The organism is uncultured Sulfitobacter sp. (assembly GCF_947499945.1).
Lineage (GTDB): Bacteria > Pseudomonadota > Alphaproteobacteria > Rhodobacterales > Rhodobacteraceae > Sulfitobacter.
In genome coordinates, this window is sequence record NZ_CANMQD010000005.1 from 1 (window position 1) to 115,343 (window position 115,343).

A 115,343-nucleotide genomic window follows, 5' to 3' on the forward strand; every position below is an offset into this window, starting at 1 on the left:
AATTTGCAAAGTGTCTTCCGCACGCCATTCCACGATCCTGAGAAAAACAGAGAACCCGTCACCAAGGTTAGGCCGTGCTCCAGAGGAGCTGTTCAGGCTGAAATATGCATCGACGCGCTGCTCTTCTATCCCTAACGCAGAGACTTTTGTGCGTGCTTTAGGGTCAATCCGTTCAAGCCTTGCTTCCAAAACCGCGTCACCGCCCCACCGCTCTACGTAGGCTAGTGTACCAGGTTCAAGGCGGACGGCGTCATTGGACAGAATATCCGCCACCAGTTCAAGCTGGTCGGGATCACCAATACTCACAAGCGGTGCACCAATAGCAACGGGTCGCTCGCTTATAGCGGCCACTGACAGAACAATGCCATCAATCGGGGATGTCAGCTGAACACAGCAGCTCTCTGGCGTTGAACCCACATCATTGGGCGACAACAGACTGGCCCTTGCGCGTTCAATTGTTCCGTTGGCCATCTCAATCCTTGCCTGCGCAGCCTCAATGGCGGCGTTTGCAACGGCCAGTCTTTGTGTGTCGTCCTCCAATCGGGTGATTGAAGCCACGCCACGTGTAACCAATGCCTGCGTCCGCTCAAACTGCGACTGCGCAAAGCGTTGCATTTCCTGAGCCTGTTTCAGGTCCGCCAGCGCGACATGCTGTGCCGCCAGCGCTTCTTGCAAGGAGGCCTCTGCTTGCAGTTGCGCGCGTGCATCCAAGAAACCCGCCGAGGCAGGGCGGACAATTGCAACGACTGTCTCACCTGCACGCACTTTGTCTCCCTCGGCAACCGGCGAACGCAACGCGGTACCCGAAATAGGCGAGGCCACCTCGAACAGGTCCCTTACCTGCGTTCGGCCATCTGCATTGATCGTAACTTCCAGCGGGCCCTGCGTGACCGCAGCCAGATCGACGGCTACTGGATCTGTGCGGAAGCTAAAATAAGAAAGCCCGGCCACAAGCGTAACTCCGATGCCGATCAGCACAAGTGTGCGGGTTGAATAGCCCATTTCTTTACTCCCTCGTTTTCATGACAGAAACCAAATCAAGCCGGTCTAGCCTACGGCGCACGATCATTACCGACGCAAATGCAGCACTCAGGACGACAAGGCTGGCAAGTGTGAACGTCGCCGGTTTCAAAACCAGCGGGATCGCGTATAAATCACTGGTAAAAGCGTTGGTCATCAAATGCGCGATTCCGGCCCCGATCAGCCAGCCAAGGGGCTGCGCAAGCAACGCGATCAACATCATTTCTCCGACCAGAATATAGGATACTTCACCGCGACCAAAACCGAGGATGCGCAGGCTGGCCAATTCGCGTGCGCGTTCGGACAGTTGGATGCGGGCGGCATTATAGGTCACGCCAATGGTGATCAGGACAGCGACAACAATGTAGATCGTGTTCATCACAACGATGTTCTGTTCAATAGTATCCTGAAACGAGCGGCGGTTTTCATTCATCTCAACAATGCCGGAGATCCGCGGCGTGTCTTTGACCGCAGCGTGCAGCGCCTCTGTTTGTTGATAATCCAGCGTAATATTCACAGTTGAGACGCGGGGTGCTTGCCGGAACAGCGCATTCATATACTCAAAATCCATATAGGCGCCCAAACCGAAATGCAGTTCCACTAAATTGGTGACGTCGACGCTGAAAGTCTCACGCCTCCCGCTAAGAAATTCGACTTCGATGCTATCGCCGTTTTGCACGTCAAGATGGACAGCAAGCCGTTCTGACAACACGATACCGCCGGGGGGCACATCAAGCGGATTGCGGTCTGCGTCAAGAACGCGGCTCAGATCGTTGCCGGGGCGGCGCGACTCCACGGCAACACGCTTGCTCAGATGACCATTGCGTAAAATGGCTGCGTGAAACTGCTGGCTTTCAGCTTGCAAAACGCCCGGGAGATTACGGACGTCTTCCAATGCGGACTCCGGCACGTCTTCGGCAAAGAGCAACATCGCGTCTTGTCGGTTGGTTTGATAGAAGGCCAGATCAACAATCTCGTCGAGGGCATCATTTATAAATGTTGCTGCAATGACTGATGCAACGGCCAGTGCAAGGCCCAAGGAGGTCAAAAAACTGCGCAGCGGCCAACGCAGTAATGACCGCAGGATCATAACAGTTGATTGCGCCAGCCGCATCCGTGTCATTGCCTCATCAATGAACGACCGCTTAAAGCGGGGCGGAGCGGGGGGCTGCATCGCAATCGCGGGGGCAAGTCTGGCAGCCTTGAGGGCAGCTTGCGCGGCACCCAAACTGGTGGTCAGCAAGCCGGCAAGACCGGATACAGCATAGACCCAATAAGATACGCGAAAGATCACAAACGGAAAATCAAAGAACTCAGCATATTGCGCCGCCGTTGTGCGGGCCAGCACCGTGCCAGCCAACCACCCAACCAGCACACCAACCACCGCGATCAAAGCGGCAAGCATAAGGTAATGCAGGCAGATTTCGGTATTGGAATATCCGATGGCTTTTAACAGACCAATCTCGCTGCGCTCGAGCGCAATAATCCGGCTCATCACCATGCTGACCAAAAAACCGGAGATGGCAAAAAAGATTGGTGGCAAGATAGCAGCCATTCCTTTCAGTTGGCTGATTTCGGCATCCAGAAACGCATCGGATTGTTGTATCGTGCGATCATAAGCGCCAAGGCCTCCGAAGGGGTCCAGCAACGTATCGAGAGCATCAATCACCGGAGCTGGCGTCATCCCAACGCTTAACGCAAGGGAGACATCGTTAAACGCACCCGTCATATCAAACGCCGCCGCAGCCGCCCGTTCAGGCATCCATATAATGCCAAAGGCAGCATTGTCCGGCATCAACGCGCCGGGACCGATTGTATAGACAAATTCAGGAGACAATGCAGTTCCGACAATCGTCAGATCGCGCTTTTGCCCTCTGAGGTTGGCGCTAAAGCTGTCACCGGGGACAAAGCCGTTGGCCTGCGCAAAAGGTTCGTTAACCACTATTTCATGGGTGCTAAGCGGGTTTGGAAATCTGCCCGTCATCAACAGCGGTACGTTTAACACCGGATTGGAGGCTTCTGGATAGGATAGTATCTTCCCAACAGCCGTTTTGGTTCGACCCGGAATATCCAAAATCGCCTCACCGGAAATTCGGGCCTCAACGCTCATCACACCATCAATGCGGGCAATTTCAGAAAGCAGAGACAAAGGGGCGCGCGTAGCATGGGCAAAAACATCGGCGAAGCGATTGCGCTCATAATAGGCGGTCCGCGTTTCCGATAATGCCGAGTACATGCCAACAGAGGTTAACAGGATCGCTACGCCACAGGCCAGCACCAAGGCGATCGCGGTGGCCTGAATCCAAAGCCGCTTAAAATCGCGCAGCAATTTGATGTCCAGAGCATGCATACCATTCACCACACAATCTCGGATGGGGCGAGGCGCGTTTTATTGATCCGCGTTTCGCTGATTTTGCCGTCTTGGAAAAAGATCACCCGATGTGCCATGCGCTGAATTTCAGCGTTGTGGGTGATGACTACGGTGGTCGTGCCAAACCGTTCGTTGATGTCGCGCAGCACCTCCAGCACTTGAACGCCCGTAGTGCTGTCCAATGCGCCAGTCGGTTCATCACACAACAGAATTTGCGGACGCTTTGCGATGGCGCGGGCAATAGCAACACGTTGCTGTTCACCACCTGACATCTCGGATGGAAAATGATCCATCCGTTTGCCGAGTCCTACTAATTCCAGCGCCTCTTCGGCAGGCATCGGGTCTGGTGAGACGTCAGTAACCAGTTGCACATTCTCCCGCGCAGTCAGACTCGGCACTAGATTGTAGAATTGAAACACAAAGCCCACATGGTCACGCCGGTATTTGGTGAGCCCCCGATCGGACATGTTCGTCAGTTCGGTTTCATCAAACCAAACGCGTCCGTTAGTAGCATGATCCAGCCCCCCGAGGATGTTTAGAAGCGTTGATTTCCCACTGCCAGAAGGCCCAAGCAAAACAGTCAGTTCACCTTTGAACAGTTCAAGATCCACACCGTCCAAGGCATAGACTTTCACATCACCAGTATCATAGACTTTTGTGACACCTTCAGTTCGGAAAATGATGTCTGGCACGATTTGCTCCTATTTGAAGGCCATATTACGGAACGTGAAGAGGGCGACATTGATCAATCTCAATACGCATCAAGCGAGCGCCGCAGCGCCTGAGCATAACAGACGATCTCAGCGATTATCTGGCTAAAGGTTTGATTGCATCGTTTGTTCGAGATTTTCATTATGTACTAAAAGAACTAAATTCATTCAGTCAAAGTGACCGTTTAATATCGAAAACGAAACTCTCAGTAATGATTGTTCAACAGTCAAAACCACCGCTTGGTTTTTACATCGTGGTTAATATCACTTCTGCCGGATCGCGGCGCACTGTTGCGTCCACCTGTTTAGTGGCCCGTCCAATCCGAATTAGAATTTGCGGTTCTTTCTGTAGTCCCGACAGCGCTTTTACTTCTGGCCTCAGCGGATCAGTTTCGATGGGTTGGTTGAGATAGGACAGCGACAATCCGGCCGATGTTGTAAGAAGCGCAATTTGCCCAAGGGCACGACCGGTGTTGATCCAACCCTCAGGTGTCTCAGAACTGGCAATGATGAAAAGGGCAGGCGTAGCCGATACTATTTTTTCTTTGTCCGCCGCTGCAATCCCTTTGCCGATGTCAAAAGTCCTAATCACAAAACCACCCACACTTGAAAGGATGTCGGGCATGCCAAAGCTTGCGCCTGACATACCGTCGTGACTGTGCGAACGCCGCGAATGCACCCACGATCCAAGTTCGCGCCGAAAGTGGGGATCTGCAAACTGAACCTGATCTCCTTCAGCGACGAGCGCCGCAATTGCCAGCCTGTCCTCTAGGTCTTCGATGCACGCAAGCTCGACGTCGACGGACGCCGCAAAAGTCTTACAGTCCAACAAAATACTATCTGGTAATTCTTCCATTTCAAACGCCGTCCGGTTCGTACGCCGGTCAGGTATCGCTCTGAACAGCGCCTGATCTTGTTGGGTTGGTTTTTCGCCTTTCGAAAAACCGATACGTGCAAGAGTGTCGCTGTCAGGTCCATCAGGCATTATACTGACTTCGGTTGAAAGGCCGAACTTGCGGGCTGCGACCTCGAGAAACCTAACGGCGGCGCCGCAGCTTATTGTTAATTCGCGGTCATGAGGATCTACAACGGGAAGAGCGCGGGTGCGGTCTGCGATCACATCAACAAACTGATCCCCTATGCGAAACAGCCAAGGTTGGGTATTATGTCCTGACGGCGCCAAGACCGCGTAACCGATTAAGAATTTGATCTGACCGGGCAACTTGGCCGTGACCGGAAAATTATTTTCGTCAATTCCCCAAAGGGAATGTGGATGGTTGATCATTTGCATTTCCTCTTATCGGGGCATGCGTGAAGATGGGTATTCGATCGGGATCGGTTTCTGATCCAACTGCGAACATCGCGAGGTTTCATTTGAAAATATGAGGTTATGCCATGTTACTCTCCAATACCGTGGCCGCGCCACTTTGTGGGATGCCGTCAAGAAAAAGGCACGCCACTCTACAGAACCACTCCGCAAAAGTAGGTGTGATAATAGCCCTTCCTTGGTGTCGAGCCCAAATACAGTCAGAGTAAACAGAGGCCAGGATCGAAATAGTTACTGAGGGATTGAAAAGCTGATTTACGCCCGGCTCATCATGAACCCCGCCATGAAATGCGTTCATTTTACGGATGTTCCCTCATTGGAAATTGACAAAAATCAACACACCGCAGCGATTTCCAATTTGGCTATAGTCCATTCAAACGTTAGAATTCTCGGACGCGTGTGCAGCAGCCTGAAGACCACGAAAGTTTTCTTCTCAGTGGCCCAACAATCGAGCAACGTGTTATTCAAAAAAGCTTTTGAGGTGGCGGAACATGGCAGTGCGCCAAGGACAGTGTGTTGCCAAGTCATCGGTTTAATCTGAAATATCGAGGCGATAAGGTAGACTTGCGCAGCAACATTCAGGGACCTGAGTATTTTTCACAGGTGCCGAACTTGGAGCTGCAATGCCCAACAGGGTCAGGACGCCGGACCTACCGAGGATCGCTCGCAAGCAATACTCACACTGGGTTTACGACAACACTCCTTCCTATGCTTTTGCAACCCTCACGGCGCACCCAGCCTACCACGTGTCGCGACCAGAAGGACTGCCACTGAACCAACCAGCACCGACGTCATCAGGGTCAGCAACGTTTGATAGCTTTGACCGGAAAGTGCCTCTGGACCAACGAGCACCAGAAGCCAGTTGGCAGTGTTGTAACTGCCATGCAGCAGGATACAGAGCAAAATGCTTTTGGTTTGATTAAACAGCCACGTATACCAAAATGCGTGGACCGTGATGCTGACCAATGTGACACCAACCAAGATCAGTAAAGCACTTGCGGGCATTTCCCCGGACATGACCTGTGGATTGCTAAGTAGGATTGGCGCATGCCAAACCCCCCAAATCAGCCCAAGTATTAGTGTTGCTATGACAGGCGGGTGTGATTTCATTAGTTCCAGTAAAGCAAATCCGCGCCATCCCGGTTCTTCGTTGCCACCCCCCAAAATCGTCATGAAGGCAAGTGTGGGGACATAACTGCTCAGGCGTTCTGGCAAAATGCCCACGTCTAAATCGTAGCCTAAGGCCAAATAAAACCCGGACATGATCCCGATAAGAAACGTAGGGAACAATAGCGCAAAGACATACCAAACCGGATGCACCCGCCATTTGAATAATGATGCGATCCATGTCCTCACGGAACCTCCCCGCAATGCCACGAGTATAAGGGCGGAGATCATCGGACCAAACGCGCCAGCAAGGTGCGCTATTTGCGCAAAATCTGACTCCAATATCATGCCTGCAGGAATCCAGAATGCCCAAGATATGCTATACGAGAGAATGACAAACAGAACGATCGGATGAACGACTGCCCATCGCTTCAATTTATCAGATGTCATTGATTTCTTCATCCTGAGATACGCCCCAGCTTTACGACCCTCATTTAGATATTATCCACGATTCAAGCTCAGTCTTGGTTGAGCAAAATCAAAACGACATCTTGTTGGTAGGCTAACGTCTAGCCGCAAAAGTGGATTGGTTCGGAGACTACGCCTATGGGTAAGTGGATATTTATTGGAACCCTCACCCTGATCTTCGCAGGAGCGGTAATCTGGGTCGTGGCAAACGTGCGATACCGCAAAGTGATGGCGCAAGCCGAGGTCGCGTGGTCTGATCTTGCGGCACGCAACACAAGCAAGCCCTTAGTCTATAGCGCAAATTTGGTCGCCGATCTTCCCGAGGTCGCTCAGCGGTATTTTAACCACGCGATAGCGTCTGGAACGCCGCTTTACCTGCGCGCCGAACTCGCGATGTCGGGCGAGTTTCTTTTGGGTGAGAAAGATAAGCAGCAATCTTATGCAATGCAGGCACGCCAGATTTTGGCGCCCCCAAACGCATTTGTTTGGATTGCTGAAATGACGAATGGTCCGGTCCGTATCAATGGCAGCGACGGTCTATACAACAAGCATGGTTGGACTCGCTTTTGGATGTTTCAATCTTTGCCGTTGGTTCAGGTGGCCGCTACGCCAGACCTTGACCGTGCCGCTGCTGCTCGCCCCGCAATCGAAGCGATCTGGGTGCCCGCAACACTTCTACCCGCAAATGGCGCTGTTTGGGTTCAGACAGGAGCGAATACGGCCAAGGTAATATTTGGCGAAGGTGCCGAAGCGCGCACTCTTTTCCTAAAGATTGCAGTAAGCGGCGCGTTGGAGGAGGTTTGGACCGAGCGGTGGAGCGATGCGAACCCTGCAAAGATCTACCAAATGCAGCCATTTGGCGGGATCACCGAAGCGCAAAGACAATTTGGAGGCTACACAATTCCCTCTCAGGTCACCGTTGGGAACCAATTTGGAACCCCCGACTTCCTTCCCTTTTTCAGAGCTGATTTGACCTCTGTGCGTTACTTTTGACGGCGACAGTATGAACAGCGCCATCAGAAATTTCGGCTCCCTCCTTGTGATTTTTCCTCTGTTTTCTATCTGTGCGAATACTGTCGTTCCAAGCGGATCAAAGTGAGGCCCTGCGCTGCCAACGGCTCCAATCATTGGTCTTATGCATCAATCGCGCCATCGCTTGTGAACTTCTGCGCCATAAACCGACAGTGCGGATAACATCAAAATTGGACTAATTATGAAGCATAGGAAGATAGCCGGACAGCATAAGGCTGCTGATGCCCCCATAGATGATGAGGCGATGGAGGCACAGGGCTGGGACACAGGTATCCGTGGCGGTATGCTAAATCGGCTGCCTTACGCGCTGCACCTAACGAAGAAACACCTGCAGATGCGGCGCAGACGGGAAAAGAAGCTCTCTATTCCTTTCAGCATAACTCATCATCCAACGATTTGGTAGAACCTCTCATAGAGGTTATGCGATTGCATGATACTCAATTGTCCTAAGTCTTGGCTAACGTTTAAATTTGTGACGGCATCACGGACTGGCTTCAAATTAGAGCCCAGAGCCGCAAATTGGTATGCCTGCGTGCACTCATAGAATAAGAAATGCGCGTGAGCCTAATCGCAGAGCAGCCTACTGCAGTGCTGGTTGAGACTCGGCCTGTCTATATTGATGTAGACGCGACGCGCCCTCTAATTGTTAAAGATACGCAGCCAATTACTGCGGGTGATGGGGTGACGTTTCATTGAGGAAAGTTGTGTGCTATTTTACTATAATCTAAAAATTTACCAACCCGTTGTTTTATATTATTAATGCTAAAAATTTTGCCATCAATAAGCACCTGATAGCAGCGAAAACTAGAGTGCCTGTCTTTTAGGCTTTTTGGAGATTTCGATTATCTTTCTTATGGTTAATTTGTGGTTGCGCGTTATGGTTGAGTTTCTATTATTGAGTAGGTAGAAAATTTTGAGGGTGTAGTGATGTCGGATTCGCCGGGAGATTCCGTGAGCGCCGCGAACGGGCAGGCAGCTTCGCCGGCTGGGTCTGATCCAGACGTCGCAAAGAAAATTGCAGGGTTGCGCTCGCAGGTGCGCGAGAGCTTTGGCAAGATCGTCATGACAATGATGGTGTTACAACGCTACCGTCATCAATCCTTGGCTGATCTTACATCACTGGTTCTTGAACCGTTGATGCAGGATCGCATTGTTATGGCGCGTTCTACGGCACCGGATACGCCTGATCCTGACACCGCCGGCGTTGCCATTTGGGCCAGCGTTTCGGAAGAAGTTGATCAAAAAATCCGTGAACAGATTAAAACGGGTACCTGGCCTGTGAAGCTGAAGGCAGAGGATTGGACCTCTGGCGATATTGCATGGCTGTTTGATGTTCTTGCTGCGGATACCCGAACAACGGGCGCAGTGATTGCCAATTTCCAGCAAGTTACCGAAGGGCGTGAACTGCGTATTCATCCAATTATCGGGCGGTTGGTTTCTCCTGAGATGTTAGAGAAAATGAAAAAAGCGTCATGAACGCCACGTTAATGGCCATGGTGATGTTGCGCGAACCGCTTAGGTTTGATGCAGATGGAGTGGGCGCTGTATTGGGCGCCCTTCCTGTATCTGCAAAGCCGAAGCTGCGCGAGATCAGCAATGACGGAAAAGCCGTTTCTGTCGCGCTCGATGATCAGGTCATTGCGTTGATCAGCGCAGATACGCCATTGCCCATCGCTGAGTTCAGCCAAAACCTTGAACGCGCTGATGGTGGTGTGTTGCGTGCGGATGTCACTGCGCACACTGCCCATTTGATGGTTGTTTGCCATCTACAAAATGTCGTGATGGGAGAGGCCGCGATGGGTGCGGCCTGTGTTCACGTGCTTGCTGCGCGTTTGGCGGATCTGGGACAACCTGTTGCCGGCCTTTGGGCCAGTAGCATGCAAGTGAATGGTTGGGCCGAGTTCAAAGCAGATTCTGAACGTGCGGCCACTGCATTTGAAGGCGAAGGTCCGCTTGCGTTGCCTGGCCATTTCTGGACAGCAATTGAGCCGACCAAGCTGGCAGATCAAAATGGCGGTAAAACACGGGGTCTTGCTGCGATCACGGGATATGAGTTGGAGCTGACGCCACTCTTTTGGCCAGCGGAGCGGGTTGTCGCACGGCTGGCTGGCACCGTTGAGTATTTGTTGACGCATGGTCCAATTCTGGAAGAGGGCCAAACCTTGGGCGTGACCGAAGATGAGAGATTTCGCATCACAAAAAAACGCGATGGCACTTTGGTACTAACGCTTGAACTGATATTAGCGGAAAATTGATCTAGAGCATGCAGGAAGCCGCGATCAGATCACTCTTGGAGGAGCTGTGCCAGCCCGCGACAATGCTGGTCCCCGCTGTAGGGACTGGTGCGTCGGGCTGCTGGTTGGGCGGATCGCCGTATTTGCCTGATGACGTCGCATGGCCCATGTATTTTCATGACGATGCGCATTCGCAGTTGATCAAGAAGGGGGGGCAGATCGCCATTCCGATGCATTTTCTTGCGCAGATTAATCTCTCGGAATGTCCCCGCCCTGAAGGTTTTCCGCAGCTACCTGCCTCGGGTATGATCTATGTATTTTATGATCCCGTCGTGGCCCCGTGGGCGCGCGAAAGCGAAGCGATGAATTATTACGGGGAAGGGATCGCCGTCATCTACCGCGATGTGGATTGGACAACCTGTGCCGAGCGGATCGCGCCGCAGATGCCTGACCTATCGATGTTCGGGCATCTGCGCATTCAAGGGGTGGAGACAACGCATCCTTGGTGGGATCACAGTCTTGAGCCTCAGCGACCGTATTTTAGCAAGCAGCCCGTTGATTTGCTGATCGCGGATTCCTATCCCGATATGGAATTGGCTACGCGCTTTGACAACGCGACCGACAATATACCCAAAGTGAACTCATCCGAGTTTTTCGAGTATCTCGAAGATCGCAGCAAAATCCTGAGTTATTACATCGAGCAACGGGACGCAGAGCGCGAACCCAAGCACGCAAACCTGTCCCGCGATCGCGTCCCTGAAAGCCGTCATACGGTTTTTGGCGCGCCGCATCGGCAGCTTAGGTGGTTGCGAAACGCGGTGCTTGATGCGCGTAGCGATAGTGCTGATCCAGAGGAGTTGATCAAACTTTTCGGTTTCGCGCGTGATGCAAGTATTGGTCATCAGTTCTTTGGGTATAGTGGATTGGGGATTTGGATCACGCGCGGTGCTTTGGCGGGTGGGGATTTCAGCAACGTTTCAGGCTGGATTGAGAACAATGGATAGAGCCGCTGATTTCATATGCACTGATGCATTTTGCGAGGTGCATTATGACGCCTGAGCAATGTGCGGCCCGTGTGAAATTGGCACAGCGCTCTGGTTTCGGAATGCTGCGCACACCTAACGTCGATGATGCAGGGACGGCAGGGTGCTATTATGGTGGGCGGCCTATGATGCCTGCAGATATGGCGTGGCCGACGCTGTATTTCGAAGCATACGATGTAACGATGCCGATGCATTTTCTGTCGCGGATTGATTTGGGTGAAATGCCTGACATGGCTGGTTTGCCGGACATGCCGCGCCACGGTGCGCTGCTGGTGTTTATGGAGCTGTCAATTGGGTTGAATGGTGTCTTTGGTGACGACCCTAAGTTTGCGGCAAACGGATCGGCCGTGCGCGTGATGCATCTTACTGACACTGAGGGCCCGTTAGTTGAGCGCGAAATGCCCCCTATCCCCGATTTAGACGAACATCCCTTAGTGAAGCCAATCGCCGACATTATGCGAAAAGCGGGTGTTCCCAAAGTAGAAAGACCGCGTGCATTCAAGCGCTGGCCCTTTGCGTTTGTTCCGTTGATTTCGGTACCTGGGCCAGATGAATTCTGGGTAGAGAACGAGACCCAGTTTATCCCTGCTGAATGTCGTGAGCATAGCCAGAAATTCTATGACGCTTACGAGGCGCGGATTGAAACCAAGTGGCCAGATTTTAGCTATTATGACCGCTGGCGGCTAGCGAATGGTGTGGGGCACGATTTCCTTGGTGCGCCGCAATCAACGTCAATACCGAACCAGAAATTTATCGACAGTATGGGCCTGACCCAATGCGCGCCAATCGGCGATAACGACATTATCTTGATGGTTGTTTCAGACATCAATGAGATCGATATGAAGATTTCGGGCGGCGGCGCGCCTTACCAAATTTTTATAGACAAAGAAGACTTGCGGAATGGTGTCTTTGACCATCTGCATATCTGGAGAGCGACAGACTGATGGCAAATGTATTTGATCGAATTGGTGGCACTGACTCAGGTTTTGGGGTTTGGCGGGCTGGGGTAATTAGCAATGCAAATCCTGGAAATCTAAGTGGGGTTCAAGGACAGGCGCACCACGTCATTCCGCAATCGGTTTTCAGCGGTTCCGTAGTGACAGCTATGAACCTTGCCTACCGTTCACGTGCGGCGGGCGGCAACGGTGAGGACTTCGACGTAAACGATCTGCGAAATATGATCTTCCTACCCAACAATGGGGAATTTGCGGCGGCTTCTAGACTGGCAGTTCACAACGGTGCGGGTGGCGGTCTTCACCCTGTCTATACTCAGCGTTTAGATTCAACGACTTCAAACTTGGCAAGTAAGTTCCAGACAGCGCACAATAACATCCGAAACGGAGACGAGAAAAAGAGCAACGAGCGCAGTATTTCGAAGGCGTTCGAGAGATACGTTAAAGAAATACAGGACAACACGAAGTTCTTTCTTAGAAAGCCACTTCCTAGTCCACTTGAGTTTTTTCTGTCTTATTCCGATCCTGCTTTGCATGAAAAGATTGGGTATAGTCAAACTGAAGGTGTAGCGATTGACGAAAGTGCGAAGGCTGCGATGCTTGCATATGTCGTGGGTACAATGCCCCTCGGTGTGCAACTGCACGGCATAATCAACTTCAAAGTCAACTATGATGATGAAAATGAAAAGGACCGTCGTGGCGATGAGGGCGAAGCGAAAAGTATCCGCTTATCCAGCTTCTTCAGAGGTAAAATAAAGGACTCTCTCGAAGAATTTGTCAAAGCGTATCAGGGCAAAAAGGGGCCAATATTCCTTGGAACCGTAGCGCTGCAATTGATCTCGATTTACCAGATCGTTCGAGATGTAGTTCCGGATGAAGGACAGCTGGAAGAGATACTCGGCGCGACCAACGAACAAGTCTGGGAAATGATCACAGACGCTATTGAGGATCTGGAAGTTCCAGGTTTGCCCGACCTTAGCGATATCCGTTCGCTCGCGGAGCAAATGCTGAGCGACCCGTTGTTGATTGCGGATATTCTGGGGCGTCTCTTGATTCCTGGTTGGGGTTGGGTCGGAACGATCTACGAGATCATCGACAACTTTATGTTCATCAAACAAACGCTGGAATTGGCGGCGTATGTTTTTGATGATCCTGACTCTATCTTTGGTGCGGCTATTGGTGCGCTGAACGATCTGCTGGATAATCTGATTGAGAAGGCCGAGCGTTGGCTCGGGTTGGAACTGGACGTCGAAGAAGAGACGGTCACGGATTCCAATGAAGTGGAGGAGACGCAGAGCGATATCTCTGAAGTGGAAGAGGGTCTTGATCCGATTGATGAAAAGGTGCGCGAAGAGGAAGAAGAAGTAGGCCCCGACGCAGAAGATATCTTGCCCGACGAATCCGAGTATATGGGAGCAATCTTTGTACCGAGTGAAATGGACACTGGCGTGGGCATCAACGCTTCCGTTCATTCGTATCTTGATGTTGTCGGCACGGAACGTCGCAAGCTCTACAAAGAAGACCCAGGTGATATTACACCTGATTTGCGTGGCAATTTCGCTGTGTTTGGGACGGATCATGATGATACCCTGATGGGTGGACTGAACGATGACGCTATTGTCGGCAAGCTGGGCGATGACGCTATTTTTGCCAGCATGGGTAATGACTATCTGATTGGTGGCGGCCAATCCGAAGAAGGTGTTGGCGACTCTTTGACTTATCTGCTGGACAGCATCTCCTATATCGACGGGCAGGGTGAAGAGCGGCAGGACACTCTGACAGAACTGTCATTGGAGCTGGGCGGATCAGAGGGCCTGATTAAGGCGTTAAAGATTTTTGCTAATAATGCGGCTGGTGTCGACTTGATGTCAGGGATCGAGTCTATTCAGCTGAGTAGTGGCACCAACAAGATTACATTCAAAGCGGATGATACCGAATTTCTATCTGTTCTGCGTTTAATTGACGGTACGCAAGTTGATGAGAAGAAGCACACGCAAGACGGTGTGCCTGAAGTTTTGGTTGCGTCTAACGGGGGCAATTGGGCAGAAGCTGTACCTGCTTATCGTGATACCGAATTAGAATTCAAAGAATTCAAACCGTCGGATGACGATGGTGATCATGAGGATGAAGAAGAAGTCAAAATCAAGATCGAAGGGTCTGGCGGGATCACGGGGATTTCGATTTTTGACGGAGACGGCTTCGTCACAAATGCGGAATTCAAGGACGCTGTAACGCGTGATGATTTCGAAGACCTCGAGCAGGAAGATATCCAATCAAAAGCCCAGAAATGGGCCGATACGCAAGCACTTCCAGAGGGTGCTGATTCCGCAACTGCTGATCCAAAAAGCGACGATGCCTTTATTCAGGTTTCCAACCTTTATGCGTCCATCGAAGGCGGTGACGATGACGAGACGTTCTGGTCGGTTGATGACAACAAGCGCAAGATTGAAGGCAAAGACGGCGACGATGTCATCATGCTGGGCGAAGAACGTTCGTACGACGACGTTCAAAAGGATGGCAAGAGCGAAGCCTTGGGTGGCGATGGCGATGACCTGATTATTGTCAAAGGCGCGGGCGTTGAGGGCCGCGGCGGTGACGGCGACGACGTGTTGGTGGGTCTTGCTTACGGAGAGGACAAGAGCAAGGAGCTGTTGATCGACGGGGGCGATGGCGACGATGTTGTTCACGGGCTCGGCGGTGACGCGATCACGACCATTGGCGGTAAAGGCCGCGACTGGATTTATAACACCTCGGGCGGCGGTAACATCTATGGTGATAACTATCTGGGTAACGGCGGCGGTAAAGGTCTTGCGGGGAGTGAAAACTCGGACAAGATTTGGTTCAGCCCCGGTGTCACGATGTGGGATCCTGCGGACAACGATGTGCTCCAATACATGGGTAAACCGCTTGTTGGCGGTGCGCAGAACCTGCCATTTGGTGCATGGACGATTGTTGTCGACTCAATCGTTGCGGTGTCATCTCTGGCAACGTTCCGATCGCCGATTTATCACGACTATTTCATGCCCCACATTAAGTACCAGCAGGTAGGCGCGGATTTCTATGTCATTGACCGGTTGAAAGAAGCCTCGGGCAAGGCATCTGGTGCCAGTGAGTCGTGGGGCGGTGACGCACCATCGTCTTCTGCTTCGATGCGGTTCAAGAATTTTGAACAGGAAAAGACCTTGTGGAGTGCAGGATTCCGCAAAAACGGTCAGGAAGACCTAGACGCCGCCTGGAACGTTTTTCAGGCTGTCTTTGCGGGTCAGGGTTTCAACCCTGAGGCGGCGGGCGACATGGGCATGTTGTTCAAAAACTCCAATCCTGGATTGGACATCTTTTCGTGGATTCCTGGCTTCCCAGGGGGTTTGCTTCGCTATTTGCCGATCTTCGAACACATTCAGACGTTGGCGGGCGCTACCTCTTTGCGCGGCAAAGCCCTGAAATGGGACGAAGGCGTTGACCCGTTGATCTTTGATCTGGACGGTGATGGAATCGAAACCGAAGCCATTGGCGAAGTTGAGGTCTACTTTGACCTTGATGGAGATTTATTCGCCGAGCGCACTGGCTGGCTGGGTGAGGATGATGGTTTCCTTGTTCTGGACGAAGATAAGGATGGTATTATTTATGATATCTCCGAGATGTTCGGTGGTGTTGGTGCGTCTGGCTTTGCTGAATTGGCTGAGCATGATGACAACTTTGACGGCGTTATCACCATCGATGATGAAGTCTTTACAGAGCTACAGATTTGGCGTGACCGGAACCAAGACGGTGTAACCGATGAAGGTGAGCTGCTGGGACTGGACGAGTGGGGCATTGCTTCAATTGATGTAAACGGCACATCTATGGGCGATTTTGTTATGCCTTCAGGCACCCAATTGCTACGTGAAGGGACGTTCACATTTGAGGATGGCAGAACCAATCTGGTTTACGATGCCGTCTTTGACCTGAACCAGACAATCACAACGTTCCGCGGCGAAATAGGCCTGCTGGAAGCACCTGTTATCGAGAGCCGTGGGTACGGCAACTTGGTTAACCTTGAAATCGCCATGGCGAATGATCGGGAATTGGCCGAGGTCGCTGATGCGGCGGCTCAAGGTATGACAACACCCGACATGCGTACTTTGCGTGGTCAAGCGGGCGAGACGCTTGGCCTTTGGTCATTCGCGCAAAGTGGGACGCGGGAATTGACACCAGTTCAGTTAAGTGATGCTGGCGGTGAAAGTGTACTGGTTGATCGTGCGATCTGGGTTGAAGACGCGCAAGGCGGCTATTGGACATTGCACAGCGGCGCAGTCGTTACCGATACAGATGGTGTCAGCATAGATCGGCCCACCATGGCGGATGTTTTAGGGCAGGGCGATGGATGGCAAGTAACGCAAGCCTTCTCACCCGGCAGTCGGGCGGTACCACTGACCGCGCGGGATGAAATACCGTATCTTGTTCAAGTTACTGATGGAGTCGCCACAGTTCTTGATTGGGGTGTGAAGCAGGAAAACGGTGCGTGGGCTCTTGCTTCTGGTGCACCTGTCCTTGACGAAAACGATGCGCTGGTTGTGGCATCTACAATCCAAGACATTCTGGCGATGGACGCAGGTGCAGGCCAAGAATGGCGCGAAGAAGTCTTTAACCACAATCCGCTGGCAGATTTACCTGTTGAGGAAATTGGTGTGCGCACGATCGACGGCCACGTTGTTGACTATACGGTCGAGGTCACAGACGGGTTTGGCACATTCTATGTCTGGGCGCGGAATGTTGATCGTGCGCTTGAGCTACAGGCGAAGTATGGCACAGCGCGTGAATTTAACCTGCGAAATTTTGAAGTTGATTTTGACACACTCGACGAGGTTAACTCGACTGACGATAGCGAGGTGCGCGTCGAGCTTTTGACGCCTGCGCAGTTCAACTTTGCGCTGAACTTCTCTGGCTTCTCTTTCCAGCCACAAATGCTGAGCGCGACAATTGAACCTGCAACAGGCGTCTTATCCTATACGGTTAGTCCCGAAGAAGACACAGGCGTTGCGGGTCCAGGTGGCTATGTATCTGGCATTAAAGGCGTTATTGATTTGCTGGGTGAAGTGTTGCCGCAGTATATCTCGGCGGCGAATGCATTTGCTGTCCGTATGGCATTCCAAGGCGGATTGTCGCAGTTCGCAGATGGTTTGGAATATGATCCAGAAACCGACCTCTATCGTCCGACCTCGGACCGTGAATTAGCACCAGTATTTGACGCAATCTTTGACGCTATGCCTGCAACCTACAATGAAGCGGTAGAGTATCTTCAGGGGTGGTCCGAAGTCCTTGCTCAGGTTACGCCAGATTACCGGCCCTCACCCGCAGGGAATGACAGCGGGCTGTCGATCCGCGTGGACAAAGCGTTCCTTTTGCAAAACCTGATCCCTGCTTGGGAAGCGGCGAATTCTCCGCTCGACCTTCTTGCGGCCGTTTATGCAATGCAGTTGGACGAAGACCGTTTCATCATGCACGGCGCGGAAGATACAACGGCCACCGGTACAAACGGTACCGACTATTTTTATCTCGGTGCCGGGGATCAATCGTACCTTGGTGCAAGCGGTGAAGACGTCTATTTCAGCGGTAATACAGCGGGCCACGACCAAATCATCGACTACGATGGTGGAGGCCGAGATGATTTACGTCTGACGGGTACTTTGCCCGAAGATGTGAGTTTTACCCGCGATGGGCAAAACCTTGTCATCACTTATGATGTACCAGAGGGCGATCCGATCAAAACGATAACGGTTGTGGATCACTTCCTCGGGGACATGAACCCGATTATCAAAAATGGCCGTCGTGACAGTGGTGTGGAGCAGGTGGTCTTTGGCAATGGAGCAGTCTTTGACCGCTTCCAAATCGCAATGGAAGTCAGCGTTGAGCGCGATACCAATGATGTCATCATCGGCTCCGGCTCTGGCGATGTTCTGCGCGGCGGCAAAGGAAGCGACGTCGTGCGCGGCGCTGCGGGGGGCGACTATTACTTCTACAATCTTGGCGATGGTCAGGATGTCTTTGGTGAAGAAACCGACTTCTGGAATACGGCTTCTCAGGCAGGGATCGGCCCCCTTGAAGGCGGGCTTGATTTTGTATTTTTCGGGGAAGGCATTACGACAAATCGGCTGCGCTATATTCGTGAAGGTGACAGCGACACAATCGAAATCCGTTTTCTGGATGCTGAGGGTGAGGAAACAGGCGACAGCCTGACGCTTGAAAAACAGTTCTTTGGCATCCGCAATCCACTGCCAGGTGCCTTGGGCGAATTTGATCCGAGTCTCGAATTCGAGTTCGTCGCGCCGTTCATGATCGAGCAATTCGTCTTTGACAGCGGTGCGACGCTGGACATTGAGCAATTGATGGCGAATGTGTTGGCTGATGCGCGGACAAGTGGTGACGATGCGATCTTCGGCTTTATCAACGATAACCGTTTGGACGGTGGTGCGGGCGATGATGTCCTGCGCGGACTTGAGGGTAGCGATACCTATGTCTTCGGGCGGGGCTACGGCGAAGACTTAATCAACGATCTCGATGAGTCATTCCGTCTTGAGCTGTTCGGCCCAAGCGTGACAGATAAATTGGTATTCCGCGATGATCTGCGCTGGACAGACTTTGACTTTATCCGTGACGGCGCCACTGACACCTTGCGCATGATGATTTCAGGGACCGACGATGGCATCGTCATGACAGAGTTCCTGCGGACCTTGCCGTTGTTTGGCAATGACGTGAACCGCATTGAAGAGTTCTATTTCGCAGATGGTACCGTTTGGGGCTGGGATAAATTCGTCCAGCATTACGTAGATATTGCGCGGACAGAAGGCGACGACACTATATATGGTTTCAATGTTGCAGACAGCATTGACGGGGGCGCAGGGAACGACCGCCTTGAAGGGCAGGGCGGTAGTGACATTTACTACTTCCGTGCCAATGAGGGCACGGACACCATCTCTGATTGGGGCGGGTATGACCGCGTTGTTCTCGAAAATATCTCTTCGGACGAGATTACGTTCTCACGGACGTCTGAAGATCTGGTCATCACGATAGATGCGGCAGGAGAGCAGTTGGTTCTTGAAGGCCAATACGTGCGCGCTGAGCAGCAGAGATGGGCCGTCGAGAGTCTGATTTTCACCGACAGAACTGTCGACTTTACCGATGTGAACGCCGAAGATATCGACTTGGTTGGCAGCTCTGCGAGCGAGACGTTAACGGGGTCGAATTTCAACGAACGCATTGATGGGCGTGACGGTAATGACCTGCTCATCGGACGTGATGGTGGCGATATTTACGTCTTTGACGTGGGATACGGTCAGGACATCATCGAAGATCAACGGGAGAAATCCCGATGGAAGGATCTTCGTTATGTCAATGATCCAGTCTTTGACACGGTCGAGTTCGGTGGTGATATAAACCGCGACAATATTAGCTTTGCGCGTTTGCAAGATGACTTGGTCATCACCATTGATGGACGTCCCGATTCTCTGACGATCCGCAACCAGTTTCAAAAGGGCGGTTGGGGTGTCGAGCTGTTCAAATTCTATGATGGCTCCACCATGACCATCCGTGAAGCGGTTCAGGATATTGATATCGAAGGGGGTAACTTTGGCGACAACGTATTGGTTGGCATCTCTGGTCAAGAAAACATTCTGGATGGGCGTCAGGGCGACGACATCCTACGGGGGGCGAACCTTGCTGACAGCTATGCGTTTGGCGTAGAATACGATCAGGATCGTATTGAAGAAGTCACCGACAATGGAACGCTAGACCGCGTTGTATTCGGAGCGACTGTTGACCCTGATGCGTTAATTTTGCGCCGTGACGGCGACGATCTGATCATTGATCTGGGAAATGGTGCGGATGTTCTGACCATTGTTGACGGCTTGGGTTCGCACACCGTCGAGCGTTTCGAGTTCGCCGGCGGCGTTGCTTGGACGCTGGAAGAGTTGCGCGATCGCATGCTTATCGGCACAGACAATAATGATGTGATTATCGGATTTGCCAGCCGGGATGACGTTCTTGAGGGTAAGGCTGGCTCAGATGCTCTTGAAGGGCGGACCGGCAATGATGAGTACCGCTGGGGGTATACGGACGGGCACGATAGTGTTGCTGAAACTGGCGGGATTGATAAAGTTGTTTTTGGCGCTGGTATTGAGCGTAAAGACGTCGACTTTGCCACACTGAATGGTGATCTGATTGTTACCCTGACGGGTACTGGCGAAACTCTTGTGATTTTACAGGGCGCGTCAGAGGCGCAAAACGTCTGGGTTGAGCATTTCGAATTCGAGGATGGTTCGACTTATACACGCGATGATGTCCTTCGGCTTGTGCTACAAAAAGAAACAAACGCAGACATGGATATCATCGATGCGCGCGATGACATCAGTGGATTGGGCATTGTTCCGGGTCCGGGATTTGATGCCGTGCAACTGGATGAGAATACGTCGCTAACGTTTTATCAAGGTGACGGTGTTGACCGTGTAACGCCAAACTGGCGCAGCACATTTGCTGAGATCAACTTTGCTGATTATACCTCTTCCGAAGTGGAAATCCGTGTCACCAGCATAAATGGTTCGGACTTGGCGATCAGCTTCCCTGAAACGGGTGATCAGGTCATTCTGGTTGGCGGACGAACACGGACCACACTGCCAACCATCAACTTCTCTGATGGGGTCTCTTGGGGCCGCGAGGAACTGTTTGCCGCGCTTGTCGAGCGCGCCCAAACGGACGGCGATGATGTCATCTATGGTAGTGCTTTGGCCGATATTATTGAAGGCGGCAAAGGCGATGACGATATTCAAGGGGCTGGCGGGAATGATACCTATTTGTTCAGCCGCGGTGATGGGAAAGATGTTATTGCCGACACAGGTGGTGGCAATACGCTGAAGGTTTCCGGCTACCTTTCCTCTGAAGTGTATATCCGTTTGCCGATCACGGATGCTGCGACATCAAATTGGGATGCATCGGGGCGTAGTGAGCTGATCCTGACGTTCGAAGGCACCGATGACGAAATCGTTCTTCGATATGACAATGACCGTAGTGGTGTTGATTGGGTCGAGTTCAGCGATGGCACAGTCCTGAGCCGTGATGAGATGCGAGGACTGGCAGGGAATGTCGGTACTGAAGCTGCAGATGAGCTTATCGGGACAAGTGACGACGATGCGATTGAGGGCGGGCTTGGCAACGATACGATGCTGGGTGGCGATGGTTATGACACCTATATTATTCGACGTGGTGATGGCCGTGATGTAATTGACGAAGGCGGCTCTTCCAGTTCTAGCCGTTATGATTACAACACGCTCTACTTGCCAGATCATTCCTCTGCCGAAGTCAAAGTGGTTCAGCCCTCTCTCGCTTCCAGTCTTGATGTGTATCTTGATCTTGGTGGCGGCCAGTTGGTCATGCTTGAGGCGGCTCTGTCGTCATTCTCTCCTCGGGTTCGTTCCATTCGCTTTGGCGATGGCACAAACTGGAGCGAGGAGGAAATAGCACGGCGAGTAAATACGGGTTACACGCAAATGCCTCCTGCCGAGGTCATTGGGTCCAGTGATCGCGACACAATTGAATCAACTTCAGCGTCTGAATTCTTGGACGGTGGTGCAAATAGCGACTTGTACATATTTGAGCGTGGTGATGGTCAAGATCGGATCGCCGATTACGTCTCTTCTTATGAGACAAGCACGCTGCGTCTGGCGGGTTATCAGGTGAGCGAAGCTAAATTCTCAATTTCCGAGAATGAAGATAGCGACCTCATTCTGGATTTTGAGGGTACGGATGACCGTCTCATAATCGATGGTTCATATCGTACTGTGTTGGACACGGGCCGGCAGACAATCAAGACATTCACGTTTGACGATTTGTCGCTAAGCATTGATGAAGTTGTAGAACAATTGATCGCGGATCAAAGCACTACTGGTGATGACAGTATCAAAGCAACCACCATGGTTGAAGAAATCACGCCAGGTCTAGGCGACGATACAATCACAGGCGATCTGGACGGCGACATCATTAACTTTACACGCGGTGACGGCCGCGACGTGATTGATGCTGATGCATATGATGGCGCTGCTACATTGCGCTTGTTTGGCTATATTGCCGAAGATGTGATTGTCACACGGAGCGGATATTATGAGGACAGCTATGTGTTGTCCTTCGTAGGGACCGAAGACAGCATCACCATTCGCGGTGTTGATCGTGAGTATGCCAATCCCCTTGTGGGCATTGAGTTTAACAATGGCCTAACGTGGAGCAATAGCGATCTGGAGGCCCGTGCCGTAGATGGGGTTACTTCGCTTGATCTCGCCGCCGCACAAGTTGATGTGGATGAGAGCTCAAACATCGCTACCGATGGCAATGATACGATAAACGGTGAAGGTACGAATGATGTGTTTGAGGGGGGGGTGGGTGATGACCTGTATCTGCCCGATGCGCCAACTGGACCTGATGATGTGAACACCATCGTCTTTGCACGCGGTGACGGCCACGACCATATGTCTTTTGGGGGTGGTGGGTCAGTCCGTCTGGAACTGACCGATATTGATCCGTCAGATGTCCGGATTATGCTCCATCCTGTAACACCGTTTTTCGGCACAATTGTGGTCGAAGTGATTGGAACAGATGATCGTATTTGGATCGAAGATGGCGAAGCGGGCCTGACCTCGATTTTGTTTGGTGACGGGACTGAATGGCTGCAAGCGGATGTTGCACAGAACATTGAGGGTTATCCGTCTCCTGCGGGTGCCGCCAACGAGATTGAAATCGATCCATCGGCAACCATAGTTGATTTACCGACGGGCGACGACAACGTCGTTTACCCTTACGGTCAGGCGTCAGGGACACAGACGCTGGATATCGTCTATGAAAAGGGAGATGGTCACGACATAGTCAATATTTTCGATTTTGGTCCGGACAGTCACAATGGGCCACTTCGCGTTGTCATGTCCGATGTCAGCCATACCGAAATTCAACCATGGCTTAGAAATGAACTCAGCGCATTTGACGAGGGTCAACAGGCGTTGGTTATCGAGTGGGGCACGCAAAGCGATAGCGTTACGATCGTTGGTGCCGTAGGCGGATTTGATCAAACAGATGTTAACGAGGTCGAATTCGCAGACGGAACAGTCTTTACTGTTGCTGCACTTATATCGATGGCCGAACAGGCTGAGATCACCGAACAGCGAAGCCTTACGGAATTCTTTGACTTCACGCGCGACGTTCATACCGGACGTTTTGTTGTGGAAGCGGAAGAAGGGTTAACGGATCCTGACGGTGGCATTGGTGGACCAATCGGGGAGTTCAATGGTTCCGACGATGGATTTGAAGGATCTGCAGGCGGGTTTGATGACCCGTTTGGCGACCCATTCGGGAACGGCGTTTCTGGCAATATCGAAGTTACGTTGACAGGTGTGGACATAGCGGACCTGACTGTTTCGGAACGCGGCGGACGGTATATCTTAAACGTTGCTGCCCGGCAGTCAGACGGATCAGATGCGGCAGTCATTTGGTTGGGCACCGCGCAGAATTTGACCAATACAACGGTTGATTTGGTTGATAGCGGCACGCTACTGGGCGGAGCAGATTTGGCCGCAATGTTGCCGCCGCCACTTGCAACTTCTGGCGATGATGTTCTGGCGGTTGGGTCAGCAGCAAATCTGCCCGTGATGGTTGCCGGCCTTGAAGGCGATGACATCATCATATCGGAAAGCTCGGACACCGAATTTGTATACCGCCGTGGGGATGGAAATGATTTCGTCTACGCCGCTACTGATTTCCAATACGGGCCAAGTTCACGACTTACATTGACTGGGATCGAGGCTGAAGATGTCAGCCTTGTTGTACTGGGTGACGCATTGCTTGTCAGGATCGCGCAAAGCGCGCCTGATGCGGACGATGAAGGCACGATCCGTTTTGACAGCGCCATTGAAATTAATGCTCCGATAGGGTTCCAAAGTAAGCTTACAGAGATCAGCTTTGACGATGGCTCTTTCTGGAGCCAGTCCGACATTGTTGCGCAATTCGGAGGAACTGACCCTCAGGCAAGCTATCTGGGTACAGCAGATAATGACCTGGTATATAAACCTGAAGATGATGGCGTATATGAGTTGGCGGGTGGTGATGATATTATCATCACAGATCGAACCCAAGATGTTTACGTATACAACAACGGTGACGGCCACGATGTGATCGAGGATGAAGGTCGTGGGGAAACCGATACGCTGCGCCTTACGGATCTTGATCTGGATCAGTTGCGGTTCGTTTTTGAGGGCGACGATCTCGTTATCTTGATCGACGAGAATACAACTACGGGTGCGATTACAGGTAGTATTCGGATCATAGATGCTCAGCGAAACGCGGACTATACGGACAACCGTATTGAGATCTTCGCCTTTTCTGACGGTAGCACAATGGAAGCAGCAGCAATCATGCAGCTTGCTTTGGATATGGCTGCAACGGATGGCGCTGACTGGATCAAGGGGACCGACCTTGAAGAAGTGTTCGATGGTGGGTTAGGTGATGACACCCTGGAAGGCATGGGCGCAGATGACCGATATATCTGGCGTCATGGTGACGGCAATGACATCATTCTTGATACCCGTGCATCTTCGGCTGATGGCGGCGGGGACGGTGGCGGACCTATTGATGTTGGTAACGTTGAACTGGCAGGCGAAGAAGGGCCTGATGGACCGCTCGGCGGGGACGATGATTTCCCGATTGGGAACGTCGCCCAAGGTAACGTTCTCGAACTGGAAAATATCACAGAATCGCAGGTCAGTTTTGAGCTGACCGTTGAGGGTTTGGTGGTTCACGTCAGCGAAAGCGACGTTGGGATTGGCAATGGCGGTCGATTGGTTGTCGGCGGTATGATTACGGGCCGCGACTTTGGCTATTATGGATCCACTGCTGGCATCGACGCAGTCGTTATGGGCGATGGTACAACCATCACGACTGAGGAAATTTTCTCGCGTATTTTGGCAGAGCAGGCAACAGACGGGGACGACTCCCTTGTTGGAAGTGGCGCTAACGATATGCTTGAAGGTGGGCGTGGTGAAGACCTGCTTGCTGGTGAAAGCGGAAGTGATACTTACATCTGGCGACGTGGAGACGGCAATGACATCATATCTGATGGTAGCGGCTCTTATCTGGACATAGATGTTCTGCGCCTTGTTGGCGTTAACGCAACGGATGCGCGTCTTGAAATCGGTTTCGAGAACCATCTTGATTTGGTGATTGACGATAGCGCTGTTGGTACTGGCGATGGCGCAACACTATTGTTGATGTCTTCGCTCTATGCCAACACATCTAGCGGTATCGAAGAAATAATTTTCGCGGACGGGACAACGTGGCTGCGTGAAGACTTTGAACAAATGGCAGCCGCCACGCGCGCGAGTGCGACCCCTGGCGATGACCGCCTGGTAGGGACTTCGGTCTCGGATACGATGGAAGGTCTTGAGGGCGAGGACCGCCTGTTGGGCGGCGACGGATCGGATCACTACATCTATACGCGCGGCGACGGTGCAGACGTTATTATTGACGCGGATGATGACGAGGCCAACACGATCGAAATTCGGGGCTATGACGCTGATGAGGTTACTTTTGATCGTCGTGGCGTAGAAGGTACCGATCTTATCATCCGGCTGTCACGGGCAGGGGACGAAATCGTCGTAGTTGATGCGCTAAAAGACGGCGTGATGGCGCTGTCGACAATAACGCTGACACAAGGTGATATAGTCTTTGATTTGGCGCAGATCACTGCCGTATTGGCCGAAGGCCAGACAACGGATCGGGATGACATTATTATCGGGTCACCTAACGCAGATACGCTCAGCGGTGGTTTGGGGTCTGATCTTATTTCCGGGGGAGATGGGAGCGATACGTACCTATTTTCCAAAGGGGACGGCGACGATCGAATCTCAGATCAGGGAACTGACTTTGGTGATGTATTACGTCTTAATAATCTGACACCTGCTGATCTGGCGTTTGCATTGCGTGCGGGCGCTGACAGTACCGATCTTGCGCTTGTTTTTACGGAAGGTCGCGACCGCCTCATTCTTGAGGACGCGTTGTTGTCGCCGCCGACGAACTACACTGGTGCAAAAGGTGTGGATCAGATCGTTTGGGGTGACGGCACAATCTGGGATCGAGCAGAAATGCGTGCGCAGTCTTTGGACTACGCTCAGACTGTGGGCTCAGAGGCCGTCTTGGGTTTTGTTGGTGATGATGTCTTCTCAGGCAGTTCTGGTAACGACAAGCTGACAGGTCTTGATGGGTCAGATACCTACATCGTCTCACGCGGTGACGGGCACGATACAATTGTTGAAACATCGTCCAGCTTTACCTTTGTAGATCGCGTTGAGTTCCCTGATTTTGTGACAAGCGAAGTCGCTGTAACTCGCCTGTTCAAAGGGTCGGAGACGGTTATTCTGTCTTTCGCATCTGATCCTGATACGAGCTTGACCATCGTGAATGCTCTGACCGATGACGGCGCGGGTGTAGAGGAGTTTGTCTTCTCGGATAATGTGACGTGGGGCATTTCCCAGCTGTTACAACTGCTTGAGAACAACGCACCGATTGCAACGCCAGATGGCTATTACACTGCAACCGAGGGTGCCCCGCTGACGTTAAGTGCAGCAGAGCTTTTGCGAAATGATTTTGACGCTGACAACGATGATCTGTCGATTATTGCGGTGGATGGTGGTGCCAATGGCTTTGCGGAATTGGATGCTCAAGGCAATGTTGTTTTTACCGCTGATGCAGATTTCGTGGGCGCAACCCAGCTGACCTATACTCTGTCAGACGGACGGAACGGGCAAGCGGAGGGTACCGTTGATTTGAGGGTTCGCCCTGAGGCTGATGCAGTTGATGACAGCGGCTTTATGGTTAACGAAGACGGCATCCTAACGATTGCGGGTGAACGCCTGTTGTCTAACGATGCGCAGGGTGATCGCATGATTATCTCGCAGGTCAAAGAGGCAACTAACGGCACTGTGACCCTGAATAGTTCAGGGCAGGTCACGTTCACACCCGATGAAAATTATTATGGACCAGCAGGATTTACCTATCTGGCGAACACGCCAGAAGGTGGTGCGGCAGAAGCACGTGTAACGCTTACAGTGACACCAGAGAATGACGCACCTTTTGCGGTTCGGGATTATGGCTTCCGCACGTTGGAAGATCAGGCGTTCCTTATTGCCACGGGACGTTTGCTTGACAATGATTCCGACATTGACGGAGACCGCTTGCGGATTGTCGACGTGCAAAGCAGCACTGACCTTGCTGTCACTCTGACCGATGACGGCTATGTGCAGGTCACGCCAACGCTGTATTTCTTTGGGACAGGTACGTTCACTTATACGGTCGAAGATCCGTCTGGTGCACGTCACTCAAACACGGTTTCGGTATATGTTGAGCCTGTAAACAATGATCCACTGTTAGAGGCGGATACGGCGACTGTCGCAGAAGATCAGATAATGATTCTGAATACCGTCGATTTGTTGGCCAATGATTTTGATCCGGATGGCGATGCGCTTACAATTACGGGTGTATCCAGAATTACGGGTGTGAATGCGATCCTGCTGGAAAATGGTACAATTGAAGTGACGCCATGGGCAAACTTTAACGGCCAAGCGGCGATCAGGTATTTTGCTAGTGACGGGCAAGGTGGTTCTGGCAGCGCAGATGTGACAATTGATGTTTCGGCAGTAAACGACCGGCCCATTGCTCGGGATGATAGTCATAAAGACTATGCAACGCTGAGCGGTACAGAGGATACTTATCTCGAGATTCCAATCGCGTTGTTATTGCAAAACGATGTCGATGTGGAAGGACTTGCGCTCACGTTCGAGTCTGTATCAGATTCAGATCACGGGACCGTAGAAATTATTGACGATATTATCCGCTTTACACCGGATGAAAATTTCTGGGGTGAGACGCATTTCAACTATTTGGTAACCGATCCTGAAGGCGCACCAGATGATGCGCGTGTCACACTCTTCTTTAATAATGTAGCTGATGCGCCACCTGTAGCAGGGGACGACGCGTTCCAGATCTATGAAGATACACAGCTTATTATTGACCCTGCTTGGCTGTTGACGAACGACACAGACATTGACGATGATCCGCTGTCGATCACCGGCTTCCGGCTACCACGCGCTTTTCACCAGGACGGTCTGAAAGAACTGGAAGGCACGTTAGAGTTCAATGACGATGGCTTCATTGTATATACTCCGGGATTGAATCAAACTGACGAATCCGGCTTTTTCTACACTGTAACGGATGGCGTTTCGGGCACCGACCAAGGCTTTGTCGATATCCAAATTATTCCAGTAAACGACCAGCCGTCTGCGATTGATGATACGGCGACGACCCCGCTTGATGTGCCGATGATTATTCGTATCTCGGACCTGTTGCTCAACGATTATGATGTTGATGAGGAAGAGGTCAGCTTTGTCGGGATCGACGGAACGGACGTTGGCAGCATCGAAATGAGCGGTTTGTTTGCTGTGCTGCGCGTACCGCAAGGTTTCACAGGGCCCGTCACAATTGACTATCGCATCACGGATGCTGAGGGCTTTGAAGATGTTGCACAAATCGTAGTGACCGTTGCAGGCGGCTATGCCCGTATTCTGAATGGCACCACCCTTGATGATCTGATTATCGGTAGCCCATTGGGTGAGACCGTAACAGGTGGTGAAGGCAACGATACGATCGAGACCGAGGATGGTGATGACTTTATCTACGGTGATCCTGGTGTGGATGTTATCAACGGGGGCACTGGCTTTGACACGATAAGTTATGAAAATTCCAACGGTCGCGTCAGCGTTGATCTGCGCACCCGGTTGATGAAGGGTGGCGATGCGGAAGGTGACATTATCGATAATGTCGAAGCTGTCATCGGGACTATCCGTAATGATGAAATCTACGGCACTGATAATGACAATATGTTGGACGGCCTTGCTGGTCGTGACACAATTGAAGGTCGTGCCGGCGTTGATACGATCTTTGGCCATGAAGGTGATGATGTACTGATTGGTGGTGCTGATGCGGACATCATTGACGGCGGTGAAGGGTCGGACCTTGCAGACTATAATCTGTCTACCGGTGCTGTGCAGGTTTCTCTGAGTGCCGGCCTTGCATCGGGTGGCGATGCTCAGGGTGACATTTTAATAAACATCGAACACCTCAAAGGGTCTGAGTTCGGCGACGTGCTGACAGGCGATGCTGGCGCAAATATCCTGAGCGGCATGGGTGGCGACGATACAATTGATGGTGGTGATGGGGATGATATTCTTATCGGCGGTCGTGGCGCGGACGTAATCCGCGGTGGTGCAGGGATTGATATAGCGGCATACACTCTTTCTCAAACAGGTGTGTTGGTTGATCTGGCCGATGGCGCAGCTGGCGGTGGCGATGCTGCAGGCGATATTTTTGATGGAATCGAGATTGTCCAAGGATCGTTCCATGCAGATACAATTCGTGGGGATGAAGGCGACAACATCTTGCGCGGGAGTGGTGGTGCGGACAGCATTGATGGTCGTGATGGCCACGATATTGCGGATTATTCCAACGCAAACTCTGCAATTACTGTTGATCTGGCTACAGGCACAGGTAGCACAGGTGATGCTGCAGGTGATATCCTTGAAAACGTAGAAGAAATTCGCGGCTCTTTTTGGGATGATACTATTCTGGGCAGTGACGCAGACGAGGTAATGGATGGTTACTGGGGCGATGACAGTCTGACGGGCGGTGCAGGTTCTGACGGTTACAGGTTTGGCTATGATAGTGGCAACGACATCGTCATTGAAACGGGCACAGGCCTAGAGACGGACCGCATCTTGTTGCAAGACGGGATTTTCCCGAAAGATTTGTCCGTCGTCCGCGAAGGCGACGACATGTTGCTAGAGCTGGAACGCGACGAAGGTTTCCTGATCGATACTATGCGGGTCGTGAACCACTTTATAGATGAAGTTCAGGGCATCGAAGAAGTCGTCTTTGCTGACGGCACAATTTGGGACCGTGCAATGCTGGACAGCTTGCAACGTCTGGGCCGCTTTAACGCAGCAGATGATGTCTATCGCTTTGCAGTCGAAGATGAAGTAGCGCTGATAAATCCGGCAAGCTTGATCGAAAACGACACCTCAGCGGAAGCGACAGGGATCGAATTGATTGCTGTTGGCAATGCGCAGTTGGGAACAGTTTTGATCAACGAAGATGGTATGATCGAGTTCTTGGGCGATCAGGATCACAACGGTGATGCGTTCTTTGAATACACTGTACGCGATCAGTTTGGACGGGAGTCTTCGGCGCGGGTTGAGGTTAATATCTCACCTGTAAACGATGCACCAGTTGGCGCGGATGATGGTCCGTTCCAAGGGGTAGAGGACACGCTGTGGCGGATCAGCATTGCTGATCTTCTTGCGAATGATTTTGACGTTGATGGTGACGATCTTACGATTGATGAGGTGCTGACGCTCTACGACCTTGAGGGGAACAGGATCGATCCACTTTTGGCCGGCCTCCAGAATCTTCCGTATATTAATTCAGGGACAAACGCGCGAATTTGGCTAAACAATGGCGCGATTGGGTTTGGAAACCTCGACCCAAACGACAGCTTTGTTGAACTGCAGTTCAAAAAAGATCATGTTGGGCCTGCAGGCTTCACTTATATTTTGTCAGATGAGGAGGGCCTCACCTCTACAGGTCAAGTGATCGTCAATATCTCGCCCGTCAATGATGCTCCCCGAAGTGGCGATGATGAGTATACCATCCGTCTTGGCCTGACAGAGGTTCTTACTGTCTCCGAGCTGATAGCGAATGATTATGACATTGAAGATGATGCATTCACCTTTGTAGGATTGGGTGACGCCGTTAACGGGTCAATAGTATTTGACAGTGATACGGGTGTTATACAGTTCACGCCTAATGCTTTGGGTTTGGCAACATTTACCTACGATTTGGTGGATGAACGTGGCGCTGTGGGCACCATCACGGTTGAACTGGATGTTATTCCGATCAACGATGCACCTGTCGCACGTGATGATAATGGGTTCACCACAATCGAAAACGAAGTACTGTTGATTGATCCAGTTGATTTGCTGGCAAACGACACGGACAATACTGATCCGCTGGATGATGTGATTATTCTATCTGCGTTGGACCGCTTTGCCGAAAATGGTCGGGTTGAGCTAAACGACGACGGTATGATCGTCTTCACCCCGCGGACCGATTACAACGGCGATGCGGGTTTCCTCTACGAGATCACGGATGGAAATGGCGGGTACGATACTGCTTATGTATCGGTACACATTACCCCGTCGAACAAAGCGCCAGAAGTGCGCGACGATCTGGCGTTTGGATACGAAGATGAGGTGATCACCGTCATTCCAGGTGAAATATTCGGGAATGATCTGGATGCAGAAGGGGATGTCATCTTCCTCGAGACTGTTAGCTTCCTTGGTATTGTCACAAACGATCTGACAAACCGTGCTCCGTTCGAGGCTTCATATACGCTTGATGCGGCAATGTTAGATGGCGCGACAATCACCGCCACCCTCTCTGATGGCAGCGCCTTACCTGATGGCTTGGTCTTTGACGCGGCGGTTTTGTCAATTTCGGGTACGCGTACGGACGGCATCACGGATGCATTTGATGTCACGCTACGTATTGAGAGTGGGCCAGATAGTTTCGAATACACTACATCTGTTTCACAGGGGGCCGATCTGTCGACCGGATTGTCGCTGACACCACCGATGGCTGTGTTTGACATCGCCGATGGCGCGTTCTCCATGAACTCGGGCTTTGGCCGTCGATTGCCGCAATGGCTGGAGTTTGATGCAGAGACGCTTGAGTTGACGCAAGTCGCGGCGGCACCTGTCGAAGATACAGACCCAATTCGTCTTGAATTACGCTTCACGCCCATGGATGAGACCTTGCAAAACGGCGAAGTCGAGTTTGGCCGTGACGGGTTCTCGGTCGAAGTGTGGATTGATCCGCAGGCACCTGACCTTGCAGCAGTTAATGCACTGTTCGGCAACGATCCACTGTTTGCGGCACAGGGGCTTTATGCGCTACCGTTTGACAATGCGACACTGTCTTCCGAGACAGAGAGCGGTGCAGATCTGCCAGAATGGCTAAGTTTTGATGCGCAAACTCTGGCCTTTGAAGGCACGCCGCCAGAGGTATTTGTTGGCACGCCGGCTGTGCGGATCGATGCAACAGGCGGTGCTTTGGACTTTGCATTGCTTACTGAATTGGCTGTGGATGACACGATCAACCTTACCAGCCTTAATGGCACAACGATCAACAATGGCGGTGACCGCTTTACGCTGATTACACCTGACGATTTCTATGGCCACATCGCTGTGCGCTATACGGCTCGTGATGACAAAGATGCGGTATCCGAGGATAGCGGTATTATCGTCATTGATGTGCGCAACACGCCAGAGGGTCCAAAAGCCGTCGATGACATGTTCGAAATGTTCGAAGGCGGGCAACTGATCATCAACATCGCTGACATTATAGGCAATGATACGGACGAAGAAGGTAACCCATTGCGGCTTATCGGATTAGACCATGGCGGATCGATCGAAGTCACACGTGGATCTATCAGTCTGATCGACGGGATCGATGCGAGCTTTGACATGGCTGCGGCCTCGCCGTTGGTACAAGCAGGATATTCACCTACGCCAAGTGACACGCAATCGGGTGTTGAATGGGCTTACTTCCCACCAGGTGGGGATGCACAATCAGGGCTGACTCTTGAGACTATTCAGGAGTTCCTCACCCATGACGCAAACCTGTTCTGCGGGTGCAGCACATGTCAGGATCATATTGAAGAGCTGCGTTCAGCCATTGAGAAGGCGGAGCTGCAAGGTGTCGGAAGCTTCGAAACTATTGCTGAACTAGCAGAGTTTATCGGCGATGATTACTGGGGCTCAAACGGCCAATACTATAATGTAACGGATTCAGGAGCGAACGCGAAGGACGGCGTTATTCGTTATAATCTGAGTGGGTACGAGGCCGATGTCGACGGTATTTCAGATGGACGCAAAACGCTCACGCGCGAGGTTTTCAAGCTCTACGAAGCCACGATGGGCCTTGAGTTCCTTGAGGTTGCTGACAGCACAAACGCAGATATTAACTTCTCGGATAATGATGCAGGTCGTGCCTACGCACGGGCATCTGTTGGATTGGGCGGCACGATCAGCACGTCCGAGATTAACGTTGCGGCCGAGTGGTCTGGAGGAACGTCGGACTATAATGATTATACGGTCGTCACACTGTTCCACGAAATTGGCCACGTTTTAGGACTTGGGCACCAAGGTTATTACAATGGTGATGCGACGTTTGGCATCAGCCAGTTGTTCCAGAATGACAGCCGCCAAGGCTCGATGATGTCTTACTTCAGCCAATCGAGTAACTTCAACGTCACGGCTGACTTTGCGATGCTGCAAACACCGATGTCGGTGGATTGGTTAGCGCTTGATACACTTTACGCTTCGCAAGGATTTGGAACCTCGAATGCCTTTACCGAAGATACAACATGGGGCTTTGGAACTACCATCACCTCTGAGGTGAGTGACATCTGGGCGACGTGGAGTGACTGGGCCGACGAGACTGCGTCAACGTTGGTTGATGGTGGTGGCCACGATACGCTGGACATGTCGGGCTATGATGACAACTCCCGTATTGACCTTCGACCTTCTGACAGCGGTGCAATTGCGCCAAGTTTTTCGAACATTGGTGGATTGTTTGGCAACCTGACGATTTCGACGGGGAGCATTATCGAAGACGCCATTGGCGGCGCAGGGCACGAGACCTTCTATGGCAATGCGGCAGACAATACGCTGACAGGCAATGCAGGTCAGGATACATTTTATGATAGTGTGGGCGCTGATAGCTATATCGGTGGTTTGGATACGGATATGGTGATCTTTGGTGGGTCACTGGCGTCTTATACTTATGCACTGTTTGAGGGCGGATTACAGGTTGTCGGGGATGCCGTTGATTGGGTTTCCGATACTGTTGATTTTCTATCCTTTGTGGATCGCACATTAAGCTGGCAAGCGCTGGTTGCTGAAGTGCTTCCTGATGAGCAGCCAGCGCCTACCATAGAGGTCCGTACAGTCGCACCTGCAACACAAGCTGTCTTTGCTGATGCCTTGCCGACCCTGACGGACGGCGTGTATACGGCGATGTTATCTGACGGCACCCAGCTCCCATATTGGATGCGGATCGACCGCGACACGGGCGCGTTGATCGGTGAGGTGCCGTTTAACGTCAAAACGCAACTTTCCATTGATGTAACCGTAAGCGATTCAGTGCAAAGCCATACTCAAACCCTATCCGTTCAGGCGGATGGTAATGACGGCGCCACTTTGATCTATACGCCAGAGCCAGAACAAAATGGTTCTTATAACTATTCCTATTTTGTGACGGACGATGCTCATGGTATTGATATTGGCACAATCTCTGTTGATATCACGCCCGTCAATGACGCACCCGAGGCAGAAAACGATCAATTCAGCGTAGATGAAGATAGCGTTTTGTCGCTGAGCCCGGAGGCCCTGCTGGCCAACGATACAGACATTGACGGTGATGCGCTGACGCTTGTTTCTGTCGGCGGCGCGGAGAATGGCATTGTTGAGCTTGTTGACGGCGAAATTCGCTTTACACCAACACCAAATTACAGCGGACCTGCCGCCTTTACCTATGTTGTAACCGATAGCACCGACGGCACGGATATCGGTCGCGTTGTGGTAAATGTTATCTCTACCAACATAGCTCCAGATGCTGCTGCCGATCGTTTCACTGGCGATGAAGATGTACCGATCACCTTTACAATCGCAGACCTTATGGCGAACGATAGCGATGCAGACGGCGATGCAATAAGCTTCTTGCGCTTTGTTGGGGGTGTCGAGAATGGCCGTCTGTTCACTTTGCCGAATGGTGAGTACCAGTTCGTTCCTGACGAGAACTTCTCGGGTGAGGGAACATTAGAGTATCAAATCACAGACGGACGCCTGAGAAGCACTGGAACAGTTACGTTCGAAATAGCCCCTGTAAACGATGGTCCGATTCTCAATAGCGATGCAATCATCGAAGGGTCTGAAGACGAAGTCATCACGATCGATATGGCAACCATCATTGGCAATGACGTCGATGTTGAAGGCGATAGCTTTGAGGTTATTTCGGTGTCTGACCCTGAGAACGGAACGATCACTTTTGATGATGGTATTGCGACGTTCACACCACGCGAAAACTACTTTGGTAATGCTGGTTTTGAATATGTGGTCGAGGATGCGCGCGGTGCGCAATCAACAGGCGTCGTGACGATCCGCCTGTTGCCGGAGAACGATTTGCCCTTTGCTGTTGCGGATACGCTTTCTGACATGCTGGAAGATACCGTGATCGAGATTAACCCAGCTGACCTTCTCTTGAATGACATTGATGGGGATGGTGACGCGCTAAGCGTTCTGGGTATATGGGAACTGAAAACCTTTACGTTTGGAGGTTTGGATTTCCTATCCCGTAGCAGTGCATTGGAGCGATTAGAAAACGGAAACTTCGTGTTTGCTCCGGATGCCGATGCCTTTGGCACGCAGCAATTCGAGTATGAAATCACTGACGGTAAGGGTGTCCCTGTTACAGGCACCATTTCATTGAACGTGATTGGCACGCCGGATGACCCACGGCCACAGTACGATCGTTATGAAGGTGTCGAAGACGAAGTAATCACTCTGTTGATCTCGGATTTGATGTCTAACGATTATGACCCGGATCAAAGCGGGATTATCTTCAGTACCACAACGAACTTGGACGGTGTGAGTATCGTCAATGATGGTTTGGGTCGTTTGATCATTACACCTGATGCGAACCGCAATGGCACTGTTGGCTTTGACTATGGCGTGACCAACGGCATTGGTGCGACTGGTAGTGCCCGTGTTGATATCTTCTTGGAAGAGGTTAACGATGCGCCTGTTATTGCAGAAATTGCGTTGTCTGGCGAAGAGGACGAAACCTTTAGCGCGACCATTGATCCCGCGGCATTTAGCGATGCTGAAGGAGATGAAGTCACAGTGAACGTTCGCGGTCTGGATGGGCAGGACATGCCAGAATGGCTTTATTTCAATCCAATCACTTGGACCTTCACCGGTCAGCCGCCTGCCAACTTCAACGGCAATGTAGTGCTTGAGATCGTCGCGGGTGACGGTACCAATGAAACAGTCAGTACAATTACGCTGAATTTTGCGGCTGTGAATGATGCGCCGCAAATTGCAGAACAGATCGTGTTGTTGCCTTCTGACGAAGACGAGATGTTCTCTGTGACGCTTGATACCTCACTGTTCAGCGATACCGATGGTGATGAGCTTACGATTGATGTTCGCAGCGATGATGGCGGCCCGCTACCCGAGTGGCTCAACTTCTTTTCGGATACGGCAAGCCTATCTGGCCAACCACCGACGGATTTCAACGGAGACCTTGATGTTCTGGTTGTTGTCAGTGACGGCATTACCGAAACCACACAAGCGACCACGGTCAGTATTCAACCCGTGAACGATGCGCCCCAGATTCTAGAGCTTATATTGAAGCAAGGTATTGAGGATTCTGCGTATACCATGACGCTTGATCTGGCTGATTTCACTGACGTGGACGGCGATACGCTGGTAGTTTCGGTATCAGGCATAGCCGGTGATCCATTGCCTGTTTGGCTAAGCTTTGACGCTGACACCCTGACACTGGCAGGCCAACCACCTGAGCATTTCAACGGAGAGGTTCCTTTGGAAGTCACTGTTGGTGACGGCAGCGTTCTAACATCGAGGGTTATCTCGGTCACCGTGCAAGCGGTCAATGATGCGCCAACCGCGCAGGACGATGTCTTGGATGCTGGTGAAGCGACAACCTTCACCGTCAATAGTGCTGATTTGCTGGCCAACGATACAGACATTGACGGTGACGCACTGACGATTACGAATATCAGCAGTTTAGCAGAGCTTCAGGCCGCGATTGATGACGATGGTAACATTGTAATCACACGTGATCGCACATTAGAGGGGCGCGTCGCGCTCACTTATGCGGTCAGCGATGGCACACTGCAGAGCACCGCAATTCTTAATATTGATCTGGTGCGCGCGAATACAGCACCAACGATTGCATCACTGGGCGATTTGACCGCAACTGAGGACACGGCAGTGAACCTGTACATTCCAGCAGGGGCGGTAACAGACGATGACGGCGATGCGCTTTCCGTGACTGTAACGCGGGTTGGCGGCATTACATTGCCTGAATGGTTGAGTTTTAGTCCCGAAAACCTCCAGTTGACTGGGCAACCGCCATTGAACTTTACCGGCCGGATTGAACTGGAGTTGACGGCAACTGACGGTGAGCTTTCAACAACCCGCGGGTTCGATCTGGTTGTCGATGCGGTCAACGATTCACCAACACTTCAGGCACCGTTGTCTGATCGTTTGGCAACGGAAGACACCGCATTCTCGATCACCCTTCAACAGGGTATCTATAACGATGTTGATGGCGACGATCTGACTTTCGCTCTGACGCAAAACGATGGCAGTGCTGTCCCGGCGTGGATCAGCTTTGACGCACAAACTCTGACCTTGACTGGCACACCGCCAGCAGACTTCTTTGGTGATTTGCCATTGAGGTTGGCAATCACAGATGGGATCGAAACCATCAGCGATGATTTCCGTTTGATCGTACAGGGCACACCAGATGCGCCTATCGTTGCCAATCAAATAAGCGACATTACGCAAGATGATGCAGGTGCTGTTTTGCAGGCGGGTTCGCCATTTATTGTTACATTGCCAGAGGACACCTTTAGCGACGCGGATGGCGATGCGTTGCTCTTTACCGCGACATTGTCCGATGGAAACGCACTGCCGACATGGCTAAGTTTTGATGGCGAGCGCTTGTCCGGAACTGCTCCGCTTACAGCAGCGGGTTCCTACGAAATTGCATTGAGTGGAACTGATGGTCAGGAGACTGTGACTGAAATATTCGGGTTTGAAATCGCTGTTGGGACCAACACTGCGCCGACGGCAAATGAGGATACTTTTACCACTTCGGTTGTTTCACCTTTGGTCATCAACAAGGCAGCCTTGCTACTTAATGATATCGACCCTGAGGGTGATGAACTGGATGTCATCGCCGTTTCAGGTGCAACACATGGTACTGTTACCCTTGAAGATGACGTGGTGCGTTATGTGGCCGACTTTGACCACGAAGGGCTGGATCAGTTCACATACACAGTGAGCGATGGGCAAAATACTTCTCAAGCGACAGTATCAGTTACGGTAAGTAGCACTTACGATTCAGTGACCGAAGGGGATGACGGTACGGATGTGCTTGTTGGCGGCGGTTCTGATGATTTGTTGTCAGGCGGCGATGGGAATGACGTGCTGGCTGCTGGTCTTGGCTCTGACGCGCTGTTTGGCGGAACGGGCAACGACGTCTTGTTTGGGGGCCGCGGCAGCGATCTTGTTTCTGGCGGCAGCGGTAATGACATCGTCTTTGGCGGTAGAGGTGCAGATACGATCACAGGCGGCGCTGGCGACGACGTTATCTATGCCGGTAGAGGCAATGATGATATCGCTGGCGGTAAAGGCAACGATATTTTGTTTGGAGGGCGGGACACAGATACCTTCCGCTTTGGCAGTGGCGATGGCCAAGACCGTATCTATGGGTTTGAGCCTACACGCAGCGGGCGCCGTGGCGAAATTCAGGGCGACCGGATTTCAATTAACGTCGACGGTGTGGAAAGCTATGAGAGTTTGATGGCTGTAGCGCAGCAGACAAGCGGTGGTGTGCTGTTTGACCTTGGCGGCGGCGACGAAATTTTCCTCGTAGGAACCAGACTTGCTTCGCTGGACCAAGATCAGTTTACCTTCTATTGAACCTTGGAACACTAGCGATAGGTTGGCCCGTGAACAAAGCAAGACAAGAGCGTAAAACCGTCTATTCGCAGGCGGTGCAAGGGCTGCGCGGTTCGTTCATTGTAGTGGCGCTGTTTAGTGCTGCGGTCAACATTCTGATGCTGACAGGCCCGATGTTCATGTTGCAGGTGTATGATCGCGTGTTGTCCAGCGGGTCGGTACCGACGTTGCAGGCGCTGTATCTTATCGTACTCGCACTGTTTGTATTCATGGGCATCTATGACTTTCTGCGCAATCGTATCCTATCGCGGGCTGCGTACCGTTTCGATCAGGCTGTGAGTGGTGATGCCTATGCGATTTGGCTTAGGGCCGCACTGGCAGATAAACCGATGCTCAGCCGCCCGTTGGCGGACCTTGCTGTAGTGCGCGGATTTTTGGCCAGCCCGCCAATGCTCGGGTTCTTTGATCTCCCTTGGATACCGCTCTATTTAGGAGTGACGTTTATTGTACATCCATGGCTTGGCTGGTTAGCTGTTGCCGGCGTTTGTGTGGTTCTTGTTCTTGCTCTGATGAACCAGGCCTTTAGCAAGGAACATATTGCCCGCGCCATGCAAATGGATGGGACCGAAAGCTTTTTCATCGAACAAAGCCGTCGTACAGCTGAGGCTGTTTTACCTATGGGCATGCGTCCAGGTGTCTCTGCGCGGTGGGCTGAAATGCATCGAGACGGGCTGGCGACGGGTCAAGTTGGTTCTGACCGTAGTCAGGGTTTTACTGCGATGTCCAAAGCGTTCCGCTTGTTCTTGCAGTCATCTCTTTTAGGACTGGGCGGCTACTTGGCACTCCAACAGGAAATCACAGCAGGGATGATTGTGGCCGCGTCAATCATCGCAGGGCGTGCATTGGCCCCGATTGATCAGGTTATCGGCCAGTGGGCGACTGTCGTGCGTGCGCGTGAGGCAAATAAGCGGCTCAAGCAGGTCTTTGCAGATGCGCCTACACCGAGACCCGTTATCGATTTACCTCCTGCCAACGGATATCTTGTCGTCAGCAATATCACCAAAAACGTTCCTGGGGCGCATGAGCGCGCGCCGATCCTTGACGTGGTTAACTTCCATCTTGAGCCAGGTGATGCACTTGGGGTGATCGGGCCTTCTGCATCTGGTAAAAGCACGCTGGCCCGCATCCTTGTTGGCGCGACGCTACCTGATGAAGGCAATGTGCGTCTTGACGGTGCGACCCTAGATCAATGGAGCGAAACAGCCCTTGGTCAGCAAATCGGGTATCTACCCCAAAAACTTGAACTGACAACAGGAACAGTGCGCGACAACATTGCCCGATTTGATCCCGAAGCGTCTGATGAAAAGGTGATTGAGGCTGCGCGGATGGCAGGTGTCCATGAAATGATCCTACAACTGCCTGATGGCTATGCCACGCAGTTATTTTACGATTCGAGCATTTTGTCTGGTGGGCAATTGCAACGTATTGGATTGGCCCGCGCCGTATACGGCATCCCACGATATGTAATAATGGATGAGCCAAATTCAAATCTGGATGCGGCAGGCGATGATGCCTTGTCCGACGCGATCTTGGCTTTGCGCGAGGCGGGGACAACCGTTGTTGTCATGGCCCATCGCCCAAGTGCTATCGCAGCGGTTAATAAGGTGCTGGTGCTGCATGGCGGACGTGTCGCTGAGTTTGGTCCTCGTGATGAGGTACTTAAAAAGGCGACCCGACCAAGAGCGGTGGCGGATAAAGCGGCCCAAACACAGGTGATCTCCCCATGACCGCAAAAGCTCCCCCGTTACGCGTCTCAATGCGCTGGCCTGGTTTGATCGGTGCGTTGGCATCTGTTGTTTTGTTCGTCGGTGGCGCCTTTTGGGCCTCCAACGCTGAGATAACGGGCGCTGTTATCGCTGCTGGTGCCGTTGAAGTGACAGGGCGAACCAAATCTGTCCAACACCTTGATGGCGGCATAGTGAAGACGATTTTAGTCGCCGAAGGAGATCCAGTAGAATATGGCGAACCGCTCATGCGGTTGGATGACACGACACTCAAAGCAAACTTGAGAATCTACAAATCCCGATTGTCTGAGGCCTTGGCACTACGCGACCGTTTGATTGCGGAACAGTTCGAGAGGCACGTTGTTGCCTTCTCCGATCCTGATCCGCTGGTCGATGCACAGGATGCTGTTTTACATCAAACAGGTCAGAACGAAATCTTTGAAGCACGCTTTGCACTTGAGCAGAGCCGCCAAGATCGACTGACCGAAAAAGCAGCCCAATTCCTTAATCAGATCGCTGGCGTTGAGGCCTTGATTGAAGCCAAGAACAAGCAAATGACCTATATCGAGGAAGAGATAGCCTCTATGGTCAAATTGAAGGATCAGGGACTAGCGCGTTCAAGTCAGTTACGTGGCTTGCAACGTTCGGAGGCCGAACTGTTGGGGCAGATTGCTGAACACCAGTCAGAGCTGGCGCGTATTAGAAATTCCATCCGCGACACCGAGATAGAACAACTTCAGGGCCGTCGTGAGATTAAGGAGCAGGTCGTAACAGAACTTCGTGAGACGTTCACTCAAATTGAAGAGTTGCGTCAGCAAATCCTTTCTACCAGTGTACAGTTGGACCGCATTGAAATTCGCGCACCCGCTTCGGGACGGATTCACGAGATGCAGTTCACGACGCTTGGCGGTGTTGTTCCCCCAGGAGGAACGATCTTGCAATTAATCCCGCGTGATGAAGGCTTTTCTTTTCTAACTCGCGTGGACCCAGCCGCCATTGATCAAGTCTACGTCGGTCAGAATGCCAATGTCCGTTTCCCGGCATTCAATCAGCGAACAACACCCGAGCTTAAGGGGCAGGTTAAAGATGTTTCTGCAACAACCTCGATGGATGAAGTAACGGGCATGACGTTCTACCGTGTAGAGATTGCGGTTTCCGAGGCGGAGCTTGCCCGTTTGGGAGATCAAACCTTGATCCCAGGAATGCCTGTTGAGGCGTATCTCACCACAACCCAGCGGACCGTGATGAGTTATCTCACCAAGCCACTTACCGATCAGATTGCCCAAGCATTCCGAGAAGAATGAGCTCTTGGGCCCAATGTCTTAAGATCCCTTTCGCGGGGCATCAAGGACTAATAACCGTTGACCGTAAGCTGTTGTCCATCTTAGCCTAATTGTCACCAATCCCCGCTAGCAGATCATCGATCAGTCCTTGCGTGCTGTGCACGAACTCCAAGCCGCGAGTAAACGCATTTGAACAGAGTGCTTGAAAGGGCGGGTCTTTGATGACCGCAATGAGCTTTTCCGTCACTGGCTTCGTGCTCTTATCCAAGTTTATCAGGATTACCGCGAAGTGACGTCGGTCTGCCGTAGCTTCTGTTTGAACAACATCATATTGCCTTTTCAATGCCCGAACCGAACGCGATGTGCGACATTGTGAGAGCGGAGCAGGATACTGACACCCCTTTGGAGTTTGAGTTGTCTACGCAATCGCCTTCGGCGACGGGCGACATAATGATTGGACAGATACAGGTCACCCCGCATGCCCTCTTTCGAGTAGATGTAGCGATGAGTTTTTCTAAGCAGAACCGCAGCTTTGCACGTTTTTGGATCATCCGATTGCCGATCTGCTTAGGCACCAAGCTACCCTTAACCCACTCGATCACACGCAAGATGATCCAACGTCATCTTTGCGTTCAGCAAGTCATCAATGGTTCGTCTCTCACGCAATCCTAACTCCGTGTGGCCCATCTTCCGTTCTCCTTGCTTTCCGGCAAGATAGGGGATTTTTCGCAACCCGATGTAGAATATGCTAGGTAAATACATTTAGATTTGTAATCAATCTTATGTAATATTTTTAGTCTTGTTTGCGATTTTTTCAGATTGCTTGGGAAATTCGATTTAAGTGCATATTCTAGCGATGAAATTCACGAAGAAAATATCCGACTTTGCTTACTCTAACGCTATGGGTCGGGATCAGACCATTGGATTACCCAGCTTTTACGAAACCATCGACATCGTCCAAAGGCGACTGGCGGGCGACTTGCTGCCAAGGCGCAATACTGCGGTCAACACCTTTGAAAAGCAATCCAAGCGTGTCCACACCAATATAATCACCAATTTTTTCCCGCATTCAACTTATCGCAACTTGGTAAACAGGCCAGCGATGTACCTTGGAGCAAAGCCACCGCGATACTGCCCACGATAGCGTCCGAAATGACGACAGATAACCTCAAACCAAACGCTTGATATTTCTCAAAGGTAACTTTCGCAGCGCGGTTTACCATTTAGGTGCAAGAGCTACGCCTTGCGAAATTTCGGAGGGGTTAATGTTCACCGTCAAATCAACTTTCAGGCGTCCCATGTGTATCATGGCGCTGTCGACTTTAGCATTGGCATCCCCCGTGTCTGCCGACGAGCGGTTCAAGAAAATTCTTATGATTACGGAGAACCAAGGTACCATCAACGAGAAGGTAGTCAAATTCAGGATTAAACGCGAAGTCAAAGAGCGCTTGGCGACGATGCGTAGTTTCGTCTCCGATAGAGGCTTGCGGCAGATGACGGATGCGCAGGTCGTGTCTAACCGCGAGGCCATGGAAAAAGCTGCTGCTGCTGAAGGGTGGAGCATGTTCAATCTTGGCTTCGGCTCTGGTGGCGCTGTTGGCACGATTGCGGAAAACACGTTGGAAATGGGCGGGCTGAATAATGTGAACAGCGCGATGACAAACCTTGGCCTGTTCATGACGGTTTGGCAGGTCAACATTGATCTTTGTTCAGGTGACAATGAATCGGCTGGGATCAATGCCTATAAAGGCATTATGGGTTTTGCCATCGGCAAATGGGGTAGCGCGGCGCTTCAGGTCGGCAATGTGGCGACCTTCGTGATTGACGTTGCATTGCAGGAGTTTGGTAAGGGTGCGTGGTTGGCCCGTACAGATGCCTGGCGTCAGGTCTACACCAAGTATTACCGCGAGCTTGAGGCGAACGCAGAGGCAGGTGAATACGGTGTGCAACCGCTCTGGACGGAATCAAAAGAGAAAAAACTTGAACGTATTAAGGGCCAGACAGAGGGCGGACGAACGATCAACGACTGGAAATTCCTGCTCGATTATTACCGCCAGAACGCACACACTTCTGCTGGCTTTAACGGCACGGTTCTAAACGAGATCGACCACTATGTCGGGCGATTCTGGAACAGCAGAGATTTCCTTCAGGACGCCAGTGATATCGACGCTAGCAGCTGGGGGCTTTCTCGCGGAGGTAGCATCAACGATGAGATCAAGAAAAAGCTGGAAGACGAACACCGCGCCAAATTGATGGCCATGCTTGTCAAAAAGGTCTTTCCCGAGATCGCGCGGCGGGAGTGGTATCGCTCGCTTGAAGGTGTTGTACAGGACCTGAACAACAAAACGCGCAACGAACTGAATGATGTGATCCGTATTGATATTGGTGCATTTGATCTGGTGGCCCCCGCCAAAATCATTTTGAAAAAGCCCAATGGCGGTCAATGGACAGGCAGCTTGCACCCGCAAAAGCCTCGAACATTGAAGATTACGAAACTGGCGATGCTTAAGGCAGGCTGGCCCAAGGAGATATCGCTTGAGCTGCCTGAAGGCACGCAGACGCGGCCGTTGGTGCCGGTGAACGACTATGTCGCTATATCGTTTGGCGAGCCCGTCACGCCAATGGTGATTGTCTACGACCGCGCTGAGACCCCATCGGTCTGCACAGTGAACACAATCCCGCCTGAGGGCGAAAGCACCACCCGCACGGAAACGCGCCCTGCCCCCACAAGCGATCTTGATATCGCGACTTACCCTGTCGGAGGGGTATCAGATTATTCGCTGGCTTTGGTGATGGGTGACTTCGACGGTCAAGAGTGGCGTGGCGCCTCTCCGGGTGCGATGGGTGCCGGCAACACCAGCATGGTTTTTACCACGCCGCGCTATGAAGATATCTCAAAGATATCAGACTGCGAAGGCGGTTTTCTGGTGGGCGACGCCCTTTCGCAGGCGCAATGCAAGGTGGAGCGCCGCATCGATACCGAAGACGACACAGGCGCACGCGTCGAAACCCGCTGCATTTCGGATATGACCATCAAGGTAAAAGGCGGCTACATCACGATGGGCGAAAAAATGACATACGTTCCGCTTGATGGCGCAACAGGTGCAATGCTGCGCAGCGTTTTGAAAAAAGGGTTGGAAAATCTAAAATGAACAAGATGATGAAACCGCTTTCTCTTCCCCTCCTAACAGCACTTCTGATGGCTCCAGCATTGAGTTGCTATGGGCAGGGCCTCCAGCCGAGGATTGATGAACTCGCAGCAGGAATGGATGATTTTGCCCCGTCTGTCGAGGAGCTCCCGCTTGACGAAATTGCAGATGACTTTGGCGCGCCCGACGCTGTTGCCAGCGACCCGTCCGTGGCCAACCCAAGCATTCCGGCAATAACACAGCCCAAATCTGAACTGCCCAAGACAACTGTCGTAATCATCCCTGAAGGCTGGACAGAATACAGCTTGCTTGGCCTCACGTTCGCCGCCCCCGCTGAGTGGCAACGGCTTACCGAACCGGACGATACGTATAATTTGGCCGTTGGCGACTTTAACATGAAGGAAAGACGCGGCGTTGGCGTGGTACTTGACACTGTCAATGCGAACACCGTCGATGAATTTGAAGATGAAATGGACGACCTGCCAGAAACGGCGGGAAAGGATATGGGTGTTGATCTGACTGGTGCCAAGACCGGTTTGACCTATCCAGACCCGATCATCGCCCATGACGGGACCCGCCTGCTGCGCAAAAGGTCCGTGTTGCGCAAAGATGACTTCTTTATTCTTGCTGAGCTTATTTACAAAGAAGACCTCAACGACAGAGGCCGTACGGATACGCTTATGATCACGTCGATTAACCTGCCCGAGGCAGATGTTATCCCGATCATCGAACAGCTGGTTGGCACCATCGGACTGGCTGCGGCGCCAGAGCCGGAGGCACAGACCGGTGTCGACGGTCTTGTTCAATATTCAATGCCACTGCCCAAAGGGTGGACCCGCCAGTTTAACTCCGCTGATGCGTTGAATTTCATTACGTCCCCCACCATCAGCGCCTCGCTGAGCGTTGAGACAGGTTACCGAGCACGCACAGATTGGAAGAATGACGACAAGTACGAAACTCCCCCATCGGTGACACGCGGCGAGATATTCGGCCACCCCGCAACCATCAAGTCTGGGCTGAGCAAAGACCCTCATTGGATGGACGGCTATAAGCCGGCCAAAGCGATTTATGCCACGTATCTGTTGGATCAGTGTCTCGCCGATGGGGACACAATTATCGTCCGTCATGCTGCAACCGAAAAATGGCTTGCAAGCAATGGTTTTGAGAGCCTGATGGCCTCGATGAGCCTCACCCTGCCAGAAGATGCGATTGCATGCCCAACCCAGACCGCGCAAAAAGCGCCTCAGTCGGTGACGGCATCCGGCTGGACGGGCTATACTAACAGCCGCTTTGGGACTTCAGTCCAATATCCGACCTCGCATTTCGCCCCCGACAAAAGGCCGCCAACCAATGGCGATGGCCGAAGCTTTGTCGGTGATGCTGGTGCGGAGATGCTGGTATGGGGGGGACAGAACGCACTTGAGCAGACGACCAGTCAAATCATGAACGATATCCTTGCCAACTATGCAGGGTCCGAGGTCCTGATCCAAGAAGTGGCAGAGCAGGGATTTACGCTCAAACTACGCAACAATGGACAGGTTTTGGAGCAGCGCACGATTCGTGGGGTAGACGATGTGCTGCACAACGTGCGCGTGCTTTATCCCGTCGGGCAAGAGCTCAACTTTGAGCCCGTTGCTCAGAAAGTCATCGGATCGTTGGCCATCGTGGCAGCCACACAACAGCAAACAACACAATCGGCACCCACGACGGATATGGAGCAGGCGTTTTGGGCCAGCATTGAAGACAGCGTGCAAGCAGCGAGCTTTGAGGCCTACCTAGAGCAGTTCCCAAACGGGGTTTATGCTGACACGGCGCGCCAACGGATTACAGAGATGACGGCCCCCTCTCCCAAGCCTGATACAAATGTCGAACTGACATTCTGGCAGTCTATTCAGGACGCAAGTGATCCGGCGATGTTCCAAGCATATCTTGACCAGTGGCCAGACGGCACATTTGCGGTCCTTGCACAACTCAATATTAAACGATTGACCGCCGTGGCTACGGCTCCAAACGTGCAGCCCGCACCAAAAGCGGCTCCTGTGCCACAACCAGCGCCACGCACACGGAACTACTATACGCCCGCTCGCAGCACTGCGGAGCGAAAAGCTGTAATGAATACCGCGCGGGAACCGATGCTTCGAGAACTTCAGCAAAAAGTGATCTTCTTGGTCAAGGAACTCCGGACTGATGGCGAGTGGTACTTTCTGATGGCAGAGCCGCTTCAGCCTAATGGCAATAAGCTGGATTGGTATTCCACCCCCTATGCCAACGACTGGGCCAATGATGCGATGAGCGATCTCGTGATGGTGCTTATGCATCGGCAAGGGAATAACTGGCAGGTGGTCGACTACGTCATCGGACCGACAGATGTTCACTGGTACAGCTGGATTGATCAGTACAATCTGCCAGAAAGGCTTTTCAATCCGAGATGATCCCCTTGGATTGATTAAAGGTGATGAGCGTTTGGACATCAGCCGAACAAGTTTTGTTGCAGGTCGCCCCTCAGGGCGCGGTTCCTTCAGCGAGGAACCGCCCGGCAACCCACCCTTTTATGCCGGCATAGTAAATCTTGCACCAGACGCGTTTTTGCGCAGCCTTTCGTTGCGAGGGCGTTGCGGCCTGCCATTCGACATAGCTCATTCTGCCAATGCATCCGAAATTTTGAACGCCACCTCCGTTGGGTGGAATCTCTCCAATCTTGGCGGACTTATGAGTCGGTCGGCTGCGTATGTTGAGAACATCATCCCACGCAACGCCAACCACTTTGAAATAGTCAGGCCCCGATGCGTCCGCCCCCGCGATCACCGGTTGAAGACACGCAACCGCGAGTGCGAACAAAACACCTTTGGAATTCATGTTAAATCCTCCTCATTTTAATTGAGTCCCTGTCTCTTCAACTCAAGCTCGCGCTCGTAGTCAACATCTTGCGAAATATAGTTAACGCGGATGTCTCGATACTTTGCCCTATGATACATCATCGAGGATATGGATCATGAGAAACCCGTATTTTGCTAGCTCAGGCAAATCGACAAACACAATTCCCGAATGACCAGGTATTCGAACGCGGGTCGAAGAACCGTATGGGGTTAATACCTGTATATTTCTTGCGCGCCCGTTGTTGCGAAAGACCTTGACCGGTTTTCCTATCATTCCTTGAAGCAGAACAAACCGCTGACTCTCAGTTTGGTTTGAAAGTTGCCAGTTGGTAGTGAGGCCGCTTCGCAAGCTCAACGCACCGCCATATGCGCCTCAGATGTTCTGAACCCCGTTACGTAACCCGATCTGCAACCTTTTGTGGCGTTTGATTTGGATCATATTTGATGCCGATGTCACGCATAGGATCAATGTTCATAATTGCTCAAGTCGCATTCAAAAGCGCTAGATCGGTTTTCGGGCAGTCGTCTCGAGTGGTGTTTCGATGATTGGTTTTCGCTTTGCACTCTCATTGTTTCCGGCCCTTTCCTATCTAGTTTTCGCCATACTCACAATGCTTGGTGCATCCTTCGCTCAGACGGGATCTGGCGTCGGCTATGAGCCGGACTATGATTTTGAGAACAAAATAGGGTCACTCAAAGAGGACGAGAATTTTTATTGCCTGCCGAAAGACCGTCCGATCCTGACCGACCCGTTTTGAGTACAGACGATGAGCAAAGCCTATGATGCTTGCATCACTGACATTGTGATCTAATACGCTGTCAGAATACATAGTACTCGGTGCAGGGTCTCTCTCACCTGCGGGTGCGTATAGCATCCCGTATACCTTTGATAAGTTGAGGTCTGACGGGGTCAAATGCCTGATGAAAGCATATGTAAATTCATCCAACGGTCCAACTGACGAAGAGAAATCCAGATGCAATCAAGCCATCGATAAAGGGTTCGAGATTAAGGATTGGATGAGTTTCGTTGGCGGTATTCCAGAGTTCACAAACGCAACGAATACAAAGGAAGCTGCTAAGGCGTTTACTGAATTCAGATTTTCAAGGATGGAAAGAACTGGGGGGGTTGGGAGACTTTACTGACTCTACAGGCCAGCCAGCGATTGGTGAGGACAACGCGCTGATTATGGAGGAGCTAAAACCCTATGAGCGGCGCAATTGAACTCCCGCTACTTTGGCCCAAGTCGAACTTGCAAGTTCTGAACGGTTTTAAAGGAGTGCCGTTTTCCTGAGGCCGCGTAAGCACTTCATAAAAAACGGCAATTTGCACAAAAGGTGTTTTGGGTACTTGGGCAACCCTTTCGTATCGAGGAGCAAGAATTGGTTTCGAATATATACTTGCACTACAATGCTGTCGAAGCAGATATAATTGGGGAATCTCCAGCCAAAGTTCATATTAAAAACGCGCGAAGGTGCCAAAAGAAAATTATTGAGAACGAGAAGAAAGCATTGGAGAGTTACGTCGCAAACTATTTTTTTGCTTGAACCTGATCCAAGTAGCGCCACCAGATGCAACGTTTCAAGAAACCACTTCAAGGACGCGCAAAAGGAAGCTTGGGGGCGAGAATTCAAGCTCGAGTGGAACGCCACTGACTACAACAGCGAACTTTCCACCCTGTGGAATGCGATCTCCTTCGCACAGTCTTCAAGTGGAAAACGCTATTTTGATATCTGCAATGCCATCACCAAACTGCAAAATGACTTGAGGGCGAGGTACCTCAAAGACTTTACAGGCGACAGTTGGCGCGAGCTGGACGAAATTCGTGCGCTTCGCAGTAATTGTAAGACCGACGAAGCCAACCGCGCTTCAGAAGCCTTGCGTGCGGAGATAGCGCGCTATCCAATCGTCCTAATGATCGGAGGAGCATGCCAGAGATCCCGCAGCCTATGATCAACGACGTGTTGGCCGAACCGCCTGTCCCCGATCAGTATAAAAAAACGAATGTCCCGCGTGGCATCATCGGTGAACCTTTGAAAAATGCTGTTCTCATGCTGGATAGGGCGATGCTGTTGCTCAAAGGCAGCCCGGACAAGGTAACGCCGATGGAAGGCGGTATTCCCGGTACTGTCATCGCCAACCTGCCTATTCTTGGTGCGAGCGTAGAACGCTAGAGTGAAGTAGAACTGACAGTTTTGGGTGAGTTCCCAGAAGAAACCGCTGCGGGGGGGCCTGTCGTCATACCTTCGCCATTGGTTGGTGAACCCGAGGCCACTTCAGTATCAACCTTGCTCGGCGCAGGGCTTGTCGCGGCAAAGGGGGGACCTCTACCAGCGGACGAAATCGACATGCTGACTGGAAAAATGCATTCCACCAATCCACGGGGCACCGCCGTCAAACTGTTCTTCTATCCGCCCCTGCCCGAAGAAATTGGCAATGTGCGCGAAATTCCAGATAGGGTTGGCGAAACCCCTGACCAAGCGAGACGTATACTTGCCGGTAAGAGCGAGGAGCCGTTCTTTACGATTGCGGCAGTTGTCGAGAAAGAGGTGACTCCAGAAGGGGAACGCCTTAACAGGGTCTACGCGACAATCCCTGAAATTGGCCGTATGGAATTGCGTGGCACGGCGTCACGCTCCACGTCTAAATAGAGCTTCAACAGGTTTCGACAGAGGCCACCAGCGACACAAATACCGCAATCGTTACGAATGCTGGCGACGGTATTTCTGCGCAGTGGATCGGAACATGGCAATTCAATCCTATCTTATCTGACACAGGGCGAGCCGCGAACGAAGACAGCTTTTCGGTCACCTTTTTCTAAGCGAGCGGCGGGCTATGTGTGGAATTCAACAAGGCGCCTTTTCCACAACGTATCCTATCCTACAGCAGAGTTGAGTTAGCCTTTAACGACATATTACGCAAAGTAGCGCAAGGATCCGTTTGCAGCGTGAACATCCCATCCAATCAGAGAACCTATTCGGACGAAGGCCTGTATTTTGTCCGATGAATGTATCGAGCTTGGTATCTGACGCAAGAGGGCGACACCTGTGTGGTACATTGGGCGAGCATCTACGCTTCTGGATCAAAAAATATTGAGCAAAAGCTGAACGAGCGACTGGCGCGCGGGCCGATATGCTTCAAGTGTCGCAAGATTGACGAAAGCTAGACGTGGTCCTGTTCTCACTGCAATTCTGGCACAAATCCGCCCCTCGCAAGCGACACCTCTATTGACTGTCTTCCGTGCCCAAAACTACCCGAAGGGCACGGGTATAATCAAATTTTTCTATGCGAGATTATTACGGAAGACCCCAAAATGAGATGCCACATTACCCTTGCAGCGGTTTTGCCTCTAATGCTTTGGATCGGACAGGTCGAAAGCCTTTATGCCGATGAGGTAGAGGGGCTCATTTCTGGCGTTGATGTGCAATCGATGGTCGACAGCCGCCTGCCAACGGGAGCACTGTTTGTACTCGGCCATGTCGTGGACATTCTGGCCGAGACCCCCGACCTTGGCCCATCACAATCACAAATAAATGGGCCGCGACAACCGCCGCCGATGGAACGCCATCAAGTGTACCACAAGTAGGATACCTCGCCCGCATTATAACTGATGCTGATGCCATCACTGCACTTGAGCCTGTATCTGACAGCGCTCGAGGCATTGCAGTCGCCAACCGCCTCTAACACCGGTTATGGTGCGGAGCTTCTGCGTCAATCAGCTGATATGGATTATGCCCCTGCCATGACAGATCTGGGCGCACTCTATAGTATTACCCGTGGTGTGCCCCGCGACGACAACATCGCCCGTGACTGGCAGCTTCGCGCGGCAGAGCAAGGCAACCCTACGGCATTTTTTCGCCTTGGTCTGATGTACTACGCAGGACGCGGCGTTCCGACGGATGATATTGAGGCCGCATGTGGATGAAAAAGGCGGCGGCGCAAGGTCACACAACTGCGATGTTTGTCTTGGCGATGCTGCACGAGGATGGTGTTGGCGTATCCAAAAGCATGGTTGAAATGGTGCGTTGGTTTGAAGCGGTTGCGCAGCAGGGGCACTGAATCCAAGTTCTTTTGGGGCCATATCTATGCGGAAGGCGAAGATGAGATAATCGAAAAAGATGAGGAAAAATCCGAAGAATCGTGGCTCGATGCAGCCAATGCCGGACATGGCGGCGCAATGCAGGCGCTTAGTGATTGTTACAAAGACAAGTCCGACCAAAGGGCCACAAAGTGGGCTGCCGCTGCACAAGCCAACCCATACACGGAAATTGACATGCAAGACGTCCTTTGGCTGAGTGAATGGGAATGCTATGTCCCCGTAAAATCTTCGTTGCAGCCTGATCCTGCCCTGATGCCGTCACCAGAACCTACGGGCATTGTCCCAACGGAGCGTACGGTGTGCGTGACTCATGTTGTGCAGGCTTGCGCCCGTCTTGCCGCTACTGCGTATGATACTGACCGGCCTGACAAAACCATGTTTGTAGAATACGTAAATTTGGACGGACAACGCGTCATTTCTGAATGGCCCGACCCACGGCGTTTTTTGTGCGCAAATCGCACGCGGGTATCGCAAAACCGGAAATTACGACGGAGCCTTTGAGACCGCCATGACTGGATCACAGCTTGGCAGCGCTCAGGCGATAGGATTTATCGGGGCGCTATAAAAGTTGGGTCGCCCGGTTCCTCAAAGTGAGAATGAGGCCTGCGATGGTTTGAAAAATATGGTCAGGCGGGAAACATTACCGGAATGCACTTCGCTGCGGGAATGCACCTTCATGGCAAGGGCGTTCCCTAATATCCGGTCGCAGCAGCCAATTGGTTCAAAGCCGCTGCAGACTTGGAGAGCACGCCAGCTTATGCCAATCTGGGAATCCATTACGACAACGGTGAAGGGCTGATGTACGATCCCGTAGAGGCCGCAGTAAATCTATTGATTAGCTTATCAACAGGTACTCCGCTCGCGCGTGAACAACTGCTCCAAAACCCTCAAAGACTACCAGACCGACACGGATCGAAGTTCAACGCATTCTTAGAGAAGACGGCCTTTACACGGGTGCGTTTGACGGGGATTTCGGTCCACAGACCACCCGAGCCTTACGTGCCAGAGTACAAAATTGATCAGTTTGCGTCTCATGGGTTAGATGTCAGATGAGGCCGGCAGTCGCCGATAATCTGTGCACGTCTCGTAATCCCGTCTTGGTGTCTCATATAAAGCAATTTTTGCCTGCTGGCGAATTCTGGCATTAAACAAGTTCGAACCAGATCGCAAAATCACGGCCATAGTCAAATGTGAATGTGCTCTTCCCAAAACACTCAAGACCTCTGGGTTACGCGTTCAGCGGACATAATAGTAGGCTGCTAAACTGGCGATAAAGGCAAAGAGAACAAGGATTGAATCAAGGCCGAACCTACCCATCCGCGGTTTGCGCCGCACAATAAGACCGATGAGATAGATTGCAGTCACAGTGATGCCAAACGCCAAGGCGAGGCTGACCATACGGGATGTGTTTTGCAAAATCGGCCCTGCCCGAAATAAAATGTCTGCGGGAAACACGAGCACTAGCATTATAAGGTTGCTACCAAATATATTGGAAATCGCCATCGTGTAGGCGCCGATGCGGACGGCTGCGATGCTGGTGCTCAGCTCGGGGAGTGATGTGGCGGCCGCTAGCAACGTCACCCCGATGAACCCTGTTCCAAGGCCAGATTTATCCGCAATACGTTCTGCAAAGAGAACCAGCATCAACCCAAAAACTAAAATGGCGATGCAGGCCGCGACAGCCTGCCAAATCAGGCTGTCATTACGCGCTTGCGCGATTCCCGTCGGCGCAGGGAAAGCAAGGGGCTCCGGATCAGGCAGATCAACGGGAACCCAGTCGCTACTGTCATTATAACGGCGCAACAACCAAATCGCGCCAACATAGATAACCGCGATGCAGATGCTTCCCAGTCCCACACCCGCCAACACCACTGTCTCACCCAGATTGGTGACGACTAAGGCGACAGACAATAGCAACACCAGCAAAGTCGCTTCAAGCGCGTGGTTTGCCTTACGCGGATAGTTGGTTATCGGACCCTTTGCCCAGAAATCGGCCATCGCAAGTATGGCAGTTTGCAATGCAATACCTCCGAAGAGGTTGTTCAGCACCAGATCGCGGGACTGTTGCAGAGCAGCACTCAGCGTTGTTGCGACTTCGGGCAATGACGTAGCAAGAGACAAGAGCAACAAGCCCACAAGCGATTTTGCAAGCTTGAAGCGATCAGCCAGCGCATCCGCGAGATACGCCAACCGCGCCCCTGCGATCCAGACACAGGCAGCACTTGCTGCAAAGAGTAGCAGGCTTTGTAAAAGGGAGGTTTCAGGAAACTGCATCATCGAGGTTTAGCAGCGATAGTGTGGCTATTTTTGACATGGCTCAATCGAAACGTACGGCACGGAGCCACGAAAAGTGAACAAAGCGTTTCTGGCATCGAAATGACTTCCCTGCTTTCGACAGACAGGCAAAACAACGGGATCAATGACACGGTGAATGATAAAGTGACAACTTGCCCATTACCTCTGGGTCGCATAGCGCGTCTGTTAGCGCCCCTCCGTCTTTACAAACTCGATTGCTGGCGACTGGGCGAGGCGGACACCAAGCTCAAATCGGCTCGTATTGCGTCCTTAAATACCATGGGTTGCAAAGTGATGTTGCCATTGTTGGGATGCCGCTTTGGAACACCAACACGAGTTAAATTGCCGACTTCAGGTAAAAGCGCGCCTATGTCTGCTCGCTCATATTCGCTTCCTATCCCGTTAATATCCTGCTGGCGTTTGGAAATGATCCTTTCGGTCATCTTCTGCTGGTGCACCCTGTTGCACGGTACAGAAAGGCGGAGCGTGTTGCTGTTGGAACATCAAACAAATCACTCCGCCAACTCATTTATCTATCTGCTGACGATATGAAAAACTTGGTCGGTTCCTTTCGAAACTCGGGCCACAACGACACTTTTCTTTTGTCAGATCAGTCTTCAATGGGTTTCATATCTACATCCAGCACAACATCAGGGGTGCCGATCAATGACTGGAATAAGGCGTTAGTCATTGCACCTATTCCCAAAAGGACCAACGTGTAATTGACCACCCAGCCCACAAAGGGGATGAAATTAAGCAGCGCCACACAAATGATCGAGGCGGCGAAAACCATCAGGCGCGCAATATTGCTCGGCTCCGGTGCACCACCCAACCCCGCCCACAACCGCATCGCAATACTGTAGGCACCCAGCGCATATCCAAGCGTCCAAGCGACGACGATTGCCAACAACACAACCGGAACAAAGGGCAGGCCCACAATTGTCAGAGATATAATAGGCACCATGCCAAACAACATCGATAAACCGATAACACCCAACAACAATGTCTGGCCCGGTGCGGCAGCGATGCTGCGGCGCATATGCGACAAACGCTTTGGCATAAAGCCAAGCATCAGGGCGCCGAGCACCAAAAAGAATAACAAAGAGACAACAAAGCCGAACAGGATCGAAGCAAAGGTGGGAAGGACTGGCATCTCATGCCCCAAATCATCCCACTCCTCCCATATATCACCACCTGACAAACGCTCGAACATCACACGTTCGGGACTCGCAACGCGCTCTGGCACCGACACCTTATCTTCAGTGCTGTACGTCAGGATGCCGCCAACCATAGCGTCAGGTCCAAATGAAAGCGTTTGCGCGAAAATACGGGCGTCACCGCTAATGGGCGCATTAAGGATCACGTCGCGTCCCATAATAGAAAGAGCGCCCTCAATAGGGCCTTCGACTGTGACAGAATTCCCCAGCAGGCGCGCATTGCCCAGTGTTGCAGAACTGCTTTGTGTGCGCAGAGAGAATGCAGCAGCAGTCAGGTCTTCGCCGATCTTGCTGCGAATGATTACGGTACCGCCTAGTGCATAGAGGTCTTTCGCAACATCAGTGTTGACTGACACATCGTACCCGCTGATATGCATGTCGCCTTGCGTGACACCGCCAACTGTCGCTGCGCGGCCCAAGACGAAAGCATCGCCTTCAGCCTCTATCGTCTGGTTGATTTGTGCGCCTGCTAAATATGAATCTCCGCCATTTTCGGCTGAAACCGTATCTGCAAAACATGTCGTCGACAGGCCCATTGCTGCGACTACGGCAATCACATTCAGAAAAGTAGCCATTGTTAAACTCCTTAATAAAAGCTGGATCACGCAATGACATACCATCCAGACGCAGAGCCCGATTGACGCTTATCAATCAGATCACAACGTCATCTGCTAAACATCATCCTGATCCGATCCAACGCATACGAAGGAATATCTCATGGAACCCAAGACAATACTTGTCTGTCTGACAACGCCGGAAAACACAGAAACCCTAATGAAAGCTGCGGTTCCTTTGGCGCGCAAACACAGCGCACACCTGATCGGTTTGCATACGATCGAGGCTATTCTGGTCTATCCGGGCATTGCAATGCACATCCCCGACCTTGCTTTTGCCGCTTTCAATCACAGCCAGAAGGAAGCATCAGAGGCGATCAAATCAGTCTTCACCAAGTACACGCAAAATGAGGATTTCGTCAGTGAATTCCGCTTGGTACGAGCCGAAGCCTCCTCAGCTGCAGAGCGGATGGTTGAATCCGCGCGGGCCGCTGATCTTGTCATCATGTCCCATCAGGACAAAAAGAATGATCGGTTTGACCAGCGCAATGCCCAAGCACAAGTTATCCGCGAGAGTGGCCGACCAGTGATTGTTGTTCCTTTGGGATACGACGGCCCAGAGATCGGAGCAAACGTGCTATTGGGATGGAGTGACACAAGAGAAGCGGCGCGCGCGGCACATGACTTGCTCGGCATTGCCGACCCTGGTGCCAACCTCACTGTCCTGCGCGTGGACAAGTCTTCCAAAGACATGCTCAAAGACAGCGACGCAATAGATGTCGTCGAAATGTTTGCACGCCACAATCTTAAGACAAAGTTGGAGCACCGAGAAACTGCGGGAAACAGCGTTGCAGAAACACTGGCGAACGCCGCCTTCGAAGCTGGTGCTGACCTCATTGCTACAGGAGCTTTTGGCCATTCACGTGCGTATGACTTTGTTCTGGGGGCCACCACATACACCCTTTTGCGAGATCAAAAGCTACCGGTCTTGTTCAGCAAGTAGACAAAGGCACAGCACCTGCAGCCCATATTGGCAAATAGTTCAACGTTCCTATGGGCCGTCTTGTGTGGAAAGAGTGGAGGGGACTGTGCATTATGGACCCGCAAGCAAAAATGCTCGAATGTTTGCAAGTGAACTTTGCAATATTACGTGCGCAGTTCCAGACGAGCATTTCGGGTTACGCAACAATCTGACACGCCTACACTGGCTTATGTTGCTCTGATCTTTGCCGCCCAAATTCGAGTGCTCTGTATAAAAAATTCAGCGTTCCGAGCGGGCGCGTACAGATACTTCAAGCCCACTCAAAACACTGTAACGCACTCACGTCAGACAGGAAAATTCCCTTCGTCAAAAGGATCCTCAGGTGCATCTGTTGGTTCTATTATTTCTGGCACAGGAGGCTCTGTTTCTGGGTCCTCTGGCTGCGGCGACTCTGGCCCTGGGGGCTCCTGTATCGGGTCAACCGGCATCGGCACCTCCTCTGGAGGGTCACCTTGTGCAGATGATATATCTGAATGTGCCATTGTTCGTCCTTTCTCCTAAGACACTTTCTAATTAGTGCACTTCATAAGCGCTTGAATTGATCCCTATCAATCTCCGCTTCTTTCAAACATGAGACGCTCCTTGGAAAGCCCAACAGGAGTCCTGTGATGCTACCAACCCATCTAGTAATACTGACCTTCATGACTGGCCTGACACTGATATGCAGTGTCTTTTCCAGATCATCCAATAGCCGCTGGAATGGCGCTAAACGCCCCAAAATATCCGCAACGCGAAGGGTATGAGCGTGACAGGCAAAGCAAACAAGAAAAATGAACTGCCCCGTGGCCTGTCTGGCAAAAAGTTGCGCAAGACGTGCGATCCGAAAACGCTGGGCTTCGCGACGACCGCCTCCCTAAAACCTATGAAAGGCTTTGTTGGTCAGGACCGCGCAATAGAGGCAATAGAGCTTGCGGCAGGTATCGCGCACAAAGAATTCAATCTCTATGTCCTGGGCAACGAGGGCACAGGCAAGCACACGGCAGTTGCCCGTATTCTGACAGATGCAGCCAAAGGACGTCCAACGCCCTGCGATTGGGTCTATGTCAATAACTTTGACGCCCCCCACAAGCCGCACGCGATGCAAATGCCAACAGGAACTGCATCTGCTTTAAAGCTTGCAATGGAAGAATTGGTCGAAGATCTGGCCAATGAAATTCCTGCCCTGTTTGAGTCAGAAGAATACCAGACACAGCGCCGCGCTATTGAAGAAGAATTGGGTCAGCAACACGAAGAGCCCATCGCCGATTTTGCCGAAACAGCCCATGAGCAAAATGTAGCACTGCTCCGGACGCCCATGGGGTTCATGCTCTCTGCGCTTGTAGACGGCAAACCTATAAAGCCGGAGGCCTATGCCGCTTTAACACCAAAAGAGCGCGAAGCGATTGATGACAAGATTGCGGATTTACAGATCCAGTTGGCAGAAATCCTAAAACGTGCACCGCAACTTGAAAAAGAGCACCGTCTCCGCGTTGAAGAACTGCACGCCGCCATGGCGGAGCAGGCTGTTTCAGCTCGGATGCAAGAGGTACAATCACAGTTCAAAGATGTAGCTGATATCGTCAAATACTTGGATCAAGTACGCGACGACATGATTTCCAATGCTGATCTTTTCTTAATTTCTGCAAATAGATCCAATGACGGCCCCTTCCCAGAAGTTATCCGAAAGCACCATCAGGACCAGCATTTTCAAAGATATACTGTGAACATCATGATTTCGCGTACGGCAAGCCGGTCGACCGCGCCAGTCATTACCGAAGACCTACCATCGCTCGCACATCTCACTGGCCGGATCGAGCATGTTTCGGAAATGGGTACACTTTCGACCAACTTTACCTTGATCAAACCGGGTGCCTTACACCGCGCAAACGGCGGTTTTCTAATCCTTGATGCCAACCGGCTCCTCACCGAACCCTATGCATGGGAAACGCTCAAGCGGTGCCTGCAAAGCAAAGCGATATCAGTCACATCCCTCGCAGAGCGGCTCAGCCTATCATCGACAACGACTCTAGAGCCAGATCCCATCCCGCTGGATGTTCGTATCATTTTGATTGGCAACAGAAGACTGCATATGTTGTTGACGCAGCTTGATCCCGAGTTTTCCAAACTTTTTAAACTGCAGGCCGACTTTGAGGATGACCTTCCCCGCACTGCCAAAAACTCACGTGCGTTGGCGCGCATCATCGCCGGCTGCGTTGCACAACAAAACCTCAAACCCCTGACAGCAGCCGCAGTTGCAGCTCTGCTTGATCACGCTGTCCGGTTATCAGGAGACAGCACGAAACTTACGCTTGAGCTGGGCGCCCTTACGGATGTGGTTCAAGAAGCAGACTTTTATGCCACCACCCAGAAAAATAGCGTGGTGTCCGATGACGACATTGGCAAAGCAATCGCCCAATCCGTCCGTCGAGAGTCGCGGATAAAAGAGCGCATACAGGAGGCAGTCAACCAGAAGACGGTTCTCATTGATACAAAAGGGTTTGCTGTCGGTCAGATAAACGGTTTAGCAGTTGTTGGTATCGGCAAACATTATTTTGGCCGACCATCGCGGATCACCGCTCGCGTGCGCATGGGAGCGGCCAAGCTGGTCGATATCGAACGCGAGGTTGAGCTGGGTGGCCCGCTCCATTCAAAAGGCGTCCTTATTCTGGGTAGTTATCTCGCAACACATTACGCGCTTGATGTCCCGATGTCGCTGCATGCCAGTTTGGTGTTTGAGCAGAGTTATGGCGGTATAGACGGCGACAGCGCATCGTCGGCTGAGCTTTATGCGCTGCTGTCCGCATTGTCTGGCCTGCCGATCCGCCAAGGGCTGGCTGTTACAGGTTCCGTGAACCAGAATGGTGAAGTTCAGGCAATCGGCGGTGTAAATGAAAAGATCGAAGGCTTCTTTGATACCTGCAAAGCTCAAGGCCTTACCGGGGAACAAGGCGTCCTTATACCTGCCTCTAATGTGGGCAACCTTATGCTACGCCAAGATGTTGTTGAAGCTGCGCAAACGGGTGCATTTCGCGTGCTGCCCATCAGAACAATTGATGAGGGCATTGAAGTGCTGACAGGGATGCAAGCAGGACGGCGCGGCCGCAACGGAGAGTTCCCCGAAACCAGCATCAATGGCAAAGTCGAAACACAACTGCGCGCCTATGCAGAAAACCGTCGCAGTTTTGGAGCTCAAAACGACAGCAGTGTCGACAAAAGTTTACCATTATGAACACAGTTTCCCAGCATGGCCTTCGAATTCTTGTGGGTGCGGGTTCCTTCGCAGACGCACGCGCTGCACTGCACCTTGTCCGCCATCTACAAGGAAACTTTTCCGCAGGACTTGGAGGGGTTTTGATCGAAGACGTTGACATGCTGAACACATGTCAAATTCCCGATCGGCGGATCATTCTTTCGAGTGGTACGACAGCGCGTGCCCCAAGCCTGTCAAAAATTCGCACACTCTTGCAAGCAGACGCACGCGCGTTTCGACACCTGCTCGCTCAGACGGCCGGACCACATGACACCAATTGGGCTTTCTCTCGCGAAGCGGGCGAGCTTGTATCCACGGCGCTGCATGCTGCACAGGGTTGGGACGTCTTGGTTCTGGGATATCGAAAAGCGCACAGTGCACCTGGCAAAATTGTGCTTTTGCAAACTTCGGCAGGCTCCAGTGAAAAAATCACCGAAGCATTCCGTAGGCTGTCAAAGAATATGCCCGATGCTTCGATTACCTTGTCAGTAGGTCCTGATGCCCCCCCCAACAGGCAAGTATCGAATTCCCACTACTATGAGACGTTTCCAGAAGCGATGGCAGCCCTAAGCCGCACGAATGCACGAGCACTTTTGGTTGATCTTGATAACAGCCCACTCCACGATCACAATGATCTGCTGCGTCTGCTTGAAGCTGCAAGATGCCCCATCATTATATTCCATCCGTCTCGCATGCCCGCTCTTCTGGCGCACAGCACCCAAATTCCGCCCACACAACAAAAACAGTCCGGGGAATGATGGACAGCACCACAAACATTGCGCCGAAGGCCACCCTATTGCGGGCCATTACACTGCCCCTGTTGGTATTTTACGGACTGGGCGTAACCATTGGTGCCGGCATCTATGTCCTTGTCGGTGCGACAGCAGCGCAGGCTGGCATCCATGCGCCAGTCTCTTTTCTGATGGCCGCAGTCGTCATGCTCTTTAGCGCAAGCAGTTTTAGCGAGCTTTCGGGGAGATACCCACACAGCGCAGGAGAAGCGGCTTATGTTGAAGCTGCGTTCAGACTTCCGTCTCTGACAATCATAACAGGAGGATTGATGCTTTTGGCGGCAACTGTATCGGCATCGGCGATTACTGTTGGATGCGCAGGATACGTGGCCACGCTGTTGCCTGTTCCATTGTGGGCGATTATCGTGGGGACTGTTTCATTGTCTGGCATAATCGCGGCATGGGGCATCGTAGAATCCGTCAGGTTTGCCGCAATTTTAACCTTGATCGAAATAGCAGGTCTATTCGTCGTTGTTGCTGCGGGAGTCTGGCATCAACCACAGGTCATATATGACGTGCCTTCGGTGTTTCCAGATATAACCGACACCACCGCACTCATAGCGATAGCGATGACAAGCTTGCTCGCCTTCTTTGCCTTTATCGGCTTCGATGGCATGGTGAATATCATTGAGGAGACCGAAAACCCTGCGCGAAACATGCCTTTGGGCATCTTCATCACATTAGCGATTGCGACACTCCTCTATTTCTCTGTCGCAACAATTGCCGTGCTGCTTTTGCCTCTCGAAGAACTGCGTCTATCTACTGCACCGATCAGCCTGCTTTTCGAGCGGTTTACAGGAATATCGCCGTTTGCAATCACACTCATCGCGATCGGCGCAACATTAAATGGTATCGTCATACAAACCATCCTTGCCTCCCGTATCCTCTATGGCATGGCAAACGTTGGTCGCATGCCAAAAGTACTGGCAAGACTCAACCAAAGTACACGCACGCCCTTGCTCGCAACAATTCTTGTTGCCGGATGCACATTGGTTTTTGCCCTCTTCTTCCCAATCGACATCCTTGCGGAACGCACCTCCCAAGTCGTGCTTGCAGTTTTTATCCTGATCAATCTATCGCTCTTGCGTATCAAATGGCGCGGTGATCCTGCACCAGAAGGCATATTCATCGCACCGATTATTATTCCCTTGATTGGTTTTCTCTCCTGTACCGCCATGCTTGTCGGGCCTTTATTATTCCCCAACTGACCACCAACAAAGTACGGATTTGACATCAATCAATACCGGACACCCGAACCACGTGTAAAATGCCTGCTAACGAGCGATGAAATATAAAGGCATAGTAAGAATGGAAGCTCCCGAACTTTCTGCCAAAGGACGAAAAGAGAACCAGTTTCTTGCAGCAAAGTTGCGAGAAGTCGCTGACTTGCTTGAGCAGCAGGCCGCCTCGCCGTTCCGTATCAATGCCTACCGTGACGCGGCTACTTTTATAGCAACCCTATCCCAACCAATTCGCAATATTTATATGAAATATGGCAAAAGGGGGTTGGAAGATTTACCAACAATCGGAAGCTCTATCGCGGCAGCAGTCGCAGAGTTTCTGGACAGCGGCACGTTGGAGATCCTTGATCGCTTGCGCGGGTCGACAGACCCCGAAAAACTGTTTCAGACAGTGCCCATGATTGGCCCTGCTTTAGCCCGTGAAATACATGAAAGGCTCCACATCGAAACTCTCGAAGCGCTTGAAGCAGCTGTAGTAGATGGCCGCCTCGAAACGATCAATGGGATTGGCCCGCGCCGCTGCGACAGTATTCGCCATGCCTTGAATGATATGCTCGCGCGGCGACGTCCATCACCGCGGAGCGATGCCACAGATGCGCCAGCTGTGGCCGATATTCTGTCCGTCGACCAGCTGTACCGCGATACTGCACAAAGCCTGCCTTTGATAAAACCGCGACGTTTTAACGAAACCGGAGAACGCCGTATTCCCGTTTTGCATACGGAGCGGGGCCAGTGGGAATTCACAGCACTCTATTCCAACTCTGCCGCAGCTCACAAATACAACCGAACCAAAGACTGGGTAGTAATCTACTTTGAACGTACGGGCCACCCTGAAGGACAAACGACAGTCATCACAAAACACGGCGGCCCTCTTGACGGCCGCAGGATTGTACGCGGACGTGAAAGCGCCTGCGCAAAATTTTATGGCCTCTAGAACTGGAGAAGCATCAATGACCCGTTTCCGCCACTTAAGCTATACCAAGGCACTTTTGATCTTGCTCTTCGTTCTGGTCGGAAATGCGCTGGACGCATCTCCAAGTCGTTTTCAGGCACAGCTGGATGATGCCGGTATTGCCTATCGAATCCCTCAAACCGGCAAGGCAATTTTGGTCAATATTCCTGCATTCGAGCTTATCGCCTTTGAGAATGGCGAGCCAGTTCTGCGCAGCCGTGTCATCGTTGGTGCGCCTTGGCACCGCACGCCGCGGCTTGAGACAAATGTATCGACAGTGCGTTTTCGGCCTACATGGCGGCCAACCCCGTCGATGATCGCCAGCGGAGAGTATACGGATCGCGTCAGGCCTGCTGGCGAAAACAACCCGCTAGGGCTTGCTGCTGTCCGTTTGGGTGCTGGCCTGTTGGTGTATCTGCACGACACCAACCGCCGCGAGCTGTTTTTGCAAGAAAACCGCGCGTTGTCGCATGGTTGTGTGCGGGTGCAGCGCTGGGATGAGTTGGTGGCCTTTGTGCTCGATATGGATATCGCGCGCGTTCACGCTTTGGCCAACGGTAGGCGCACATTCGACGCCCCCGCCCCACCGATACCCGTAAAACTGGGGTATTTCCGTCAATTTCCTGACCAGAACGGTGTAATCATCACTTACCCCGATATATACGGCCTCGACCCTTCCTCCTCTCGGCCAAACGCAAACGATCACAACATAGAGCTTGCCTGTGCGCAGGTTGGTCAGACGGAATAATCCGCGGTCGATCCATGCTGCATCTGCAAATTACATGACGTCAGAACGGTATCATCTAGGGTTGGATCGCACGTTGCGTCCCAACCCTACTTTTTCTCAGATAGAAGCCAGCCAGCTATTTGCCTCTTTCTCATGGCCAACCTCGAAATAGCGTATCTCGAACTTTGCAAACAACGACGCAAGCCATGTTCCAAACTCCTCAAGCGTTGTATCTCCCACCACCGCAATAGCGCCGAATTCACCAAGATGCTTCAACGCGAATTTCAGATCCTCCCACATTGCGCCAATTTCTAACCCTTGAAAGTCCTCCAGCCGGACCATCATTTTCAACGGTTCTTTTGCCAATTCCATTGCATTCTCAATCTCGGGCAATGCGCGGTCATAGTCCGCACGGCTCAGCGTTCCCGACACACGCAAGGTGATGATTTCAACAGTATTGCCGTGTTCAACTTCTATCATTTCAATCTCTCTTCTGATTAGGTCAATTCAACGATCGAATGCAGTGTCGGACATTCAACAGTTAGTCCCTTCTTCTCCAATTCGGCTTTCATATCGGACATCCCCCTGTCAAAATCGCCATGCACAAGGAACACGGTTTTTGGTTTGCCCGTGCGCGACACCCAATACAAAAGCTCGCGCTGGTCTGCATGGGCAGAAAAACCGTTGATCGTATGGATCTGTGCTTTTACCTCGATGTTCTCGCCAGAAATCCTGATGCGTTTCGCCCCATCAACGATCTGGCGTGCCAAGGTGCCCTCGGCAGCGAAACCAACAAAGACGATACTGCATTCAGGTCGCCAGATATTATGTTTGAGGTGGTGGCGCACGCGCCCACCCGTACACATCCCCGAGCCCGCCATGATGATGGCTCCCCCCTTGATCCGGTTGATCGCGGTAGATTCGGCAACTTGTCGTGTGAAGCGCAATCCGCGCGGGTGGAATGGGTGTTGCCCCGCACGCATCGCGTCGCGCAGTTCAGGGCTGAACCCATCAGCATGTCGCCGGAAAATCTCGGTGGCTGAAATCGCCATCGGGCTATCCAAAAAGATAGCAAGCGACCCGGGCAGGTCTTTGCTCTCAATCGCATTCTTGAGATGAAACAGGACTTCTTGTGTGCGCTCCATCGCGAAGGTGGGGATAACAACATTTCCGCCGCGCGCTACAGTTTGGGAAATCACTTCTGTCAGTTCTGCATTGGAGGTTTCCCGGTCCTTATGCATCCTGCCGCCATACGTTGTCTCCATGACGACGTAATCGCAGTCTGGCGGAGGGATCGAATCTGATAGGAGTGGATGGTCCGGGCTTCCCAAATCTCCTGAAAATGCGATGCGCCGTTTGGTGCCGTCTTCGTCCAAGTCTACGATAACTGAAGCAGAGCCAAGGATATGCCCCGCGTTGATAAAACGAACTGTCACAAGGTCGTTCAACTTGAACTCTTCGTCATAACTGACATTCGGCCCAAAGAAGTCCAGTGCGAACAACACATCAACCTGATCGTAGAGCGGCCTTATTTCATCATGACCAGTGCGCCGCTGATGTCGGGAGGCACGCATCGCGTCCTCTTCCTGAATATGGGCTGAATCAATCAGAATTAATTTACAAAGCTCGCGTGTGGCGGCTGTCGTGATGATCTTCCCTGCAAAACCGCGTTTTACCAAAAGAGGAATGCGGCCACAGTGGTCCAAATGGGCATGGGTCAACAGCAAGTAATCGATCTCGGATGGCTCGAATCCGAACTCCCCCCCGTTCTCCTCATCGGCATGCTTTGCGCCCTGAAACATCCCGCAATCGACAAGTATTTTCAAACCACACGCCTCCAGCAGATGGCACGAGCCAGTGACGCTTTGGGCAGCACCGTGAAAAGAAAGACGCATAGTTGAGCTCCTTTAAAATGCGGGATTTCTAAGCGACTGCTATCACGGCACTTCGGCATCGCTTTGATACCTATCAATTTGTGCGTCTTGGGAATTACTTTGCGGGAGGCTTCGATCAGTACCGGCATTGCGGGCATTGCGGGCAAAACTGCTAGGCAGGGTTATGCGCGGCAAGCATAATCAGATCGGCAATCAAACCGTTGGCACACTGGATAATCTTGGTTTGAACAAGGGCCCCGATTTCGCACCGCACACTGCCAAAATTCCGACCCTTTCGCCTAACGCTTTGTGCATTTCCTAGAGGGAGAAAAATTTTCAGCACTGGCGTAGTTTGAAAATCACATTCGAAATTCGTAGTTAGCGCGGCGTAAAATTCTCTGCATAAAAACGGTGCCAGTTGTCGCCCATAATCCCTGCAACTTCTTGGGCGTTCATGCCAACAGCCCTCAGGCCAGTTTCGATGTTGTCGAAATCGCGGTTGTCGTTGAACCACGTGGGCATGGGGGGAAAGCCTGCGTTTGTGGCGGAGCCTTCGCCATAGTCAATCTCCTTGCTCCACCGTCCGACACGCATCCATTCGACCACGCTGTCGGGCTGGTCCTGACACAGATCGGTCCCTATCCCCAGATGTTCGCTGCCAAAGGTGTCGGCGGTCCGCGCAATCATCTCGCAGAAACTCTCGATGGTGCAGTCGGACTTATCCTTGAGGTGGTGGGGATAGATGGAAAAACCCAGCATCCCGCCATTTTCCGTCACGGCGCGGATCACGTCGTCCTTTTTGTTGCGCAATGCGGGGGACCACGCATAGGGATTTGCATGGGTGATCGCGATGGGCCGCTCGGACATATCCGCCGCCTCGATGGTCGAGCGGTCGGCAGAATGGCTCATGTCGATGACAAGACCGACGCGATTCATCTCTTTTATAACCTGTCTGCCCATGCGGGTGATGCCTGTGTCCTCTGCCTCATAACATCCCGTCGCCAGAAGCGACTGGTTGTTATAAGTTAGCTGCATGAACCGCGCGCCAAGCGTATGTACGATTTCAACCAGTCCGATGTCATCCTCGATCGGGCTGGGGTTCTGGAAACCAAAGAAGATCGCAGTGCGCCCTGATGCTTTTGCGGCATCTACATCGCTGGCCCATTGGCCTTTCATAATCAGATCGGGATATTGCTCGAACCAGCGGTTCCACTGCTCGAAATTCAGCACCGTTTCGCGGAAATTTTCGTGATAGGCGATGGTGACATGGACCGCGTCCACGCCGCCCTTCCGCATTTGGCGGAAAATCTTTTCCGACCAATTCGCATACTGAAGGTTATCAATCCGCATTTCAGGGGCGTCCTCGCTGAAGTCATGTGATGGTTAGTGTAGTCGAGAAATCGTGTGCCGTCTTGCCCTCTTCACGCTGGGCATTCGGTCAGTATCTGGTCGAGTGTGGTGATGATCATCTCCGCATCCTGCGCATCAATGGTGAGCGGCGGGCGGATTTTCAGGATGTTATCCTTTGGTCCTTCGCTGCCGGTCAGGATACGGTGATCACGCATACGGTTTTTGACATAGGTACAGATATCAGTTGCTTCGGAGCCGTTTGGATGGATGAGTTCCACGCCCAGAAACAGGCCCATGCCGCGCACGTCCCCAACGCAGGCATATTTTGCCTCCAGGACCTTCAGGCCCGCCATCAAAGTGCCGCCCACCACACGAGCGTTTTCTTGCAGCCCTTCGTCGTCAATGATCTGGAGAACCTCGTGCCCGATGCGGCACGACAGGGAAGAGCCGCCGAAGGTCGAGAAAAATTCAATACCGTTGTCAAAGCTGTCGGCGATGGCACGGGTTGTGACCAGAACACCCATCGGGTGACCGTTGCCGATGGGTTTGCCCATCACAACGATATCGGGCAGCACCTCCTGATGCTCGAAGCCAAAGTAGTAGTCCCCAAGCCGACCCAGACCTGTTTGCACTTCATCCGCGATACAAATGCCGCCTGCTGCGCGTATCTTCTCATAGACGGCGGCGAGATACCCTTTTGGGGGAATGATCTGCCCGCCGACAGAGGGAAATGTCTCGGCTATGAAACCGGCGACCCCCCGCCCTTTGGTCTGTAGAAGCGCTATGGCGGGGTCCACCAGATCGGCGAATTTTCGGGCTCGGCCAGGATCGTCCCGCCTGAAACTGCCGCGATAGTCATCAGGGATCTCCACCAGTTCGACCCAGTCGGATTGCCCCACGCCGTTCGGCTTGTTGAATTTGTAGGCAGAGATATCGACCGCGCCCGTGGTGTTCCCGTGGTAGCCGTGGTCGGGCGTCACCATCCCCTTTGCGCCCGTATGCGCACGGGCCAGCCGCAGGGCCAACTCGTTCGCCTCACTGCCCGAGTTCACGAAATAGCAGACTTGCAAATGGTCGGGCAGCTTTGACAGGATTTTATCGGCAAACGCTTTTTGCGCAGGATGCAGATAGCGGGTGTTGGAGTTCACGCGCTTGAGCTGGTCGGCTGCGACGGCCTGAATGCGGGGGTGGGCGTGACCCACATGGGGCACGTTGTTATAGGCGTCCAGATAGGGGCGACCCCATTCGTCAAACAGGTGGTGTTTCCAGCCACGTACCAGCATCAGCGGGTCCGCATAGGTCAAGCTCAGGTTGCCGCCAAAATGCTTGTGGCGATGTTCCTTGATGTCCGACTTTTTGGTGGGAACATAGCAGACTTTCTCATCTGCCAAATTCAACAAAGCGGCGGGATTGGGACAGACCGCGCGCCACAGATACATCTCGTCAGGATCGCCCACACCAGGCCAGTCAGCCTCGATCCCCTCAGTGGTGAGTGCGAGTTGGAAATGCACATGCGGCGCCCATCCCCCATTCATCGAAGGATCACCAAAGCGGCAGAACTGCTGGCCCTTCTCGATGACTTGGCCGACGGTCAGACGGTCCAGAAACTCGGGATCGAGATGGCCGTAGAGCGTATAGAAGGGGTCGCCCTGCGGTGTCTCGTGGCGCAGGATAATCACCCCGCCATAATCCAGATGCCCTGCGCGGTATTCCGCGACAAAGACCTCACCTCGCAACGGCGCAAACATCGGTGTGCCTGCTTTGGTAAAGACATCAACGGCAAGGTGGACGGTCCGCCGATCGCTCGTCTTCCACGGCCCTTTACGGAACGCAGGTTCGGCATAGATCAGGCGCGGTTCATGGTAATAGCCAAGCCAGATGCGCCCTTCGTCCTCGAACTCCGCCCCCACGCGTGCTGCCTCCTCCAGCGGCATGTGAAATGGGTTTTGCGGCCAAGTCGATTCCTCGACCGAAAGCGATCCCATCGGTGCCGCATCAATCGGCTGCCCCATAAGCGGCGCGAAATCCCCCCGCTCCGCCTCCAGCCACGCAAGCACACGATCCGCCCCCTCAACCACAGGCAAACCGCAAGCCGCCCGCAGACTCGCAGTCAATAAGCCGCCATGAATATCGTCCCGCTCCAAGAACCGCCAAGCCGGCGCTTGGGAAATAGTGACATAGGGATCATCAGGATTTTCAGCAGCCATCAATGTCGAGTTCACGACACTCACGGCAAGGCGCGCGCGCAGTAGCGGCCAGATCATGTCAACTTCGGCGGCGGTCAGCGGATAGGCAGAATGATACCCTGCGACCAGCGCAGCAAGGGCAGCTTCGGGGGCAGTGTGGTCCAGCACCATATAGGCCGCAGCAATCGCCAGATCACAGATGCGCGGCGCGGCGCACATGTCGCCCAGATCAATCAACCCCGATACATGGCGTGGCGCGCTCACCCTGCCCGTGACCATGATGTTGTAGTCATTGGCATCGTTGTGGATCGCCTGCACCGGCTGGGCCGCAAGAGCAGGTTTGAGCGTTGCAAACGTGTCTGCAATATCTTCAACGATCTGCCGTCGCATGTCATCCGTAATGCAGGGCATTTCATCGCCGATCCAGTCAGCCTGCATCAAATCCCATTTGAAATCACGTTTTAGCCCTGAGTGTTCGAAATCAGCCAAAGCGGCGGCAGCACCGCCGAGGGCCTCTCCGATCTCATGGATCAACGCGTCGCTTTTCGGTTGCACATGAGCATAACATTGACCTGGCAATTGCTCCAGAACCCAGACAAGTCGAGGGGCGCCCACCTCATCCTCGACTGTCAAAAACAACCCGTCATTGGCAGCCCGGATAACTTGTGGACAGGGCAGATCTGGCTGTCTTTGCGCGATATGCTCGAACGCTTTGACCTGCATATCCACCAGCCGCGCCGCGCAGCCTGCGCGCATTACTTTGACAATATACCCGATACCTTGATCAGTTTTGGCAAGAAAGTTGAGGTCATATTCACCGTCAAGTTGGCTCAGCTGTGCGGTGATCCCCCAATGCGCGTTCAAGGCGGCCCGCCAGTGTTGCATTCTGATCTGCGTCATCGGTGTCCACCAGCTCCGTTTAGTATATAGCTTTGTGATGATCGTGCGCCTCACCACTGTCAAGAAATCAGATGACGAGGGTCGGCTCTTGCACTGATGTAATGTAAGCGCTTACACTTAGATATTACCAAGGACTTTTCGCACAAATCTTGCTTCTGTTGCTTCAGGCATAAACGTGATTTGGCCCTACCCGTTGCCTAAATTCTACCGATAGGACTTCCTTATATGTCTCGTGAATACCTCAAAAAAGCGACGCTGACCGCGACTTCAGATACATCTGAAACGCATGAAACTGTGAAGCATATTCTCGCTGAGATTGAGGCGGGAGGGGATGCAAAGGCACTGGAATACGCCCTGAAGTTTGATGGGTATAAAGGTACCGTTGTGCTGACGACTGAGGAGATTGCGGCCGCCTGTGCGCTTGTGCCTGAAAAGCTCAAGGCCGACATACACTTCGCCCATGATAATGTGCGGCGTTTTGCAGAGATCCAAAAATCCACCCTTACCGATGTCGAGATGGAGATCGAGCCGGGGTTTGTTGCAGGTCAAAAGGCGATTCCTGTCGATGCGGCTGGCTGCTACGTTCCGGGAGGTCGCTATAGCCATATCGCCTCGGCGATTATGACAGTGACCACTGCCAAGGTTGCAGGATGCCGTCATATAACCGCTTGCTCTCCGCCGCGCGAAAACGTGGGTGTCGCCCCTGCGATTGTATACGCCGCGCATATCTGCGGCGCGGACACAATCCTCGCCATGGGCGGTGTGCAGGGTGTTGCGGCAATGACCTTTGGCCTGTTTGGCCTGCCAAAAGCCAATATTTTAGTCGGCCCCGGTAACCAGTTTGTCGCCGCAGCCAAAAGTATTCTTTTTGGCCGCGTTGGCATCGATATGATCGCAGGTCCGACCGACAGCCTCATCCTTGCGGACAAACATGCAGATGCGCATATCGTCGCGACCGATCTGGTTTCACAGGCCGAGCATGGCTATAACTCACCCGTCTGGTTGGTCACCGATGATCGCACACTCGCGCAAAAGGTGATGGCGCTGGTGCCTGACTTGATTGCGGACCTACCGGACACCAACCGCGAAAATGCCTTTGCCGCATGGCGTGACTATGCAGAAGTGATCCTGTGTAACGACCGCGAAGAAATGGCGGCATGTTCAGATGATTATGCGCCCGAGCACCTCACCGTTCAGGCCAAAGATCCCGACTGGTGGCTTGGCCGATTAACTTGCTACGGCTCGTTATTCTTGGGGGAGGAGACAACCGTTTCCTATGGCGACAAGGCTTCAGGCACCAACCATGTGCTGCCCACTTCGGGTGCCGCGGGATACACAGGCGGCTTGTCGGTGCATAAATACATGAAAATCGTCACATGGCAGCGCTCCACTCGCGAGGGGTCACGACGCGTTGCCGAAGCTACCGCACGGATTTCGCGCCTCGAGGGGATGGAAGGCCATGCACGATCTGCCGATGTGCGCCTCGCCAAATACTTTCCCGATGAAACATTCGATTTATCCGCAGATGCCTGACCCCTAAGGTCATGCCTAGTGATACCCCCCCATCACGCGCCACAGGCGCACCAACCCGAAAGGCCAATTCTGATGAATATCGACAAAAGGATCGCAGACGATCTTGTTGCCAATGATGTCTCATTCGTCACCACCGTCCCCTGCAAGCAGCTGGCAGGTGTCATTGACGAGATCGAGCACCGCGACGAGATCTTCCACATCCCAAGCAATAAGGAAGACGAAGGTATGGGCCTGTGTGCGGGTGCCTTTATGGGCGGCAAGCGGTCGGCCATCATCATGCAGAACACAGCTATCGGCGTGACAATCAACACTTTGGCGACGCTGGTCCAATACTACCGCATGCCGCTGCCGATGATCATCTCCTATCGCGGTGAGCTACGTGAGCCTGTGGCTTGTCAGGTCGAAATGGCAGTGCACACTAAGGCGATGCTGGCCCAGATGAACATCCCCACCTATCACTTCCACTGGCAAAAAGATGTCGAGGAATTCGACAACATCCTGAAATACACATTCATGTGTAATAAACCTGTCGCGATCCTCACGGATGCGAACTTTTGGGGAGGCTATGGCGACCAATGATCCGTTCAGAAATCTTGAAAGAAATAGCCCCGATCATCCGTGATCACCTTGTTGTCTGTAACATCGGTCTGCCCAGCCAAGAGCTGCATATGATTGATGACCAGCCAACCAATTTTTACATGCTGGGCACTATGGGCCTGTCCTCCTCCATCGGCTTTGGCCTCGCGCTTGCGCAGCCCAAGCCTGTCATTTCTATCGACGGCGACGGCTCGGTGCTGACGAACCTCGGCACGCTGCCCACCATCGCCAACAACGCGACGGGCAACTACACGCTACTGATCATCGACAACGGCTCTTATGGCTCAACCGGGGATCAGCCCACCTATGCGGGTAAGAAAACCTCGCTCGCGGCTGTGGCGACGGCTTGCGGCTGCGAGAACGTGATCGAGGTGCAGGACAAAGATCTCGGTCCCGTTTTGCAGGCGGCCATCGACAGTGACGAGATGACAATCATCGTATGCAAATGTGACAGCGGCAATATCAAGCTGCCGGTCATCACAATGGACCCCGTCGTGATCAAGCATCGGTTCATGGAAGCTGTGAAAGCCTAATCACTGACAGTGGAGCTTTGACGTAAGGGCCGCAGGTTACACTGCGGCCCTTTTGCATGCTAACCTTATGGATTAATGTAATAAACTTGACAAACTCGGTCCAGCAGCTTACCCAGAGTAACTCCTGAGGATTCTGTCACGATCTATCTTTTGCTTCTTTCTTTCGCAGGCCTCGCTTTTGCAGCGGGTGCCTCAGACAACAATGAGCCTGAAGACGAGGTGGATGTTCCGGAAAGCGAAGTTGACTAAGAAGAGCCTGCTCCTGCGCCAGAGCCGACCCCCCAATCATAGCTTTTCGAGCTGACCAATCCCGCCCTGCTTGACCTGCCGGACGCCACACGTCTGGACGGCACGGGCGATGTCCTGCTGGAGGGTGGTGCGGAGGATGAACTTTTCCAGATCGATGAATGGTTAGACGAGATCGGCGAGCGGGCGATCATCTTGGGCGAAGGGAATGACACCGTAACAGCAGCGCTCAACGAGGGCCGAGCGGCAACCAAATCACGATTGAGGACTTTGACGAAGCCAAAGACCTTATGGTGTTCAAGTTTCCCTATAACCTCAGGGTCTACGGCACACTTCTCGATTCCGGCGATGTGAGTTTTGAGCTGACGCAAACAACAGTTGAGTGCACAAATGACACCGCTGTCACACTTGCCCTGATAAACTAGTACGCGGATGGTGACGATTTCGAGTTGAGCCAAACGGTCACTTTGCGCGGCAGAGGCCCGATTGACGAGGACCTGATCCAGATCGCACGGTTCCAATCCGGCGAAGACTATGATGGATGAGAGTCTGTGATCAGCGTGGAAGCCGATACCACAGTCATAACAGAGACGGGGGATGATGACGTCATCGTAAACAATTCCACCACAACCTATGTCGACAGTGTCACCACTCTTTTTACAGGCGCAGGCGATGACCAGATCACCTATGATGGCGTCAGCAGTAACCTTTGGGCGACAGCGGCAATGACACCATCACCACCGAAGGGGAGGTTTCTGACAGTCTATGGCGGCGAAGGAAACGATATCCTGACAAATGGTAAAGCCCGAAACAGCCTGTACGGCGACGCGGAGAATATCACGCTGACAGGTGGGGGCAGCAGCCACCTGACGAGCGGCCCTGCCGTGGCTGCAGAATTCGGCCCCGAGGATACGATCGAACTCACCGGGTCCCAAACCATTCTGGACGGGCTGGTGATTCGTACGGTGCTGGCCGAGGACGGCACCCATGCGAACCATCTGTTCCAGTACAACGGGAAAGTCCTGTTCAATCTTGATCTGGCAGAACATGCGGGCTTCACAGAACCGCCTGTCACATTGCTTAATGCGCAATTCGTCTTTCAAGCCGCTTAACTCCGCAAATCAGGAATACCCGATGCCCCGCAGGCATGGGGCAAACCATAGCTGAGGCCGCGCCCGATACGGTGGGCAAGTGTTGACCATGCCAGCGCCAAAGGCCGCGACAGTTCCTGTGCCAGCACTTCGTCGAACAGCAACAGCCAGATTGCAAAATGCTCCGCGCGTACATTCCCTGCCTCTTTGTGGATTTGCATCGGGTTGCCTTCATAGCTTCGGTGCAGCAAGAGCGCATTGCGCCAGAACCGCCCGATTTTTTCCTCATGGGTCGGCCAGTCGGTGACATGAAAGTCAAACACAGGTCCAAGGTCGGGATTGACGCGGACACGGGCATAAAACTGCGACACAACCCGATCAATCTCTGCCTCGCTCACAGCAATACGCGGCGGCATCGTCACGACATGATTATCCACATCACAAACAAGCTGACGATAAGGTAAACCAGCGTGTTTACCATCCAACGGATCAGCCCTGCCTCGCCTTCGGGATCAACGCCAAGGCGTTCGCAAACTTTCGTTCCGGGCCACAGGAATGCTTCGGAGAGTGTCATGGGAATCGCCTTTTAATTGGTATTATATATGCGTAATATCTAGCGCTTTTAAATCCGCATTACAAATGCTAAATATCATCTCATGCAACTTGATAAATTCACCGACTACGCTCTACGCGTTCTGATGACACTGGCCGTGCGCACGCCCGACCGTGTGCCAACCTCCGAGATCGCAGCGATCTTTGCGCTGTCAGAAAACCACCTGTCCAAAGTTGCGACCCAGCTTGTCGCCCACGGCTTTGCCCAGTCTGTGCGCGGGCGCAATGGCGGCCTTGTGCTTGCCCGCCCCGCTGCGGAAATCCGCGTTGGCGACGTGGTGCGCGCGATGAAGCGTGACGATGCCGTGGTGGAATGCTTTGGCACAAACAAGTCGTGCCTGATCCTGCCTGCCTGCGGATTGCGCTCCCCCCTCGCCTTGGCGCAGGAGGCGTTCTTCTCGACGCTTGACGGCTATACACTGGCCGATGTCACGCAACAGCGCAGCGCACTTGTCAAACTCCTTGAGGAAACCGCCAAGCCCTAGCTTTGGCCCGCAACCAGCCGTATCCCGAGATGGGCAGGCGGGGTGCCAACGGCACATCCACCTCGTGCAGGATCGCGTACCAGATAGGACATCACCGCCTCATGCTCCCCTCCCATGACATAGGCAGGACAACGGGCAGGATCGGTCCTGCTCCCCTGCCCGTCCGATCCAGCATAGCAGTCTCGCGTCCACTCCCAGACATTCCCGTCCAGATCCTCGATCCCCGTTGACGTCACACTAAACGATCCACTGGGGCGCAGGGCGCGGCCTGTCCTGCTCGCCTCTGTCAGATAGGTCGAGGCCCAAGTCAGGGATGGATCGGTAAAGATCGGGTCAGGTGTTTTAGGCATGACTTCGGCCGCGAGTTCGGTCCACTCAGCCGCTGTGGGCAGACGCCAGATCGTGTCGCCTGTGGCATTCATCCAGCGCAGGTATTCCATCGCATCAGGATAACTGAGGCCCGTTGCAGGATAATCCCCCAACGCAGAGCGGTTGGAAATGGACAGGGTGCAATACCCCGCCTCATAGCATATTTTCCACTGTGCCACAGTCACCTCACGTTTTTGCACGCGCAGGGTTTCACCGTTTTGCATCGCGACAATCGCGGTATTCATATCAGCCAAGGCAACAGTTTTGGGGCCGCGCAACATCTGCACAGCCCCGAACATTACTGCGACCAAAGCACTACCACCAAGCAGGATAGAAAGACTTTTTGGTTTTAGTGCTCTGGTCATTATCTTAGTCTCCTAAAGGATCAAGCTTCGAACTCATGCGGCGCGGTAACCTGCTCCATCAATGCATTGTCCCATTCGCCTTCAACGAGGAAGTGCGCGGTTGCACCCAACAGGGCCGCCTCGATCAAATTGTGGTTGACGTAGGCATAGACACCCGGCTGCTCGAAAGTATACATCGCCGCCATTGCAGTGCCGCCCCGCACGAACCATGTCTCAAGGCCAGTCATGGGTGGCTCACTAAAGGAAGTCTCCCAGACATAATTGCCATGCCCCCCGATGAGGTGTGGGCGGCTGTCACGGTTGGCCTGATTGTGGATCATCAGAACAGTTTCACCCACGTTGAACTTCATCGCGTTCTCGCCAGTGATGGCACCCACGGCACCATTGAACACACAGTGGGTCGGGGTCAGGGTCCGCATCGCATCGATGCTGTCGGAGTAGTCCTCCCCCGCAGTCTCGTACTGGATATATTCGCCATCCTCGTCCATCGGCAGGTAGTAATCCTGCTCGCCGATATAGGCGATCTTGTCATAGGTCAGCTGGTTGCCATCCTTGTCCTTGAGACCATCGCGCGGCAGAACCATCACCGCGCCGTTCATGCCGTGGGTCACGTGATAGGGGATCATCGCGCCACCAGGGGCACAGTGATAAGTAAAGCAGCCCGGCTTGGTCGCTTTCCAGCGCAGCACAACTTCCTCACCCGGAAAGACGTGGGTCAGGCCACCACCACCGAGCGCGCCAGTTGAGGCGTGAAAGTCGATGTTATGCTCCATCATGCTGTCCGCTGGGTTGCGCAAAGTCAGCTCAACCATATCCCCCTCGTGACAAATAATCAGCGGACCGGGGACAGACCCATTGTAGGTCAGCGCCCAAACGGAGGCACCAGTATCTTCATCCACCACCATCAAACGCTCGGTGGTTTCCATGGTGATCTCGATGATCTTTGGTCCACCAGTGGCGATTTGCTCATGCACGGGGGCATAGGGTGGTGCGACCAGCTCTTGCTTGACGCGGGTATAACCGCTGAGGTCGGCCGCTTTTGCGGTGCTGTCTGCACTCTGCTTGGCTGCCGCTTTATAGAGATTCTTGGAAGTCGCGTTCGCGATATCGAGCCGTGGGGCATGCGCCTTGGCCACAGCAGCCCCTGCACCAGTAAGCGCCGCAGCACCCGCAAGCATGGAGCCGCGCAGGACATTGCGGCGGTTGGTTTTAATAAGGCCAGGGTTGATGAATTTTGTCATGGCGTAGTTTCCTTCTGAGAGGTTTATTTGGTGTTGAAGGCAGAATACGCCTCGTGCGGACCCGAACGTTGTTCTAGAGCAACCTTTGGCGCGATGCGTCGGCGCTGCACAAACACTAGCCAGCGACAGATATTGGCCCTAAGCTTTTGTACGGGGATACGAGGAACGAGCGGTGCATAGATTAGACGAGAGCCTTCTGGCCCCCCTGCCCCCGTTCTCATTTTTGGAACGGCCCCAGATCAGGGCAATACTCGATCGCGCCACCAGCCGCCGCTTTGATGAAGGGGTATCTGTGTTTGAAGAGGGCGCTGCGGCGAACAGTTTCTATCTCCTGCTCGACGGCACCATCCGCGTAGTCAAGATCACCCCCGACGGAGAGCAGGTCACGTCGCTACATATTCCAGCAGGGCAGTTGTTCGGCATTGCCCCTTCGCTGGGGCGCGACACCTATCCTGCTACAGCCATCGCCGCCTCGGAGCTGTTGACGCTGTGCTGGCCAACGTCACTGTGGCACTCCTTTGTCACAGACTACCCCGGATTTGCCACCGAGACTTACAAGACCGTTGGCAACCGCGTGGCCGAAATGAACAACCGCATCGTCGAGATGTCGACACAACACGTGGAGCAACGCATCGCGCGTGCGCTTCTGCGGCTGGTCAAACAGTCAGGCAAAAAGACGGAGATCGGAATCGAAATTGATTTCCCGATCACGCGTCAGGATGTCTCGGAGATGACTGGCACCACACTCCATACGGTGAGCCGTCTTTTAAGCGCTTGGGAAAAGGACGGGTTAGTAAATTCCAAACGCAAGAAGATCATCGTCTGCGATCCGCACCGCTTGGTCGTACTTGGCGGCGCTTGACGCTAGATACCCACCGCCGCATGTAACTCGGCACGGAACACCCATTCATCCAGATCATATTCTCGACAGGCATCAATCACCGTGTGAAACGATGCCACCATACAACCCACACAGAGCATCTTGTGACGCAAAAAAACTGAGACCGTCTCGGGCCAGAGTGACATCAACGTATCAAGTGGCATTTCGGGGTCGTCCATGAGCGGCGGTTTCATAACACCCATTCCTTTCAGCTTCCTCTCTTCTAACCGCCCCAATCTCTCCAAACGTTGCGCCAGCACAAACTTCGTCTGGAAGGGCGCTGCTATCCCTCGCTTCAATGTAGCTATTTGGAGGGCTAAGGGATGGCCGAAATCCTCACGAAATCACGGGCACGAAATATTTTCTATGCGGGGTCACTCTTCTTTGTGGTGATCTTTATCGTGCTCACGGCACAATCGCATCGATACGTTGTGAACGTATCAACCGCTGGCATGCCGCTGAGCGAGGAAGTCATCCTCGGCAAACATGTCTGGGAGCGCAACTCCTGCATCAACTGTCACACGCTGCACGGCGAAGGGGCGTATTTCGCGCCCGAAGTCGGCAATGTCATGACCCGCTGGGGTGTGATGGATGATCCAGAGGCCGCGTTCGAGATATTGCAAGGCTGGATGAACGCCCAGCCCAGCGGCATCGAAGGCCGCCGCCAGATGCCCAACTTTAACCTCACCGACGAAGAAATCCGCGGTCTGGCGGAATTTTTGCGGTGGGCAGATCAAACCGACACGCAGGGCTGGCCGCCTAATGAAGCGGGTTGAGGGGACAAGCGCGATCCGAAAGGCGAAAGCCAGTTTTCGGAACAAATTGCGCGAGAAAGGATAAAAAATGAAGTATGAAACACAAAAAGTCGCCTACGCCTATTTCGTATGCGCCATGGCCCTTTTCGCCATTCAGGTGATCGGCGGCCTTGTTGCGGGGTGGATTTACGTCTCCCCCAACTTCCTGTCAGAGCTGTTGCCGTTCAATATCATCCGCATGATCCACACCAATGCGCTGATCGTCTGGCTGCTCTTGGGCTTCTTCGGTGCCGCTTATTTTCTGGTGCCCGAGGAATCGGAACGTGAGATTTACTCGGTCAAGCTCGCCTATCTCCAGCTTGCGATTCTTATGGTCGGCACACTGGGCGCTGTCGGTTCTTACCTTGTCGGCATCCACGGGGGCCGCGAGTTTCTGGAACAACCGCTCTGGGTCAAGTTCGGCATTCTTGTCGCCGCGCTGATCTTCCTCTTCAACATCTCTATGACAGTACTCGCGGGTAAGAAAACCGCGATCACCAACGTCCTCCTGATGGGTCTGTGGCTGCTGTCACTGCTCTGGATCTTTGCCTTCATCAATCCCGACAACCTGTCGCTTGATAAAATGTACTGGTGGTTTGTTGTACACCTCTGGGTCGAGGCCACATGGGAACTCGTGATGGCCGCAATCCTTGCCTTCTTGCTGCTCAAGCTGACAGGCGTGGACCGCGAGGTCGTGGAAAAATGGCTCTATGTCATCGTGGCCACTGCGCTCTTCTCGGGCATCCTTGGCACAGGTCACCACTTCTACTGGATCGGCTTGCCCGGTTACTGGCAGTGGGTCGGGTCGATCTTCTCGACTTTTGAGGTCATTCCATTCTTCCTGATGATGTCCTTTGCCTTCGTCATGGTCTGGAAAGGTCGTCGCAACCATCCAAACAAAGCAGCTCTCCTATGGTCACTGGGGTCTAGTACAGTCGCCTTCTTTGGCGCAGGTGTCTGGGGGTTCTTGCACACGCTGCACGGCGTCAACTTCTACAGCCACGGAACACAGATTACCGCGGCACATGGGCACCTCTCGTTCTATGGCGCTTATGTGGCTCTAAACCTCGCGATCTTCACCTATGCGATGCCGATCCTGCGCCAGCGACAGCCCTATAACCAAGTGCTGAATATGGCGAGTTTCTGGCTGATGACCGGCGGTATGGCATTCATGACCTTCGTGCTGACCTTTGCCGGGACCATCCAGACCCATATGCAGCGGGTCGTCGGTGATTATTACATGGAAGTGCAGGACAGCTTGTCGATCTTCTACATCATGCGCTTTGGTGCGGGGATTGCCGTAGTAATCGGTGCGCTGCTGTTCATCTACTCCCAGTTGGTGATCCGCAACAAAGAGATCATCGAGCCAGGTCCGGCACAACCGATTGCGGGGGAATAATCATGAACGCCATGACACATCCCGCAACCGTGCCAAACTATCACCAGACCGGACAGGAATGTACCCTGTTCGAAATGGCCCAAGCCAACCGTTTGCCCCTTCTTCTGAAGGGGCCGACGGGCTGCGGTAAAACCCGCTTTATCGAACACATGGCCGCCAAGACTGGTCGCAAGCTCTATACCGTGGCCTGCCACGATGACCTCTCCGCCGCTGACCTCATCGGGCGGTATCTGCTCAAAGGGGGAGAGACCGAATGGGTCGACGGGCCTCTCACTCGCGCAGTCCGCGAGGGGGCGATCTGCTATCTCGACGAGGTGGTTGAAGCCCGCAAGGACGTGACCGTGGTACTGCACCCGCTCACCGACAACCGCCGCACACTAATGATTGATCGCACGGGAGAGGAGTTGCATGCGCCCGAAGGGTTTATGTTGGTGGCCTCCTATAATCCCGGCTACCAAAACGTGCTGAAACGATTGAAACCCTCCACGCGGCAACGGTTCCTGTCGCTCAGCTTCGATTTTCCAGAGTCTGCGATCGAGACAAAAGTTGTGGCCGAGGAAAGCGGAATTAGCCTTGAGCGTGCTGCAGGTCTGGTCCGTTTGGGCGGTGCAATCCGCCGTCTGTCGGGTATGGATCTGGAGGAAGGTGTCTCCACCCGTCTGCTCATCTATGCCGCGACACTGATAAGTGCGGGTATGGGGTTTGATACCGCCATTGAGGCCGCTATCATCGAGCCGCTCAGCGATGATGTGGACATCCAACAAGCGCTGCGCGACCTCGTCGCCGCCACGTTCGGATAATTGCGATGGACCTGCACCCCCTTGACCTGATGGAGCCGGAGGAGACAGTCGGCAAGCTTTGGCACGATATGGCCGAAGGGATGGGTGCTGATCTCTCCTACCCCGACGCCGCCGTCACATTGGCTGCTGTTCGCACCAGCCTTGCCGTGCTGTTTCGCGCCTTGGGCGGTGCTGCGGGTGTCGAGTTGTCCGAAGCGCCTGCGCAACTGGTCCAACATCGCCGCACACTGCGCCGCCGCGTGGCAGTGGAGCGTGACAAACACTATGTCTCCAGCTTTGACGGCAGCGGCCTGCGCCTGCCTCCCCTTATCGACAATTTTTCCGACGCCGCCTTAAACCGCGCTGCATACTTCTGGCTCACCGCCCTCGCCGCCTGTTCCGATCTGGAGGCAATGCCCCTACCCTTCCTCGACGAGGGCCGCCAAGCGTTTGATGCAGCGCAGATTGCCATGAACGCGCATGCAGGGGACCGCGCCTATGCACAGTGCGCTGGATTGCGTGGCGCATATGGCAACATGGTTCAGCACGTTATTGCAGGGCGCCAACCGCAGACCCTTCCAACCGCAGAAGCCGCAATGGAATGTGCTGTTCGCAATCAACTCAATGGTGTGTGTACCGTGACGCCAACGCCAAAGTCACGCACCTATACACCATTCCAATCTGTTCCAATCTGGCTGCACTTTAACGCTCCCACCGGAGGCGACGCCGCCGTGGAGGCGACCGAAACCGATGCCCCGCCCCCCACCGCCACCATGACAAAACGCAAGCTTGGCATGCGCAAGGATCGCGGCGAGGCCAACCGCAAGGACAGCTTTATCCTGCACCGTTTTGAATCGATCCTGTCGTGGGTCGAGTCCATGAACCTAAACCGCTCTGTCGATGATGACGACGACGAGAACGCCCAGAAGGCCGCAGATGATCAGGACGAAATTACGCTGTCGAAAGTCGACAAACGCGCCGCGACCCGCCTGCGCCTCCACCTCGACCTGTCGCCCGCTGATGCGGACCATGAAGCGTTGGCAGGGGAGTTCACCTACCCTGAGTGGAACCACCAAAGCCGCAGTTATATGCCCGACCACTGCCGCGTATTGGAAGCGCCACCACAGGCCACGAGTGAGACGTTTGCGCCCAATCCACGCCTAATGCGCGAGGTGCGCCGCCAGTTTGAAGGGCTGCACCCCCGCCGCATTCTGCGCCCGCGCCAGATCGACGGGCCCGAGCTTGACCTCGACGCGCTCATCGCCAGCCGTGCGGAGATTCAAGCAACGGGTCAGGGGAGTGATCGCATCTGGCAAGCCAGCCGTCAGGTGGAGCGTGATCTGGCTGTGGCTTTCCTTATCGATACCTCCCGCTCAACCGAAGCAGCAGTGGGCGAGACATCAGTCATCGACGTAGCCCGCGAAACGCTCGCGGCGCTGGCAGGCGGCATTGACGCGGCTGGCGACCGTTTTGGCATTTGGGGGTTTTCCTCACTCAAACGCGATCGCATTTTTGTGACCCGTTGCAAGGATTTTGACACGCCCATGTCAGGTGAAGTCACCCAGAACATTGGCGCTTTGCGGCCCTGCCATTACACTCGGCTCGGCACCGCGATCCGCCATGTGAGTGCGCATCTGGCCAAGGAAACTGCCACACGAAAGTTGCTCATCGTCTTGACCGATGGCAAGCCAAACGATCTCGACCACTATGAGGGCCAACACGGCATCGAAGACAGTCACATGGCCGTGCGCGAAGCGCGACGCAGCGGTCAAACCCTGCACGGGGTTATCATTGATGAAGACGGTCAAGACTGGTTTGCGCGTATTTTCGGGCGCGGTGGTTTCTCGCTTTTGCCCAACCCTGCACGGCTCACCCGCGCCCTTCCCGATATTTACCGACAACTCACTCAGGAGACTTAAGATGAGATACCTCATTGCGCTTTGCGCCATGGCCCTGCCCCTGCCCGCGCTGGCCGAAGCATACAACCGCCCCATCCCACAGGCCCAATCAGCCACCGCTGAATTCTGGTTTGCCATCGCTTCCATCGCGCTAATCGCTGCGCTTGTACTGGTGGCAAAGCTGGTGGCGCGAAAATGACCCAAAGCGGCTGGTCCCTGCGCAAAATTGCACTGGTGCTCTATCCCTTCGCGACGGGGGCAATGGCAACAAACGTGTTTTTCGCCTCTCTCATCGGCAGTTGGGTTGGCCTACCTGTCCTCTCCTCGGTATGGTCAATTGTACTAGGCGCCCTCATCGGCGTGCCAGCAACATGGGCCTTTGCCCACCATATCCGCAGCTTGATGGATAAATCAGACCAATGAAAATCGACCTGACCAAAGAGAACCCTACAATCGACGCCCATGATCTGGGTGAGGTGCTGGGGCTTCGTGCTGCAGAAGTGATTGAAGAGATGCGCAGCGGGGCCATAACGAGCACTTTTGAGACAGGAGTGGACGAGGACACCAGAACACATCGTTTGACCTTTTGGCATGGCGATTTGCGGGTACGCTTTACCTGCGACACCACAGGCACCGTGGTCAAAACCTCCCGAAACACAGCAAAGCGACGCCCATGACCTCAACCGAACAAATGCGTCAATGGGCAGGCCCTGCCCTGTTTTCCTACGGGTTTCGCCCGTTCTTTTTGTTCGGCGCGATTTGGGCTGCGGCTGCTATGGTGCTTTGGATTGCAATGCTGGCTGATGTACTGACATTACCGACACGGCTTGATCCTGTTTCATGGCATGCCCATGAATTTCTGTTCGGATATCTGGGGGCGATCATCGCCGGTTTTTTGCTCACGGCCGTGCCGAATTGGACGGGTCGTCTGCCAGTAGTCGGCTGGCGGCTTGCCGCCTTGTTCGGGATTTGGATACTTGGAAGGGTCGCGATCGGCATATCTGCCCTTCTCCTTCTCGGCCTACCCGAAACCATTGATCTATTGTTTCCCGTTGGTTTGAGTGGTCTCATTTTGCGTGAGATTATTGTGGGTAAAAACTGGAAAAACCTCATCGTTCTGGTGCTTCTCGCGGTGTTTACTTTTGCAAACTTGCTCTTCCATCTGGATGCAGCACACGGTGGCATAGCGGCCCAAGGCGTCGGTATGCGCCTTGGTGTTGTATCAATTTTGATTATGATAAGTGTGATTGGCGGGCGGATTGTGCCGTCCTTCACCCGTAACTGGATGATAAAGCAGGGCCAGACCGATCTACCCACACCGCCAATGCAGCGGTTCGACAAGGCGACACTGGTCGTGACCGCTCTCGCTCTTGGCATTTGGGTTTTCATGCCAGATGGGAAAATCAGCGGTGTCGCACTGGTGCTGATCGCTGGTTTGCACATCATGCGGCTTGCGCGCTGGAAGGGTATAAACACGTTGTCCGAACCGCTCCTTTGGGTGTTGCATTTGGCATATCTGATGATCCCGCTGGGTGCGTTGAGCGAGGGTTTTGCGATCCTTCAACCGGATTTGATTGCCATAGGCAGCGCCCAGCATTTGTGGATGGCGGGCGGGTTTGCCCTTATGACGCTTGCAGTGATGGTACGCGCCACTTTGGGCCACACCGGTCAGGACTTAAAGGCAAGCCCTGCCATCGTTGCCATATTTGGGAGTGTAATCGCCGCTGTGGTAATGCGCCTTTGCGCAGGTATTTGGCCAGCGGGCGCCATGGTGCTTTATTCACTCTCTGCTGTGTTCTGGATTGGCGCATTTGGTGGCTTTGCCGTGCTAATGGGACCTTCTCTTCTGCGTAAAAAGGAGGGCTAAGCGATGATCAGCTGGCCTGTTTTTGCACTCACATTTGCGGGGTTCTTTCTTACCCACACGGTGCCAATTAGCCCGAATATCAAAGCGCAGTTGCAAGGGCTTCTCGGAGCCCGAGGCTTTTCCTTGGCCTATTCGGCTTTGTCACTATTCATGCTCGGAGCGGTGATCACAGCGGCCGCACATGCACCCTATGTCCAACTCTGGCCCCAAGCAGTTTGGCAGCATTATGTGGTGGGGATTGGGATGCTGGCGGTTTGTCTGCTGCTGGCGCTCACAATTGCGCGACCCAATCCATTTTCCTTTGGCGGCAGAAAAAACCATACCTTCGACCCCGCTCACGCTGGCATCATCCGCTTCACGCGCCATCCCTTGCTTGTCGCTCTGGCGCTTTGGTCGGGGTTGCATCTGCTACCCAACGGGGACTTGGCTCATGTGATCATGTTCGGGATATTTTTGGCGTTTGCCCTTTTGGGTTGCACAATTATTGATCGCCGCAACCGGCGGGTGACGGGAGCGACACAGTGGAAAGTACTTTTGCAAGATGTACGCGCAGCACCTTTCCCGCCAAAGCTCCAAAATCCGCGCGGCACCTTCATCAGGCTAGGGCTTGGCCTATTGGCCTATGTGGTGCTCATCATTTTGCATCCCCTGATCTTGGGCGTCGCCCCCCTCCCCTATCTCTTCTGATAATCATGCAGGCCTTGCGCCAGCCGGATCAGACCTTCCTCCAAATTGACCGCAGCACCACCGCCCACACCAAGGCGGATATGGTTCGGCTCATCATACGCACTGCCCGGGAGCAGGAAGGTACGGTAGGGATCGCCCAACAAAAAACGCGCAAACGGATCACTCTCGACGCCCTCGGGCAGACGCCCCAGCCCGATCAACCCCGCGCGGGGACTGACCCAGCTGAGAGCTTCATGAGCATCAACCCACGCGTTCATCTGGTCAAGGTTGGCCCGTCCCTCGGCGCGGGCCTTCTCCATCGCAGGGCCGTACCGATCGGGGCGCAGAGCGATCTCGGCGATGACCTCTCCCATGATGTTCATGATTTCCGAGGAATTTTCACGCAGAATCACAGCATCGTGGATTAGCCCCGCATCAGGGCAAATAATCCATCCCGTGCGCAGCCCTTGCAGCCCTAGCCCTTTGCTCACTGAGCCCGTGGTGATGCCCCGCGCATACATGCCCGCCACTGATGGCGCACGTGGGCCGTCCCATTCCAGACCAGCATAAACCTCATCCACCAAGAGCCACGCGCCCACACGATCAGCCATCTGCACAATCTTGCGCAGCTCGGAATCGTCCAGAACATCACCTGTGGGGTTGTTCGGGTTGCTAAGGAATATCATCTTGGTGCATTGGGTGATCGCCTCGGCCAACTCATCCAGCGGCAGACGCCAGTTGTTCGCTTCGCTCCGCGTGACCTTCACCACGTTGGCACCAATCGCTTTTGCAAGCACTTCGGCCTGCGGCCAGCCCGGCGTCTCGATCACAATCTCGTCGTCAGGTTGAAGCGTCTGCATGATCGCCAGATAATTGGCCTCCGCCGCCCCTGCAGTGATAAGCACATCTTTAGGCGTGCAAATCCCCTCCAGCCCCGCTTGGCGCAGCACATGTTCCTTTAATTCCGGCAGACCGCTGAAATCACGGTTGTTCCAGTCAAGCGGCAGGTCGGGGTCCAATTCGTCCAGAAAATCCCCGAGGCGTGGCGACTGTGACAGCGAAAACCCAACAATCGCTTCGGGCGTGCTTTGCGTGGTTTCAAGAAGGTATTGAAACAGCGTGTGTATCTTGACTTTCATATCGCGTCCTCGTTTGCTCAACCCATGAGAAACCATGCGCACCTAAAGGGCAAACCCATTCGTCTGGCGGTACTGGACTACGGCCTGTTTCAGGTCCACGCCAATGGCCGCATCATCGGCATTTGCGGTTTTGTGATCCAAACGGACGCAGATGAGACAGTGCTCATCGACACAGGCTTTCCGCAAAAATACGCCGAGGATGCGGAGGCGGCGACCCTAGAGGACGATCTCGGCAGTTTTGGCCGTGTATTGTCGGTCACCCCTGATAATATGCCCGTCGCACAGCTAGCCAAGCTGGGCCTTGCGCCAGACGACATCACGATGATGATCCAAAGCCATACCCACATCGATCATGTCGGACATATGGGCGCCTTTCCCGATGTGCCGATACTGATAGCCACTGCAGAACGCGCCCTGCCCCGCCCGCTTTATTGGTCGGGCAGGCAGGCGATGGAATGGCCAGAGGTGGAATACCTTCTGGTGGACGCAGACTTTTCTCTTGGAAGCGGGTTTGAGGTTTATCTTTGCCCCGGTCATGCACCGGGCCAACTGGCGTTCATGGTTGACCTGCCGCAAACAGGGCCCGTCTTGCTGACCTCCGATGCGATCAGCCGAGCGAGCGAGATCGACGAAAAATTTGCAGGGTCATGGGATGTGCCCCTTGCCATCCATCACGGGGCGCGCCTGATGAAGCTGGCACAGGAGCGCGAAGCGCTTGTCATCTTCGGCCATTCCCCCGAGCAATGGCCGACCCTGCGCAAAGCACCTGATTGGTTCAAATAGCCGTTCTCGCGTTTGCACCTGAAACGGAATTTTCAAAAATTCCGCGCACCCTACCGCACGTCACGTCCCTGATTCAAAATAATCACATTCCCGCTTGAGATATCGCCAGCTGGAGAGATCAGAAATCCGACCCAGCCGGCAATCTCGGACGGTTGCATCGCACGGCCATGGGGCATTTGCGCAATCGCTTTTTCCAGCACCTCTGCACTCACCACACCAAAGAGCGGCGTTTCCGTCATGGCAGGCGCAATGGAGTTCACCGCGATTTTGTCGGTGGCATAGCGCCGCGCCAGATCCTTGGTCAGCGTATCGAGGGCGGCCTTGGAAGCGCGGTAATGCGGCGGGTCAAATGCATCGAAATTATAGGCCCCGTTGGACGAGATATTGACGATCTTGCGCACGCCCTCGCGCCCCGCCATCAGCTTGATCGCAGCCTGACAACAATGAAACGCGCCCGAGAAATTCAGCGCCATCTGCCGCTCGAACTCATCTTCGGGAATATGAGGAAATTCCGACATGAAGCAGGTACCAGCATTATTGACCAAAGCATCAACTCCGCCATGGTCACGGGCAATCTGCACAAAAGCATCCGCAATCGCAGCACTCTTTGTGAGGTCGGTAACGATCCCTGTAAACGCAGGATCAGCACCCAGCTCCTCCAATCCGCCGGCGTCAATATCCAGACCTACGACGTGCATGCCATCTGCAATCAGACGCGCAACGATTGCACGACCCATTCCGCCTGCTGCCCCTGTGACAACTGCAATTTTATTCATCTTGGTCTCCTGCGACATTATACTGGATACGCTATCGCCCAAGTAACGGCCCCACAAGTCAAGGCATTTCGATGACCCCCTGCATTTCCAGAATACCTACGACCCACGCAACGGAGAACTCCGTCAGCGCTCTCAACAGGCTTGAGATCGAATAGTCATTGCATTTGACAACAAATATGCCCTAATACACGGACTAAGAGGGGGTACACCCTCCAAGAGGCAGACTGCCCACCGATGAAACCAAAATAGTTTCGGCGGTGGCAACTAGGTGAAACCGATCAGGGAGGTGCAGAAAACCCGACATACCCCATAAAACAAAAGGCTCGAATGGTTGCAGCCATCCGAGCCCTGTCCGTCAATGTCTGCAATGACACTGTCCGTTTGCTTGTTCCTGACAGTATCATTGCGCCCGAATCGCCGCAAGCCCTGCCTGCGGTGCATGGAGCTTTTATGTCTAAAATTCTGAACTGTGACCCTAATAAAGGCTTTGTAGCCTTTCCGGTCGCCCTGTTTGACCTCGATCTAACACCGGCCGCCTTTCGAACGCTGGCCGAGCTTTGCCGCATGGCAAACACCTCGGGCCAATGCTGGCCCTCCCTTGCCCAACTCGGCCGCCGTCTTGGACGCTCCCGCGCTTCAATCTCGACATACATCGCGGAGCTGCGCGAAGCGGGTGTACTGACTACCGAAGAGCAGAAAATGGCGAACGGTTACAACTACCGTCTGCGCTATACAGTAACCTTTTGGAAAAAATGGCGTGCAGGATTGGGTGCTGAGCAAAAAACAGACCCTACACCGCAGCACAAAGAACCTGAACGCAGCGTTCAGCCAGCTGTACGCCCGTTAAAAACTAAAAATCATATACATAAAAAACAACAGTTGGTCAGTGATCATTCAAATCTAGCTGATGAGTGGTGCAAGGCCGTTGGCAATGCACCCTACCCAACTTTTTCACGGTGCCCTACTGAAAAAATGATTCATGAAACCCAAATATATGTGGAGAATACCGCTCCCTCAAACCCTGTTATATCCGCGGATATTAAAGCTGCGTTGAAGGCGTTTGCCCAAAGACGGGAAATCTCAGAGGATTTTGACGAAGCAGCTGAAGCCTTGGTTCCGCTTGTCACCTCCAAAATTACGTTGGAAGTCTTGATCAAAGCTCTCGACGCTTCGTGGCAAGCCCATTGGAAAAAACCTCCAAACAGTTTCCAACTGCTCCGCATTCTAAAAGCACTGCCGCCCTCGACCGACGAGGCAACGCAGCAAAAACTTCTGAAATCCTATCTGCGCCGATGGAAACTCCATTTGGAGAGCTTGCCTTCAACAACTTTACACTCCAGAGTCGCAGCATAGCAATATCCGCGGATATAAAGATAATGGCATACGGGCAATTTGAGCAATTCATCCGCAATATGGGGCGGGTGATGACGCAAGTGAACACCAAGCTTCAGCGTGACCTCACCATGCGCAGTCGTGTTTCGCGCAGGTTTTCACAGACAGAGGTAGCGGAGTTTCTGGGCGTTGATACAACTTACCTCACCCGTATCGCAAAAGATGAGCCGAACTACCCTGATGGTGAAAAAATCGGCCGAGAGCGTAGTTTTTCGCCTTCCGAGATTCTGACCATACGGGGCATCCTAGCGAGCAGGCCTGGTGCGCGACGTGACCACCTGTATTGGCGCCAAGAGAGTGATCCACTCAAAGTAATAACCTTTGGTGCACAAAAAGGGGGCACAGGGAAATCGCTAACGGCCGCGCATTTTGCGCAATACCTTTCCTTGTTCTATGGTCTTCGTGTCGGGATTATTGATGCTGACCCTCAGGCCACGGCAAGCTTGTATTTTGCTGACGCTGACTTGCCATTGTTTGCACCTGATACCCCTACCCTAGCTGAGTTTATGGGGGTCGATGACCCTGGCGCATCCGAGCTGACACAGCGCAGTCCTGAAGAACTTAACGCGATCTGGCGGCCAACGCCTTGGCCGGGCGTGCGTTTGATCCCGGGCGGTGCGAACATCCAGAACGGCGACATCAGCCTGTTCTTTCTGTCACAGCGTGGTGGCGTCCCTGTTTACCGTGTTTTGCGCGACGCGATTGCCGGTTGGGATGCGGCACATAGGCCCCGCACTGCGATGTCGGATTTGCGCGATGCTAAAGGCGCGTTTGATCCTGTGCGGTTTGACGCGGCCCTCAATGAAACGCTTGATGTGATTGTCATTGACCAGCAGCCTTCGCTGACCTTGATGCAACTCAACGGTTTGATTGCTGCGGACAGTGTCGTGATCCCGCAAACGATGAAGGGCTTTGATCTTGCGACACTTGCCACCTACATCGGCAACATCGGCGAGTATCTGGAATTCATCATGGGGTTTGAGGCTGATCTGGAGATTGGCAACGGCAACCATGTCGTGCTGCCAACCATTGTGCAGGAACAGAATAATCAGGATACCGACCAGATTGCCGATCTTTACCGCCGATCTCCGCGTGAGATTAGTCAGGTTTGGTACGCCCGCTCTGATGCGATTGCGAACGCGGCGGAGGAGTACAAAAGCATTTACGAATATCTGCCGCCGCGCACACGGCGCACCTCCGCCAAGGCATTTATGAACAACGCCAACGCCGTGAACGATAGCCTCGTTGGGCGGGTTTTGCCGCATCTGCCGACGCGTGGGTTTGCAGAAGCATTTATCAAAGAAAGGTGGGGCTGATGGCACGCAAACGGAAGCTGGACGCAACGGCGATACCGCTCGAAGAGGAAATCGGTGAGGAAGGCAAACCCGGAATGGGTGGCATGTGGGGCGGCACGGCAATGAACATGCTGCGCCAGCGGTTGGAGGATACCCGAGCGACCATAACGGATGGTATTCTCAACGGCACTGTAGCGATTGAACTAATGCCTGCACAGATAGAAGACCCGACTGGGAGCGACCGCCAAACGGGATGGGAGGATGATCCCGAATTTCAGGCCTTAATGGATAATATAGCGCGGCGGGGCCAGACACAGGCGATCCGTGTGCGCCCTGTTGATACTGCTTGGGAGCCTGACCGTGATCATCCGCTGGATACAGCGGACAAGTTTATTATCCAGTCGGGGCGTCGTCGCCTTGCCGCGTGTCGTATGCTTGACCGTAAGGTCGTTGCGGTGATTGCGACCATTGAAGGAGAGGCCGCTCTGGCCGATCTTGAGGAGCGGTTTCATGAGAACACCATGCGTAAAAATCTTAGCGGCTTCGAGGAGTTGCTCTCAATCGGTCTGATCGCTGATGCTTTGGGCGATCTAAGTCAGCAGGAGATCGCACAGCGGCTCTCAGTGAGCCAGAATGACGTCTCACTTGGTCGCTCCTGCATGGAGATGCATGACCGCATCGTTGCCGAGGTCGATATTGAAAACACGCCCAAGCGGGCATTTCGCGAGATTATTCCGCGCCTGCGCGGCGGCGCTGTTGAAAAGGTAAAAAAGCCTGCGGCGAAAGTAACAAAAGCAAATAATGGCGCCATACACGTTGCGGTCAAAGCAGGATCAGGCGGGGCGCTGTCTCTCACGCTGAAGGGCGCAGATGTAGACGCCGAATGGCTGGCGAGGTCGGTTGCAGAACTGGTCGCCAAAAAGACCAACCACTAAGGGGCAGGAGCCCTCCGAAAGGATACGAGATGACACAGACCACTTTGCGCCAGCAGTTTCAGACAACAGGCGTTGACACCGATCTGATGATCCTGATGGAAGATATCGCAACCGCTTGCCGCATGATCGCGGATCGCGTGCGGCACGGTGCTTTTGCCGGCGTACTAGGGGCGGCGGAGACTGAGAATGTTCAGGGCGAAACGCAAAAGGAGCTTGATGTTATCTCGGACGAGATTTTTCAAGAGATTGTGGGGGCGAACCCGAATGTGGCGGCACTTGTCTCCGAGGAAGTTGACGACGTTAACTGGCGTAAGGTGGCTCCGCAGGCGGGGGATTTTGTAGTTTACTATGACCCGCTTGATGGGTCCTCAAATCTGGATGTAAATCTTTCTGTTGGAACCATTTTTTCCATTGTGCGGCTTGGTGCAGCGATTACGCCTGCGCCCGAAGCGGTGCAGATCAAAGGAACCGACCAGATCGCGGCAGGCTATGCGATTTACGGCCCTTCAACGGGTCTGGTGATAACCACTGGTCACGGGGTGGACGGATTTACCCATCATCCAGGATCGGGTGAATTCTTGCTGACACAGCCTGAAATGAGCATCCCGTCAGAGACACAGGAATTTGCGATCAATGCGTCGCGCTATGACCTATGGGATGCGCCTGTGCGCCAGTATATCGATGAGTGTCTGCGCGGGGCAAACGGACCACGGGGAAAGAAGTTCAACATGCGCTGGTGTGCTTCTATGGTTGCGGATGTGCACCGCATCCTGACGCGTGGCGGCGTGTTTTTGTACCCTAAGGACAGCGGCAATGCGGGGCAGGGCGGTAAGCTGCGCCTGATGTATGAAGCCAACCCGATGGGCATGCTGGTGGAGCAGGCGGGTGGGGCCTCCTCCACAGGATACGGGCGCATCATGGAAGTGGCCCCAACGGGTCATCACCAGCGGGTGTCAGTGATCCTCGGTTCGCGTGACGAAGTCGCAGTGATTGAGAGCTATCACAAAGATTAGGATCTAATCCGCCTCCTCGAGCCCTTGGGCGATATTAGAGTGCCCTTGCAGAATATCATTGTGGATTGCCTCACCCACTGCCTCATAATCCCCGTCGCGGAGTGCTTCGATGGTGACTTCGTGCATGTCGGGCATCGGGGTAGCGCGGTCTCGCTTGACCATGACCCGCAGGCTTGGCCCAACGCGCAGCCAGTGGGCGGCAGCAGTCGCCATCAGAATCTCTGCCTCGGAGTGTGCATACAGCGTCCAGTGGAAAACATGGTTGTGACGCAGGTACGCTTGGATGTCCCCGTCGCGCAGCGCCGCGTTCACTTGAGCGTCGATCTGCTCAAGTGCGTCAATATCTTTAGGCTCCATCCCCACAGCAGCAAGGCGCGCAATTTGTGGCTCAATCCCCGTGCGGGCGTAAGTCAACTCCTGGAGTTGCTCAAGCGTCAGTTCCGGCACCATCAAACGGCGATTGTCGCTGGCGCGCAGGGCACCTTCGGCAGTCAGGCGGCGGATTGCTTCGCGCGCAGGGGTAATACCCGTGCCAAGGCGCTCCACAATGCCATTAATCGTAACAGCTTCGCCTGGTGCCAGCTCCCCAAAGAGGATCAAATCGCGGGCTTTTCGGTAGGTGACTTCGTGGTCGGGCAGGGAGGTGGGCATGGCGAAACCTGTTCAGGGAGGGTTGCCCCTGTATTGCAATGTTTTCGGACCTTGGCCATGGGGTCAAACGCTGAGCGTGGCCTGTACCGCGCGGCCCCATGCGCCATATAATTTTATTCGGGTGGGTTGGTCCATTTCGGGGGTGAATGTCCGTTCCACTACCCAGCTTTTTGCAAAGCCAGCCATGTCGGGGTAGAGGCCGGCGCGATGACCCGCAAGCCACGCAGCGCCAAGGGCTGTTGTCTCGGTCATTTGTGGGCGATCTACGGGCGCACCTGTGATGTCTGCGAGAAACTGCATAGTCCAGTCACTTTTCGCCATGCCACCGTCCACACGTAAGGTCGCGTCGGATGCGCCGCTCTGCCAATCTGCTTGCATCGCCTCCAAGAGGTCGCGCGTCTGGTAACCGACGCTTTCAAGGGCTGCGCGGGCCAATTCGGCAGGACCTGTTCCGCGGGTCAGACCAAACGCAGCACCGCGACAATCTGCATTCCAATAGGGCGCTCCAAGACCCACAAACGCCGGCACAAGGATCACGTTCTGGGAGGGGTCGGCAATTTGCGCCAGCGCACCAGTCTCCCCCGCATCTGCAATCACACCCAATCCGTCGCGCAGCCATTGCACCACAGCACCAGCGACAAAGATGGACCCCTCCAGCGCATATGTAGGCACACCGTTAAACTGGTAGGCGATGGTGGTGAGGAGTCGGTTTTTGGAACGGACCGCAGTGGTGCCTGTATTCAAAAGGGCAAAACATCCCGTGCCATAGGTTGATTTCATCATGCCGGGCTCAAAGCAGGCCTGCCCGACAGTGGCTGCTTGTTGATCGCCTGCCACCCCGAGAATTGGTATTGCAGCTCCTAAGTGCTTTGCATCCACCACTCCAAAACCTGCAGCACAATCATAAACTTTTGGCAGCATTTCTAAGGGTATATCAAGCAAGGCGCATATCTCGTCGCTCCATGACCCATTGTGGATATCATAGAGCATGGTACGCGCCGCGTTGGTGGCATCGGTGACATGTGCGGCACCTGATGTAAGGTTCCAGATGAGCCAGCTGTCGACAGTGCCGAATTTGAGCTTTCCTGAGCGCGCCTGTTCGCGTGCGCCGTCGTGATGGTCCAAAATCCACTTAAGCTTGGTTCCAGAAAAGTAGGGATCAAGCAGGAGACCAGTCTGTGCACTTACCAGATTGCCGTGGCCGGCGTCGCGCAAGGTTTGGCAAGTGTCAGCCGTGCGGCGGTCCTGCCAGACGATCGCATTGCCCAGGGGTTCGCCTCTTTCAGTGTCCCATACTATTGTTGTCTCACGCTGGTTTGTAATGCCGATGGCGGCGATATCTCCAGCTGTCAGTTTCGCTTTTTTGAGGGCTGCGCGGCAGGTGTGTAATGTGGTTTGCCATAGGTCAATTGCATCATGTTCCACCCATCCGGACTGTGGGAAATGTTGGGTGAATTCCTGTTGTGCGCTGGTCACGACGGCCATGTCTGCGTCAAAAATGATGGCGCGGGTGGATGTGGTGCCTTGATCAATGGCGAGGACATGTGTGGCGGTCATCGGGCCTCCGACAGATAGATTTCCAGGGCATCAGTTTGCGCCTTGTTAACGCGCAAACCGAGCTTGGAGCGCCGCCATAGGATATCGGCAGCGCAGGTCGCATATTCATGGGTCACGAGGTGGCGAACTTCGGCCTCGCAGAGTGTCGCGCCAAAGTCGCGGCCAAGGTCTTGTGCTGTTTTGGCATCCCCCAGAATGTTCCACGCATCAGTCCCGTAAGCGCGGATCAGACGGGTCGCCCAAGCGGGTGTGAGAAATGCGTAGGCATCTTGCAATTTGGCAATGCATTCTGCGACCTCTGTCACTTCAAAATTCCCTCCCGGAAGGGGTGCACCGGCCGTCCATCTAGGCTCTAACACTGGGAGATAGGGTGCGATTTTGTCCAACGCATCCTCAGCGAGGACACGGTAGGTTGTGATTTTTCCGCCGAAAATGTTGAGCAGGGGCGGCCCTGCATCATCAACCTTGAGGACATAGTCACGGGTTGCTGCACTGGCTGAGCTTGCCCCGTCCTCATAGAGAGGCCGTACACCGGAATAAGTCCAGACGATATCATCCACTTTAATGTTATCTTTGAAATATTTATTTGCAAAATCAATGAGATAGTCGCGCTCTGCTGCTGTGCAAATTGGGGCCACTGAGGGGTCATTGTGATCTGCGTCTGTGGTGCCGATCAAGGTAAAATCAGTCTCATAAGGGATTGCGAAAATGATGCGCCCGTCGCTGCCCTGAAAGAAGTAGCATTTGTCGTGGTCATAAAGCTTGGGCACCACAATATGCGAACCGCGCACCAGACGCACCCCCTCGGATGAGTTCACGCGCAGCTTGGTTTGGATGATGTCGCCGACCCAAGGCCCGCCTGCATTTACAAGGATGCGTGCATGGTGGGTTTGCGGGCCGTTAGGTCCATCGATCTGGACCTCCCACAGATCACCGACACGAACGGCAGACATCACTTTTGTCTGCGTCATTATCTGTGCGCCGTGATTCTGTGCATCGCGTGCGTTGAGCACGACAAGGCGGCTGTCCTCGATCCAGCAATCGGAATACTCGAACGCCTTTTCAAACCGAGCCTCAAGTGGCGCGCCTTCTGCTGTGCCGCGCAGTTTGAGCGTTTGCGTCGCAGGCAGGATTTCACGACCACCGAGATTGTCATAGAGGAACAACCCGAAGCGGATAAGCCATGCCGGACGGCGGCCGCGCATCCAAGGCATCACAACACTGAGTACTCTGGAGGCGGGCGTCTCACCCTCGAACCGCATATCGGGATGATATGGCAGCACAAAGCGCATGGGCCACGCGATATGGGGCATGGCACGGAGCAGCACTTCACGCTCTTTCAGGGCATGACGGACCAGATTGATCTCGAAATACTCCAGATAGCGCAGGCCACCGTGAAACAGCTTTGTCGAGGCGGAGGAGGTGGCAGAAGCCAGATCGTTCATCTCGGCCAATGTCACGCTCAGGCCGCGGCCTGCTGCGTCACGCGCAATGCCGCATCCGTTCACACCACCCCCGATGATGAAAAGGTCGACGGGCTCTGTGCTCTGGGATGAATCTTGCATGATCAAAGGTGTAGCTGTGCCCCGCCCGAGGCGCAACAATGACGCGACGGGCAGGGCTGATGGTTCAGGCCATGACTGTATTGATCAGATAGAAGATCGCGGCAGAGAGGGTCGCAGCGGCAGGCACAGTGATCACCCAAGCGGCAAGGATGGTCATAAAGTGCGAGCGGCGGACAAGCTTGCGGCGCTTACGCTCTTCCGGGGTGAACGACGTGCGATCGGGCATCGTGAGGCGTGCGTTACGTATCCGGCGCTCTGCATCCCATTCGCGGAAGAAACCGACCCCGAATACGCCACCAACAGCGATGTGGGTTGAGCTGACAGGCAGGCCAAGCCAGCTTGCGATGATCACGGTAATCGCGGCCGAGAGGGCCACGCAATAGGCGCGCATCGGGTTCAGCTTGGTGATCTGTCCGCCGACCATCTTGATCAATTTGGGACCAAAGAGGAACAGGCCAAACGAGATACCGAATGCACCGATGATCATGACCCAGATCGGGATGCTGATGGTATCACCAAAGGTGCCTGATTGGGATGCTTGGACAATCGCAGCCAAGGGGCCAACGGCGTTCGCCACATCATTGGCGCCGTGTGCAAAGCATAAGAGTGCAGCAGATACGACAAGCGGGATACCGAACAGTACCTTGAGGGATTTGTTTCGGTTCTCTAGGCCCTCCGACTGCTTGCGGATAACAGGGATCATAATGGCCCAGATGACGACACCCAGCACCGCACCGATCAACAGTGCGGTTGGCATGTCGATCTTGATGATCTTTTTAAGGCCTTTCAGGGCGAGATAGGTTGCAAATGCGCCCGCCATAATGCCAACAAGGATTGGCACCCAAGTACGAGCGGCGGCTATTTTATCCTCACGGTAAATGATCTTGGATTTGATCAACCAGAGAAAGCCTGCCGCGATCAAACCGCCCAGCACGGGAGAAATGACCCAGCTGGCGGCAATCGCGCTCATGGTGGGCCAGTTTACAGCGGCGAACCCTGCCGCGGCGATCCCTGCGCCCATCACGCCCCCTACAACGGAGTGTGTTGTTGAGACGGGTGCACCGACCCATGTAGCAAGGTTGACCCAAAGGGCGGCAGACAAAAGGGCTGCCATCATGGCCCAGATGAAGACGTCGACGGTTCCCATGCTTTCAGGTGCAATGATTCCCTTAGCGATGGTCGAGACAACATCACCGCCGGCAATGAGCGCACCCGCACTCTCGAACACAACAGCAATGGCAATCGCACTGCCCATCGAGAGCGCCCCTGCACCCACGGCAGGGCCCATGTTGTTGGCGACATCATTCGCCCCGATGTTGAGCGCCATGTAAGCGCCGAGACAGGCGGCAACCACAACGATAAAGGAGTTGGTTTCCTGCCCAAAAAACAACATCGCGGCGATACCTGCGAGCAGGACAAACACCAGCGAAATGCCAGGCCCCACCATCGGGCGCGAAACATAGCTGCTTGCTAATTCAAGATTGGAATAACGCTCAAGATCGCGGTCGAGCGTTTCTAGGTGGCGTGGATCGCCCTGATTGTCTGTCATGATTGTTGTCCCCCGTTGGGAATGGTGAGTAGCGTGATCATGTACGTGATTTCAACACAAGAGTTGCTGCTGGTGAAATTCGCAACTTTCCGACACACTTGGGCCAGATAAATTTGCGGAGAATGACAGATGCCAAATGCCAGATTGATCGAACATAACAAAACCCAGTTTGTGAAAGAGATCGTTGAGCTGGCGTCGGGTGTTTGGGGGGCTGTCGGATTTGCTGCCTCGTGCCAGTACATGGTTGAGGGTGCCCACAGCGTTACAATCATCGACACTAGCGAAAGTACCAAAGCGGCGCAGAATGTATTGGACGAATTTCGCCAGCGTTGTGACAAACCTGTGGGCCGTATCATCTTTACCCACGCGCACCGCGATCATGTCTCGGGGGCAAGTGTTTTTTTGGGGGGTCGCGACATTCCGATTCTTGCGAGTAAGGGGTTCAAGTCCGACTTGATGGCAGTGGATGAGGCGACGATAGCCCCGAATAAGGCCTTAGGCCGCCGGACTATGGCGCAATTTGGCATCGGCCTGAGCGGTGAGGAGCGTATCTCGCTTGGCTGTGGTCCGGGTGACCGCCCGATGGACGGGTTAGGGGCAGGGTTTGTGCCGCCAACAGCCTTGATCGAGGGCGATTGCGATATTGATCTGGACGGGGTGCACGCGCGGCTCATCATGGCGCCGGGAGAGACGCCAGATCACATGATCGTCTGGCTGCCTGATAGCGGTGTGCTTATCGGGGGCGATAACTGGTATCACGCCTTCCCCAACCTCTATGCCATTCGCGGGACGCCTTACCGTGATTTCGCGGTCTGGGCAAAAACGCTGGATCAGATGGCTAATATTGGCGCAAAAGTTTTAGGACCGGGTCACACGCGCCCTGTGTTCGGTGTGGAACAAATCCGCGAAGTCCTCGGCACCACCCGCGAGGCGATGGTCCATGTGATGCGTGAGACAGCGAAAATGATGGATGAAGGTGCCTCGCTGGATGATATCGGAGCGGGTGTCGCATTGCCTGATCACCTTGCCACCAAGCCGTGGCTGGGTGAGTTTTACGGCAAGGTCGGCTGGTCTGCGCGTGCTTTTGCTGTAGGAACATTGGGCTGGTATGACGGCAATCCCACACATTTGGGGGCCATGTCCGACCACAGGCGTGCCGTGCACACCGCACAGCTTGCAGGTGGCACCGACGCTCTGATGAAAGCGGCGCAGGAAACAGATGATTTGCAATGGCGGCTTGAGCTTTGTGACCATCTGATAACCCTTGAACAGCCTGCGCAGTCGCTGAAAGCCGAGGCGATGATTGCGCTGGCGGAGACGGAGATTAATGCGACCGCCCGCAACACGTATTTGTGGGAAGCCAAACGCCTGATTGATGCCACATAATGTGGAAACTGTAGTACCGTATGTTTGATAGACCGCCCCTCGCGGGATGCTTTGTCCAAAAAGGAAATCCTATGCCGCCGCTTCCCTCCGAACTTGCTTTTGTTCCCTTTGTCTCCGTCGAGCATATGATGGGTCTGGTCCATCACATCGGCGTTGAAGAAGTCCTGCGTAATCTTGCTGATGCAATTGAGTCAGATTTCAAACGCTGGGAAACCTTTGACAAGACCCCACGCGTGGCAAGCCATTCGGACGTGGGTGTGATTGAGCTGATGCCTACCTCGGACGGCGAGATGTACGGCTTTAAATACGTGAATGGCCATCCCAAGAACACAAAAGACGGGCTGCAAACAGTCACCGCTTTTGGCCTTCTTGCGGACGTTGATACAGGCTACCCCAAGCTTCTGACCGAGATGACATTGCTCACTGCGCTGCGAACGGCGGCGACATCGGCCATGGCGGCACGTCACCTCGCGCCAAAAGGGGCCAAGACGATGGCCATGATCGGCAACGGGGCGCAGTCGGAATTCCAGTGCCTCGCCTTCAAGGCGATTTGCGGCATCGACACTGTTCGCCTCTATGACATTGATCCCGCTGCAACGCAGAAGTGCGCACGCAATCTGGCGGGGCAGGGGCTTACTGTGGTGCAATGCAAGACAGCCGAGGAAAGCATAGAAGGTGCACAGATTATCACAACTTGCACCGCCGATAAACAGAATGCGACGATCCTGACCGACAATATGGTGGGGGCAGGGGTCCACATCAATGCAATCGGCGGTGATTGTCCGGGTAAGACAGAGCTGGCGCGCGATATCCTTCTGCGCTCGGATATCTTTGTGGAGTATCCTCCCCAGACTTGGATTGAGGGCGAAATCCAGCAACTTGACCAAGATCACACGGTGACCGAGCTGTGGCGTGTGATCACGGGCCAGACGGAGGGGCGTAAGGACGCAAAGCAGATTACGCTTTTTGACAGTGTTGGTTTTGCGATCGAGGATTTCTCGGCGCTGCGCTATGTCTCTCAGGCGATCGAGGGGACGGGGTTTTTCATCCAGCTTGATATGTTGGCGGACCCTGATGATCCGCGTGATTTGTTCGGAATGTTCCAGCGCTCAAAAGGGTGAGGGCTACTCTTTTGAATTTAACTTCGGGAGTCCGTCTGCGAATTCAGCGGGATCGATGCCCAATTCCTGCATAATCTCGTCGTTATGCTGGGCAAAGGCGGGCGGTGCTGTGCGGTAGCTGGCGGGTGTGCGAGACAGTTTGATCGGGCTGCCCGTGCCGCGATATTCGCCGATGTCCACAACCATTTCGCGGTGCTTGGTATGCGGGTCCTCTACCACTTGATCAATGCTGCGCACCGCACCGCAGGGCACGCCTGCCTTTATGAGCGTATCTGCCAATTCGGTGCAGTCATGGGTTACCATCGCTTTTTCAAGCTCGACCTTGAGCACATCGCGGTTTTGGTTGCGCATGCTGTTATCGGAAAAGCGTTCATCGTCGGGCAGATCGGAACGGTCCAGCACGCGGCACAGTTTGGTGAACTGGCGGTGATTGCCCACAGCAAGGAACAGGGGAACCGTGGCCGTGGCGAAAGTGTCATAAGGGCAGATGTTGGAATGGGCATTGCCCGACGGCTGCGCCACTTTTCCAGACAGGTAGTAGTTGGGCAAATGCGGATGCAGCAGCGAGAAGCCGCAATCATAAAGCGTGGTTTCGACGAACTGGCCCTTGCCGCTCTGACCGCGCTCTGCCAGTGCCATGAGAATGCCGATGACAGCGTTGAGGCCCGTTGTCATATCAACTACAGGCAGGCCAACACGCAGGCTGTCGCCACCTACTTCGCCGTTCACACTCATAATGCCACAGCTGGCCTGTATCGCCGCATCGTACCCCGGCATGCCGCCCAACGGGCCGTCCGCACCAAAGCCAGAAACGCGGCTGTGTATCAGCTTGGGAAAACGTCGCGCGATCTCGGTGTGCGACAGTCCCCATTTATCAAGGGTGCCTGTTTTGAAGTTCTCCAGAAAGACATCCGCATCCTCCAGCAACAACGCCAGAACCTCCTGACCCGCTGTGGTTGACAGGTCCAGCGCCATACCGCGTTTGTTGCGGTTCACGCCGAGGAAATAGCTCGCTGTATCCTCAAGAAAGGGCGGCCCCCAGCCGCGGGTCTCGTCCCCCGCTGGCGGCTCCAACTTGATCACATCGGCGCCATGATCGGCCAGAATTTGCCCCGCGTAGGGGCCGCCCAAAACGCGGCTGGCATCAATGACTTTGAGGTGGGACAGCGAACCGATGTTTGATGTCATGATGAGGGTTCCTTGAGCGGGGAGGGGAGGGGGGCAGTGCGCAGAGTTGCGGCAAAATCGGGATAACTTTCGTGCAACTCGTCCCTGATGCGACCGCGAATGAGCGCGAGCGTGGCGGCATCAGGCGGGGGTGTTTCGGGTGTGGCATGCGCGTGGGAAAAGCGAAATCCTGTGGCGGCTGTCACGTCTTCGAGCGTGTGACCAGGGTGCAGCGTTTGCAGATGAAAGCCAGGGCGCGTCGCATCAAACCCGAACAAACCCTTGCCCGTCAGCAGGGCATGCGGCCCCCCTTTGCGCCAGATGCCCTCACTACTCACGCCTGGTGCGCTGATGAAATCAACTTTTTCGACCATTACGCGGGGGGTGTGTTCCTCGCGGAAAAGGATCACGCGGGGGATTTGAAAATAGAGGAAGGCGGACCCGAAAGAGCCGGGCCAGCGGACCGTGCCTTCGGGATAATCCCCGACACCGACCAGATTGACATTGCCCGACCCGTCAATCTGCCCACCGCCCAGAAAGAAGGCGTCGATCCGCCCTTGTGCGGCACAGTCAAACAATTCGGCAGAACCATTGGTGAAGAAGTTATGCGCCACGGAGCCGAGGATCGAGAGGCGCAGCTTTGGCTCATCTTGGGTTTCCGCTAGCGCACGGGCGAGCATGGCCCCCGCCGCAGGGATGGGCGAGGCGGCCCCAACGGCCACATGGCGGGTGCCGCGCAGCAGGCGTGCAATGCTGACGATCAGGATTTCGTGTGCAGTTGTAGGCGTGCTCATGCGGCGCCTGCGCGAACGTCGCTGGCCATATAGGCAGCAAAGCCTTCGGGAGTGCGGGCTGCTTGGGCGTATCTGTGTTGCTCGGCGACATCACCGTCATACTCTCCCCACAGGCCCAGCGGCCATGCGCCCCGCGCGGCCACTGCAACATCAGTGACATAAAGGGCAGGCAGCGTTCCCGCGGCAGTCATTTCATCCGCCATCAGGTCACCGTCGAACATCCGCTCCACCGTGACCAATGTCGTTTTTGTGGAGTATGCCATCGCAGCCAGCTCCCGCCGCCGCCCGATCCAGACATTGCCAAAACGGTCGGCCATGGGCGCGTGGAAAATCGCGGCATCGGGATGGATTGCGGGGATCAGTACGATGGGATCATCGCCTGTGTCATCCGCCATCGGGTTGTTGATGACACACCAGTCGAGGCGATTGGCCAGCACGTCGGTTTCTATCAGCCCCCGAATAGGAACAAAAGGCACGCCTTTTTGCGCGGCAAGTAGACCTGCGTGAATGGCGGGACATGTTGCATCCATCATCGCAACACGACCTGCGCGCACGGCGGCATTGAATTGCGGTGCACCGCCTGCTTCGCCCAGCGACACGGCGCTTGTCTCAATTGTTTTGACCAATCCTGCACCGATCATCATATCGACCTGCATGCCGCCCGTTGGAACACAAACCAAATGCAGATCATCGATACCCGCCGCAATGATCGCACGGGTCAGCGCCATTGGCACACCGCCATAATCAACCGGCACGGCAAGTTTCATGCCTGACCCGATTTGTGCCGCCAATCTGCCTAAAGGATCTTGCATTGATTTGTTTCCCCCGTCTGAACACTACCTCTCACCGAGAGGTCCACATGGTTCTCTTGGATCAATCTCTGGTCGCTTTATGAGGCCGTTTGGAATGAGTTTGAGGGATAAGAGGCCGTGTCGCAATCCCCTTTAAGGATACCGCTTTTCAGGAATGCAGTCTGCCCGGTTGTACGTTGGTATTGTCAATAGCCGCTTTGCGGTGCCAAAGAGTGCCTGCCACCATCTGCACGTATGGTTTTGGTTGATCCGTCTCTTCGGTTGGCTGCTCAATGGCTCAGACATCAAAAGTTTATTTTGTGCCTTCGGTAATCAAAATGACTTAGCGAACGTTGAAAAGGCTGGTGTTTCCGATCAACAGCCAACTGTCGTGATGGCGTTTAAGTGACGCTTAAAGCGGAGACATTCTCAAAGCGAATAGTGCGTTCCCATTAGAAACATGCTCTTTCTAAGAGAATATAGCCCGCTGGAGGCTCTCTTGTATCGCGTCGCAAGGGAGGTCTTTTATGTAGTGCGACAAGTGAAATGGAAGTGGTGGCAACCGACCTGATTGTTACCTCAACTGTTTATTGGATCGGCTGGCTTTGGCTGGAACTCTCGGATACTTTGGGGCCGGGTATTTTATAGTATTGAATGACTGAAGATGAATATAACATACTTTAACTCTTCATTTTGTAACATCTGACCCAGCATATCAGCGTCGATTCCCTTAATCTTTGCCCGGTCAAATCTTAATATCCCTGACAAACGGCGCGGTTTACTATCATTGCTTGTGAAATTGGCGACAGCAAGTTCAAGCAGGCCAAGCTTTAGCAAGCGATCACGCCCGCATAGGTCAATGCCGGCTCGCTTGGAAAGATTGGAGTTGGACCTAGCGTGTTAGCTGCAAAGCCGCATATGCTGCCTGAACTTTGCTTTTAGGATAGGTGGCACCACTTACAAAACGCTATTCATTGGCGAAACCGAATACAGTTTTGCGGTCTTCACCTTCCAACGCAGTATATTCGTTTATAAATGTCGGCAGTTAGGATCATTCTCGATCCTCGACTTACCCACTTCAGGTCCAAAACCATATGAAATTTCATCTGTCACTTGATGGCCAAACCCGATGCTAACTTCTGCAGCCGAATACGAATAGGATCCGATTTGCGCTTGATTGGGCTGAATGTTATGTGCGGATTACGATAACTGGGGCGAATAGCTGCCTCGTAAAAATTCGAATTCGTCGAGGTAATCTGCGCGGTTTGGGTATAGCTGCTCGCTTCAAGGTTCAGACGAACTTCTTCATAACTTCCAAATAGTTGATCTTGGGTGATGCTCATTTAGAACGATAGGGCTTCTGCTTGTGAGGACCAAACGCCCAAGGTTGGATCATTTTCGGGTTTTGAGCGTTGCGATCATAAGAGAATTACTGGAAGGCGTAAGAATCGATGCAGGAGCCTGAAAATTATCAATTTGGGCCAGATCCGCACTAACCTATCCGGTCGGGATCAGTGGAGAAAATTTGGTAAAAAATCTAAAAATTCGAAATGCGTAATTGCAAATACAATGCTGGACACCGAATTTTAATTAGTCTTCTGTGAAAATCCCTGCGCAATATTTTGCAGTGACCAGTGCTGGAAACAGATCGAACTCATTTGAAAAGTAGAACATGAACCAGAGTATGACCACACAAGAAGCGCTTGCCTATTTTGATACACTTGAGCCAGTAGATTTGAGTTCGATGATGGGGCGTTGGCGCGGTGAAGGGATCGATACCGGTCACTACATGGACGGCTTGCTTGAAGCGACGCGCTGGTACGGGAAGGTTTTTGAAAGCCCGGACATTGTTCATCCCCTAGTTCACGAGGATCGGTTTGGAGGAAAATTCTTTGTTAATCCCGCTCTACTACCTTTAAAGATCGCTGCGATCCTCCCGATGCCTCGTGAAATAATCTCTTGGACATTTCCCATCCTGCGCCCCGTCTTAACGACGCGGAAACCAAAAGCGCGTTTGCGCATGATGCAGTTTCGGGGAAGGTTGAGTGCAACGATGATCTACGATGCAAAGCCGATCAATGATGTTTTCCGCAAGATTGATGATCAAACAGTGCTTGGCCTCATGGATCAGCGGGGAGATAGTTCTCCCTTCTTTTTCAAGCTGATGAAAGATGTTTGAAGTGAACCATTGGTATTGAAGGGAAGGCAACTTCGTCTGCAAGCGCTATTATACTGTCTTTGTTGGGATAGTTTTCCTGTTTGCAGAGACGTCCATGGTGCGTCTTGCTCGGTATTCTAATTCTCAACCTAATGAAATCAAAGCAGCCCCGTGAAACGTTATCCGGCAAGCCTCGGCTATAGCAGGCGTTTCGGAGCGTTATCAGATATCACCGCAGGACGCTCTTATGGTCGGGTCAGTCCAGACATATCCACATCAACCTTGTCTGACAGGTCTTCGATGCTGTCAAAGAGCAGTTGCAAAGCGTAATGCGGATTGTGGCTGTAGATGCCTTTGTCCTTTTGCACCAACTGATAGTTATAAGCTGCCTTCAACAGACGCGGCGTCCAGTTTTGATACCGGTTGGGAAAGTTGGCCTCATCGGCTGATGCTACGCCATCACCGTTGGTATCTGCGAAAAAGTAGGGGTAGTTGTTCGCATTATAGGCAATAGGGGCCTGTAACACATTGCTTGCGTAAAGTTGTATGGTTGACAGAACCTTCTCATGAAACGCGTTTATCGGCGCGGATATTCCCTCCGACGTGTTTCCGTTTCCATCAAAATCGTTGCGTGATATCCTAATATCTTCAAACCGATTGGCGCCCTGATGGCACGCCGTGCAATTATCAAGCTTTACCTCGAGAGTGTGAGGTTGGTGGCAGCCAACACATGTATCTAGCTTGGGAACATGGGTGAACTGACCCTTATACGCTTTCCCTCGATACTCAAATCCACCCTGTACCACGCCCCCCATCAGAGTTGCCGCGGCAGGGGCATAATGCACATTTATAAAGCTCAGATCGCCATCAATAACATCATCTTCACGTCCAGCGATTGCGCTGACAACCGATTGAGTGGACGCACGGCCCTGATGGCAGACAGTACACACTGCCGAAGGCCCGAGGTCTTCAACAGTTGCTCCTGACGGAAAGGGAACAGCAGTCAAGCTTGCTGAAGCGCTGTTGTGGCAGGCGACACAATCAACTGTCGTCCCCAAACCAACTGGATGATCAATAATGCCGACCGTGGTCATCGGGCCACGCACATAGTCGACCATGCCAAGACTTGAATGACATACCGCGCAGTTTCCTGGGATTTCACCTTCTCCGTTCCAATGCACAAACGCTTCTGACATGCGATTAGCGTGCGCAGACGCCAGCAATTCTTCGACGATCTTGGCAAGGTCATCGCCGTTTTCAACAGTTTCCTGTGCAATCGCAGGAAGTGTGCCTAGTGCGATAAATCCACAAACTACAGCGGCCCGAAGTTTTAAAAAGGTCATGGTGAATCCTCTCTGCAGCATGATTTATTGAGTATCACCACAACCGTTCTTCGCCGAATTGATCCAAATCAAAACTTGGGCCAGATCTGCCTGATACTGATAGCTGGCACAGCTTTGGGTGATGCAAACGGCTTTGTGTTTTTAGGGATTGATGGGGCACAGATTATGAAGCACTTCCGGATCAAAGGTGGACATTGGCCGAAAGTCACCAACCCGCCAACCCAGAGAATAACCGAAACAATTACTGCCAAAACTGTTGCATTTCTGGGTCAGGATGTTCCTTTCGTTCGCCCAAAATATACTCTTTCGGAGGGTGCATGCGTTGCCGCAGGGCAACCTGTTTTCCATGATCGGAAACGGCCCGAGATTAATTACGTCGCACCGATTTCTGGCCGGATAACCACGATATCCTATGGTCCGCGCAGGACACTTTCGGCGTGTGTGATTACAGCTGATCCCGATGCTACGGAGCAAACCGCTCACTCCGTGCCAGACCACAGCACAGATGCTGCCGTGCGTGCCACTTTGTTGGCGTCCGGTCTCTGGCCTGCGTTTCGAACTCGGCCCTTTGGGTTGACGCCTGATCCTCATGAAAGTCCCGTAGCGATCCTTGTGAACGCCGTACAAGGGTCAATCGCCGCACCCGATCCAACTGTTGTGCTTGCCGATCAAAGGGGCACTTTTCGCATAGGAATGGAGGCGCTGAAACGTCTGACAGATGGCCCGCTCTATCTGTGCCAATCACCGGGTACTCCGTTGTGCATGGAGGTTGAGGGCGTGGAGATGGCCGAGTTTAGTGGGTCATCTGCAGCAGGATTTGCCGGTACACAGATTGATGTTTTGTGCCCCATCGGGCCAAAGCGCGTTGTCTGGTCCATCGGGTATCAGGATGTCGCGGCTATCGGCCATCTGTTTGAAACCGGCTATTATCGCACGGATCGTGTAATTGCAGTATCCGGTGTGGGCGTCGCACATCCAACTCTGGCCAGAGCACCGCTTGGAGTTGCGCTTGGGGATTTATGGGATGACAATAAACACACTGTGGGCATGCAATCGGGTGATCGCCTCCAGAGTTGCAAAGGGCAGTTTTTAGGCCGATACGATGATCATGTGTGCTTTAATCCTGCGCCCAATCATTCTGCACGCGATGGCTGGCTGTCCCACATTTTTAAAGCGTCCGATGCACTTGTTCCCAGTGGCGCTATCGAAACCGCCCTTGGGTTGAACATTCTGCCAGTTCCGTTGATGCGTGCGTTGAGTGTTGGTGACAGCGAAGCAGCGCAAAGGCTGGGATGTCTGGCTCTTGTCGAAGAGGACCTGTTCGAATTGACGCGGGCATGTACCAGTGGTGCCGATTACGGTGTTCTTTTGCGACATGTACTCGACGAATTAATGGAAGACGCCGTGTGACCGCCCCACGCACAATTTCAGGCGTCACCCTTTGGCAGTCTTTCGCACTTGTTCCAACTTGTATTGTCGTCGGCTCGGCAGACGTTGGCTTATTTGCCGTTCAGTTGATTGCGGCAATTGCCACCGCGATTGGTTGGGAAGCGTTATTTGCCCTAGCACGCCACCGTGGCTTCAGCTTGCATGGGCTGACGACTGCTTTGATTATCGTGGTTTTGTTTCCGCCCGACTTAGCGATTTGGGAATTGGTCCTGATCCTGTCACTTGGTGTGACATTGGGCGAACTGGTCTTTGGTGGTCGTGGCTTCGGGTTTGTGCAACCTGCGACTGTTGCTGCCGCATTGCTATTGTTCTCATTTCCTCAGTCTGCGCTTACTCCGCCATCGCAGGCTGTTGCACTGGCTACTCTACCGGGGGCCGCCATATTAATAGGTCTTCAGCTGATTTCTTGGCGGATTATTTTTGGAGCTTTCGCAGGGCTGGCCGTATGTATTGCCTTAACGGGGCAGGCGATTGATGCGGTTAGCGTCGGTGCTGCAATGGCGTTCTCGCTTGTATTCTTGATCTGTGATCCGTTTGCTGCCGCGGCTACAAACCCCGGGCGCTGGATTTATGGGGTGTTGGCCGGCAGCCTGATCGCCTTATTCGCTGACGGGGCAGTTCCCACCACACAAGCGATGGTTTTTGCGGCCATGCTGGCAAGCTTGACTGCGCCGTTGATTGATCACCTTGTTGTTCTGGTCCATGCCCGACTTCGGAGGCTCCGACATGTCTGATAGGCTTTCCCTATGGCAGCACTTTCTGGCACGCCCGAATGATGACAGGAGCAAGATTTTTGGTGTGGCCGTTCTAGTTGCACTGGTCTGCGCGATTATTGTCTCACTCACTTCGATTAGTCTCAAACCACTTCAAGATGCCAATTTTGCGGCATTACGGGCGGCGCGAATGGCCGCGATGTTAGACACACTTCCGGGCATGCGCGACGTAATGGAAGAGGCGGGTATTGATACATTAGACTCTCGGCTGGTTGATCTGACCACCGGCACATTTGTCGAAGATGCCGACGTCGCAGCGTTTGATCCCAGAGCCGCAAAAAGCGACCCTGCTCAAAGCGTTGCAATTCTGCCCGAGAAGGACATCGCTGGACTGAGGAGACGGGCGAATCTAGCTCCAGTCTTTTTATTGGAGCGACAGGGAGAGGTTTTGCTGCTGGTCTTGCCAGTCAGCGGTGCAGGATATCAATCGACCTTGCATGCCATGCTTGCGCTTGACCCTGACCTGCGAACGATTGCGGCACTGACGATCACTGAACAAGGTGAAACGCCGGGGCTTGGTGCGCGGATCGAGGATCCGTCTTGGCAGGCACTATGGGCGGGCAAGGAAGCTGTTGATGAGGCGGGCAACATTGTGGTGACAGTCGTGCGAGGGCAGGCCACGACCCCATTTGAAATTGACGGAATAACGGGCGCTACAATCACCAGTAATGGCGTGGCCAATATGGTGCGATTTTGGCTGGGAGATGACGGGTTTGGCCCATTTCTGAAACGCCTGCGGCAGGAAGGACTGTAAGATGGGTTCAAACTTGCGTCATTTGACAAACCCGTTGATCGCAAACAATCCGATCACATTACAAATCCTTGGCATCTGCTCGGCTTTGGCTGTAACGACATCCCTGACAACAGCACTGGTTATGTCAGGCGCATTAACGTTTGTTTTATGCTTGTCGTCTGCAGTCATCAGTCTGATCCGACATCATATTCCGCCAGTTATTCGCCTGATTGTGCAGATCACGATTATTGCATCGCTGGTGATTGTAATTGATGGTTTCCTGAAGGCCTATGCCTTTGATGTCAGCCTACAGATTTCAATTTTTGTGGGTCTGATTGTCACGAACTGCCTTGTACTGGGTCGGGCAGAGGCATTCGCCATGCACAACCCAGTTGGCCCTTCGGTGTTGGATGCATTAGGCAACGGTCTGGGATACACACTCATACTCACCATTGTCGGATCGATCCGTGAGTTGTTGGGGGCCGGTACGTTGCTGGGTTACACGATCCTGCGGTCTCCCGCCGAGGGTGGCTGGTTTCAACCACTTGGTTTGATGCAGCTGGCCCCCAGCGCGTTCTTCATCATTGGCCTGCTGGTTTGGGCGATCCGGGCGCGATGGACCGGTCAGGTTACGGCTCCCAAGTATCGCCTGAAATACCGTCGGGTGCAGCGATGATCGACATCCTGATCACCTCAATGTTTCACCAGAACCTCGTGCTGACGTCGTTTCTAGGGATATGCACGTTTCTCGCTGTTTCGGAACGGTTTGAAACGGCCGTGGGCTTAGGTTTGGCCATCACAGTGGTCCAGACTATCACTGTGCCGATCAACCAGCTGATCTATACGGGTCTGTTAGTGGAAGGGGCATGGGATTGGCTCGGCTTGCCGCAAGTCGATTTGACATATCTCAAATTGGTTGCTTTCATTGGTGTCATCGCCGCAATGGTACAGATCCTTGAAATGGGATTGGATCGTTTTGCACCTTGGCTTTATCGCGCATTGGGGGTGTTTCTGCCGCTGATTACGGTCAATTGCGCTGTTTTGGGCGGCAGTCTGTTCATGGTGGAGCGGCAGTATAATTTGACGGAATCCATAGTATTTGGCTTTGGCAGTGGCGCTGGCTGGGCGTTGGCGATTATCGCATTTGCTGCCATCCGAGAGCGCTTGAAATATAGCGATATGCCTGATGGTCTACAGGGATTGGGCGGCGCGTTTATCATTGCCGGTTTGATGTCGCTTGGCTTTTCGGCGCTGGCAGGTGTTGGCCCATGACCGATATTTTTCTGGGAATCGGTTTGTTAGTCGCGCTGGTCCTACTGCTGACCGTGCTGGTTGTGGCCGCGCGGTCTGTTCTGCTGCCGCAGCGACCCGCAACTCTCATGGTGAATGGGGGGACACAGATTGCGACCAAAACTGGTCAAAAGCTGCTTGGGGTGCTGAACGAGAATGGCATTCTGATCCCATCCGCCTGTGCTGGTGCAGGGACCTGTGGATTGTGCCGTATCAAAGTGACGCAAGGAGGTCTTTCCGCGTTGCCGATCGAAGCCGCCCGTTTCACAAGATCGGAACTACGCGATGGTTTGCATCTTGCTTGTCAGGTCATGCTGAGGGGCGATATGACGGTAGAGGTGGACGCCGATTTATTGAGCGCTGAAACGTTTATGTGCAACGTCGCAAAAACGCGGCAACTTACTCCGCTGATCCGCGAAGTGACGCTACAAATGCCTGATGAAGTGCGGCCTGAAATCGTGGCGGGTTCATTTGTACAAGTGACGGCACCACCCTTTACAGCCCCTTATGACCAGTTTGACATCCCCAACGAATTTGCCCCGCAATGGGAGCCTTTGCGACGCCTCATTGCGACCAGCGCCCAGGATGTGACCCGTGCCTATTCGATTTCGAACCGCCCCAAAGATACAGCGGCGGGGCGTTTGGTGCTAAACATCCGGCTGGCCTTGCCGCCGCCTGCAGTTGAAGAAGCACCGCCCGGCGTTGTTTCGTCATGGTTGTTCTCACTGAAAGCGGGAGATCAAGTGCCTGTCTCCGGTCCGTTCGGGACGTTTCGAGTCCAACCGACGCGCCGTGAAATGGTGCTGATCGGGGGCGGGGTCGGGATTGCACCGTTGCGGGCCATGATCCACGAACAGCTAGAATGTCTGGGAACATCGCGCAAGATGACCTTTTGGTATGGTGCGCGTAACCAGTCTGACCTGCCCTATGCTGATGACATGGATGCGCTGGCCGCACGGCATGCGAACTTCAACTGGACGGTCGCGTTTTCTGATCCCAAACCGAATGACAGAGGGCTACGACAAACCGGAATGGTTCATACGGTCGCATTCTCGAATTATCTGCGGGACCATCCCGCGCCGGAAACCTGCGAATACTATCTATGTGGTCCGCCACTGATGATCCGTGCGGTTTTGGCGATGCTGGATGATTTGGGCGTTGAGGCAGAAAGCATCTTCAACGATGATTTTGGAGTATAGTTGATGACTTTTACCAGACGCACAGTGATACAAGGCCTTGCCGCCGCAGGCTTCGCCCCTTCGTGTTTGGCCGCAGGGGATGTAGATGTCACGGGTGGTCTTGCATTCGGGTCAAGCTGGCGGGTGACAGCGGGCAGCGGATTGGACAAGACGACAATCCCAACCGAAGTCGCAGCTATCATTGACCAAGTTGACAAGACGATGTCACCGTATCTGGCGCAATCCGACCTGTCGCGTTTTAATACCGCCGCCGCCACTGACTGGCAGGAAATGCCACGCTCTTTGTGCGAGGTGGTGTATGCGGCGCTGGATGTTGCAAAACTCACGGATGGTGCATTTGACCCCACCGTTGGTCCGCTAGTATCACGCTATGGGTTCGGGCCGATCGCAGGTGGTATGGGGCAGTTCCGCGATATTCATCTCCGCGCTGCGGCGCTAAAAAAGACAGTGCCAGACCTGACCTTGGATTTGTGTGGCATCGCCAAGGGCTATGCCCTGGACCGGATTACTAGCCGCTTGCAGACGCTTGGCCTTACCGATGCATTGATAGAGGTCGGCGGGGAAGTACGCGCAATTGGCCAGCATCCTAGTGGGCGAAGTTGGCAAGTCGCTGTTTCCGATCCAACAGCGGTGGATTTCGGCGTGCGCCGGATCGTTGCTCCAGGGGCTTTGGCGCTTGCGACTTCAGGCCATGTGGCAAATGGTATTTCGGGTCAGTATAGCACCAGCCACATCATTGATCCTTATGTGCGAACTCCGGCAAATACGAGCCTGGTTTCGGTTACAGTTTTGGCCCCAACTGCGATGCGCGCCGACGCGTTGGCCACCGCCCTGTGTGCGGTTGGGCCTGAGGTGGGGACACAGCTGGCACAGCGTCTGAATATATCGGCATTATTTATCACCGACGGAACAGCCGCAGCTGTCGAAGTGCTGACAGGCGATTTTGCACACCATCTTTTGATTTGAGGTAATCACCCATGGCAACCATCATTCTGGCCACTGCGATCTTCCTCCTTGCCATGCTGGGGCTTGGCTTGGGCGTGCTGGCAGGGCGATCTCCGATCAAGGGGTCGTGCGGCGGGATTTCTTGTATAAAAGGCATTGATTGCGGTGTCTGCGCCAAAAACCGCAGAAAGAGTGACCAATGACAGCAATTGCTTTGGTATCAGATTATATGACCCGTGACCTTATCACACTATCACCCGAGACCGAGATCAATCACGCGATGAATTTGTTGTTGAACAACCGAATTTCCGGTGCGCCAGTTCTGGATGCAAGCGGGCAGTTAGTTGGCGTATTGTCCAAGAAAGACTGCCTGAAAGCGGCGCTTGAGGCCAGCTATTACCGGGACTGGGGGCGTACCGTAGCCAGCTATATGACAACGCAGGTTGAAACGGTCGAGGCGGGAATGGATATTCTGGCAGTCACCGAGGCCTTTCTAAAAAGCCACTATCGGCGGTTTCCAGTTTTTGAGAACGGTCAGCTTGTAGGACAGATTAGCCGCGCAGACGTCTTGCGCGCAATGAATGATAACTGGTCCTAAAGGCATACGCTTATTTGGCATGAACCTTGAGATAGGCCAGCATCTCGTCAAAACTGCGCATCTGATCGTAGTCGGCCTCAGGGATCGGGCAGGCAAATTCATCCGCCAGCGCCGTAATCAGTTTCAAAAAATCCATTGAGTCGATATCAAATTCATCGCGCAGGTCGGCTGCGGTATCTATCGTATCAATCTCGATTTCGGGGGCGATGCGGCCCAACTGTATTATCAGGGCGTCGCGCAGGTCAGGTTGGGTCATAACGTCTCCGGTTTTTGCAGATTGCGGATTATGGATAACAGAAAACCGGCACCACGGTGACCATCGCTAACCCTGTGATCAGCGGCAAGTGTGACGGTCGCAGCGCGGCGCGCAACAATTTGTCCCTCGCGGACCAAAGGCTGCCAATCTGGCGTCCCAATTCCGATGATCGCGACCTGTGGGGGAAAGATGACACCCGTGATCCCCGTCACGCCACGATCTCCCAAACTGGTCAGAGTGATCGTAGGATCAGACATTTCGCGGGCACGAAACCGCCCCTGACGGACGCGTTCTACAAGGTCGCGCAGCCGGCCCATTAGGTCATCCAGACTGCCAGTATCCGCGTCATGCAAGGCAGGGGCAACCAGCCCGCCACCGCGCAGGTTGATTGCCATGCCGATATGAGGTTTCGGATTGGGCAAAAATTGGTCGTTCTCGAAGAGCCCGTTGAATTCCGGGAATTTTTCGATGGCGCGTGCAATGGCGCGGATGAAGAGCGCGCCAACCAGCAATCGCTTCTCGGGTGGCAAATCGGCATTATGATCGGCTACGAAAGCTTCTGCAGCCGTCAGATCGATGATGTTGGACAGATAATAATGGGGAATTTCACGTTTGGAACGGGACATTGCCGCC

Annotated in this window: 86 protein-coding genes (1 of these 86 running past the window's edge); 56 read left to right on the forward strand and 30 right to left on the reverse strand. The window is 53.4% G+C overall.

The genetic code is table 11. The annotated features are described in order from the left end of the window. The 5 genes from Q0775_RS17145 to Q0775_RS17165 all read right to left on the reverse strand — a co-directional run. Positions 1–1,002: HlyD family efflux transporter periplasmic adaptor subunit (locus Q0775_RS17145; RefSeq protein WP_298863842.1), on the reverse strand; the 1,002-nt coding region annotated here is incomplete at its 3' end. A gap of 4 nt (positions 1,003–1,006) precedes the next feature. After that, entirely contained in the window at positions 1,007–3,370 is a 2,364-nt protein-coding gene (locus tag Q0775_RS17150; protein WP_298863845.1) for an FtsX-like permease family protein, read from the reverse strand. Positions 3,371–3,375: 5 nt separating this feature from the next. Continuing rightward, positions 3,376–4,083 carry an ABC transporter ATP-binding protein gene (locus tag Q0775_RS17155; RefSeq protein WP_298863848.1) on the reverse strand — a complete coding sequence of 236 codons (708 nt, stop codon included), beginning with the start codon at positions 4,081–4,083 and terminating at the stop codon, positions 3,376–3,378. 265 nt (positions 4,084–4,348) lie between these two features. Then, complete coding sequence (locus tag Q0775_RS17160; protein WP_298863852.1) at positions 4,349–5,386, reverse strand: hypothetical protein; 1,038 nt, start codon at positions 5,384–5,386, stop codon at positions 4,349–4,351. Positions 5,387–6,151: 765 nt separating this feature from the next. Beyond that, positions 6,152–6,997, reverse strand: coding sequence for a CPBP family intramembrane glutamic endopeptidase (locus Q0775_RS17165; RefSeq protein ID WP_298863855.1), 846 nt, complete (start codon positions 6,995–6,997; stop codon positions 6,152–6,154). Positions 6,998–7,141: 144 nt separating this feature from the next. Here Q0775_RS17165 and Q0775_RS17170 point away from each other — a divergent pair, with 144 nt between their 5' ends. The 10 genes from Q0775_RS17170 (at position 7,142) to Q0775_RS17215 (ending at position 47,798) form a co-directional block, all read left to right on the forward strand. Then, a complete protein-coding gene (locus tag Q0775_RS17170) occupies positions 7,142–7,996 on the forward strand; it encodes a DUF6544 family protein (protein ID WP_298863858.1) in 855 nt (284 codons plus the stop codon). 990 nt (positions 7,997–8,986) lie between these two features. Next, positions 8,987–9,511, forward strand: a complete 525-nt coding sequence (locus tag Q0775_RS17175) for a toxin-activating lysine-acyltransferase (protein ID WP_298863861.1) — start codon at positions 8,987–8,989, stop codon at positions 9,509–9,511. Further along, a complete protein-coding gene (locus Q0775_RS17180) occupies positions 9,508–10,290 on the forward strand; it encodes a DUF4261 domain-containing protein (protein WP_298863864.1) in 783 nt (260 codons plus the stop codon). The genes Q0775_RS17175 and Q0775_RS17180 overlap by 4 nt, the downstream gene beginning before the upstream one ends. 8 nt (positions 10,291–10,298) lie before the next feature. Beyond that, a complete protein-coding gene (locus Q0775_RS17185) occupies positions 10,299–11,273 on the forward strand; it encodes a DUF1963 domain-containing protein (protein WP_298863868.1) in 975 nt (324 codons plus the stop codon). 44 nt (positions 11,274–11,317) lie between these two features. Beyond that, positions 11,318–12,256: a DUF1963 domain-containing protein gene (locus Q0775_RS17190; RefSeq protein ID WP_298863871.1), complete on the forward strand. Its 939-nt coding sequence runs from the start codon at positions 11,318–11,320 to the stop codon at positions 12,254–12,256. A gap of 161 nt (positions 12,257–12,417) precedes the next feature. Then, positions 12,418–39,171: a tandem-95 repeat protein gene (locus Q0775_RS17195; protein WP_298864089.1), complete on the forward strand. Its 26,754-nt coding sequence runs from the start codon at positions 12,418–12,420 to the stop codon at positions 39,169–39,171. Positions 39,172–39,200: 29 nt separating this feature from the next. Then, positions 39,201–40,937 (forward strand): type I secretion system permease/ATPase, encoded by a 1,737-nt coding sequence (locus Q0775_RS17200; protein ID WP_298863873.1) that lies wholly within the window; start codon positions 39,201–39,203, stop codon positions 40,935–40,937. Continuing rightward, positions 40,934–42,238, forward strand: coding sequence for an HlyD family type I secretion periplasmic adaptor subunit (locus Q0775_RS17205; RefSeq protein ID WP_298863874.1), 1,305 nt, complete (start codon positions 40,934–40,936; stop codon positions 42,236–42,238). Before Q0775_RS17200 ends, Q0775_RS17205 begins: the two co-directional genes overlap by 4 nt. 1,244 nt (positions 42,239–43,482) lie before the next feature. After that, positions 43,483–45,369 (forward strand): hypothetical protein, encoded by a 1,887-nt coding sequence (locus Q0775_RS17210; RefSeq protein ID WP_298863877.1) that lies wholly within the window; start codon positions 43,483–43,485, stop codon positions 45,367–45,369. Beyond that, entirely contained in the window at positions 45,366–47,798 is a 2,433-nt protein-coding gene (locus Q0775_RS17215) for a hypothetical protein (protein ID WP_298863880.1), read from the forward strand. The genes Q0775_RS17210 and Q0775_RS17215 overlap by 4 nt, the downstream gene beginning before the upstream one ends. 70 nt (positions 47,799–47,868) lie before the next feature. Here the strand turns inward: Q0775_RS17215 and Q0775_RS20015 are convergent, their stop codons facing one another. Then, positions 47,869–48,222 (reverse strand): SH3 domain-containing protein, encoded by a 354-nt coding sequence (locus tag Q0775_RS20015; RefSeq protein WP_366863713.1) that lies wholly within the window; start codon positions 48,220–48,222, stop codon positions 47,869–47,871. Positions 48,223–48,784: 562 nt separating this feature from the next. Between Q0775_RS20015 and Q0775_RS17220 the strand changes: the two genes are divergently transcribed. The 8 genes from Q0775_RS17220 (at position 48,785) to Q0775_RS20020 (ending at position 53,358) form a co-directional block, all read left to right on the forward strand. Further along, positions 48,785–49,000 carry a hypothetical protein gene (locus Q0775_RS17220; protein ID WP_298863884.1) on the forward strand — a complete coding sequence of 72 codons (216 nt, stop codon included), beginning with the start codon at positions 48,785–48,787 and terminating at the stop codon, positions 48,998–49,000. A gap of 671 nt (positions 49,001–49,671) precedes the next feature. Continuing rightward, positions 49,672–50,193 (forward strand): hypothetical protein, encoded by a 522-nt coding sequence (locus Q0775_RS17225; protein WP_298863887.1) that lies wholly within the window; start codon positions 49,672–49,674, stop codon positions 50,191–50,193. After that, positions 50,169–50,414, forward strand: coding sequence for a hypothetical protein (locus Q0775_RS17230; RefSeq protein WP_298863892.1), 246 nt, complete (start codon positions 50,169–50,171; stop codon positions 50,412–50,414). The genes Q0775_RS17225 and Q0775_RS17230 overlap by 25 nt, the downstream gene beginning before the upstream one ends. A 21-nt stretch (positions 50,415–50,435) precedes the next feature. After that, positions 50,436–50,891, forward strand: a complete 456-nt coding sequence (locus tag Q0775_RS17235; RefSeq protein ID WP_298863893.1) for a hypothetical protein — start codon at positions 50,436–50,438, stop codon at positions 50,889–50,891. A 662-nt stretch (positions 50,892–51,553) separates the two neighbouring features. Next, on the forward strand, positions 51,554–51,826 hold the full coding sequence (locus Q0775_RS17240; RefSeq protein ID WP_298863896.1) for a hypothetical protein: 273 nt from the start codon (positions 51,554–51,556) through the stop codon (positions 51,824–51,826). Between the two features lie 24 nt (positions 51,827–51,850). Continuing rightward, positions 51,851–52,165 carry a tetratricopeptide repeat protein gene (locus Q0775_RS17245; protein ID WP_298863898.1) on the forward strand — a complete coding sequence of 105 codons (315 nt, stop codon included), beginning with the start codon at positions 51,851–51,853 and terminating at the stop codon, positions 52,163–52,165. Next, positions 52,156–52,299, forward strand: coding sequence for a hypothetical protein (locus Q0775_RS17250; protein ID WP_298863901.1), 144 nt, complete (start codon positions 52,156–52,158; stop codon positions 52,297–52,299). The genes Q0775_RS17245 and Q0775_RS17250 overlap by 10 nt, the downstream gene beginning before the upstream one ends. A gap of 951 nt (positions 52,300–53,250) precedes the next feature. After that, positions 53,251–53,358 (forward strand): peptidoglycan-binding protein, encoded by a 108-nt coding sequence (locus tag Q0775_RS20020; protein ID WP_366863714.1) that lies wholly within the window; start codon positions 53,251–53,253, stop codon positions 53,356–53,358. A gap of 217 nt (positions 53,359–53,575) precedes the next feature. Here the strand turns inward: Q0775_RS20020 and Q0775_RS17255 are convergent, their stop codons facing one another. Both Q0775_RS17255 and Q0775_RS17260 read right to left on the reverse strand, forming a co-directional pair. Then, positions 53,576–54,616 carry a hypothetical protein gene (locus Q0775_RS17255; RefSeq protein WP_298863904.1) on the reverse strand — a complete coding sequence of 347 codons (1,041 nt, stop codon included), beginning with the start codon at positions 54,614–54,616 and terminating at the stop codon, positions 53,576–53,578. Between the two features lie 628 nt (positions 54,617–55,244). Beyond that, entirely contained in the window at positions 55,245–56,426 is a 1,182-nt protein-coding gene (locus tag Q0775_RS17260) for a hypothetical protein (RefSeq protein WP_298863907.1), read from the reverse strand. 142 nt (positions 56,427–56,568) lie between these two features. Between Q0775_RS17260 and Q0775_RS17265 the strand changes: the two genes are divergently transcribed. From Q0775_RS17265 to Q0775_RS17290, 6 genes are all read left to right on the forward strand, one after another. Further along, on the forward strand, positions 56,569–57,408 hold the full coding sequence (locus tag Q0775_RS17265) for a universal stress protein (protein ID WP_298863908.1): 840 nt from the start codon (positions 56,569–56,571) through the stop codon (positions 57,406–57,408). 778 nt (positions 57,409–58,186) lie between these two features. Further along, a complete protein-coding gene (locus Q0775_RS17270; RefSeq protein ID WP_298863910.1) occupies positions 58,187–60,655 on the forward strand; it encodes a Lon protease family protein in 2,469 nt (822 codons plus the stop codon). Continuing rightward, entirely contained in the window at positions 60,652–61,434 is a 783-nt protein-coding gene (locus Q0775_RS17275) for a hypothetical protein (protein WP_298863912.1), read from the forward strand. Before Q0775_RS17270 ends, Q0775_RS17275 begins: the two co-directional genes overlap by 4 nt. Continuing rightward, a complete protein-coding gene (locus Q0775_RS17280) occupies positions 61,431–62,675 on the forward strand; it encodes an amino acid permease (protein ID WP_298863914.1) in 1,245 nt (414 codons plus the stop codon). Before Q0775_RS17275 ends, Q0775_RS17280 begins: the two co-directional genes overlap by 4 nt. A 100-nt stretch (positions 62,676–62,775) precedes the next feature. Further along, entirely contained in the window at positions 62,776–63,642 is an 867-nt protein-coding gene (locus Q0775_RS17285; protein WP_298863916.1) for a helix-hairpin-helix domain-containing protein, read from the forward strand. 16 nt (positions 63,643–63,658) lie between these two features. Next, positions 63,659–64,408 carry a L,D-transpeptidase family protein gene (locus Q0775_RS17290; protein ID WP_298863917.1) on the forward strand — a complete coding sequence of 250 codons (750 nt, stop codon included), beginning with the start codon at positions 63,659–63,661 and terminating at the stop codon, positions 64,406–64,408. A 96-nt stretch (positions 64,409–64,504) separates the two neighbouring features. Here Q0775_RS17290 and Q0775_RS17295 read toward each other — a convergent pair whose 3' ends face one another. The 4 genes from Q0775_RS17295 to Q0775_RS17310 all read right to left on the reverse strand — a co-directional run bounded on the left by Q0775_RS17295 (position 64,505) and on the right by Q0775_RS17310 (position 70,697). After that, positions 64,505–64,867, reverse strand: a complete 363-nt coding sequence (locus Q0775_RS17295; RefSeq protein WP_298863919.1) for an STAS/SEC14 domain-containing protein — start codon at positions 64,865–64,867, stop codon at positions 64,505–64,507. Positions 64,868–64,884: 17 nt separating this feature from the next. Beyond that, positions 64,885–66,282 (reverse strand): MBL fold metallo-hydrolase, encoded by a 1,398-nt coding sequence (locus Q0775_RS17300; RefSeq protein WP_298863922.1) that lies wholly within the window; start codon positions 66,280–66,282, stop codon positions 64,885–64,887. Positions 66,283–66,639: 357 nt separating this feature from the next. Then, positions 66,640–67,611 (reverse strand): membrane dipeptidase, encoded by a 972-nt coding sequence (locus tag Q0775_RS17305; RefSeq protein ID WP_298863925.1) that lies wholly within the window; start codon positions 67,609–67,611, stop codon positions 66,640–66,642. Positions 67,612–67,682: 71 nt separating this feature from the next. Beyond that, positions 67,683–70,697: an aminotransferase class III-fold pyridoxal phosphate-dependent enzyme gene (locus tag Q0775_RS17310; RefSeq protein WP_298863929.1), complete on the reverse strand. Its 3,015-nt coding sequence runs from the start codon at positions 70,695–70,697 to the stop codon at positions 67,683–67,685. A gap of 225 nt (positions 70,698–70,922) precedes the next feature. On the opposite strand from Q0775_RS17310, the gene hisD reads away from it, so the two are divergent. From hisD to Q0775_RS17330, 4 genes are all read left to right on the forward strand, one after another. After that, positions 70,923–72,230 (forward strand): histidinol dehydrogenase, encoded by a 1,308-nt coding sequence (gene hisD / locus Q0775_RS17315; protein WP_298863931.1) that lies wholly within the window; start codon positions 70,923–70,925, stop codon positions 72,228–72,230. Between the two features lie 72 nt (positions 72,231–72,302). Beyond that, positions 72,303–72,809 (forward strand): thiamine pyrophosphate-binding protein, encoded by a 507-nt coding sequence (locus Q0775_RS17320; RefSeq protein ID WP_298863935.1) that lies wholly within the window; start codon positions 72,303–72,305, stop codon positions 72,807–72,809. After that, a complete protein-coding gene (comE, locus tag Q0775_RS17325) occupies positions 72,806–73,360 on the forward strand; it encodes a sulfopyruvate decarboxylase subunit beta (protein WP_298863937.1) in 555 nt (184 codons plus the stop codon). The genes Q0775_RS17320 and comE overlap by 4 nt, the downstream gene beginning before the upstream one ends. Positions 73,361–74,157: 797 nt before the next feature. Continuing rightward, positions 74,158–74,718: a hypothetical protein gene (locus Q0775_RS17330; protein ID WP_298863939.1), complete on the forward strand. Its 561-nt coding sequence runs from the start codon at positions 74,158–74,160 to the stop codon at positions 74,716–74,718. Here Q0775_RS17330 and Q0775_RS17335 read toward each other — a convergent pair. Beyond that, on the reverse strand, positions 74,715–75,113 hold the full coding sequence (locus Q0775_RS17335; protein WP_298864092.1) for a group III truncated hemoglobin: 399 nt from the start codon (positions 75,111–75,113) through the stop codon (positions 74,715–74,717). The two genes, Q0775_RS17330 and Q0775_RS17335, sit on opposite strands and share 4 nt — an antisense overlap. A 2-nt stretch (positions 75,114–75,115) precedes the next feature. Then, a complete protein-coding gene (locus Q0775_RS17340) occupies positions 75,116–75,271 on the reverse strand; it encodes a hypothetical protein (RefSeq protein ID WP_298863941.1) in 156 nt (51 codons plus the stop codon). Positions 75,272–75,353: 82 nt separating this feature from the next. On the opposite strand from Q0775_RS17340, the gene Q0775_RS17345 reads away from it, so the two are divergent. After that, positions 75,354–75,794: an Rrf2 family transcriptional regulator gene (locus Q0775_RS17345; RefSeq protein ID WP_298863943.1), complete on the forward strand. Its 441-nt coding sequence runs from the start codon at positions 75,354–75,356 to the stop codon at positions 75,792–75,794. On the opposite strand, the gene Q0775_RS17350 is transcribed toward Q0775_RS17345, so the two are convergent. Both Q0775_RS17350 and nirK read right to left on the reverse strand, forming a co-directional pair. Beyond that, complete coding sequence (locus Q0775_RS17350) at positions 75,791–76,528, reverse strand: SUMF1/EgtB/PvdO family nonheme iron enzyme (protein WP_298863947.1); 738 nt, start codon at positions 76,526–76,528, stop codon at positions 75,791–75,793. The genes Q0775_RS17345 and Q0775_RS17350 overlap by 4 nt on opposite strands. Before the next feature lie 20 nt (positions 76,529–76,548). Beyond that, positions 76,549–77,769, reverse strand: coding sequence for a copper-containing nitrite reductase (nirK, locus tag Q0775_RS17355; RefSeq protein WP_298863954.1), 1,221 nt, complete (start codon positions 77,767–77,769; stop codon positions 76,549–76,551). 172 nt (positions 77,770–77,941) lie between these two features. Between nirK and Q0775_RS17360 the strand changes: the two genes are divergently transcribed. Continuing rightward, positions 77,942–78,631, forward strand: coding sequence for a Crp/Fnr family transcriptional regulator (locus tag Q0775_RS17360; protein WP_298863956.1), 690 nt, complete (start codon positions 77,942–77,944; stop codon positions 78,629–78,631). Positions 78,632–78,633: 2 nt separating this feature from the next. On the opposite strand, the gene Q0775_RS17365 is transcribed toward Q0775_RS17360, so the two are convergent. Beyond that, entirely contained in the window at positions 78,634–78,843 is a 210-nt protein-coding gene (locus Q0775_RS17365; RefSeq protein WP_298863958.1) for a DUF1858 domain-containing protein, read from the reverse strand. Between the two features lie 129 nt (positions 78,844–78,972). Here Q0775_RS17365 and Q0775_RS17370 point away from each other — a divergent pair, with 129 nt between their 5' ends. The 9 genes from Q0775_RS17370 to Q0775_RS17410 all read left to right on the forward strand — a co-directional run bounded on the left by Q0775_RS17370 (position 78,973) and on the right by Q0775_RS17410 (position 86,073). After that, entirely contained in the window at positions 78,973–79,425 is a 453-nt protein-coding gene (locus tag Q0775_RS17370; RefSeq protein WP_298863960.1) for a cytochrome c, read from the forward strand. Between the two features lie 67 nt (positions 79,426–79,492). After that, a complete protein-coding gene (locus tag Q0775_RS17375; protein WP_298863962.1) occupies positions 79,493–80,842 on the forward strand; it encodes a cbb3-type cytochrome c oxidase subunit I in 1,350 nt (449 codons plus the stop codon). A gap of 2 nt (positions 80,843–80,844) precedes the next feature. Next, positions 80,845–81,642 (forward strand): CbbQ/NirQ/NorQ/GpvN family protein, encoded by a 798-nt coding sequence (locus Q0775_RS17380; protein ID WP_298863964.1) that lies wholly within the window; start codon positions 80,845–80,847, stop codon positions 81,640–81,642. A gap of 5 nt (positions 81,643–81,647) precedes the next feature. Then, positions 81,648–83,540 carry a VWA domain-containing protein gene (locus tag Q0775_RS17385; protein WP_298863966.1) on the forward strand — a complete coding sequence of 631 codons (1,893 nt, stop codon included), beginning with the start codon at positions 81,648–81,650 and terminating at the stop codon, positions 83,538–83,540. Between the two features lies 1 nt (position 83,541). Continuing rightward, on the forward strand, positions 83,542–83,718 hold the full coding sequence (locus Q0775_RS17390; protein WP_298863968.1) for a protein NnrT: 177 nt from the start codon (positions 83,542–83,544) through the stop codon (positions 83,716–83,718). After that, a complete protein-coding gene (locus Q0775_RS17395) occupies positions 83,715–83,942 on the forward strand; it encodes an NnrT protein (RefSeq protein ID WP_298863971.1) in 228 nt (75 codons plus the stop codon). The genes Q0775_RS17390 and Q0775_RS17395 overlap by 4 nt, the downstream gene beginning before the upstream one ends. Then, a complete protein-coding gene (locus Q0775_RS17400; protein ID WP_298863975.1) occupies positions 83,939–84,196 on the forward strand; it encodes a DUF6522 family protein in 258 nt (85 codons plus the stop codon). The genes Q0775_RS17395 and Q0775_RS17400 overlap by 4 nt, the downstream gene beginning before the upstream one ends. Next, a complete protein-coding gene (locus Q0775_RS17405) occupies positions 84,193–85,386 on the forward strand; it encodes an NnrS family protein (protein ID WP_298863978.1) in 1,194 nt (397 codons plus the stop codon). The genes Q0775_RS17400 and Q0775_RS17405 overlap by 4 nt, the downstream gene beginning before the upstream one ends. A 3-nt stretch (positions 85,387–85,389) precedes the next feature. Next, on the forward strand, positions 85,390–86,073 hold the full coding sequence (locus Q0775_RS17410) for an NnrU family protein (RefSeq protein WP_298863981.1): 684 nt from the start codon (positions 85,390–85,392) through the stop codon (positions 86,071–86,073). Here the strand turns inward: Q0775_RS17410 and Q0775_RS17415 are convergent. Further along, positions 86,061–87,191, reverse strand: a complete 1,131-nt coding sequence (locus Q0775_RS17415) for a pyridoxal phosphate-dependent aminotransferase (protein WP_298863984.1) — start codon at positions 87,189–87,191, stop codon at positions 86,061–86,063. The two genes, Q0775_RS17410 and Q0775_RS17415, sit on opposite strands and share 13 nt — an antisense overlap. Before the next feature lie 24 nt (positions 87,192–87,215). Here Q0775_RS17415 and Q0775_RS17420 point away from each other — a divergent pair, with 24 nt between their 5' ends. Then, positions 87,216–87,974 (forward strand): MBL fold metallo-hydrolase, encoded by a 759-nt coding sequence (locus tag Q0775_RS17420; protein ID WP_298863988.1) that lies wholly within the window; start codon positions 87,216–87,218, stop codon positions 87,972–87,974. Between the two features lie 50 nt (positions 87,975–88,024). Here Q0775_RS17420 and Q0775_RS17425 read toward each other — a convergent pair whose 3' ends face one another. Continuing rightward, entirely contained in the window at positions 88,025–88,750 is a 726-nt protein-coding gene (locus Q0775_RS17425; protein WP_298863991.1) for an SDR family oxidoreductase, read from the reverse strand. A 327-nt stretch (positions 88,751–89,077) separates the two neighbouring features. Between Q0775_RS17425 and Q0775_RS17430 the strand changes: the two genes are divergently transcribed. Genes Q0775_RS17430 through Q0775_RS17445 form a run of 4 tightly spaced genes read left to right on the forward strand, consistent with a single transcriptional unit; the run spans position 89,078 to position 93,385 of the window. Then, the gene (locus Q0775_RS17430; RefSeq protein ID WP_298863994.1) at positions 89,078–90,103 is read left to right on the forward strand and encodes a helix-turn-helix domain-containing protein; all 1,026 of its coding nucleotides are present in this window, start codon (positions 89,078–89,080) and stop codon (positions 90,101–90,103) included. Positions 90,104–90,126: 23 nt separating this feature from the next. Then, a complete protein-coding gene (locus tag Q0775_RS17435; RefSeq protein ID WP_298863997.1) occupies positions 90,127–91,458 on the forward strand; it encodes an AAA family ATPase in 1,332 nt (443 codons plus the stop codon). Next, positions 91,458–92,372, forward strand: coding sequence for a ParB N-terminal domain-containing protein (locus Q0775_RS17440; protein ID WP_298864000.1), 915 nt, complete (start codon positions 91,458–91,460; stop codon positions 92,370–92,372). Before Q0775_RS17435 ends, Q0775_RS17440 begins: the two co-directional genes overlap by 1 nt. Positions 92,373–92,401: 29 nt before the next feature. Continuing rightward, positions 92,402–93,385, forward strand: a complete 984-nt coding sequence (locus Q0775_RS17445) for a class 1 fructose-bisphosphatase (RefSeq protein ID WP_298864003.1) — start codon at positions 92,402–92,404, stop codon at positions 93,383–93,385. 3 nt (positions 93,386–93,388) lie between these two features. Here the strand turns inward: Q0775_RS17445 and Q0775_RS17450 are convergent, their stop codons facing one another. The 4 genes from Q0775_RS17450 to Q0775_RS17465 all read right to left on the reverse strand — a co-directional run bounded on the left by Q0775_RS17450 (position 93,389) and on the right by Q0775_RS17465 (position 98,707). After that, a complete protein-coding gene (locus Q0775_RS17450) occupies positions 93,389–94,036 on the reverse strand; it encodes a GntR family transcriptional regulator (RefSeq protein WP_298864006.1) in 648 nt (215 codons plus the stop codon). A 63-nt stretch (positions 94,037–94,099) separates the two neighbouring features. After that, complete coding sequence (gene glpK, locus Q0775_RS17455) at positions 94,100–95,593, reverse strand: glycerol kinase GlpK (RefSeq protein WP_298864009.1); 1,494 nt, start codon at positions 95,591–95,593, stop codon at positions 94,100–94,102. Continuing rightward, positions 95,590–97,158, reverse strand: coding sequence for a glycerol-3-phosphate dehydrogenase (gene glpD, locus Q0775_RS17460; RefSeq protein ID WP_298864012.1), 1,569 nt, complete (start codon positions 97,156–97,158; stop codon positions 95,590–95,592). Before glpD ends, glpK begins: the two co-directional genes overlap by 4 nt. A 64-nt stretch (positions 97,159–97,222) precedes the next feature. Continuing rightward, positions 97,223–98,707, reverse strand: coding sequence for an inorganic phosphate transporter (locus Q0775_RS17465; RefSeq protein WP_298864015.1), 1,485 nt, complete (start codon positions 98,705–98,707; stop codon positions 97,223–97,225). Between the two features lie 129 nt (positions 98,708–98,836). On the opposite strand from Q0775_RS17465, the gene Q0775_RS17470 reads away from it, so the two are divergent. After that, positions 98,837–100,093 (forward strand): alkyl/aryl-sulfatase, encoded by a 1,257-nt coding sequence (locus Q0775_RS17470; protein WP_298864018.1) that lies wholly within the window; start codon positions 98,837–98,839, stop codon positions 100,091–100,093. Between the two features lie 71 nt (positions 100,094–100,164). Then, complete coding sequence (locus tag Q0775_RS17475; RefSeq protein WP_298864021.1) at positions 100,165–101,214, forward strand: ornithine cyclodeaminase; 1,050 nt, start codon at positions 100,165–100,167, stop codon at positions 101,212–101,214. Between the two features lie 3 nt (positions 101,215–101,217). Here the strand turns inward: Q0775_RS17475 and Q0775_RS17480 are convergent, their stop codons facing one another. The 3 genes from Q0775_RS17480 to Q0775_RS17490 are packed head-to-tail and all read right to left on the reverse strand — an operon-like array spanning position 101,218 to position 103,987. Beyond that, entirely contained in the window at positions 101,218–102,402 is a 1,185-nt protein-coding gene (locus Q0775_RS17480) for a CoA transferase (protein ID WP_298864027.1), read from the reverse strand. Further along, entirely contained in the window at positions 102,399–103,175 is a 777-nt protein-coding gene (locus Q0775_RS17485; RefSeq protein ID WP_298864030.1) for a CoA transferase, read from the reverse strand. Before Q0775_RS17485 ends, Q0775_RS17480 begins: the two co-directional genes overlap by 4 nt. Beyond that, complete coding sequence (locus Q0775_RS17490; RefSeq protein ID WP_298864033.1) at positions 103,172–103,987, reverse strand: CoA-transferase; 816 nt, start codon at positions 103,985–103,987, stop codon at positions 103,172–103,174. The genes Q0775_RS17485 and Q0775_RS17490 overlap by 4 nt, the downstream gene beginning before the upstream one ends. A gap of 154 nt (positions 103,988–104,141) precedes the next feature. On the opposite strand from Q0775_RS17490, the gene Q0775_RS17495 reads away from it, so the two are divergent. After that, positions 104,142–104,375 (forward strand): hypothetical protein, encoded by a 234-nt coding sequence (locus Q0775_RS17495; protein ID WP_298864036.1) that lies wholly within the window; start codon positions 104,142–104,144, stop codon positions 104,373–104,375. A gap of 700 nt (positions 104,376–105,075) precedes the next feature. Here Q0775_RS17495 and Q0775_RS17500 read toward each other — a convergent pair. Then, positions 105,076–105,309 carry a hypothetical protein gene (locus Q0775_RS17500; RefSeq protein WP_298864039.1) on the reverse strand — a complete coding sequence of 78 codons (234 nt, stop codon included), beginning with the start codon at positions 105,307–105,309 and terminating at the stop codon, positions 105,076–105,078. Positions 105,310–105,650: 341 nt separating this feature from the next. Here Q0775_RS17500 and Q0775_RS17505 point away from each other — a divergent pair, with 341 nt between their 5' ends. Then, positions 105,651–106,145, forward strand: coding sequence for a DUF4334 domain-containing protein (locus Q0775_RS17505; RefSeq protein WP_298864042.1), 495 nt, complete (start codon positions 105,651–105,653; stop codon positions 106,143–106,145). Positions 106,146–106,369: 224 nt separating this feature from the next. Here Q0775_RS17505 and Q0775_RS17510 read toward each other — a convergent pair whose 3' ends face one another. After that, on the reverse strand, positions 106,370–107,467 hold the full coding sequence (locus Q0775_RS17510; RefSeq protein WP_298864045.1) for a polyheme membrane-associated cytochrome C: 1,098 nt from the start codon (positions 107,465–107,467) through the stop codon (positions 106,370–106,372). A 27-nt stretch (positions 107,468–107,494) separates the two neighbouring features. On the opposite strand from Q0775_RS17510, the gene Q0775_RS17515 reads away from it, so the two are divergent. From Q0775_RS17515 to Q0775_RS17550, 8 genes are all read left to right on the forward strand, one after another. Then, positions 107,495–108,877 carry a hypothetical protein gene (locus Q0775_RS17515; RefSeq protein WP_298864048.1) on the forward strand — a complete coding sequence of 461 codons (1,383 nt, stop codon included), beginning with the start codon at positions 107,495–107,497 and terminating at the stop codon, positions 108,875–108,877. Continuing rightward, positions 108,874–109,650 carry an RnfABCDGE type electron transport complex subunit D gene (locus tag Q0775_RS17520; RefSeq protein ID WP_298864053.1) on the forward strand — a complete coding sequence of 259 codons (777 nt, stop codon included), beginning with the start codon at positions 108,874–108,876 and terminating at the stop codon, positions 109,648–109,650. The genes Q0775_RS17515 and Q0775_RS17520 overlap by 4 nt, the downstream gene beginning before the upstream one ends. After that, on the forward strand, positions 109,643–110,443 hold the full coding sequence (nqrC, locus tag Q0775_RS17525) for an NADH:ubiquinone reductase (Na(+)-transporting) subunit C (protein ID WP_298864056.1): 801 nt from the start codon (positions 109,643–109,645) through the stop codon (positions 110,441–110,443). Before Q0775_RS17520 ends, nqrC begins: the two co-directional genes overlap by 8 nt. A gap of 1 nt (position 110,444) precedes the next feature. Beyond that, positions 110,445–111,098, forward strand: a complete 654-nt coding sequence (locus Q0775_RS17530; RefSeq protein WP_298864059.1) for an NADH:ubiquinone reductase (Na(+)-transporting) subunit D — start codon at positions 110,445–110,447, stop codon at positions 111,096–111,098. Then, on the forward strand, positions 111,095–111,694 hold the full coding sequence (gene nqrE / locus Q0775_RS17535; protein ID WP_298864094.1) for an NADH:ubiquinone reductase (Na(+)-transporting) subunit E: 600 nt from the start codon (positions 111,095–111,097) through the stop codon (positions 111,692–111,694). The genes Q0775_RS17530 and nqrE overlap by 4 nt, the downstream gene beginning before the upstream one ends. Beyond that, positions 111,691–112,911 (forward strand): NADH:ubiquinone reductase (Na(+)-transporting) subunit F, encoded by a 1,221-nt coding sequence (gene nqrF / locus Q0775_RS17540; protein ID WP_298864062.1) that lies wholly within the window; start codon positions 111,691–111,693, stop codon positions 112,909–112,911. Before nqrE ends, nqrF begins: the two co-directional genes overlap by 4 nt. 3 nt (positions 112,912–112,914) lie before the next feature. Then, complete coding sequence (locus Q0775_RS17545; RefSeq protein WP_298864065.1) at positions 112,915–113,877, forward strand: FAD:protein FMN transferase; 963 nt, start codon at positions 112,915–112,917, stop codon at positions 113,875–113,877. A gap of 178 nt (positions 113,878–114,055) precedes the next feature. After that, complete coding sequence (locus tag Q0775_RS17550) at positions 114,056–114,454, forward strand: CBS domain-containing protein (protein WP_298864067.1); 399 nt, start codon at positions 114,056–114,058, stop codon at positions 114,452–114,454. A 10-nt stretch (positions 114,455–114,464) separates the two neighbouring features. On the opposite strand, the gene Q0775_RS17555 is transcribed toward Q0775_RS17550, so the two are convergent. After that, positions 114,465–114,710 carry an acyl carrier protein gene (locus tag Q0775_RS17555; RefSeq protein ID WP_298864070.1) on the reverse strand — a complete coding sequence of 82 codons (246 nt, stop codon included), beginning with the start codon at positions 114,708–114,710 and terminating at the stop codon, positions 114,465–114,467. Next, a protein-coding gene (locus Q0775_RS17560) for a dihydrolipoamide acetyltransferase family protein (protein ID WP_298864073.1) crosses the window boundary here: on the reverse strand, positions 114,707–115,343 show its 3' portion. The gene runs 515 nt beyond the window's last position; 637 of the gene's 1,152 nt are visible here — the last part of the coding sequence; its start codon lies off the right edge, out of view; the stop codon is at positions 114,707–114,709. Before Q0775_RS17560 ends, Q0775_RS17555 begins: the two co-directional genes overlap by 4 nt.

Excerpts from the sequence above, each read along its gene's own strand:
- hisD (WP_298863931.1), top strand. The coding sequence starts at position 70,923 with ATGTCTCGTGAATACCTCAAAAAAGCGACGCTGACCGCGACTTCAGAT.
- nqrC (WP_298864056.1), top strand. The coding sequence starts at position 109,643 with ATGTCTGATAGGCTTTCCCTATGGCAGCACTTTCTGGCACGCCCGAAT.
- glpK (WP_298864009.1), bottom strand. The coding sequence starts at position 95,593 with ATGACCGCCACACATGTCCTCGCCATTGATCAAGGCACCACATCCACC.
- Q0775_RS17470 (WP_298864018.1), top strand. The coding sequence starts at position 98,837 with ATGCCAAATGCCAGATTGATCGAACATAACAAAACCCAGTTTGTGAAA.
- Q0775_RS17240 (WP_298863896.1), top strand. The coding sequence starts at position 51,554 with ATGAGATGCCACATTACCCTTGCAGCGGTTTTGCCTCTAATGCTTTGG.
- Q0775_RS17280 (WP_298863914.1), top strand. The coding sequence starts at position 61,431 with ATGATGGACAGCACCACAAACATTGCGCCGAAGGCCACCCTATTGCGG.
- Q0775_RS17275 (WP_298863912.1), top strand. The coding sequence starts at position 60,652 with ATGAACACAGTTTCCCAGCATGGCCTTCGAATTCTTGTGGGTGCGGGT.
- Q0775_RS17190 (WP_298863871.1), top strand. The coding sequence starts at position 11,318 with ATGACGCCTGAGCAATGTGCGGCCCGTGTGAAATTGGCACAGCGCTCT.
- Q0775_RS17295 (WP_298863919.1), bottom strand. The coding sequence starts at position 64,867 with ATGATAGAAGTTGAACACGGCAATACTGTTGAAATCATCACCTTGCGT.
- Q0775_RS17350 (WP_298863947.1), bottom strand. The coding sequence starts at position 76,528 with ATGACCAGAGCACTAAAACCAAAAAGTCTTTCTATCCTGCTTGGTGGT.
- Q0775_RS17430 (WP_298863994.1), top strand. The coding sequence starts at position 89,078 with ATGGTTGCAGCCATCCGAGCCCTGTCCGTCAATGTCTGCAATGACACT.
- Q0775_RS17415 (WP_298863984.1), bottom strand. The coding sequence starts at position 87,191 with ATGAAAGTCAAGATACACACGCTGTTTCAATACCTTCTTGAAACCACG.
- Q0775_RS17445 (WP_298864003.1), top strand. The coding sequence starts at position 92,402 with ATGACACAGACCACTTTGCGCCAGCAGTTTCAGACAACAGGCGTTGAC.
- Q0775_RS17220 (WP_298863884.1), top strand. The coding sequence starts at position 48,785 with ATGATTGGTTTTCGCTTTGCACTCTCATTGTTTCCGGCCCTTTCCTAT.
- Q0775_RS17435 (WP_298863997.1), top strand. The coding sequence starts at position 90,127 with ATGGCATACGGGCAATTTGAGCAATTCATCCGCAATATGGGGCGGGTG.
- Q0775_RS17205 (WP_298863874.1), top strand. The coding sequence starts at position 40,934 with ATGACCGCAAAAGCTCCCCCGTTACGCGTCTCAATGCGCTGGCCTGGT.
- Q0775_RS17390 (WP_298863968.1), top strand. The coding sequence starts at position 83,542 with ATGAGATACCTCATTGCGCTTTGCGCCATGGCCCTGCCCCTGCCCGCG.
- Q0775_RS17300 (WP_298863922.1), bottom strand. The coding sequence starts at position 66,282 with ATGCGTCTTTCTTTTCACGGTGCTGCCCAAAGCGTCACTGGCTCGTGC.
- Q0775_RS17450 (WP_298864006.1), bottom strand. The coding sequence starts at position 94,036 with ATGCCCACCTCCCTGCCCGACCACGAAGTCACCTACCGAAAAGCCCGC.
- Q0775_RS17245 (WP_298863898.1), top strand. The coding sequence starts at position 51,851 with ATGCTGATGCCATCACTGCACTTGAGCCTGTATCTGACAGCGCTCGAG.
- Q0775_RS20015 (WP_366863713.1), bottom strand. The coding sequence starts at position 48,222 with ATGAATTCCAAAGGTGTTTTGTTCGCACTCGCGGTTGCGTGTCTTCAA.
- comE (WP_298863937.1), top strand. The coding sequence starts at position 72,806 with ATGATCCGTTCAGAAATCTTGAAAGAAATAGCCCCGATCATCCGTGAT.
- Q0775_RS17485 (WP_298864030.1), bottom strand. The coding sequence starts at position 103,175 with ATGAGCACGCCTACAACTGCACACGAAATCCTGATCGTCAGCATTGCA.
- Q0775_RS17410 (WP_298863981.1), top strand. The coding sequence starts at position 85,390 with ATGATCAGCTGGCCTGTTTTTGCACTCACATTTGCGGGGTTCTTTCTT.
- Q0775_RS17440 (WP_298864000.1), top strand. The coding sequence starts at position 91,458 with ATGGCACGCAAACGGAAGCTGGACGCAACGGCGATACCGCTCGAAGAG.
- Q0775_RS17180 (WP_298863864.1), top strand. The coding sequence starts at position 9,508 with ATGAACGCCACGTTAATGGCCATGGTGATGTTGCGCGAACCGCTTAGG.
- Q0775_RS17260 (WP_298863907.1), bottom strand. The coding sequence starts at position 56,426 with ATGGCTACTTTTCTGAATGTGATTGCCGTAGTCGCAGCAATGGGCCTG.
- Q0775_RS17270 (WP_298863910.1), top strand. The coding sequence starts at position 58,187 with ATGAGCGTGACAGGCAAAGCAAACAAGAAAAATGAACTGCCCCGTGGC.
- Q0775_RS17510 (WP_298864045.1), bottom strand. The coding sequence starts at position 107,467 with ATGACCTTTTTAAAACTTCGGGCCGCTGTAGTTTGTGGATTTATCGCA.
- Q0775_RS17195 (WP_298864089.1), top strand. The coding sequence starts at position 12,418 with ATGAACCTTGCCTACCGTTCACGTGCGGCGGGCGGCAACGGTGAGGAC.
- Q0775_RS17170 (WP_298863858.1), top strand. The coding sequence starts at position 7,142 with ATGGGTAAGTGGATATTTATTGGAACCCTCACCCTGATCTTCGCAGGA.
- Q0775_RS17490 (WP_298864033.1), bottom strand. The coding sequence starts at position 103,987 with ATGCAAGATCCTTTAGGCAGATTGGCGGCACAAATCGGGTCAGGCATG.
- Q0775_RS17255 (WP_298863904.1), bottom strand. The coding sequence starts at position 54,616 with ATGATGCAGTTTCCTGAAACCTCCCTTTTACAAAGCCTGCTACTCTTT.
- nqrF (WP_298864062.1), top strand. The coding sequence starts at position 111,691 with ATGACCGATATTTTTCTGGGAATCGGTTTGTTAGTCGCGCTGGTCCTA.
- Q0775_RS17425 (WP_298863991.1), bottom strand. The coding sequence starts at position 88,750 with ATGAATAAAATTGCAGTTGTCACAGGGGCAGCAGGCGGAATGGGTCGT.
- glpD (WP_298864012.1), bottom strand. The coding sequence starts at position 97,158 with ATGCAAGATTCATCCCAGAGCACAGAGCCCGTCGACCTTTTCATCATC.
- nqrE (WP_298864094.1), top strand. The coding sequence starts at position 111,095 with ATGATCGACATCCTGATCACCTCAATGTTTCACCAGAACCTCGTGCTG.
- Q0775_RS17500 (WP_298864039.1), bottom strand. The coding sequence starts at position 105,309 with ATGAGCATCACCCAAGATCAACTATTTGGAAGTTATGAAGAAGTTCGT.
- Q0775_RS17505 (WP_298864042.1), top strand. The coding sequence starts at position 105,651 with ATGACCACACAAGAAGCGCTTGCCTATTTTGATACACTTGAGCCAGTA.
- Q0775_RS17265 (WP_298863908.1), top strand. The coding sequence starts at position 56,569 with ATGGAACCCAAGACAATACTTGTCTGTCTGACAACGCCGGAAAACACA.
- Q0775_RS17400 (WP_298863975.1), top strand. The coding sequence starts at position 83,939 with ATGAAAATCGACCTGACCAAAGAGAACCCTACAATCGACGCCCATGAT.
- Q0775_RS17345 (WP_298863943.1), top strand. The coding sequence starts at position 75,354 with ATGCAACTTGATAAATTCACCGACTACGCTCTACGCGTTCTGATGACA.
- Q0775_RS17495 (WP_298864036.1), top strand. The coding sequence starts at position 104,142 with ATGCAGTCTGCCCGGTTGTACGTTGGTATTGTCAATAGCCGCTTTGCG.
- Q0775_RS17230 (WP_298863892.1), top strand. The coding sequence starts at position 50,169 with ATGCCAGAGATCCCGCAGCCTATGATCAACGACGTGTTGGCCGAACCG.
- Q0775_RS17210 (WP_298863877.1), top strand. The coding sequence starts at position 43,483 with ATGTTCACCGTCAAATCAACTTTCAGGCGTCCCATGTGTATCATGGCG.
- Q0775_RS17290 (WP_298863917.1), top strand. The coding sequence starts at position 63,659 with ATGACCCGTTTCCGCCACTTAAGCTATACCAAGGCACTTTTGATCTTG.
- Q0775_RS17320 (WP_298863935.1), top strand. The coding sequence starts at position 72,303 with ATGAATATCGACAAAAGGATCGCAGACGATCTTGTTGCCAATGATGTC.
- Q0775_RS17375 (WP_298863962.1), top strand. The coding sequence starts at position 79,493 with ATGAAGTATGAAACACAAAAAGTCGCCTACGCCTATTTCGTATGCGCC.
- Q0775_RS17370 (WP_298863960.1), top strand. The coding sequence starts at position 78,973 with ATGGCCGAAATCCTCACGAAATCACGGGCACGAAATATTTTCTATGCG.
- Q0775_RS17185 (WP_298863868.1), top strand. The coding sequence starts at position 10,299 with ATGCAGGAAGCCGCGATCAGATCACTCTTGGAGGAGCTGTGCCAGCCC.
- Q0775_RS17530 (WP_298864059.1), top strand. The coding sequence starts at position 110,445 with ATGGGTTCAAACTTGCGTCATTTGACAAACCCGTTGATCGCAAACAAT.
- Q0775_RS17340 (WP_298863941.1), bottom strand. The coding sequence starts at position 75,271 with ATGACACTCTCCGAAGCATTCCTGTGGCCCGGAACGAAAGTTTGCGAA.
- Q0775_RS17380 (WP_298863964.1), top strand. The coding sequence starts at position 80,845 with ATGAACGCCATGACACATCCCGCAACCGTGCCAAACTATCACCAGACC.
- Q0775_RS17475 (WP_298864021.1), top strand. The coding sequence starts at position 100,165 with ATGCCGCCGCTTCCCTCCGAACTTGCTTTTGTTCCCTTTGTCTCCGTC.
- Q0775_RS17420 (WP_298863988.1), top strand. The coding sequence starts at position 87,216 with ATGAGAAACCATGCGCACCTAAAGGGCAAACCCATTCGTCTGGCGGTA.
- Q0775_RS17405 (WP_298863978.1), top strand. The coding sequence starts at position 84,193 with ATGACCTCAACCGAACAAATGCGTCAATGGGCAGGCCCTGCCCTGTTT.
- Q0775_RS17480 (WP_298864027.1), bottom strand. The coding sequence starts at position 102,402 with ATGACATCAAACATCGGTTCGCTGTCCCACCTCAAAGTCATTGATGCC.
- Q0775_RS17545 (WP_298864065.1), top strand. The coding sequence starts at position 112,915 with ATGACTTTTACCAGACGCACAGTGATACAAGGCCTTGCCGCCGCAGGC.
- Q0775_RS17215 (WP_298863880.1), top strand. The coding sequence starts at position 45,366 with ATGAACAAGATGATGAAACCGCTTTCTCTTCCCCTCCTAACAGCACTT.
- Q0775_RS17555 (WP_298864070.1), bottom strand. The coding sequence starts at position 114,710 with ATGACCCAACCTGACCTGCGCGACGCCCTGATAATACAGTTGGGCCGC.
- Q0775_RS17385 (WP_298863966.1), top strand. The coding sequence starts at position 81,648 with ATGGACCTGCACCCCCTTGACCTGATGGAGCCGGAGGAGACAGTCGGC.
- Q0775_RS17150 (WP_298863845.1), bottom strand. The coding sequence starts at position 3,370 with ATGCATGCTCTGGACATCAAATTGCTGCGCGATTTTAAGCGGCTTTGG.
- nirK (WP_298863954.1), bottom strand. The coding sequence starts at position 77,769 with ATGACAAAATTCATCAACCCTGGCCTTATTAAAACCAACCGCCGCAAT.
- Q0775_RS17335 (WP_298864092.1), bottom strand. The coding sequence starts at position 75,113 with ATGCCGCCGCGTATTGCTGTGAGCGAGGCAGAGATTGATCGGGTTGTG.
- Q0775_RS17165 (WP_298863855.1), bottom strand. The coding sequence starts at position 6,997 with ATGAAGAAATCAATGACATCTGATAAATTGAAGCGATGGGCAGTCGTT.
- Q0775_RS17160 (WP_298863852.1), bottom strand. The coding sequence starts at position 5,386 with ATGATCAACCATCCACATTCCCTTTGGGGAATTGACGAAAATAATTTT.
- Q0775_RS17365 (WP_298863958.1), bottom strand. The coding sequence starts at position 78,843 with ATGAAACCGCCGCTCATGGACGACCCCGAAATGCCACTTGATACGTTG.
- Q0775_RS17310 (WP_298863929.1), bottom strand. The coding sequence starts at position 70,697 with ATGACGCAGATCAGAATGCAACACTGGCGGGCCGCCTTGAACGCGCAT.
- Q0775_RS17250 (WP_298863901.1), top strand. The coding sequence starts at position 52,156 with ATGTGGATGAAAAAGGCGGCGGCGCAAGGTCACACAACTGCGATGTTT.
- Q0775_RS17550 (WP_298864067.1), top strand. The coding sequence starts at position 114,056 with ATGACAGCAATTGCTTTGGTATCAGATTATATGACCCGTGACCTTATC.
- Q0775_RS17465 (WP_298864015.1), bottom strand. The coding sequence starts at position 98,707 with ATGACAGACAATCAGGGCGATCCACGCCACCTAGAAACGCTCGACCGC.
- Q0775_RS17285 (WP_298863916.1), top strand. The coding sequence starts at position 62,776 with ATGGAAGCTCCCGAACTTTCTGCCAAAGGACGAAAAGAGAACCAGTTT.
- Q0775_RS17305 (WP_298863925.1), bottom strand. The coding sequence starts at position 67,611 with ATGCGGATTGATAACCTTCAGTATGCGAATTGGTCGGAAAAGATTTTC.
- Q0775_RS17395 (WP_298863971.1), top strand. The coding sequence starts at position 83,715 with ATGACCCAAAGCGGCTGGTCCCTGCGCAAAATTGCACTGGTGCTCTAT.